Raw genomic sequence first — 93346 nt, forward strand, 5'->3', positions numbered from 1 at the left:
TCGTGGCCATCCTCGTCCTGGGCCGAGATCACCACCCGCCTCGACGGCCCGGCGGTCGACCTGCGCCTGCGCGGCCGGGAAGCCGACTTCGTGGTCACCGACACGTCCCCGCCGGCGCCTGCCGTGGCCGCCCCCGACGAGGGCGGCGACCAGGCCCGGCTCACCCTGCGCATGCCGGAGTCCCTCAAGGCAAGGGCCGAGCAGGCCGCCGCCGCCGAGGGCATCTCCGTCAACGCCTGGCTGGTCCGCGCCGTGGCCACCGCGGCCGCCGGCCGGCCCCCGGCCGCCGGCAAGTCCGGCCGGCGCCTCACCGGTTTCGCCCAAGCCTGACTTCCTGTCCGAGGAGCGCTGCCATGCCCGAGTTCACCCGGTCCGAGCCCGTCACCCTCTCGCTGCACATGCACCGTGGCCACGCCGAGGTGCGTGCCGAGGAAACCAGCACGATGACCGTCACCGTGACCGCCGAGGACGGCAGCGACGCCACGGGCCGCGTCCACATCGAGCTCGACGGCGACGTGCTGATCGTCCACGCCCCCGACCGCGGCGGCCCCGGCTGGCGGCGTGGCCCGCGGGTCGACGTCCTGGTGCGCGTGCCGGCCGGCAGCGCCGTGGCGGCCAAGTCGTCCTCCGCCGACGTGCTCCTGCGCGGCTGCTACGCCGCCGTCCGCGTCGACGCCTCCTCCGCGAACATCGGCCTGGAAGAGGCCACCGGCGACGTGCATCTGACGACGTCGAGCGGGAACCTTGACGTCGGCCGGGTGGGCGGTTCGCTCGGCGCCGGGTCGGGCTCCGGCAAGGTGCACATCGGTGACGTCACCGGTGACGTCATCGCCCGCTCGTCCAGCGGTAATGTGACCGTCGGAAGCGCTGCCACGTCGATCCGCGCCGGGTCGTCGTCCGGCGACATCGAGATCGGTGCCCTGCGCGCGGGCCGCGCCCACCTCAGGACCTCCTCGGGCAACGTCACCGTAGGCGTGGTCGCGGGCACGTCCGTCTGGCTCGACCTCACCACGTCCTCCGGCCGCACCAGCAGCGACCTTCCGATGACCGACGCCCCGGCCGGCGGCGCCGCGACCCTCGAGCTGCGCGCCACCTCCGCCAGCGGCGACATCTCCGTCCACCGCGCCGCAGCCCTGCCGGCCGCCGCGTGACACTTGTCGCCCGTCGCCCGTCGCCCGTCGCGTGCGCCTGCGGCCCGACGCGTCTTGCCCGTGATATGACCAGCCCGACGCGTCTTGCCTGTGATGTGAGCAGGCCGACGCGTCTTGCCCGTGATGTGAGCAGGCCGACGCGCGACCCGCGGGCTCTTGCTGCCCGAGCCGCGTCCTCCCCGATGCTCTGACTCGCGTGGCTGCCCGGTGCTCTGACCCGCGTGCTGCCCGTTGCCTGACCAAGTGGGCCGCAGCCCGGCTCGCTTGCTGGGCGTCGTCAGGCCGTTGTCGGTCGTTGCCTGGTCTGCGTCTTGGGCGTCGTTTGGTCTACGTGCTGGGCGTTGCCTGGGCTGCGTGCTGGGCGTCTTCTGGGGCGTGTGCTGGCCGTCGTCTCGTCGTGCGGGCTCAGGAACCGGGGCGGACCAGACCGGTTTCGTAGGCGAGGACGACCGCCTGCACCCGGTCCCGCAAGCGCAGTTTGGTCAGCACGTGCCCGACATGCGTCTTCACGGTGGTCTCGCTGACGGTGAGGGCGCGGGCGATCTCGGCGTTCGAGTGGCCCTTGGCGACGTGGACCAGCACCTCGCGCTCCCGCTCGGTGAGCGCGTCGAGCGCCGGGGCGGCCGGCCCGTCCTCGGTCGCCGGCAGCAGCTCGGCCACCCGGCTGAGCAGGCGCCCCAGCAGCAGCGGCGCGACCACGGCACCGCCGGCGGCCACCGTGCGCACGGCCGAGACGAGTTCGCCCGGCGGCACGTCCTTGCCCAGGTAGCCGGCCGCCCCCGCAGCCACGGCGCCCAGCACGTGCTCGTCGCCGTCGTGGGTGGTCAGGATGAGGACCCGCACCGGCAGGCCGGAGCGCACGATGCTCCGGGTGGCTGTGAGCCCGTCGAGCCGGGGCAGCCGCACGTCCATCACGACGACGTCGGGCAGCAACCGACGGGCGAGGTCGACGGCCTCCATCCCGTCGCCGGCCTCGCCGACGACGGTCAGGCCCTCCACCCCCGCGAGCGCGCTCCGCAACCCGGACCGCAGCATCGGCTGGTCGTCGGCGAGCAGCACTCGGACGGTCCGGGCCACTCCGCTCCCCGCCGCCACCCGCACCCCGTCACCCGCAGTCACCCGCCGCCTCCCCATGCGCCGCTCCGGGCGCTCACCCTATGCGATCGCGCCGCGGTCCACTGCCGCCCGACCGACGGGTCACGCGCCGGCACGCCCGAACGCCCGCCACGCCCCGTGAGACGTGCCCGCGTGGCGGCGGCCCCGCGGGGGAGGGGCGAGCGCAATGGCGTAGGTCCCAACCGGCGAGGGGAGCCGGCGAGTCAAGACCGGTGGAGCAGGGCCGCCTTCACCGGGGCCGCCACCGCCGCGTTCGCCTTTGTCATCGCCGCCCTGACCGCGATCCGGGCCCGTGACGCCGGCCGGCGAGTCTGCCTGCTCGCACCGGAGGGCCCCCATAGGCCGGGCACGCGCCTTCCGCGGGTGTCACACGCCGGCGGGGCGGCGGCTGGGCGGCAGGTCGTCCTCGTGCGGGGTGCGGGCGATCGGCAGGGCCGGGCCGGCTTGCGGGGAGGCGCCGTCCGGAGCGGGACCGGCCGGAACGATGGCGAGCCGGGCCGTGGTGGCCGGCTCGGGGTAGGGCGGGGGCGTCCCGCCGAACTCGGGGCAGAACGCCTGGTGGCTGCACCAGCCGCAGAGCCGGCTCGGCTTGGGGCGGAAGTCGCGCTGCTCCTTGGCCTGCTCGATCGCGCGGGACAGGGCCAGCAGGGTGCGCTCGAAGCGCTCCAGCTCCTCGGCGTCCGGGCTGTAGTCGAGGGCCTCGGCATCCTTGAGGTAGAGCAGCCGCAGGACGCGGGGCACCACGCCGCGGGTGCGCCAGAGGACGAGGGCGTAGAACTTCAGCTGGAACAGGGCGCGGCCCTCGAAGGCCTCCCGCGGGGCGCCGCCGGTCTTGTAGTCGACCACGCGCAGGTCACCGGCCGGCGAGACGTCGAGGCGGTCGATGTAGCCCCGGATCAGCAGCTCGTCGTCGACCAGCGTGGAGATCAGACTCTCCCGCTCGGCCGGCTCCAGCCTGTTCGGGTCCTCGACCGCGAAGTAACCCGCCAGCAGGTCGCCGGCGTCCTTCAGGAACCGCTCCAGCCGCGCGGCCTCGTCCTCCGCGGGCATCTCCGGCATCCCCGGCAGCACCCCGCCCGGGTCGCCGCCGGCCCGCCCGGCGAGATCGGCAACCCCTGCGTCGGCAAGCCCCGCGCCGGCAAGCCCTGCGCCGGCAACCCCTGCGTCGGCAACCCCCGCGCCGACAGCCGCCGGACCGGAGGCCGCCGAGCGGGAAGCCGTGGAATCGGCACTCGCGTGGCCGGCATCGGGGCCGGGAGTCGTGGGCCCGGGGACCGGGGCGGACGCGAGGGGCCCGTCCTGCAGCGGGACCGGCACCACGGCGGGGTCGTCGAACAGGGCCGACAGCTCCGGCTCCTGGGCGAGCAACCGCTCCCACTCCGGGCGCACGAGGGCCACGGCGGCGTCGGGGGTGCGGGCGCCGGCGGGCAGGTCGAACAGGCGCTCGAGGACGGCGTGGACCAGGGTGCCCCGGACCTGGTCGCGGGTGGGCTGCTCGGGGAGGCGGTCGATCGTGCGGAAGCGGAACAGCAGCGGGCAGGTCTTGAAGTCGGCCGCGCGCGACGGCGACAGCGACGGCCCCTTCGTCGCGGGCAGCGGCGACCCGGTCGAGGACGGCACCACGGGCTCGCCCTCCGGCGCGGGGGAGGCGGTGACCGGCACCGCAGCACCCTCGGCCCGGGCGGAGAGACCGGACGGCGGCGCGGAGACAACGGCCGGCACCGCGGGGTCGTCGGCCGCCGAGACGGACTCCCCGCCCGGAAGAGCCGAGGCGGACTCCCCGTCCGGAAGAGCCGAGGCCGACTCCCCGCCCGGAAGAGCCGAGGCCGACTCCCCGCCCGGAAGAGCGGAATACGCAGCCGTGGCGGCGTCCCCAGCGGGCGGAGTGGGATGCGCAGGCATCGCAGCATCCCCCGACGGCGGGGCGGCATCCTCCCGCGGCGCGGAATCCCCGGGCGGCGCGGACGGGACAGACGAGGAAGCGCCGCCGGCCGAGGCGGACGAGACACCGCCGGACGAAAGGGAGGTAACCGCTTCTGTCGTCATGCGGCTAAGGCTAGGGGAGGGGTACGACATCTCCGCCCGCGAGGCGCCGCCCGTAGCATCGATCCCGTGGACGACGACGCGCAGCGCAGGCCCGGCCGGCGGCAGGTGGGGCGGGTGCTGGGCGTCCCGGTCTACGTCAGCCCGTCCATGATTCTGCTCGCGGCGCTGGTCACGGTGGTCTACGGCGGCTACGCGGAGGCTCAGCTGCTGCTGGCCGCCCCGTGGTCGTACCTGGTGGGGCTGGGGTTTGTGGTCTGCCTGCTGGGGTCGGTGCTGCTGCACGAGCTGGGCCACGCGCTGACCGCCCGGCGCTACGCGATCGGTGTGCGGGGCATCACCCTCGAGCTGCTCGGCGGGTGGACGGAGATGGACCGCGACGCGCCTAACCCGCGGGTCGACGCGCTGGTGTCGCTCGCCGGGCCGGCCGTGTCGCTGGTGCTGGGCGTGGCGGCGACCGTGGCCGCGATCCTGCTGCCGGACCGCACGGTGGCCGATCAGATCGCCTTCCAGCTCGCGGCGAGCAACGTGATCGTGGCGATCTTCAACGTGCTGCCGGGGCTGCCGCTGGACGGCGGGCGGGCGCTGCGGGCGGGCCTGTGGGCGCTGCTCAAGGACCGCAACCGGGCGACCGAGGGGGCCGCGTGGGCCGGGCGCGGCATCGCGGCGGCGACGGCGCTGGCCACGATCACGCTCTACCAGCTGCAGATCCTGACCCTGCTGGGGCTGCTGTTCGTGCTGCTCGTGGCGTTCACCCTCTGGCAGGGTGCGGGGCAGTCGATCCGGCTCGCGCGGATGACCCGGCGCTTCCCGCTGGTGGACCTGGCGGCGCTGGCCCGGCCCCTGGTCTCCGTACCCTCCGGAACGCCGCTGGCGGAGGCACAGCGCCGCGCCGACGCGTCCCCGCTGGAGCGCAAGGCCCTGGCCGTGACCGACTCGTCCGGGCGGGTGGTGGCGCTGGTGGATCCCGCGGAGTCGGCGCGGGTGCCGGCCGCGCGGCGGCCGTGGGTGTCGGTCGACACCGTCGCGGCGGACCTCGCCCGGGTGCCGGCGTTGCGCACGGGACTGACCGGCGAGCAGGTGGTCCGGGCCGTGCAGGCCCACCCGGGTGCACAGTACGCCGTGACGGCAGGCGAGGATGTCGTCGGCGTGCTGTACGTCGCGGATCTGGCCGAGGTGCTCGAACCGCGCCGCGCCGCACGCCGTGTGCCCGCCCGGTGACCGAGAGAGATGATCAGTGACTGTTCAGGACAACACCGTCGCAGACGAGACCGTGCCCGCCCACCGCGGGCCGTTCCGGCCGGGCGACCGGGTGCAGCTCACGGATCCGAAGAACCGCATGCACACGATCGTCCTGGAGCCGGGCAAGGAGTTCCACACCCACCGCGGCGCCCTCGCCCACGACGCCCTGATCGGCCTGCCCGACGGCAGCGTCGTCGTGTCCACCGGCGGCACGCCCTACCTCGCGCTGCGCCCGCTGCTGTCCGACTACGTACTGTCGATGCCGCGCGGCGCCCAGGTCATCTATCCGAAGGACGCGGCGCAGATCGTCGCCATGGGTGACGTCTTCCCCGGCGCGCGGGTGCTCGAGGCCGGCGCCGGCTCCGGCGCGCTGACCTGCTCGCTGCTGCGCGCGGTGGGTTCCTCCGGCGAGGTCCACTCGTACGAGCTGCGCGAGGACTTCGCCGCGGTCGCGCGCAAGAACGTCGAGGCGTTCTTCGGCGGCCCGCACCCCGCCTGGCACCTGCACCACGGCGACGTCGCCCAGGCGCGCGAGACCGGTTTCGACCGGATCATCCTCGACATGCTGACCCCGTGGGAGGCGCTCGACATGGTCGAGAAGGCGCTCGTGCCCGGCGGCGTCTTCATCGGGTACGTGGCCACGACGCCCCAGCTGTCGGAGCTGGTCGAGGCGCTGCGCGAGCGGGGCGGCTGGACCGAGCCGCGGGCGTGGGAGTCGCTGATCCGCGACTGGCACGCCGAGGGCCTCGCCGTACGCCCGGATCACCGCATGATCGCCCACACCGCCTTCCTGGTGTCGGCCCGCAAGCTCGCGCCCGGGGTCACCGCCCCGCCGCGGCGCCGTAAGCCGAGCAAGGGCGCCGAGGCGTACGCCCTGAAGCGTGCCGCCCAGGCCGCCCTCGCCGCCGCGGCGCAGGAACCGCAGGAGGACGCCGGTGACGCCGCCGCCGTCACGACCGCCGAGCGGGCAGCGGCACGGCGGGCCGAGCTGGAAGCCGACGCCGGGGCGTGACGCTCCGCGGGGCATCGGGTAGTTTCCGTCCCGGACTTCGGACGTGCTGGGGAGGGATCAGGTGGGCGCGATGAGTTCTCCGCCGTTCGGGGGCAGCAACGAGATGCCGGCGGTCTTCCCGGACTGGTCGCCCTACGAGGACCTGGACTCGGCCGCCCGCGCCTATCTGCGCGACCCCGAGGTGGCCCTGGACGCCCTCTTCGGCGTGCTGCGCGGCGCCTCCGTGCTCACCTTCACCCTGGAGCGCTTCGTCAACGAGGTCAACGGCGTGTGGCAGGAGGTCGTCATCTGCGACGGCAGCCGCCTGGTGCTGTGGCACGGCGAGGACGTGGCACCCGGGGACGGGCCGGTCGGGTCGATGACCTCCTCGCTGCGCGTGGTGCCGCTGTCGACCGTCACCGAGGTGGGCTGCCGGCGGCGGCTCACCCGCACCTCCAGCGGGCAGGCGAGGGTCGACAGCATCGACGTCTACCTGCTGCTCAGCTCGGTCGACGACGCCGTCCCGCCGCCGGGTGTGGCGGAGGAGGAGGGCCGGGCGGCCGTACGCCACGACGCCCTGCGCTTCGGTAAGACGCTTGACGATGGCGGGCCTGGCCAGATCGCGCGGCTCGAGGAATTCTCCCGCGTGGTCGCGTCACTGGTGGGCCGCCCGACTTTGTGACATGTGCCACTGATCAATTCCGGACGCGGTGCCTCAGCCCGCCGCGTCCGGCCCGGCGATCTCCACGTCGTCGCCGCTGCGCACGACGTGGATGCAGTCGCCCGGGCACTCCTTCGCCGAGTCGATCACCTCGAGCCGCAGCCCGGCCGGCACCACCGCCCGCGCGCCGGGGCTTTGCAGCAGCTCACCGGCGGTGCCCTTGACGTAGGCCAGTCCGTCGATGTCGAACTCGAAGACCTCCGGCGCGTACTGCACGCACAGCCCGTCCCCGGTGCACAGGTCCTGGTCGACCCAGACCTGCAACCGCTCGTCACCGGCTTCTACCGTCACGGACGCCTCCCGCAAATAGCCCGTTCCGACCGTACCCGACCCCCCTGACAACCCCATGGACGCGAGTGCCTCGATCGATCAAGCTTGCGTGACGAGGGTGTTGCATGGGTCGAAATCCGGCTTTCAGCGGTTAGTGTTAGCGGTAGAACGTTCGAGCCCCCGGGGAGGTGGGACGTGGCACGTAGCGACGAGGCGGATTCACGCGCCGCACGTTGGGAGAAAGAGGCCAACGATCTCTCCAGCCAGGTTGCGTTCCTGCAGGAGGAACTCGCTCTGGTTCGGCGGAAGTTGACCGAAAGCCCCCGACACGTCCGTCAGCTCGAGGAACGGCTCGCGGCAACGCAGGCGCAGCTGGCCCGAGTGACCGAGAACAACGACCGGCTCGTGGCGACCCTGAAGGAAGCCCGGGCTCAGATCGTCACTCTCAAGGAAGAGATTGACCGGCTCGCCCAGCCGCCCAGCGGCTACGGCGTCTTCCTGGCCGCCCACGAGGACGGCACCGTCGATGTCTTCACCGGCGGCCGCAAGCTCCGCGTCGCGGTCTCCCCGTCCCTCGAGGTCGAGGAGCTCAAGCGCGGGCAGGAGGTCCTCCTCAACGACGCCCTCAACGTCGTCGACGCGTTCGGCTTCGAGCGCACCGGCGAGGTCGTGCTCCTCAAGGAGGTGCTCGACAACCCGGGCGGCGGCCCCAAGGACCGCGCGCTGGTGGTGTCCCACTCCGACGAGGAGCGGATCGTCCACCTGGCCGAATCGCTGCAGATCGCCAAGCTGCGCGCGGGCGACTCGCTGATGATCGAGCCGCGCTCGGCCTATGCCTACGAGCGCATCCCGAAGAGCGAGGTCGAGGAGCTCGTCCTCGAGGAGGTCCCCGACGTCGACTACACCGACATCGGCGGCCTGCACTCGCAGATCGAGCAGATCCGCGACGCCGTGGAGCTGCCCTTCCTGCACGCCGACCTCTTCCGGGAGCACCAGCTGCGCCCGCCGAAGGGCATCCTGCTCTACGGCCCGCCCGGCTGCGGCAAGACGCTGATCGCCAAGGCGGTCGCCAACTCGCTGGCGAAGAAGATCGCCGAGCGGCGCGGCGAGGAGAAGCACACCAGCTTCTTCCTCAACATCAAGGGCCCCGAGCTGCTCAACAAGTACGTGGGCGAGACCGAGCGGCACATCCGCCTGGTCTTCCAGCGGGCGCGCGAGAAGGCCGGCGAGGGCACGCCGGTGATCGTGTTCTTCGACGAGATGGACTCGATCTTCCGCACCCGTGGCTCCGGCGTCTCCTCCGACGTGGAGAACACGATCGTCCCCCAGCTCCTCAGCGAGATCGACGGCGTCGAGGGCCTGGAGAACGTCATCGTCATCGGCGCCTCCAACCGGGAAGACATGATCGACCCGGCGATCCTGCGCCCCGGCCGCCTCGACGTGAAGATCAAGATCGAGCGCCCGGACGCCGAGGCGGCGAAGGACATCTTCGCGAAGTACATCCTCAGCGGCCTGCCGCTGAGCGAGGAGGACCTGGCCGAGCACGGCGGCGACGCCGACGTGACGGTCGCGGCCATGATCGAGGCCGTGGTCCTGCGGATGTACACGGAGTCCGAGGAGAACCGCTTCCTCGAGGTCACCTACGCCAACGGTGACAAGGAGGTCCTCTACTTCAAGGACTTCAACTCCGGCGCGATGATCCAGAACATCGTCGACCGCGGCAAGAAGATGGCCATCAAGGAGTTCCTCACCTCCGGCAAGAAGGGGCTGCGCCTGCAGCACCTGCTCGACAGCTGCGTCGACGAGTTCCGCGAGAACGAGGACCTGCCCAACACCACCAACCCCGACGACTGGGCCCGCATCTCCGGCAAGAAGGGCGAGCGGATCGTCTACATCCGCACGCTCGTCTCCGGCGGCAAGGGCGCCGAGGCCGGCCGCTCCATCGAGACGGCCAGCAACACCGGTCAGTACCTGTAACGCACGCTGAGGCGCGGGCGTAGGGACCTCCCTACGCCCGCGCTTTCTCATCCGGAGATCTACTCAGCGTGCTGTGCCACGCACGCGCGAGTACGAGTACGAGGCAGGAAGCGTCTAGGCTCGATACATGGGCAACGGCAGCACAGTGGCGGGCGGAGTGGTCGCATGAGCGTTCGGCGGATTATGGGCACCGAGGTCGAGTACGGAATCTCCGTGCCCGGACAGCCCGGCGCCAACCCGATGGTCACCTCGTCCCAGGTCGTCAACGCGTACGGTGCGCGGCCGGAGCTCACCCGCGGCGGACGCGCCCGGTGGGACTACGAGGAGGAGTCGCCGCTGCGCGACGCGCGCGGGTTCACGTACTCCGGTGCGGCCTACGACCCGGCGGACGCGCTCGCCGACGAGGACCTCGGCCTGGCGAACGTGATACTGACCAACGGCGCCCGGCTCTACGTCGACCACGCGCACCCCGAGTACAGCACCCCCGAGTGCACCAACCCCCTCGACGTCGTCCGCTGGGACAAGGCCGGCGAGCGGGTCATGGCCGAGGCCTCGCGCCGCGCCGCGACGATCCCCGGCACGCACCGCATCCAGCTCTACAAGAACAACACCGACAACAAGGGCGCCTCGTACGGCTCCCACGAGAACTACCTGATGCGCCGCCAGACGCCCTTCGCGGACATCGTGGCGCACCTGACCCCGTTCTTCGTCACCCGCCAGATCTTCACCGGGGTGGGCCGCGTCGGCATCGGCCAGGACGGCTCCGGGGCGGGCTTCCAGATCTCGTCGCGCGCCGACTTCTTCGAGGTCGAGGTCGGCCTCGAGACCACCCTCAAGCGGCCCATCATCAACACCCGCGACGAGCCGCACTCCGACGCCGACAAGTACCGGCGCCTGCACGTGATCATCGGCGACGCCAACCTGTCCGAGATCGCGTCCTACCTCAAGATGGGCACCACCTCGCTGATCCTCGCCATGATCGAGGAGAAGGTCTTCACCGGCGAGCTCGGCATCGCCGACCCGGTCTCCGAGCTCAAGGCGGTCAGCCACGACCCCACGCTCAAGCACCTCATGCGCCTGCGCGACGGCCGCCGGCTCACCGCCCTCGACCTGCAGTGGGCCTACTACGAGCGGGCCAGGGAGTTCTGCGACGAGCGCTACGGCGCCGACGTCGACGACCAGACCGCCGACGTGCTCAGCCGCTGGGAGAGCGTCCTCACCCGGCTCGGCGACGACCCCATGAGCTGCTCCGACGAGCTCGACTGGGTCGCCAAGCTGCGCCTGCTCGAGGGCTACCGCGAGCGCGAGAGCCTCGCCTGGTCCTCGCCGAAGCTCCAGCTGGTCGACCTGCAGTACTCCGACGTCCGGCCGGAGAAGGGCCTCTACCACCGCCTGGTGGCCCGCGGCTCGATGAAGACGCTCCTCGACGACGAGGACGTGCGGCGCGCGATGGTGGAGCCGCCCGAGGACACCCGGGCGTACTTCCGCGGCCAGTGTCTCGCCCGGTACGCGTCCGAAGTGGTCGCCGCCAGCTGGGACTCGGTCATCTTCGACGTCGGGCGCGAGTCGCTGGTGCGAGTCCCGATGATGGAGCCCGAGCGGGGCACCCGCAAGCACGTGGGCGCGCTGTTCGACAAGTGCGACACCGCGAAGGACCTGCTCGAGGTCATCACGGCCAAGTGAGCTGCCGCCGGCGGGGCGTGGTCCCGCCGGCGGCGCGGTCGTCCGATGCTCCGCCGAGGTGCGGCCCCGGCGGCGTGTGCTCCGCCGAGGTGCGGCCCCGGCGGCGTGTGCTCCGCCGAGGTGCGGCCCCGGCGGCGTGGAGAGGTGCGGGGCGATGCGGCCCCCTGAGGCGGTGGTGCGCGCCGGGGCGGTGTGGCTCCGGCGGCGGAAACGGCTCAGCTGAGCGAGAAACACGCGCAGCGGCAGCGGTTTTCGTCGTACCGGCGAGGTAGGTTTTTCCCAACCCGAACCAGTGGGTCTTGAAGGGGGACAGGGATGGCAACCCGAGACACCGGCGGTCAGTCGCAGTCCGGCAAGGGCAAGCGCGACGAGGAGATCGAGGACGTCACCACCGAGGCCAACCCGGAGGTCGCCGAGCGCAAGGCGGAGATCGACGAGGACGTCGACGATCTGCTCGACGAAATCGACTCGGTCCTCGAAGAGAACGCCGAAGAGTTTGTCAGAGGCTATGTGCAAAAAGGCGGAGAATAGGCATATGTCCGTTTTGAGGGCCGGACATGAAGCAAAGAGTTCCTGACAGAGACGGCGAGCGCTGCTGCCTCGATTGCGGTCGATGGAAGGCGCTAGACCAGTTCTGTGTGAGCAGCAAGCGTCCGGATGGTCGGGGCAGCTACTGCAAAGAATGCTTCAACGTCCGTTCCAAAGCGAGCTATGCCAAGAAAGTCAAGGAGAGGCACGGCCGTGAGGTCGTGCCGCCGCGCGTCGTTCCGGATGGCCACCGCTATTGCCCGGACTGCGAGTCGGTCAAGCCCTTGACTGACTTTCCGCGCAATCGAAGCGGCCGAGGTGGTCACGGCCGCTACTGCAAGCCTTGTCACAATGTCCGCGGTGTGGAGGGCAAGAAGCGTCTCTACGGCGGCACGCGGGAGTACCACCTGCGGCACCGCTATGGGATCGGGCAGGCGGAGTTCGACGCGCTGCTGGCCGAGCAGGGTGGCGTCTGCGCGATCTGTGGCGCGGCCGACCCCGAACATGTCGATCACGACCATCGCACTGGCTATGTTCGCGGGATATTGTGCTTCAACTGCAACGGCGGGCTGGGGCAGTTCCGGGACAACCCGGCTTACCTGGCCCAGGCGATCACGTACCTGAAAGGAACCACGTGGCAGCGGGTTTTGATCCATCCGGGCGTCTACCGGATCTCTTCACCAACGCGGGGACGTCTTCCTTCACGCAGTTCCTGACGCAGGCGGCTCCGGAGCTTCTGCCCGGGCGCCGGCCGCTGCCGCCGGGGATGTCGGCCGACATCGCGCCGCACGGCACGACGATCGTGGCGATCGCGACCGCCGAGGGCGTGGTCATGGCGGGCGACCGGCGGGCCACCATGGGCAACCTCATCGCCAGCCGGGACATCGAGAAGGTGCACCCCGCCGACGCCTATTCGCTGATCGGCATCGCCGGGACGGCGGGCATCGGGATCGAGCTGATGCGGCTGTTCCAGGTGGAGCTGGAGCACTACGAGAAGATCGAGCTGGCCATGCTGTCGCTGGACGGCAAGGCGAACCGCCTCGCGTCGATGGTGCGGGGCAATCTGGGTGCCGCGATGCAGGGCCTGGCGGTCATCCCGCTCTTCGCCGGGTACGACCTGGCGCCGGCCGATCCGGCGCGGCCGGGCCGGATCTTCAGCTTCGACGTGGCGGGCGGGCTCTACGAGGAGACCGGCTACGAGGCGATCGGGTCGGGGTCGTTGTTCGCCAAGGCGGCGCTGAAGAAGAAGTACCGGGCCGGGGTGAGCACGGCGGACGCGATCCGGCTGGCGGTCGAGGCGCTGTACGACGCGGCCGACGACGACACGGCGACCGGTGGGCCCGACGTGACCCGCAAGATCTACCCGGTGGTGATGACGGCGACGGCCGAGGGGACGCAGCGGCTCAGCGAGGCCGAGGTCACCGCGGTGGCCGAGTCCGTGGTCGCGGGCCGGATGGAGAACCCGGGCGGCTGACCGCCCGGACCGCAGACAACCTCCCGATTCCCGGTCATCGCGTTAGGAGCACCCACCCGTGGCCATGCAGTTCTACGCCTCGCCCGAGCAGGTCCAGCGGGACCGCTCGGAGTACGCCCGCAAGGGCATCGCGCGCGGCCGTTCCGCCGTCGTCCTCACCTACGAGGGCGGCATCCTGCTGGTCGCCGAGAACGTCACGACGCTACGCAAGATCAGCGAGCTGTACGACCGGATCGGCTTCGCGGCAGTCGGCCGCTACAACGAGTTCGAGAGCCTGCGCCGGGCCGGCGTGCGGATGGCCGACCTGAACGGCCTGTCGTACGACCGGCGTGACGTGACGGGCCGCGCGCTCGCGAACGCCTACACCCAGACGCTCGGTGCGATCTTCTCGGAGACGCAGAAGCCGTACGAGGTGGAGATCTGCGTCGCGCAGGTCGGCAGCTCGCCGGAGACCGACGAGCTCTACCGCATCACGTACGACGGGTCCGTCATGGACGAGCCCGGCTTCATGGCCATGGGCGGCTCGGCGGAGGCCATCTCGGCCGTCCTCAAGGAGAGCCACGACACGACGGCCGACCTGACCACGGCGCTGGCGCTGGCGGTCAAGGGCCTGGGCAGCGTGGGCGGCGACAACGGCGCCCAGCGCGAGCTCGGGGCGGCGCAGCTCGAGGCGGCCGTGCTGGACCGCACCCGCAAGGGCCGCGCGTTCCGGCGGATCACCGGCGCCGCGCTCGAGGCGCTGCTCGGCGGGGGCAAGGACAAGCCGGCCGAGGGTGGCACGGACGCGTCCCCGCCGCCGGCCGCGGACGAGAAGCCCACCGTGTCGGCCGCGTCGGTGGACCTCGAGGGCAAGGGCGAGGACACCGGCGACAAGTCCTGACGACCGCGGCTCCGGACCCGCACGCCGTGTCAGGCGTGCGGGCGGAGTCGCGTCGTGGCGATCTTGATCTTCATCGGCGGCCGCAAGATTCTCACCCGCTGTACGTGTCTCCCCACGCTTTCTGAGGCTAATGTTTCGCTATGGAACGGCGAATTTTCGGCCTAGAAACCGAGTACGGCGTCACGTGCACCTACCGGGGCCAGCGGCGGCTCTCCCCGGACGAGGTGGCCCGCTACCTGTTCCGCCGAGTGGTGTCCTGGGGACGCAGCAGCAACGTGTTCCTCCGCAACGGAGCCCGCCTCTACCTGGACGTCGGTTCGCACCCTGAGTATGCGACCCCCGAATGCGACTCCGTCACCGACCTCGTCGCCCACGACCGGGCGGGCGAGCGGATCCTCGAGGGCCTGCTCGTCGACGCCGAGAAGCGGCTGCACGACGAGGGCATCGCCGGGGAGATCTACCTCTTCAAGAACAACACCGACTCGGCCGGCAACTCCTACGGCTGCCACGAGAACTACCTCGTGTCGCGGCACGGCGAGTTCGGCCGGCTCGCCGACGTCCTCATCCCGTTCCTGGTCACGCGGCAGCTGATCGCGGGCGCCGGCAAGGTGCTGCAGACGCCGCGCGGGGCCGTCTTCTGCCTCTCGCAGCGTGCCGAGCACATCTGGGAGGGCGTCTCCAGCGCCACGACCCGGTCGCGCCCGATCATCAACACGCGGGACGAGCCGCACGCGGACGCCGAGCGCTACCGGCGGCTGCACGTCATCGTCGGCGACTCCAACATGAACGAGGTCACGACCCTGCTGAAGGTCGGCAGCGCGGACATCGTGCTGCGGATGATCGAGGCGGGCGTGGTCATGCGCGACCTCACCCTGGAGAACCCGATCCGGGCGATCCGCGAGGTCAGCCACGACACCACCGGGCGCCGCAAGATCCGGCTGGCGAACAACAAGGAGATCAGCGCCCTCGAGATCCAGCAGGAGTACCTGGCTAAGGCCACCGAGTTCGTCGAGCGCCGCGGCGGCGACCAGACCGCCAAGCGGGTCGTCGAGCTGTGGGGCCGGGTGCTCAACGCGATCGAGAGCGGCGACCTCGACCCGGTGGCGCAGGAGATCGACTGGGTGTCGAAGCTCAAGCTGATCGAGCGCTACCAGACCAAGCACGAGATCCCGATGTCGCACCCGCGCATCGCCCAGCTCGACCTGGCGTACCACGACGTGCGCCGGGGCCGCGGCCTCTACGCGCTGATGGAGAAGCGCAAGCAGGTCGACCGGGTCGCCAACGATCTGCAGATCTTCGAGGCCAAGGAGACCCCGCCGCAGACCACGCGGGCGCGGCTGCGCGGCGAGTTCATCCGGCACGCGCAGGAGAAGCGGCGGGACTTCACCGTCGACTGGGTGCACCTCAAGCTCAACGACCAGGCGCAGCGCACCGTGCTGTGCAAGGACCCCTTCCGGGCGTACGACGAAAGGGTGGAACGCCTGATCGCGAGCATGTAGGGCACGTGCCGCGGGTCCGGGCCGGGCGGCTAGGCTGAGCGGGTTATGAGTTCAGCGCCGCACCAGCCCGACCCGCGGGACCAGCCGCCCGAGCGGACGTTCGAGGACGTCCTCAACGCCCGGCTGCACCGGCGCCGGGAGCGGGCCGTGCAGCAGATCCAGCGCAACCGCAAGGGCGGCCACCGGATCCCCACGTGGGTGCTGGCCACGATCCTGGGTCTGCTGCTGCTCGGCTGGCTGTATCTGATCTTCTTCGGCTGAGTGAGGGGCTGCGCGTCGGTGACGCGAGCCACGAGTGGGGAGCGGGATGCTGGACCCGGCACTCGACGCCTATCTGCTGGCGCACTCCACGCCCGCCGACCCGATCCTGAGCCGGCTCGCCGCGGAGACCCGCACCGCGTTCGGCGACCGCGCCGGCATGCAGATCTCCGCCGACGAGGGCGCCCTGCTCACGATGCTGGTCCAGCTGATCGGGGCGACGAACGCGGTCGAGGTCGGGACGTTCACCGGCTACTCGTCGATCTGCATCGCGCGGGGGCTCGCGCCCGGCGGCCGGCTGCTGTGCTGCGACGTGTCGGAGACGTTCACCGGCCTGGCCCGGCAGTTCTGGCGGGAGGCCGGCGTCGAGGACCGCATCGAGCTGCGGCTCGCCCCGGCCCTCGAGACCCTGCGGGCGCTGCCGGACGATCCGGCCATCGACTTCGCGTTCGTGGACGCGGACAAGACCGGCTATCCGGACTACTACGCGGAGCTGGTGCCCCGGCTGCGCCCCGGCGGCCTGCTGGTCCTCGACAACGTCCTGCGCGGCGGCGAGGTCGTCGTCCCGCACCCGGTCAGCGCCTCGGTCGTCGCCATGCGCCACCTCAACGACCTGGTGGTCGCCGACGACCGCGTCGACACGGTGATGCTGCCGGTCCGCGACGGCGTGACCCTGGCCCGCAAGCGCTGATCGAACGCCTGCTCGCGCGAGTCCGACCGGTGGTGCGAGCCCGCTTGGTCGTGCGAGTCCGACCGGTGGCGTGAGCCCGCTTGGTGCGAGTCGGACCGGTGGTGCGAGCCCGCTTGGTCGCGCGAGTCCGACCGGTCGCGCGAGTCCGACCGGTCGCGTGAGTTCCCTTGGTCGTGCGAGTCCGACCGGTTGCACAGGCACGCGAAGGTATCGAACCCGGTCGGGTTGTGGTCAGGCGTCGAGGAGGGCGACCGCGTGGCGGCCGGCGACGGCGGCGGTCATGAAGTAGGCGTGGTCCTGGGCGAGGCCGCGGCCCATCGTCGACAGCTTGACCGGGCTCGCGGCCAGTGCCGCGTCGAGGCCGTGCGTCGGGACCTCCACGATGCGGTGCTGGGTGGCGAGCGGCGCCAGGGCGTCGGTGACCTCCTTGGCCAGGCCGGCGGGGAGGTCGGCGGGGACGGGCAGGTCCGCGGGGACGAGCGCCACCTTCCCGTACGCGGTCAGGCTGTGATGCGACACGCCGCGGTGCCGGGGCCGGGCGTCGCCGTCGGAGATGCGCAGGGAACCGATCGGGCGGCCGCCGAGGGTGACCGTGGCGTTGACGGCCTCGCCGAGGGCCACGCCGGAGAAGCCCCACGGGGTGCCCGTGCCCAGGTTGCCGGGGCCCTGGGTGACGATGGTGACGTCGGCGTGCAGGACGTGGCGGGCGGCGAGCAGGGCCGTGTGCACGGTCGAGGCCTCGAGGTCGCCGCCGAAGGCCTGGCCGGCCGTGATCGTGCCCGCCAGGACGTCCCGCAGGCCGGACAGCGTCATGGAGAACCAGGCGGGGAGGGCGCCGCCGTCGGTCATGACGTAGGCGACGCGGGCGCCGGGGCGGTCGGCGAGGATGCCGGCCAGGATCGCGGGCAGGGCGGAGTGCAGGTCGGCCAGGACGACCGGCATGCCGTCGACGCCGTCGGCCGAGCGAAGCACGTCATGGTGCGGCGACGCCTCCTCGTCGACGCCGAGGAGGATGGGCTGCAGCGGGGTGTAGCGGGCCTTGACGAGGTGCCCGGCGTCGCGGGTCTCGCCGCCGGGCGGGTCCGGGGGCAGGCGGTCGGGGAGGGCGACCACGAGGGCGTAGCCGCCGGTGCCCAGGCCCATGATCAGGGCGCCGACGTTGAGCAGGACGCGGTCGCCGGCGACGGGGGTGCCGGTCAGCGCCGGGTAGGCGAGCGCCTTGAGCGGGCCGTCGGCGGTCGTGACCTCCAGCTCGATCGCGCCGCGCCACTCTCGCCGTACCCGGGAAACCGTTCCTGACCGCCAGCGCACCATGGCGGGGACCCTATATGTCGAGGCCGCCGTTCTCGTGGTTGCGTCCCGCCCGTCCGCGCGTCGGGTCGAGGAAGACGTAGCGGATCTGCGGGTAGCGGCTGCGCAGGCGGCGCTCGGCCTCGTCGGAGGCGTGCTCGATCTCGGCGCCGCTGATGTCGTCGTGGAAGTCGACCTTGGCGGCGACCAGGATGTCGCCGGGGCCGAGCTGCATGGTCAGCAGCGTGGGCACCGCGGTGACCACGGACATGGACGCGAGGTCCTGGGCGATGTTGTTGTGCATGGCGCGCGGCACCGCCCGGCCGACCAGCAGCGAGACGTTGCTGCGGGCCAGGATGAACGCGACGACCAGCAGGAGCAGGCCGATCAGCACCGAGGCGACGCCGTCCCAGACCTCGTCGCCGGTCAGCTGGACGCCGAGGATGCCGAGCGCGGCCAGGATCAGGCCGATCAGGGCGGCGGAGTCCTCGAAGTAGACGGCCTTGACCGTGGTGTCGGAGGTCAGCCGCAGGAAGCGGGAGGGGGAGATGCCCCAGCGCCGGGACTCGCCGGCGACCTGGCGCTTGGCGCGCAGGAACGAGGTGCCCTCGGCGACGAACGACACCGCCAGGACGAGGTACGACCAGAGGAAGTCGCCGCTGTGGTCACCGGCCATGATCGTCGTCACGCCGTGGTAGATCGAGAAGCCCGCACCGCCGATGAACGTGAACAGGGCGGCGATGAAGGCCCAGACGTAGCCCTCCTTGCCGTACCCGAACGGATGACGCTCGTCGGCGGGCTTGGAGCTGCGGCGCAGCGCCACGAAGAGGAACACCTCGGTGACCGTGTCGGCCAGCGAGTGCGCCGCCTCGGACAGCATCGACGCGGATCCGGAGATCAGGCCGGCGACGAGCTTCGCCGCGGCGATGGCGAGGTTGGCCAGGCCGGCGACGACGACCGTGCCGACGCTCTCGTTCTCGCCCTCGGGGGAGGACTCGGCGGGGGCGGGGAGCGGCTCGGCACCGGCCAGGCCGACTGCGGGTTCTTCGACGGAGGAGGACACGTCCAGGGGTCTTCCCGCTGTTGGTTACAGATAACCGCAACGCGGAGTGCGCGTCGCGCCACATTCCCGGGCAGCCTGCTAGCGTTGCACCTCGTGTCGCGCACCCGTACCGAGCGGCTGGTCAACCTGGTCATCTGCCTCCTCTCCACGCGACGGTTCCTGACCGCCGCGCAGATCGCCGCGACCGTGCCCGGTTACGAGCACGATCCCGAGGACCCCAAGGACCACGACGCGTTCCAGCGCAAGTTCGAGCGCGACAAGGCGGAGCTGCGCGAGCTGGGCGTCCCCCTCGAGACCGGCCTGGCCAGCGCCTTCGACACCGAGCACGGCTACCGGATCGCCCACCGGGAGTACGCGCTGCCCGACATCCCGCTCGAGCCGGACGAGGCCGCCGCCGTGGGCATCGCCGCCCGGCTGTGGCAGCACGCGGGCCTGGCCGCCGCGGCGTCGAGCGGGCTGGCCAAGCTGCGGGCCGCCGGCATCGAGGTGGATCCGCAGGCCACGCTGGGCGTCGAGCCGGTGGTGACGGTCGACCCCGCGTTCGGGCCGCTGACCGCCGCGGCGCGGGCCCGGCGCAACGTCACGTTCTCCTACCGGGTGCCGGAGCGCGACGAGCCGGCCGTACGCAAACTGCAGCCCTGGGGTGTCGTCTGCTGGCAGGGCCGCTGGTACGTGGTCGGGCACGACCGGGACCGCGAGGCGACCCGCTGCTTCCGGCTGTCCCGGATCGTCGGCGCGGTGCGGGCCACCGGGCCGGAGGGCGCGTTCACGCCGCCCGAGAGCCCCGACCTGATCAGCCACGTCGCGCGCTACAGCGGGCCGATCGAGCGCAACAGGCGCGCCACGGTGACCGTCGCGCCGGGCCGGGCGGCGGGACTGCGCCGGATGGCGGCGGAGTGCGTGGCCGGTCCGGACGGCGACCGGCTGACCATCGCGTACTCGGACGTGGACTGGCTGGCCGCGCGCCTGGTCGGCTATGGCGCCGACGTGCGCGCCGACGGCCCGCCCGAGCTGCGCGAGGCCGTCATCCAGCAGCTCAAGGAGGTCGTCACCCGCTACGAGGAGCCGGCGGGGGTGTCCTCGTGAGCGCCCCGCAGCAGCGCCAGCGCGGCGGCGGCACGTCGGGCGACCGGCTCGGGCGCCTGCTCAACCTGGTGCCCTATCTGCTCGCCCGGCCGGGCATCGAGGTGGCCGAGGCGGCGGCGGACTTCCGGATCACCGAGCGGCAGCTGCGCGAGGACCTGGAGCTGCTCTGGGTCTGCGGGCTGCCCGGCTACGGCCCCGGCGACCTGATCGACATGGCGCTCGACGGCGACCGGGTGACCATCACGTACGACGCGGGCATCGACCGGCCCCTGCGGCTCAACCCGGACGAGGCGCTCGCCCTGGTCGTGGCGCTGCGGATGCTCGCCGAGACGCCGGGCATCGGGTCGCGCGACGCCATCGAGCGCGCCCTCGCCAAGATCGAGACGGCGGCCGGGGACCTCGCCGACGCGCCCGTGGCGGTGCGGCTGCCGGCCGGCACCGAGCGGCTGGACGCGATCCGGGGCATCGTCGAGCGGCGGCACGCGCTGCGGATGACCTATTACACGGCGGCGCGCGACGAGACCACCGACCGGGTGGTGGACCCGATGCGGGTGCTCATGGTCGGCAACCGGGCGTACCTGGAGGCGTGGTGCCGGCGGGTGGAGGCCGTGCGCCTGTTCCGCCTGGACCGCATCGACGCCTGGACCGAGCTCGACGAGCCCGCCGCGCCGCCCGCCCGGGCCGTGCCGCACGACGTGAGCGACGGGGTCTTCCGCCCGGACGCCAAGCTGCCGCTGGTCACCGCGCGGGTGGGCCGGGGCAGCCGGTGGATCACCGAGTACTACCCGTGCGAGGAGGTGCAGCGCGACGGCGACGAGTGGCTCGTGTCCATGCGGGTGACCGACCTGGGCTGGGCGCAGCGGCTGCTGCTCGGGCTCGGGCCCGACGTCACCGTGCTCGGGCCGCCGGAGCTGATCGACCGGATCCGCGGACAGGCCGCCGCCGCGCTGGATCGCTACGCGGCTCCGTAGAGTGTCGGCATGGTCATGTGGATCGTGATTGCGGTGGTAGTGCTGGGGCTCGTGATCCTCGGCATCGCGGGCATGTCTGTCGTGCGGCGGCTGCCGAACCTCGACCGGGCGATGCGCAAGCTGATGCGCCGCCAGGAGGAGGCGCTGCGGCTGCAGGCCGACGCCGAGCAGCTCCAGGAGACGATCCTGGCCGTCCAGCGGCAGGCCGAGGTCGCCCAGGAGCAGGTCGCGGTCATCAAGGCCGGGCACGGCGAAGGTGGTTCTGACCGACTGCACCGAACGGCACTCAGCGATGCTTCCGGTCGGCATCGCGCGTGAGGGCCGGGAGGGCAGAACGGCTGTTGAACAGCAAGCACTCTTTACAGAGCGCGCCCGCGCCGTGGTAGCGTGCGGCCTTCCGGGACGGTTGTCCGGAAATCCGTTCGTACTACCGCCAAACAAACGGGTGCGGGAGGGGTCACTCCCAGGAACCACACGTACGATGGACCCCGCATCGTCCCGCCCCTGATCCAACCGAGTGGAGTCACCCCATGGGCGCTCTCAAGCCATGGCACATCGCCATCTTCGTCGTCGTGCTCGTGCTGCTGTTCGGCGCGAAGCGGCTGCCCGACGCGGCCCGTTCCCTCGGCCGCTCGCTGCGGATCATCAAGGCCGAGACCAAGGGCCTGGTCGACGACAACAACGACGCGGAGAAGGCCGAGGCCCAGCACGGTTACCAGCCGCTGCAGGGCGAGGTCCAGCAGGGCTATGCCCCGCCGCCGCCCGGCTACCAGCAGCCGCCCGCCGGTTACCAGCAGCCGCCCGCGGGCTATCAGCAGCCGCCCGCCGGCTACCAGGCGCCCCCGGCCGGCTACCAGGCGCCGCAGGGCCAGCCCTACCAGCCGCCGCAGCCCCCGGCCCAGGAGTATGTGAACCCGGTCCAGCAGACCAAGGACCGCTGATCTCCCGTGGCCGTCTCCCTGCGCCGCCGCCAGGGGCCGAGCAAGTTCGAACAGGCCGCCGACGGCTCGATGACGCTCCTGGACCACGTCCGGGAGCTGCGTAACCGGCTGTTCATCGCGGCCCTGGGCATCGTCGGCGGTCTGATCGTCGGCTTCATCGTCTCGGGCTGGGTGTTCAACCTGCTCAAGGCGCCGTACTGCGCGCTCGACAGCTCGTGGGTGGTCAACGCCGACAACCAGCGGGTCTGCAACTTCGTCGTCCTCGGCGTGGTCGACCCGCTGATCGTCAAGCTGAAGATCGCGCTCTGGATCGGCCTGATCATCGGCGCCCCCGTCTGGCTCTACCAGCTGTGGGCCTTCATCGCGCCCGGCCTGCACCGGCACGAGCGCAAGTGGGCCTACGTCTTCGTGAGCATCGCCGCGCCGCTGTTCGCGGGCGGCACCGTGCTGGCCTACTTCGTCATCAAGCACAGCCTGGCGTTCATCCAGACGCAGGGCATCCTGGGCGTGACGACCCAGCTCGAGGTCCAGTCGTACGTCGCCTTCGTCACGAACATGATGCTGATCTTCGGCGTCGCGTTCGAGTTCCCGCTGGTCCTGCTCATGCTCAACTTCACCGGCGTGGTCAGCGGCAAGAAGCTGCTCGGCTGGTGGCGGATCATGGTGTTCATCTCGTTCGCGTTCGCCGCGATCGCCACGCCCGACCCGGGCCCGTTCGGCATGACGCTGCTCGCCGCCTGCATGATCCTGCTCTACCTGATCGCGGTCGGCGTGGCGCTGATCTACGACAAGCGCAAGGGCCGCGGCAAGGAGATCTACGCGGGCATCGACGACGACGACATCTCGCCCCTCGAGGAGGAGCGGGTGCCCGTCGGCGTCTCCGACCGCATCGACGGTCCCACCCCGGTGGAGGCCCCCGAGCCGGTCGCGCAGCCGCTGCCGATCGAGCGTCGCTTCGACGACATGACCTGAGCGGCCCGCCCGTGCACGACGCGATCGCGGTGCTGGCCAACCCCCGGGCGGGGCGCGGCCGGCACCGCGGTCTGCTTCCGGCCGTCGTGGACCGGCTGGGCGGCGCCGGCCCGGTCCGCATCCTGACCGCCGGCAGCGGCGCCGAGGCCGAGGCGGCGTGCAAGCGGGCGGTCCGCGAGGGCGTGACGGCGCTCGTGGCGGTCGGCGGGGACGGGACCGTGCACCGGGCCCTGCAGGCCGTCGCCGGCACGGGCACGCTGTTCGGCGTGGTGCCGGCGGGCACCGGGAACGACTTCGCGGCCGCCGCGGGGGTGCGCGACCTCGGCCAGGTGGCGGCCGCTTTGCGGGACAAAAGGAGCGTCTCGCTCGATCTCGCCCGGATCACCACGGCGACGGGCGAGCAGCGCTGGTTCGGCGCGGTGCTGGCCACCGGCTTCGACGCGATCGTCAACGAGTTCGCCAACCGGATGCGCTTCCCCCGGGGCCCGCGCCGCTACGACGTCGCCGTGGTGCTGGAGCTCGCCCGGCTGCGCCCCCGCCGCTACACGCTGGAGCTGGACGGCGTCGACCACAGCTGCGCCGCCGTGCTCGTCGCGGTCGGCAACGGCCCCCGCTACGGCGCCGGGCTGCGCGTCTGCCCCGCCGCCGACCTCACCGACGGGCTGCTCGACGTGGTCGTCGCCGCGCCGCTCGGGCGGGTCGCGCTCCTGCGCATCAAGCCGCGCCTGCGCCGCGGCACCCACGTGACCGATCCCCGGGTCCGCGTGCACCGCGCCCGCGAGGTGCGGATCCAGGCCGCCGACATCATCGCGTACGCCGACGGCGAGCGGATCGGGCCACTTGAGCTGACCGTCCGCTGCGAGCCGGGTGCGGTTCAGTTGCTGCGCTGAGCCAGGTGTCAGCCGGTCCGGGGGCGGGCCGAAGCGACAGGTGCAGCACTCGTCTCGTCGTGGAGGTCGCAGCATGTCGGTCGCTTCGGTCAGCTCCAGCCGCCTGTCCGCCGCCTACCTGGGCGCCACGGACACCGGTGCCCCGAAGGCGCAGGCCGGTGCCGCCGCGGCCGCCCCGGTCCAGGCCGAGCGGTCGGTCGCCGATCACGTGGCGGCGCAGGACGCGCACGAGCCGATCCGCAGCGCTTCCACCACGCAGGGCACGCTCGTGGACACGTACCTCTGAGGTCAGCCGGAGCAGCCGGCGAGCGCGAGCGAGGCACTCAGGCCGTTGGGTCGGCCGGGCTCCGCCGCCGGGAGGACGAGCGCCGCGCAGCCGGCCTGGACCGCCCCCGCGTCGGCCGGGGTGTCGCCCACCATGAGCGTGCGCTCGGGATCGACCCCCAGCATGCCGCAGGCGCGCAGGAAGATCGCCGGATCGGGCTTGGTGCGCCCCACCTCGTAGGAGAGCGCCCACGCGTCGATCAGGCCGTCGAGACCCCACGCGGCGAAGAGCGGCCGGATGTCGAAGCCGACGTTGCTGACCACCCCCACCTTGATGCCCGCCTCGTGCAGGGTGCGCAGGGTCGGCCCGGTGTCGGGGTAGGGCAGCCAGCCGTCCGGCGCGAGCAGGCGGTCGTAGAGCGCGTCGGCCAGCCCCTCCACGTCGGTGCTCACGGTCGCGGCGAGGCCCGTGTAGGCCGCGCGGTGGCTGTGCTCGTAGAGATCGCGGTCGGCCCAGTGCTCGGCGAGGTGGATCGGGACCCGGCGGGGCAGCGGGCCGCCGGCGCGCCCGGCGGTGACCAGCCGGTCGGCGAGGATGGTCGCCTTGCCCCGGTCGATCGTGCTGCCGCAGGCCGCCGCCGCCGCGGTCACCCAGGTCACGGCGTCCTCGACCTGGGCGAGCGTGCCGTGGAAGTCGAAGAGCACGGCGTCGACCTGGCGACGCGGGGCGGCTGAGGTCGATTCGGCGGCATCCGGCACGCCGTGCACCATACCGACCGCCCGCGACCGCGCTGTCGGCAACCGCCCGGCCAGCCATGATCGTCGCTGTGGTGCGAGGATCTTCGTTCTGTCACACCCACGCATTAGCCTTGGGTTCATGACATCCCCCGCCGAACGCTACGCGGAGTCTCGACGGCGGGCGGCCCGCGTGGCCGAGTTCCCGGCGCTGGACGACTTCATGCTCGACGTCGGCTTCGACCTGGACGACTTTCAGCGGCAGTCGTGCGAGGCCCTGGAGAAGGGCAGCGGCGTGCTCGTCTGTGCCCCGACCGGGGCCGGCAAGACGGTGGTCGGCGAGTTCGCCGTGCACCTGGCGCTGCGCGCGGACGGCTCGGGCACCCGTCGCAAGTGCTTCTACACGACCCCGATCAAGGCCCTGTCCAACCAGAAATACCACGACCTGGTCGAGCGCTACGGCGCCGAGAAGGTCGGCCTGCTCACCGGCGACAACGCGATCAACGGCGACGCGCCCGTGGTGGTCATGACCACCGAGGTGCTGCGCAACATGCTCTACTCGGGCTCGGCGAGCCTGCAGGGCCTGGCGTTCGTGGTCATGGACGAGGTGCACTACCTCGCCGACCGGTTCCGCGGCGCGGTCTGGGAAGAGGTGATCATCCACCTGCCCGCCTCCGTGACCCTCGTCTCCCTCTCGGCCACGGTCAGCAACTACGAGGAGTTCGCCGACTGGCTCGTCACCGTGCGCGGCGAGACCGAGGTCGTCGTCAGCGAGCACCGGCCGGTGCCGCTGTGGCAGCACATGCTCGTCGGCAAGCGGATGTTCGACCTGTTCCACGACGCCGACGCCGCCCGCAAGCACGACGTGCACCCCGAGCTGCTGCGCTACACCCGCGAGATGCTGCGCCGCCTCGAGATGACCGACCGCGCGGCCGGCCCGGGGTGGAACGCCCGGGGCGGCCGCTCCCGCCGCTGGCAGCCGCCGCCGCGCCCCGAGGTGGTCGACCGCCTCGACCGGACGAACCTGCTGCCCGCGATCTTCTTCGTGTTCAGCCGGGCGGGCTGCGACGCCGCCGTGCAGCAGTGCCTGTCCGGCGGGCTGCGGCTCACCGACCACGAGGAGCGCGCGCAGATCCGGGAGATCGCCCAGGCCAAGGTGGCGAGCATCCCGCCGGAGGACCTCTCCGTGCTGGGCTACTGGGAGTGGCTCGACGGGCTCGAGCGCGGCGTCGCCGCCCACCACGCCGGCATGCTGCCCGCCTTCAAGGAGGCGGTCGAGGAGTGCTTCGTGCGCGGGCTGGTCAAGGCCGTCTTCGCCACCGAGACCCTCGCGCTGGGCATCAACATGCCGGCCCGCTGCGTGGTGCTCGAGCGGCTGGTGAAGTTCAACGGCGAGGCCCACGTCGACCTGACCCCGGGGGAGTACACGCAGCTCACCGGGCGTGCGGGCCGCCGCGGCATCGACGTCGAGGGGCACGCGGTGGTGCTGTGGAGCCCCGAGGTCGACCCGCGGCACGTCGCCGGGCTGGCCTCCACGCGCACCTACCCGCTGCGGTCCAGCTTCCGGCCGTCGTACAACATGGCGGTCAACCTCGTCGGCACGGTCGGCGCGGAGAAGTCCCGCGACCTGCTCGAGTCGTCGTTCGCCCAGTTCCAGGCCGACCGCTCGGTGGTGGGCCTGGCCCGTCAGGTGCAGCGCAATGTCGACACCATGGGCACCTACGCCAAGGACGCCGAGTGCCACCACGGCGACTTCGACGAGTACTTCGCGCTGCGCATCGCCATCGCCGACCGCGAGCGCGCCATCGCCCGGCAGGGCTCCCAGCAGCGCCGCGCCGCCGCGGTGTCCTCGCTGGAGCGGCTGCGCGTCGGCGACGTCATCCGGGTCCAGCAGGGCCGCCGCGCCGGGCTCGCCGTGGTCCTCGAGCCCCCGGGCGGCGGCTTCGGCGAGCCGCGCCCGCTGGTGCTGACCCAGGACCGCTGGGCCGGCCGCGTCGGCCCCGGCGACTTCCCGGCCGGCGCCGAGGTGCTCGACCGCATCCGCGTGCCCAAGCACTTCAACCCGCGCTCGCCCGCCGCCCGCCGCGACCTGGCCGCCGCGGTCAGCGCCACGGGCTACGACCGGCACGAGCGCCCCTCCGGCGGCCGCCGCCGGGGCAAGGGCGTGGCGCCCGGCGAGGACCCGGAGATCGCCCTGCTCAAGGTCCAGCTCCGGCAGCACCCGTGCCACCAGTGCCCCGACCGCGAGGAGCACGCCCGCTACGCCGAGCGCCGGCACCGCCTCGAGCGCGACACCCAGGCGCTGCGCGACAAGGTCGCCGGGCGCACCGGGTCGCTGGCGCGCACCTTCGACCAGGTCTGCGCCGTGCTGACCGAGCGGGGCTACCTGTCGGCGGACGGCGAGGTCACCGAGGCGGGCCGCATGCTGGGCCGGATCTGGACCGAGGCCGACCTGCTCGTCGCCGAGTGCCTGCGCCAGGGGGTCTGGGAGGGGCTCGAGCCCGAGGAGCTGGCCGCGGCGGTGTCCATGGTCCTCTACGAGTCGCGCCGCGAGGGCGACGAGCGGGCGTCGGTGCCCAAGGGCGCCACCACGACCGCGGTCGAGGCCACCCAGCGGCTGTGGGCCGGGATCGAGGCCCAGGAGGCCGATCACCAGCTGTCGCTGACCCGCGAGCCCGACGCCGGGTTCGTCTGGCCGATGTACCGGTGGGCCCGGGGCGAGCCGCTCGCCAAGGTGCTGGCCAGCGGGCACAACTACGACGCGGACATGCCGGCGGGCGACTTCGTGCGCTGGGCGCGCCAGGTGCTCGACCTGCTCGCCCAGCTCAAGGACGCCTCGGCGGCCACCCCGGCGGTCCGGGCGGCGGCGCGCAAGGCGATCACGGCGGTGAACAGAGGCGTTCTGGCATACCAGACCGCCCTCTGACAGGGCATCATTTGCTCCGGAGCAACAGTTTCGCCGGGCGGACCGGCGGGGTAGTCACCGCGGGACGTGACGGCCGGGAGGTGGATGTGACCGAGGGCGGGCAGACGTGGGCTGCGGCGCTGCACCGGCTGTGGCGCTCGGTCGCGACCATCGGCGGGCGCGAGGAGCTCGCCGCGCTGGTGCTCCCGCCGCTGCAGGCGCTGCCGGGCGTGGTGGCGGTCTGGGGACTGCGGCACACGGCGGGCGGCGCCGGGTTCGCCGCGCTGCGCTGGCGGGGCCTGCCCGTCGACGAGGCGCAGGCGGCGCAGCTGCTCGCGGCGCAGCCGGTCGGCTCCGCCGGCGCGGCCACCCCGCCGGGGCTGGTCGCCTCCGGGGAGACGATTCCGGCGGAGCTGCGCGGGCGGGGCGTCCACCAGGTGATCGCGGCCGGGTTCGAGGTGCCGGGCGCGCTGTCCGGCACGATCCTGCTGCTGGCCGACGCCGGCGCCGACGCGGTGTCCCTGGCCGAGTGCCTGGGGCACGTCGTCGACGTGACGCGGGAGGCGGTGCGCCGGCTCGTGGCGCGCCGGGCCGACGAGGAGCAGCAGGTGCGCGACGCGCTGCTCGCCGAGGCGTCGCTGCAGATGGACGCCGTGCTCGACTCGGGGCAGACCCTGCAGCGGGTCGCCCGGATGGCGGTGCCGGCCGTCGCCGAGGGCTGCCTGGTCTACGTGTGCTCCGACGACGTGCTCGGCCTGCGCAGCGCCGTGCACGTGGACATGCGCAAGCTCGACGCGATGCTCGCCGATCCGGCGGCCGCCGGGACGCTGGCGGAGCTCGCCGACCGGTCGGTGCGGGGCGGGCCCGAGCGGACGCGGGCGGTGGCGGGCTGGTCGCGTACGGTCGATGCGCAGGTCCTCCGCGCCCGCGGGCGGGTCGTCGGGGTGCTGCTCTTCCTCTTCGACCGCGGCGACGAGCTCATCCCGTCACCGGCCTTCCTGCGCGACCTGACCTACCGGGCGGCGCTCGCGATCGACAACGGCGAACTCTACGAGCAGCGCCGCCGCGAGATGATCGCCCTCCAGCAGCACCTGCTGCCCCGCCGCCTGCCCGCCCCGGCCGGGGTGGCGCTCGCCGCGTCGTACACGGTGGGGGATCAGGTTTTGGAGGTCGGCGGCGACTTCTACGACGTGGTGGTGCGCGCCGACGGCGTCATGGCCGCGCTCATCGGCGACGTGTGCGGGCGCGGGGTCGAGGCCGCCGCCCTCACCGGCATGTCCCGGCACACCCTCGGCACGCTGCTGCAGGAGGGCGTGTCCCCGGCCCGGGCCCTCGGCCGGCTCAACGCGGGCCTGCTGCGCGACGGCTCGTGGCGCTTCGTCACCGCCGGCGTCGCCCTCGTCCGGCCGGTCGACGGCGGCCTCGGGGTGCAGTGGACCTCGGCCGGCCACCCGCCGCCCGTGGTGCTGCGCCGCGGCGGCCCCGCCGAACCGGGCCGCGGCGGAGGTGTCCCGCTCGGCGTGGTGACCAAGCCGACGATCGCCCGCTCGCGGCTGCGGCTCGATCCGGGCGACACGCTGCTGATGTTCACCGACGGGCTGACCGAGAGCCGGGACGCCGGCGGGCGGCTCTTCGAGGACGCCGGGCTGGCGGCCGCCCTCGACAAGCTGAGCGGCGCGCCGCTCGACGAGCTGGTCCACGAGCTGAGCCGGGCCGCCGCCGAGTTCGGCACGACCGGCGCCGACGACATCGCCGTGCTCGCCCTGCAGGCCGAGGACCCGTCGTGAGTGACTGGCGCCGCAGGTTGAGGAGCTTTGGTGAGTGAGTGGCGCTGCACGTTGAGGAGCTTGGGTGAGTGACTATCTCGTTCTCGTCGTCGAGGATTCCGACGAGGACGTCGAGGCCATCGGGCGGGCGATCGGGCGCTCGCATCCCGGCGTGCGGGTGGAGTTCCTGCGCGCCGGCACCGAGGTCCTGCCGCGGCTGACCGCCCCGGGCGCCGAACTGCCCCGGCTGATGCTGCTCGACCTCAACATGCCCGGCGAGGGCGGGCTCGAGGTGATCCGCCGGGTCCGCGCGGAGCCCGCCCTGGCCGGCATCAGGCTCGTGGTCTTCACCTCCTCGGAGGATCAGGCCGAGGCGGACGCCTGCTTCGCGGCCGGGGCGGACAGCTACATCTACAAGCCGATCAACTTCGCGCTGTTCCGCACGGTGCTGCGCCAGACCCTCGACTACTGGGGGAACGTCGCCCCCACCGTGGTGCCGCCGCCCGGGGACTCCGCCACCCGCACCTGACCGCCGTGCCGCTCGACGATGCGGCGCACGATCGCCAGCCCGGCGCCGGAGCCCTCGCCGCCCGAGTGCAGCCGCCGGAAGAGCTGGAACGCCTGCTCGCGCAGGTGCGGCGGGATGCCGATGCCGTTGTCGCGGACGACGAGCTCGTCGCCCTCCAGCGTCACGGCCACCGTGCGCGGACCGTCCGGCCGGGCGTACTTCGCGGCGTTGACCAGCAGGTTCACCAGCACCTCGTCGAGCAGCACCGGGTCGGCGTGCACCCGGTCGCCCGCGGGCGGCAGCTCCACCGCGACCCCGGCCTCCTCCAGCCGCGGACCCGCCACGTCCAGGGCCCGCACCACCGCCGCCCGCAGCCCGAGGCGCTCGCGGCGCAGATCCGCCCGGCCCAGCCGCGAGTAGTGCAGCAGCGAGTTGAGCAGCTCGTCCATCCGGGTCGCCAGCCGCTGGATGGCCGCCAGCCGCCGGGTGGTGTCGGCGTCCATCGTGGCGCCCGCGTCCTCGACGATGAAGGCCGCCTGGTTCGCGATGCCCCGCAACGGCTCCTTGAGGTCGTGCGCGGCGGCGTGCGCGAACGAGTCCAGGTCCACGTTGCTGCGGTTCAGCTCGGTGTTGAGGGCGGTCAGGTCGCGGGCGTGGGTCACCGCGATCTCCACGATCGAGCGCCCCAGCTCGACGGCCATGGCCAGGTCGGTCGGCGACCACGGGCGGCTGCGGCCCCGCACCGCGGCCCGGAAGACCGCGGTGGAGCCGCGCGGGGTCAGGCGCTCGCCGTACGTACCCAGGAGGACGGGGTTGTCGGGGTCGGCCGCCCACCGGCGCTCGACCGCGCGCTCGCCGCGCAGCCAGACGATGCAGTCGCCGGCGCCGCTCACCGGCAGCACGAGGGCGCCGGCGACACCCGGGACCGTCACGTCCAGGTCCTCGGCGAGCCGGTCGCTGTGCCAGACCTGGCCGGCCTCCAGCGGGGGCAGGGCGTCGAGCAGGCCGGTCGCGCTCTCCGGGCCCACCAGCTTGCCCTGCATCCGTACGGCCACCGCGTCGCACTCCACGACCCGCTCCAGCCCCTGGGGCACGGTCGCCCACGATCCGTGCAGGTCGGCCGTCAGCCGCCCGAGCAGCCGGGCGATCTCCGTCCGCGCCCGCTCCCGGGCGGCCGTCTCGTCGCGGTCCCGCAACGCCGCCAGCTGCAGCGACAGCGCGACCCCGAAGAACTCGCACGCCGACCGCACCTGCGGGCCGAGGATCTTCGGCGCCCGGCCGTGGCAGGCGATGAGCCCCCAGAGCCGGCCGCCGGACAGCAGCGACACCGACATGGACGACACGACGCCGATGTTGCGCAGATACTCCAGGTGGAAGGGCGACACCGTGCGCAGCACCGACAGCGACAGATCCAGCTGCCCGGTGCCGGTCAGCCGGGCCGTGTCGTCGTCGACGTCGGTGATCACGCGGATCCAGTTGCGCTCGTAGAGGCGGCGCGCCTGCGGCGGGATGTCCGTCGCCGGGAACCACAACCCGAGCCACGGCTCCCACCCCTCGGCCACCTCCTCGGCGATGACCTCCCCGGGCCCGTCGGCCGACTCGAACCGGTACGCCACCACGCGCTCGTAGCCGGTGATGGCCCGGACCTCGCGCACGGCCGCCTGGCAGGCCTCCACGACGGTGCCCGCCCGCTGCAACCGCACGAGCGCCTGCTGCACCGCGCGGAACTCCGCCGGTTGCTCGGACACCGGCTCGAACTCCAGCACCGTGTGCTCGCCGGACGTGTGCACGGTGACGTCGAACGCCTCCAAGGCCAGCGTGTCGGCCCCGTCGTCGAGCGCCTTCCGGTGCTCGGCGCTCAGCAGCCGCTCGACGGGCGCCCCGAGCAGATCCGCCTCCCCGAGCACGCGCGCCGCGTTGTCGCTCACGACCGTGATCCGGTCGCCGCGGAAGGCGACCAGCGCCCCGTACGACTGGATGCCCCCGAGCAGATGGATCGGCTCCCGCACGCACTCCGCCAGGTCGAAGGTCGTGCCGGTCTCCCGCTCGGCGGCCGCGGCGCGCCCGGTCAGCCACTCGTCAGTCACCCGGTGACCTTAACCGCCCCGGGCGCGCGCTTCCGGACCGTGCCGATTTGTCGCCGTCCGCGGTCCCGGCGGCGGCGGTCCCCGGCGGCGGTCCCGCGGTCCCGGCGGCGGAGCATGGCGGGTGCCGCGCGATGCCCGGCCCGCCGCACACCGACACGGGGCGCTGCCGGCGGTCCGGGCCGCGCGCGGCGAAATGGCAGCGACGCGGCCCGCAGCGACGCCGCCCGCAGCGGCTGGCGTCGTGAGGCGGCCGGCGGCGGGGCGGGGAAGCGGGCGGTCGGTCAGGGCCAGGTGCGGGCCTCGGCGTCGAAGAGGGCGGGGTCGCTGTGGACGGGGATGACGCAGAGGAGGTGGCCGCCCGGGGCGCGGAGGATGTGGCAGTCCAGCCAGCGGTTGATCTCGACGGCGCCGAGGGCGGTCAGGCGGGCGGTCTCGGCGTCGATGTCGTCGGTCTCGATGTCGACGTGGTAGCGCGGCTCGTCGCCCGGGCCGATCTGCTGGACGCCGACGGCGAGGCCGGGGAATGCGCCCGCCAGCATGCGGAACTGCGGCTCGTGCGGGTCCGGGGCGGCCGGTGTGCCGAAGACGCCGGACCAGAAGGCGCCGGCCGCGTCCGCGTCCGGGGTGTCGAGGAACAGGCCATAGAGGCGGCTGCGATGCATCCGCCGAGACTAATCTGGGACCGTGCTGACGGATCTTGATGTGGCGAGGCGGGCGGCGGAGGCGGGGGCGGCGGTCGCGTTGCGGCACTATGCGGCGCTCGCCGATCTGCCGCGGGAGGTCAAGGCGGACGGCAGTGTCGTCACCGTGGCGGACCGTGAGACCGAGGCGGCGATCCGGGCGGTGCTGCGCGCGGAGCGGCCGGGGGATGCGGTTCTGGGCGAGGAGGGCGGTGCGACCGGCGACGGCGACCGGCGGTGGATCGTGGATCCGATCGACGGGACGGCGAGCTTCGTGGCCGGGGACGATCGGTGGCTGATTCTGATCGCGCTGGAGGAGGCCGGGGAGATCACCGCCGGCGTGGCCGCGATCCCGGCGATGGGCCAGGTGTGGTGGGCGACGCGCGGCGGGGGAGCGTTCACTTCCGACGGTACGGGTGAGCGCCCGGTCCACGCCGGCACCGACCGGCCGGACGTCCTCGACGGCAGCACGGTGGGCGTGATCCCGGCGCCGCCCAACTATCTGGAGTCCGACCGCCTGATCGCCGCGCCGCTGGTCGCCCGGGCGCTCGAGACCCAGTGGGAGCTGCACGCGGCGCTGCTGGTGGCGGACGGCAAGATGGATCTGGCGCTGCAGACGCGCGGGCAGGTGTGGGACTTCGCCCCGACGTCGCTGATCGTCACCGAGGCGGGCGGCGTGCACGGCGGCAGCGACGGCATCCGGGGTCCGCGGGCCGGGGCGACGCTCTTCGCCCGTACCCCTGGGCTCTGGAAGGCCGCCGCCGCCGGGCTGTGGGATGCCTAGGGAGCCTGGTGCAGGGTGGCCGCCAGGGCGATGCCGGCGGCGACCGAGAGGGCGACGCCGATGATGCCCAGCGCGCGGCCGATCAGCGCCGGGCCGACGCCGTGGGCGCCGCGGCCGCGGAAGCTGAGCACGACGGCCACCACGCCGAGCACGCCGCCGAGCAGGCAGACCGACGACGGCACCGACAGGATGCCCAGCGCCAGGGCGGCGCGGCCGGCGTTGCGGCTGGGCGGTGTGGGCGGCGCGGCGTTGCGCGGGTCCCACTGCAGGCGCGGCGGGAGGTCCTGGACCTGTTCGAGCAGATCCGACGCGTACGTGGCCGTGCTGACCGCCACGATCCGGCTGTCGTACTCCGGCTCGGGCAGCTGCCCCTCGGCGAGCGCCTGATTCAGCAGGTCGATCACCTGGGTGCGGTGGACCGTCCCGATCCGCTCGTCCTTCATCGCGCGCACAGTAACCCGCCCCGGCCGTGCTGCGCAGGCGATCGGCAAGATCGGGACGGGCGCGGGGCGCGTAGGCTGGGCCGGTACCGTACCGGCGCGCGTTCGGAGGAGGTGGTCCCGGCGCAAGGGCTCCTCCGGACGCAGGTGACCACGGTGGCGACCCGCCTGGCCGGGTGGCTGGCGCGCAGGGCCGGGCTCGACGAGCGGCCCCGGGCGGTCGTGCTCGTCGGCCTGGACATCACCGGGTTCGGGCGGCGCGCCTTCGCGGACCAGCGGCGGCTGCGCCGGCGTCTCTACGCGGCGGTCGGGGCGCTGCGCTCCGGGCTGGGGCGGATCATCCCGCACGACGTCCTCGACCGCGGCGACGGCGTGCTGCTCCTGCTGCCGGGCGGCACCGATCCGCTGCGGGTGGTCCGCACGGCACTGCCCGCGCTGGCCCGGCAGGTGGACGACGGCAACCGCGGCGCCGGTGACGCCACGATGCTGCTGCGGTGCGTCGTGCACACCGGGCACGCCCAGCGCGACCGCTGGGGCTGGGTCGGCGACGACGTCAACCTGGTGTTCCGCCTGCTCGACTCGCGCACCCTCAAGCTGCGCCGCCGCGAGCACCCGGCGGCCCTGACCGTGGCCCTGTCCGAGCCCTTCCACCGGCTGGCCTGCGAGCGGCTGGCCGGACCCGCGCCCGCCGACGCCGGCCAGGACCTGCAGAACCTCGTCAAGGAGCTCTGGCACGATAAGCTCACCCAGGACACGTTCCGGGTGAAGGAGTTCGAGGAAACCGCCTGGACCGCCGCCATCACCGGCGGCGATCACCACCAGTAGTTGTCCTGCGGCTGGTAGGGGGCCTCCAGCTCGGCGATCTCGGCGGCGGTGAGCTTGAGCTCCAGGGCGGCGACGGCGTCCCGCAGGTGGTGCGGCTCGGTGGCGCCCACGATCGGGCAGGAGACGACCGGTTTGGCGAGCACCCAGGCCAGGGCGACCTGGGCCATGGCGACGCCGCGGCCCTCCGCGACCCGCTGGATCGCACCGACCACCTGCTCGTCGGCGGCGCGGTCGAACGCCCGGGCCACGGCGTCCGCCGACGAGCGGGCCGTCCGCTCGCCCCACGGCCGGGCCGCCCGCCCCTTGGCCAGCGGCGAGTACGGAGTCAGCCCGACCCCTTGGTCCAGGCACAGCGGGATCATGTCCCGCTCCTCCTCGCGCTTGAGCACGTTGTACTGGTCCTGCATCGCCGCGAACGTCGTCCACCCGTGCAGCACCGCGGCGTGCTGGAGCTTCGCGAACTGCCACGCCCCCATCGAGGACGCGCCGAGATAGCGCACCTTGCCGGCGCGGACCAGGTCGTCGAGGGCTTGCACGGTCTCCTCGACCGGCGTCTCGGGGTCGAAGCGGTGCAGGTAGTAGACGTCGATGTAGTCGGTGCCCAGCCGGCGCAGCGAGGCGTCGGCCTGCTCCAGGATGGCCTTGCGCGACAGGCCGCTGCCGCCCGGGCCGTCGTGCATCTTGCCGCTGACCTTGGTGGCCAGGACGATGTCCTCGCGCCGGGCGAACCGGGTGATCGCCCGCCCGACGAACTCCTCCGAGGTGCCGCCCTGGTAGACGTTCGCGGTGTCCCAGAAGGTCACGCCCAGCTCGACGGCCTGCCGGAAGAAGGGCGCGGCGGCTTCCTCGCCGAGGGTCCAGCGATGCATGCCGGCCGCGGCCTCGCCGTAGCTCATGCAGCCGAGTCCGATGCGGCTCACCCGCAGTCCGGTCCGGCCCAGCCGGGTGTATTCCATGCGCTACTCCGGGGCGTGCAGGGTGATCGTGGTCCAGGCGCCGACGTGGACGCGGTCGCCGTCGGCGAGGGGCCGGCTGTGGCCCTCGGGCAGCGGCGTCTGCTCGTCGTTGAGGTAGGTGCCGTTCGTCGAGCCCAGGTCCGCGACCAGCCACACGCCGCTCACGCTCTGGGTGAGCAGCGCCTGGTGGTGGGAGACGCCGGGGTCGTCCTCGCTGAGGTCGATGTCGGGCGTGGTGCCCTTGGCCACGCTGCGGCGGCCGATGCGCAGCTGGGGCGGTGTGAGCGTGACCTCGCGGGTCGACGTCTTGTCGGGGAAGTCGACGCCCTCGATGCCGTTCGCCTCGAAGTAGTCGCGGTCCGCCGCCACGGTGGCAGTCCACTCGGCGGCGCGGGCGGGGAAGGCGGCGGTGGCGGGAGCGGCGGTGGCGCCGGGGGAGGGGGAGGCGGCGGGACCGGGAGAGGGGGCATCGGTCTGCGGGGCCTGGGCGGGAGCGGCCGGCGACAGGACGGGCACCTTGCCGGTCTGGTGGTCGTACCCGCAGTCCTCGCAGAAGCGGCCCGCGCTGAGCCGCGGCATGCCGCAGTTCGGGCACGGCTCGCCGCCCGCCGCCGGGGCGGCCGCGGCGGCGTCGGGAGCGGCGGCCGGAACGGGCGCGGGGGCACCGATCTTCGCGCCGCAGACGTCGCAGAAGTCGTCCGTGCCCGACTCGTGGCCCTTGGGGCAGATCGCGGTCACTGCTGCCGTCCCACCCGGACGGTCTTGGTGGACCGGGTGTCGAGGGCCATCTCGTCAGCGGCGTCGATCGTGCGGCGGAGCCGGACCGTGCCGGTGGCGGCGTCCTCGATGTCGACGACCGTCGAGAGCAGCTCCTCGGTGGCCGTGTTCCCGCTCTGGTGCGCCAGCTGCGCCGCGCGACCGAATTTGATCGTCGCGGTGTGGTCGTCGCCGTGCTTGCGGGCCTCGATGCCGGCCTGGATGGCCTCGGCGAGCTCGGCCTGGCCGGTGTAGTGCGCGACCTGCCGGTTGATGCGCGTGGACAGCGCCGCGTCGCCGGTCCACACCGCGCGGACCAGGGCCTGCGTCAGCACCGTGTCGCCCTCCATCACGGACAGCCGGGCCGCGAGCATCTCGTCGCCGGCCACGCCCGCCGGGACCTGCACGCAGATGTGGTAGTCGCGGCTCTCCGCGCCCCACGCCCCGAGCGGGTAGAGCCCCGTGCGCGGGCCCTCCTCGACGCGCTTGCCGGTGAGATCGACGACCTGCGGCTCGACCTGCTTGACGAAGCGGATCACGCTCTTGATCGGCGTCCACACCTTGAGCTGGACGTCGCCGCTGGTCTTGCTCATGGCGGCGGTCATCATCTGCTCGAACGCGGCGGTGAGGTCCTGCGGGCGGGCCACGATGTCCACCGTGCCGAGCAGCGCGTTCGCGATCTTGCGCAGCTCGGAGACCTGCCAGTTGGTGCCGACGCCGCGGCAGTCGCAGGTGAACGAGCCGCCGATCTCGACGAGCACGCTCTCCAGATAGCCGCCGTACTCGCCGTTCTCCCCGTCGGTCAGCAGGATCGCGTGCGCGATGTCGCCCGGGCGCAGCCCGAAGAGCCGGTGCGCCAGCTTGAGCCAGGCGCCCATGGCCGTACCCCCGTTGGCCTGCAGCCGGTCGATCGCGCGGACCGCCTCGGCGCGGGTCTGCGGGGTGGACACGGCCAGCTCGCCGGGGTCGGGGAAGAGCTGCTGCGCGGTGCTGACGCCGGCGATGATCGCGAAGTGCACGCCGTCGTCGATGCACCCGACGGCGGCCTTGGCGGCCTGCCGGGCGGCGGCCATGCGCCCCTCGGCCTGCATCGAGCCCGAGCAGTCCACGATGATGATCTCGGTCGCGCCGCTGGTCCGCCGCCCGCCCTCCGCCCCGGACGACGTGACGGTGACGATGGCGTCGACCTCGGTGGCGCCCAGCGCGAGGTACTCGTTCTGGAACGCTTCGGCGGTGTAGGCCATGCACATCCTCCCTAAAGGGCTAGCAGAGCGACGGTGATGTTGTCGGCGCCGCCGGCCTCGACGGCCAGGGTCACGAGGGCCCGGGCGGCGTCCAGCGGACCCGGGGTCTCCCGGACGGCGGTGCGGACGGCGGCGGCGAAGTCGTCGAGGTCGAGGCGGTAGTTCCAGAGGCCGTCGGAGCAGAGGACCAGCGTGCCGGGGCCGTCCGGCCGCAGGGTGCCGGTGCGGGGGCGGACGGTGCCCGCGTCGGCGCCGAGCCAGGCGGTGATGGCGTGGGCGTTCGGGGCGGCCAGCGCGGCGCGGGGGTCGACGCCGAGCGCGATGGCGTGCGCGGCCCACGAGTCGTCCTCGGTGAGCTGACGCGCCTCGCCCGTCGCCGGCACCCAGTACGCCCGGCTGTCGCCCACCCACCCGTACCCGATCGTCTCCCCGCGCCGGCAGGCTGCCACGATCGTGCACGCCGGATTGGACACGGCCCGCCGCGGATCCCCGGAGTCCGCCAGCGCGGCCACCGCGTCGGCCGCCGCCCGGATCGCCGCGCCCACGTGCTCGGCCGGGTCGTCGGCCGGTCCGGCGAGCACCTTGCCCGCGGTCTCGGCGGCCGTCTCGGAGGCGATGTCGGGGTCGAAGGAGGCGGACACCCCGTCGCAGACCACGACGTCGGCGTCGGTGCCGCGCACGGCCAGCCACATCGCGTCCTCGTTGCGGTGGTGGCGCAGCCCGCGGTCGCTCACCGCGGCGGCCACCTCGTGGGCGTCCGCCTCGACGTGGTCCCGGGGCCGGCCGGCGAGCATGCCGCAATTCTCGCAGTAGCCCTCCGCGCCGACCGTGCCCGTGGCCCCGCAGGCCCCGCAGTCGGTGCCGGGCGCCTGCTCCGCGCCCGTCGCCAGCGCCTGCCCGCAGCTCTCGCAGAACGCCGCGCCCGCCTCCCGCTCGTCGGGGCAGGCGGCGCAGTCGGCCGGCGCGCTCACGTCCGGGTCCAGGGCCGGGCCGCGTTGGCCAGGTCGACCAGGCGGATCCGCTCCGCACCGGCCGCCGCGCGCGCCATCTCCCGGTACGCCGCCTCCAGCGCGAACCGCACGTCCCGCTCGGCCGCGTGCCCGCCCGGGGCGGCACCGTCCCCGAGCACCGCCACCGGGAGCTTCGCCCCGTTCGTCATCGCCGTCAACGCCCGCTCCAACAATTCCGCCCGCAACGCCGCCAGCTGCGCGGACTCCATCTCGAGACGCTCGATCATGCCGGCCGCGGTGGCCAGCGCCGTCACGTCGGCCAGGCTGCCCTGCCGCGACCGGACCAGCGCCCGCACCGCGTCGACCTGCGAGGTCCGGTACGCCGCGGAGGTGCCGGGCACCCGGTTGTACGCCTCGACCGCCCCGTCGCGGTCGCCGGCCTCCAGCCGGCATCGTGCCAGACCGCCCGCCGCGGTGGTGTAGGCCGGGTCGGTGCGGCTCACCACGTCGTAGTACTCCGCCGCCTCCGCGTGCCGCCCGGCCGACTCGAGGCTCAGCCCCAGGGCGAGCTTCGGGGCCGGCTCGCCGGGCAGCGCGGAGTAGACGGCGTCGAAGCGGTCCCGGGCCCGGCCGGTGTCGCCGCCGGCCAGCGCGAGCAGCCCCTCGTACCAGGCGACCCGCCAGTCGTGGCCGAACTCGGTGACGATCGCGTTGAGCAGCCGCGCGGCCTCCGCGTGCGCGTCGCGCCCGAGCTCGATGTACGCCCGCAGCGCCCGCAACTGCACCTCGGCGGTGTGCTCCGGCGCCCGGCCCAGCAGCGCCAGCACCGCCCGCGGGTCGGTGACCGTGACCGAGGCGAGGAACGCGGCGGCCGGGTCGGCGAGGTCCACCAGCGGCACGGGCAGCCAGCGCCAGTCCGGCCCGTCGTCGTGCGCGTGGCCGCCCTGGGGGCGTACGTCGATGCGCAGCTCGCCGGTGAACAGGCGGGAGGGTGCCGGCCGGGGTGTGCCGTCGGTGGCCAGGACCTCGCGCAGCACGCCGAGCATCTGCTCGGTCATCTCGGCGGTGTCGGCGAACCGCTCGGCCGGGTCGGGGCGCGTGGCGCGCTGCACCAGCCGGTAGAACGACTCGTGCCGCTTGTACACGTCGACGTCGTCGCGCGCGGGCAGGCTGTCGCGGTGGACGGTCTGCACGGTCCGGAAGTCGGTGGCGAGGACCGCGAGCGTGCGGCCGATCGTGTAGATGTCGCTCTGCGGCGACGGTCCCGCCTGGGCGATCTCCGGCGCCTGGTAGCCCAGGGTGCCGTACAGGGCGGCGTCCTGGTCGTCGATGTGCACCACGCCGCCGAGGTCGATCATCTTGACCTGGTCGCCGGTCTGGATGACGTTGTCGGGCTTGAAGTCGCAGTAGATCAGCCCGCGGTCGTGCAGGTAGCCGAACGCCGGCATGATCTCCAGGACGTAGGCCAGCGCCTGGTCGACGGGCAGCGGGTCCGGCTGCCCGGCCCGGGCCCAGCGCTGCTTGAGGATGTCCTTGAGCGAGGCGCCGCCGACGTACTCCATGACGATGTAGCCGGCGCCGTCGTGCTCGACGAAGTTGTAGATCTTGACGATGCCGGGGTGCTCGACCTCGGCGAGGAACCGCCGCTCGGCCACCGCGGCGGCCAGGGCGTCGGCGCTGCCCGCGTTGAGCAGGCCCTTGAGCACCACCCAGCGGTCCGACACGTTGCGGTCGGTGGCCAGGTGGATCCAGCCGAGCCCGCCGTGCGCGAGCGCGCCGACCACCACGTACTGGCCGGCGACCAGGTCACCGGGGGACAGCTTCGGCGCGAAGTCGAAGGGCTCGCCGCAGGACGGACAGAAGCCGGCGGTACGCCCGGGACGGTCGCCCCGCGCGCGGCCGACCGGGTTGTTGCAGTTGGGGCAGTAGCGCTTGTCCTCGGGCACCTCGGCGACGGGCATCACGGCGCCGGCCGGGTCGCGCGGCGGCAGGGGCGCGACGTCGACGAGCCCGCCGCCGAAGCGCCGCCGCGACCCCGTGCGGGCGCTGCCGGTGCGGGCGCTGGCGGTCCGCGTCGTCGCCGTGGAGCGCGGCCGGCGCGCCGTCGCCGTGCGCTCGGATCTGGCACCGACGGCCGGAGCCGGCACCGGAGCGGGGGCCGGAGCAGAAGACGCGGGCGGCGCCACCGGGTTCTTCGACGGCGCCATGCCGCACGTGTTGCAGTAGCCGTCCTCGATCGTGCCCCGGCAGTTGCGTGCACACCTCACGGCCGGACCTCCCTCTGCGACGGAGCCGGGCGGGTCAGCGCCGCCACCGCCTCCTGATAGGCCGCCACCGCCGTCCGCGCCTCGTCCAGCGCGCACGGCGCCGTGGTCAGCACCTCCTGCACCCGCTCGGCCAGCGGGGCGAGGGTGGGATCCTCGGCCAGGCCGCGCCCGGCCGCCTTCGCCCGGTACGCCGAGAACCGCCCGCGCAGCTCGTTGCGCTGCGCCAGCAACCCGCTGTTGTGCGCGGTGGCCGCCTGCAGCGCGGCCAGCCGCTCGCGGGCCGCCCGGGTCCAGGCCGCCAGCCGCGGGCTCATCGGCCCCCACTGGCCGGCCGCGGCCAGCGCGTCCAGCGCCACCAGGTCCGGCCGCAGGTCGGGGCCGCCCGGCACGGCCAGGTCGTGCTCGCTGAAGCGGGTGCCCGCCGCGTGCTCGGCAGCCGCGGCGGTCAGCGCGGCCTCGGCCAGCGCGGCGGCCAGCTTGTGCGCGTCGGCCAGCCGCTGCACCAGCGACTCGCGCAGCTCGCCGGCGGAGGTCCGCTCGGCGTCGGCCTTCTCCAGCAGGAACAGCACCGCGTCGAGGGTCGTCTCGTCGCAGCCCAGCGGGTCGGTGGCAAGCGCGGCGGTGAACCCGTCCAGCCGCCGGTCGGCCTCCTCCAGGGTCACCGAGCGGGTCAGCCCCTTGAGGTGCGCGACCCGGGCGGCGGCCGCGGCGGCGGCGGGCATCAGCCGGTGCCAGTGCTCGCCGGCCTCGGTGACCACGGCGACCGCGGTGGCGAAGGCGGCCTCCATCGCGGACAGCAGCTCGCCGGGCGTACAGGTGGTGCTGGTGTGCCGGGCGCCGAGCAGGCCGCGGCGGGCCAGGGGCACGGTGGTCGTCGACAGCGTGATCGAGCTGCCCAGCACGCGGTGGGCGTAGTCGGCGCGCTCGCGGTCGGAGAAGCGGCGCTGCGAGCGGACCGCCCGGGCCTCGTTGATCACGGTGGTCAGCATCGCGTACCCGTCCCACAGCTGGCTCAGCGCGGTGGTCGCGTCGGCCCACTCCCGGGCCGTGCGCCCGGTCAGCGGCCCGCGGTCGAGGTCCTTGCGGGCGCTGTTGTCGTCGAGGTCGACCAGGTTGGCGGCGATCGCGGTGACGGCCCGCTCGAGGCGGGCCAGTTCCGCGTCGGCCCGGTCGACGGGGGAGGGTCGGGTCATCGTCGTGGTCAGTCCTTGTACTCGGCGGCGGGCGGCGCGGGTGCCGGGCCCAGATCGCCGAGCCAGCGGCCGTACGTGCGCTGCCACGTGCCGTCGGCGCGGGCCTTCGCCAGCACGGCGTTCACGAACCGGGTGAACTCCGGGTGCTTCTTGGACAGCGCGATCGCGTAGGGCTCCTCGGACAACCGGGGACCGATGATCTTCGTGTACGGGTCCTGGGCCGCCAGCCCCGCGAGCACCGCGTCGTCGCCCGAGATCGCGGCCACCTCGTTGCGTTGCAGGGCGACCAGGCACTCCCCGAACGTCGGCCGGGCGACCGCCTCCAGGGGCAGCGCCGTCTCGCTGGGCATCTTGTACGTCGCGACGGTCTGCAGCGACGTCGAGCCCTGGGCCGCGCACACCTTGGCGCCGGGCAGGTCGGCGAGGCTCTCGGCCCCGGAGTTCGTCGAGACCAGCACCCGCTTCGCCGCCTGGTAGTAGACCGACGAGAAGTCCACCTGGGTCCAGCGGGCGCACGTGGCCGTCATCGTGCCGGCCACCAGGTCCACGGCGCCCTGCTGCGGGGCGGTGACGCGGTCGGCGTACCCGAGGACCCGGATCTCGATCCTGCCCGGGTCGCCGAAGATCGCCTGCGACACCAGGCGCGCCATGTCGACGTCGAAGCCCTCGACCTTTCCGGTCAGCGGGTTGCGCGAGCTGAACAGCAGGGTGTCCTGGCCGGTCCCGAGCGTGAGCTTGCCCCGGTCCTGGATGGTGCGCATGTACGAGCCCGCGGGCATCTTGCCCGGCTCCGGCAGCTCGCCCGGCGGGCGCAGGCTGGCCTTCGGGTTGCACGACGTGGTGGTCGCGGCGGCCGACGAGGTGGCGGCGGGCGGCGCCTGCGGCAGGGAGATCTCGGGCAGGGACACGGCCGCCGACCCGCACCCGGCGAGCGCGAGCAGGGCCGTCAGGGCCGCGGCGAGCGCGGGGGTGCGCCTCATCGGTACTCCTCCAGCCGGGCGCGGATGCCGAGGGCGGCCAGCACGCACAGGACCAGGGCGAGCAGCGGGGCGAGCACGGTCAGCACCCCGAGCCCCCGCCCGGCGGACGCGATCTGCCCGGCGAACGCCTCCCGGCGGTCGTCGAGGGCGGAGTCGAGGCTGCCGGTGACCGCCGAGAACGTGCTGGTGGTGCCCTTGCCGATCGCCAGGCTCACGGCCTCGTCGTACGAGCCGTCCTTGTCGAGCTTGCGCACCTGGGCGTGCGCGGTGGTGTAGGCGGTGTGCCTGTCCCGGGCGGTCTCCACCATCTGCGCCGCCGAGGTGCCCCGCGTGGCGGCGGCCGCGTCGGCCAGCACCTCGCGCAGCCGGGCGGCCGCGGTGTCGAAGTCGGTCTCGTACTGGCCGGTGCCCCCGGAGCGGGAGACGAGCGTCAGCGCCTCGTCGCCGCGCTCGCGCAGGGCCAGCAGCCGGGCCTCGGCGAGCAGGGCGATCGGCCGCGAGCCGTCGGCGGCGGTGCCGGTCAGGCGGTCGCGCTGCAGGGTGAACACGCCGGCCATCGTGGCGGCGAGCAGCAGGGTCACCCCGGTCGCGGCCACCAGCGGGACGTTGAAGGTACGCCGGCTGATCCGGCTCACGTGGATCTGCCCGGCGACCAGCGCGGCGAGCAGCACGACCAGCAGCACGGTCAGCACCCGGGACCAGCCCGGGGCGGTCGCGTCGCCGTAGCCGTCGGCCACCTCCCGCTGCGCCAGCCGGAGCAGCTGCTCCGCCTGGGGCTGCAGCTGCTCGCGGTTGAGCTGGGAGGCCGACGCGAGGAACGAGGCGCCCACGGGCAGCCCCTGCCGGTTGTTCGCGCGGGCGGTGGCGACCAGGCCGGCGTACCGGGAAAGGCCGGTGTTGAGGGTCTGGATCGCCGCGCCCGCCTCGCCCTCCGCGGGGGTGCGCCGCGCCGCCGAGGTCAGGGCCGTCGCCGCCCGCTCGAGGTCGTCGTCGAAGCGCTGGGTGAGGTCGGCCGGCTCCAGCCCGCCGGTGAGGAACGCCTGCGCGGCGGTGGCGTCCGCGTCCGCCAGCGCCGAGAAGACGGTCTCCGCCTCGAGCAGCAGGGGCTGGGCGGTGTCGCGCAGGCGGCCGGTCGCGGATCCGGCCGAGGCCGCCGTGACCGCGGCGACCGCGCCGGTGAGCAGGCCGAGCGCCAGCAGGCCGGCCAGCAGCAGCCGCAGCCGGCCCGGCGTCGTGCCCCGCTGCGCCCCGAGCCGGCGCAGCCGCGAGCCGGCCCGGCTCCGCCGGAGCTTTCCCTTGGCCGGCTCGGCGATCGCGGCCGCGTGCCGCGGCGCGGGGAGGCTCGTGGCCGGCGGCCCCGGGCGGGCCGGAGCGGGTGCGGGGCGTGGCGGAGCGGTCACACCGCCACTGTGCCCTACCGGTGCAAACGATCAATCCCCCGTTCGGGTCTCAGTCCAGCGCGCGCTTGAGCAGTTTGCCGGTCGCGGTCATCGGCAGACTGTCCACGAAGGTCACGATCCGCGGGTACTTGTAGGTCGCCATCTGCTCCCTGCCCCACGCCACCAGCTCCTCCTCGGTGATCGTGGCGCCCTCCTTGCGGATCACGTACGCCTTGACCTCCTCGCCGTGGCTCGGATGCGGCACCCCGATGACCGCCGCGAGCGACACCGCCTCGTGGGTGAGCAGGACCTCCTCGATCTCGCGCGGGTACACGTTGAACCCGCCCCGGATGATCATGTCCTTGGCCCGGTCGACGATGTAGTACCAGCCGTCCTTGTCCCGCCGGCCCAGGTCGCCGCTGCGGAACCAGCCGTCCCGCACGACCTCGGCGGTCGCCTCCGGCCGGTTGTAGTAGCCCCGCATGATGTTGTGCCCGCGGATCGCGATCTCGCCGATCTCGTCCGGGCCCTCGACCGTGCGCCACTCCGGGTCGATCAGCTTCACCTCGACGCCCCAGATCGGCAACCCGATCGAGCCCGGCCGCGGCTCGGCCCCGAGCGGGCTGAACGTGGCGACGGGCGAGGTCTCCGACAGGCCGTACCCCTCGAGGATCGTGAGGCCGAGCCGCTCCCGGACCTCCTTGATGATCTCCACCGGCAGGGCCGAGCCGCCGCTCACCGCGGTCCGCATGGTGCGGGCGATCCGCTCGACGTCCACGCCCTCGGTGAGCGCGTTGAGCAGGCCCCACCACATGGTCGGCACGCCCGCGAAGAAGGTGACGTTCTCGCTCTCCAGCAGCTTGACCGCCCCGGCCGCCTCGAAGCGCGGCATGAGCACGAGCGTCGCGGCGGTGGAGAAGCCGGCGTTCATGTTGACCGTCGAGCCGAACGAGTGGAACAGCGGCAGCACGAGCAGGTGCGTCTCGTCGGCCTCCTTCGCCCCGAACAACCGGTTGCACGTCAGCGCGTTGAGGATCAGGTTGGAGTGGCTGAGCTCGGCGCCCTTGGCCTGCCCGGTGGTGCCGCTGGTGTAGAGGATGACCGCGGCGTCGCCCTCGTCGGCGAGCACGGTCTCGAAGACCGGCGACCGGTCCGCGAAGGCGTTCCGCGCCGGATCGGCCGTGATCAGGAAGAAGTTCTCGCAGCCCGGGGTCTCGTCGAAGCCCTTCTGTCCCTCGGCGCCCATCGGTAGCTCCGGGGTGCCCTCGAAGCAGAAGTACGCCTTCGCCTCCGAGTCGGCCAGGTGGTAGGCGATCTCCCGCCCCTTGAGCAGCACGTTCAGCGGCACCACAACCGCGCCGGCCTTGAGGATGCCGTAGTAGACCACCGGGAAGTACGGCAGGTTGGGGCAGGAGAGCGCGACCTTGTCGCCGGGCCGGATGCCCCGCTCCACCAGCAGGTTCGCCACCTGGTTCGCCGCCGCGTCGACCTGGGCGTAGGTCAGCCGCTGCGCGCCCAGCACCACCGCGGCGCGGTCCGGGTGGTGGCGAGCGCTGTCCTCCAGGAACACGGACAGGTTGAGCATGGTGACCTCCGGTGCTGTGTGACGACCGTCTCAGCCAATCACGCCGCCCGGCGCTGGTGAATACATCATTTCGCTCGAGTTTCGGTCGTGGATCCTGAGGTCGCCCCTGGTCTGGGCGCGGATGTGGGCGCCGGCGAGCAGCGCGTGCGGGAAGCCGGGATCGATCGCGCTGACCTCGTCGAGGCGGGCCAGCTGCCCGGGCGTGAGCTCGACGTCGAGGGCGCCCAGGTTGTCGTCCAGCTGCGCGAGGGTCCGGGCGCCGAGGACCGGTGCCGCGACTCCCGGCCGCTGCAGGGCCCAGGCCAGGGCGACCTGCGCCGGGGTACGCCCGGAATCCGCGGCGACCTCCTTGACCACAGCGACGATCCCGAGGGCGCGCTCGGTGACGCCGCCCAGCGCGACGTTGAAGCTGTGCCGGGCGCTGTCCGCGGGCTCCTTCCCGGTGAGCACGCCCCCGGCCAGCGGCGACCACAGGGTCACGCCGAGCCCCAGCTCCCGGGCCATGGGGATCAGATCGCGTTCGCCCGTACGCTCGATGAGGTTGTACTCGATCTGCAGGGCGACCAGCGGGGCCCAGCCGCGCAGGTCGGCGATCGTCTGCAGGCGCGCCACCTGCCACGCCGGGGTGTTCGAGATCCCGGCATAGAGCACCTTGCCCTGGCGTACCAGATCGTCCAGGCCGCGCAGGATCTCGTCGACCGGCGTCAGCGTGTCCCAGACGTGCAGCGTGAGCAGGTCGAGATAGTCGGTGTTCAGCTCGCGCAGGCTCGTCTCCACCGACGCGAAGAGGTTCTTGCGGTGGCTGCCGCCGGAGTTCGGGTCGCCGGGGCGGCGCAGCGTCGAGTACTTCGTCGCCAGCACCAGGCTCTCCCGGATGCCCTTGGTGAACTCGCCGAGCAGCCGCTCCGAGGTGCCGTAGGTGACGGCGGTGTCGATGAAGTTGCCGCCGCGCTCGACGTAGCGGTCGAACACGCGGCGGGCCTCGTCCCGCCCGGCTCCCCAGCCCCACTCGTTGCCGAAGGTCGCCGCGCCCAGGGCGAGCGGGGAGACGCGCAGGCCGGAGCGGCCCAGCAGCCGGTAGGTGTCGAGGGTGAGCGCCATGGAATCCTCCTGTGCCGTCGATCGGTGACAGCCGGAAGTCTCGTCCCGGGGCCCACCACCGATAAGGGAGAACGCTTCCTGGGAAGGCCCGTCCCACCCTCGGCGTTGCCGCCTAACATGACGACGCGCACGCTGGAACTGGCCGCCTTCCTGCGCAGCCGGCGGGAACGGCTCGATCCGCGCGAGCTCGGACTGCCCGAGCGCCGGCAGTCGCGGCGGACCCCCGGGCTGCGCCGCGAGGAGGTCGCCGAGCTCGCCGGGATCAGCATCGACTACGTCGTGCGGCTGGAACAGGCCCGCGGGCTGCGGCCGTCGGCAGACGTCGTCGAGGCGCTGGCCCGGGCGCTGCGGCTGGCCCCCGATGAGCGCACCTACCTCTTCGACCTGGCCGGGCAGCGGCCCCCTGCCGCCGGCCGGGCCGCCACCGCCGCGGCGCCACCGCTGGCCGGCCTGGTCGCCGACCTCGCGCCGCTGCCGGCCATGGTGCTCAACCACCGGTACGACATCCTGGCCTGGAACGATCCGATGGCCCGGCTGCTGCTCGGCTTCGACACCCTGCCGCCGCGGCAGCGCAACGCCATGCGGATGTGCCTGCTGCGCCCCGAGATGCGTGACCTCTATGCCGACCGGGAGAGCGTCGTGCGGGAGGCGATCGCCTATGTGCGTGCCGCGTGGGCCGCGCACCCCGGCGACGAGGAGCTGGCTGCCCTCGTCGCCGAGATCCGCGCCGACGCCTCCCTGGCCCGCTGGTGGGCCGAGGGGGACGTCAAGGTGACCGGCCGCGGGCGCAAGGAGATGCGCCATCCGTCGGCGGGTGCGATCACCGTGACGTACGAGACCCTGGCGCCCCTGCAGGACCGTGACCAGATGCTGGTGATCTGCCGCGTGTCCTGAAGGGATCGGGCCTCCGGCGCGCGCGGCCCTCATGCGGTCCGCCCTCGCAGGATCGGGATGCCGGCGGCGGCCACGGCGATCATGGCGCAGATCAGCACCACGGTTGCTGCCTGACCCCACGGAACCTGAAGGGCGACGGACTGCCCCACCTCGGCCTCGACTGCGCGGCGCATGCCCAGCAGCGCGGCGAGGGCGACCCCGCCGCCGAGCACCGTGCCCACCAGGACGGCCAGGAGGGCTTCCGCGCCGGCGACACCCAGGGCGTGGGACGTGCCGCCGCCGGCCAGGCGCAGCGCCCGGAACTCGTCGCGGCGGGCAGCCGTGGCCATCAGCAGCGTGTTGGCGACGGCAAGAGCGGTCCAGCCGGCGGTCAGCGTGATGAGCACGAGCAGGAAGACGCGCACGATGCCGTCCTCCTCCTCGATCAGCTCCCGGACGTAGTCGTGGCTGCTCAGCACCTTCATGCCCGGCCCGGGCACGGCCGGCCCGGTGAGCAGGATGTGGTCGGTGAGGGCGTTCGGGTCGTGCTCGCGCACCTGGGCCCGGGGGAGGGTGACGAGCTCGGCGGGGCCGTCGTGCGTGCCCGTGACGCGCAGCCGCACGGTCTCCCCGTCGGCGAACGTCACGTCCACCGACGCCGGCCGGTGCCCGATCCGGTCCGAGAGCACGGCGCCGGTGACGCCTGTCTCACCCGTCGCCTGGTACGCGGCGGTCCGGCCGTCGAGGGTCAGCACCACCTCGCTGGGCAGCGGCGCGGCGCCGGGCTGCCGGGCCGCCACGGCTTCGCTGATCCCGGGCGTGCCGTCCGGCGCCGCGACGTGGGAGACGGGGAGCTTCGCCGTCTCGTCGAGGCCGGTGCTCTCGCTGATCGTGGCGATGCTGCCGGTCAGGAGCACGGTGAAGCCCACGGTCAGCAGCACCGGGGCGGCTGTCGACGCCACCCGGCGCACCCCGGTCAGGGCGCCCTCGCGCACCAGCATGCCGGTCGCTGTGCGCTGCCACGGGCGGGTGAGCACGCGTACCAGGGGGACGATGACGACCGGCGCCAGCAGGGCCGCGGCGACCAGCAGCAGCATCGCCGCCCCCAGCGCCGCCGTGGTCTGCGTGGTCAGCGGCAGGGCGGGCAGGGCCACGGTGAGTGCCGCCCCCGCCAGGCCGGTCAGCGCCCCGGCCACCCCGCGCGGCCAGGTCATCGCCCGCCGTTCGGCGGCCGCCTCCCGCAACGCCTCCAGCGCGGGCACCCGGCTCGACCGGCGCGCCGCGGCGGCCGCCCCGAGCAGCGCGACCACGATGCCGAGCCCGAACGACCCGGCCAGGACCAGCGGCTGCACCGTCACCGCGAACCCCGCCGGCTCCAGCCCCGCCGCCACCATCGGCCGCGCGAGCAGCGGCGCGAGCAGGGCGCCGGCGGGGACGCCGAGCAGGCCGCCGAGGGCCGCCACGACGGTCGTCTCGGCGTACATCAGGCGTCTGACCTGACCCGGCGTGGCACCCACCGCGCGCAGCAGGCCGAGCTCCCGCTGGCGCTGGGCCGCGCTCAGAGCACAGGTCGACGCGATCACGAACACCGCCACGAACGCCCCGAGCACCACCACCGCGATGATCAGCTGCGCCCCGATCCAGCGGATGCGGGTGATCTCCTCGCTCTCGAGCGTCGCGCGATCCCGGCCCTCGACGACCTCACCCCGCACGTCGTCGCCGGCAGGGGCCAGGAAGGCCCGGACCTGGGCGACGTCGGGCCGCCCGGTGAGACCGATCACGCGTACGCCGCCCGCGCGCACCCGGGCGTCCCTGTCGGCCACGTAGAGCCCGGGGCCGTCGGTGGTGCCCGTGACGATCCACGTCTCCGGGCCGCGTGCCGTGAGAACATCGATCCGGGTGCCGGGAGGTTGGTGCGAGACCACTTCCTTGGTACGGGCCGGAGCGCGCCCCGCCGTCAGCCGGTAGCCGCCGAGCGCCGCCGACGACCACGAGTGTCCCTTGGTGTCCTCCTCGCCCCCTTGCCGCGCGTCCTTTCCGCCCTGCCCGGCGCCCTCCCCGCCCTGCCCGGCGCTCTCTCCGCTTTGCCCGGTGGTCTCTCCGCTCTGCCCGGTGGTCTCTCCACTTTGCCCGGCAGTCCTGTCGCCCTGCCCCGCGTCTTTTTCGCCTTGCTTCGCGTCCTTTCCGGCTTGCTGGGCGTGTTTTCCGGCTCGCTGGACGTAGAACGTCGGATCGGGCACCGCGCTCGTCACGCCCGGGAGCTGTGCCAGTCCGGCGGCCAGCGCGTCGGCCTCGCCGGTCGTCCACGAGCGATAGTCGGTGTAGCCGTCGGAGCCCTTGCCGACGGCCGGGGAACGGACTATGACAGCGGCGGCGTCGTAGCGCTCCGGGGCCTCCGGGCGGGACGACGCCCAGAGGGTGACCGCGCCGGCGATCAGGGCCACGCCCAGCGCCACGGCCACGCAGGTGCCCGCGAACGCGGCGAAGCGGTGCCGCACCATGCTCCATGCGAGGGTCATCGCTGCTCCAGCTCGGCCATGCGGACGGCGATGTCGGCGGCGGCCGTCAAGTGCGAGTGCCCCGCGGGGTGTCCGTCAGCCCCCGACGGCCGCGTGTGCCCGGCGATGCGTCCGTCAGCTCTCGACGGGTCCATGTGGTCCGCGGGGTGTCCGTCAGCTCTCGACGGGCCCATGTGGTCCGCGAGGCGTCCGTCGGGTCCCGTCGGGGTCATCTGCCCCGCGATGCGCCCGTCGGCGAGGAAGACGACCTGGTCGGCGTGGGCCGCCGCCCACGGGTCGTGGGTGACCATGACGATCGTCTGCGCGTGCCGGTCGACGGCAAGCCGCAGCAGGCGCAGCACCTCGCGGGACGCGTTGGTGTCCAGGGCGCCGGTCGGCTCGTCGGCGAACAGCACCGCAGGCCGGCTCACCAGCGCCCGGGCGAGGGCCACCCGCTGCTGCTGGCCGCCGGACAACTCGCTCGGGCGGTGCCCCACCCGGTCCGCCAGGCCGACCTCGGCCAGCATCGCCGCGACCTGGCCGGGCGCCGGGCGCTTGCCGGCCAGGCGTAGCGGCAGGGCGACGTTCTGCGCGGCGCTCAGCGCGGGGATCAGGTTGAACGCCTGGAAGACGAAGCCCACCCGCTCGCGCCGCAGCCGGGTCAGGGCCCGCTCGGACAGCCCGCCGATCGCCACGCCGTCGATGATCACGTCACCGCTCGTCGCCCGGTCGAGGCCGGCGGCGCAGTGCAGCAGAGTGGACTTGCCGGACCCCGACGGGCCCATGACCGCCGTGAAGGTGGCGGGCGGGATCGCGAGGTCGACGGCGTCGAGCGCGGTCACCGTCGTCCCGGTGCCGTGGATCTTGGTGACGGCGCGCAGCTCGACCGCCGTGCGCAACTGGGTGATCGTCATGCGGCCAAGACTGGCTCGACAATCGCCCGCTGTCGGTAGCGCCTGCTGACCGGATTTGGTATCGCCTGCACTACCGACACGGCCGCCTCCGGGCGGTAGCTTGGCGCCCATGCCCGTCCGCAACGCCCTCGAGGCGCTCACGATGCGACCGACCCGGTTCCTGGTGTCGTCGTGGCCGTGGCGCTCGCTGGCCTACCTGGCGGGCGGGGCGCTCGTCGGCTTCGTGACCCTCTTCGCGGTGGGCGCGATGCTGGGAGCGGGGCTGCTCCTCTCCGTCGTGGTCGTCGGCCTGGCGGGCTATGTGGCGACGCTGCTCTGCGGGGTCGCCGTCGGGCGGCTCGAGCGCTGGCGGATGCGGCTCGTCGACCACGACCTGCTCCCCGACCCGCATCGGCGGCCGCCCGCCCCGGGCCTGCGCAGCTGGCTCACGCTCCGGCTGCGCGAGCAGGCAACGTGGCGCGAGCTGGGCTACACGATGGTGTCCGCGGCCGTGCTGTGCTGGATGGACGCCGCCGTGGTCACGCTCGCCCTGTTCGTGCCGGCGGCCTTCTTCCTCGGGCCGTTCTATGTGGAGGACCGCTCGTTGTGGCTCAGCATCCCGCTGATGGCCGTGGCGCCGGTCGCCCTGGTCGTCGCGGCCTACCCGGTCACGGCCTGGGCCGGCGCCCGCGCCGCGATGGCCCGCGCGATCCTCGCCCCGCGCAGCGACGACGCCGACGCCAAGCTCGTCGAGGTCACCCGCTCGCGCGCCCGGCTCGTCGACGCCTTCGAGGTCGAGCGCCGCCGCATCGAGCGCGACCTGCACGACGGCGCCCAGCAGCGGCTCGTCGCCCTCAGCATGCAGCTCGGCCTGGCCCGGCTCGAGGTGCCGCCCGGCTCGCCCGCGGCCGCCTCCCTCGCCACGGCGCAGAGCCTCGCCCGCGAGACCCTGGCCGAGCTGCGCGAGCTGATCCGCGGCGTGCACCCCAAGATCCTCACCGACCGGGGGCTCGCCGCCGCGGTGGGCGAGGCCGCCGGGCACGCCCCCGTCCCGGTCGACCTGGACCTGCGGCTCGCCGCGCGGCTGCCCGAGCCGGTCGAGGTGACGGCCTACTTCGTGGTGGTGGAGGCGCTGGCCAACGTCGCCAAGCACAGCCGGGCGACCCGGGCGGCGGTCACCGCGGGCGTGCGCGAGGGCCGGCTCGTGCTGGACGTCCGCGACGACGGACGCGGGGGAGCGGACCCGCAACGCGGCACGGGCCTCGTCGGCCTGGCCGACCGGGTCGCCGCGGTCGACGGCAGCGTGGCGCTGTCGAGCCCGCCGGGCGGCCCCACCCTCGTGCACGTGGAGATTCCGTGCGGTTCGTGAGCGCTCCGGGTGGGGGGATGTTGTCGTGCGGGTGGTGATCGCGGAGGACGGGCTGATCGTGCGGGAGGGGATCGCCGGGATGCTGCGGCGGTTCGGGCACGAGGTGGTCGCCGCGGTCGGTGACGCGCCTGCGCTGCTGGCCGCCGTGCCGGAGCACCGGCCCGACGTGGTGGTGACCGACGTCCGGATGCCGCCCGGCTTCAGCGACGAGGGCCTGCAGGCCGCGATCGCCCTGCGCGCCGCCGATCCTGACCTGCCCGTGGTCGTTCTCAGCCAGTATGTGGAGCAGACCTACGCCGCCGAGCTCCTCGACTCGGGCCGCTCGGCGGGCGTCGGCTACCTGCTGAAGGATCGCATCGGCGAGGTGACCGAGTTCGTCGAGGCGGTCCAGCAGGTCGCCGCCGGCCGCACGGTGGTCGACCCCGAGGTCGTCCGCCAGCTCCTCGGCCGCCGCCAGGACCCCCTGCGCCGCCTCACCGCGCGCGAACGCGAGGTTCTCGCCCTCATGGCCGAAGGTCGCTCCAACGCCGCCATCGCCCGCACCCTGACCGTCAGCGAGGCCGCGGTCGCCAAGCACATCGGCAGCCTGCTCGCCAAGCTCGACCTCCCGCCCGGCCCCGACGACCACCGCCGGGTCCGCGCCGTCCTGGCCTACCTCCGCGACGGCTGACCCCGCCGCCGCCGCCGACCCCGCCGACCCCGCCGACCCGGCTGACCCCGCCTCGGCCACGGCAGGCTCCGCCCGCCCCTCATGGCGAGTGCCGCCCGCGCCGGGTCGCAGTGAGTGCCGCCCTCGCCGGGTCGCGGTGAGTGTCGCTCATGCCTTGGCGACGGCGAGTTTCGCGCGACTCTCGGAGGCGGCGAGCTTCGCCAGGGCCGGGTTGCGCGTCGCGCCGGCCGGCTTGTCTGCCGCCTGGGCTCTCCCTCCGTGCGCTGCGGCACGGGACATCCGAGGCGCCGGCGGCCGGTGCGGGGTGGGTGGTGCGGGGCGGCTGTGCGGGGACGCCGGGCGTGTCGACGGCCGGCGTCCCTGGTCAGCGAGTCGGGCCTTGGTGAACGCTCGCGCGCTCGTCGTCTTCCCTCGTTGACCGTCGATGCCCCGCCGGTCGGGGTCACCGGGCGCGGCGCTGATCGTGGTGCCTAGGCCCCGGTCCCGCGGAGCTGGGCGAGGACCAGGGGGTCGATGGCGCCCGCGACGATGCGTTCCTCGAGGTTCTCGACGCCGGCCCAGGAGGCGAGGGCCTCGTCCAGCGCCTCGGGACCGGGGCCGGCGGGATGCCCGGCGGCGGCGAGCCGCTCGCGGACCTCGTCGCCCAGCGGACCGGTCAGGTCGAGCAGCGTCGCCGGGTCGGGGCGCTCGAAGTAGAGCGTGTGCATCTCCAGCAGCCGCGCCAGCTCGGTGACCGGGGCGGAGTGGTCGTCCACGCGCAGGTCGACGAGGACGTCGCTGGTACCCCCGTACCCGAGGCCCTTGGCGACCACCAGCAGGGCCGCACTCTGCCGCCCACGCCGGTCCCCGCCCGCGTCGTCGCCGGCCCGCAACGCGGCGAGCAGCCTGTACGCCAGGCGGCCGACCCCGGCGCCGGCGAGCCACGCCGCCTCCATCTTCTCGACGACCTGGGGGCCGGCGAGCATGTTGCCCTGGATGGCGTACCCGTCGCCGGCCGTGCCGCCCGCCCAGTCGTGGCAGGCGGCCCCGGTGAAGGTGGCGCCGGCGCCCGTGGGCCCGACCACGCCCACCTGTCGATGGTCCACCGGGCCGGCGTCCCCGGCCAGCAGCGCCGCCACCGTCTCGGTCGCGGCGACGCCGGTGCCCAGGAGGGCGAGGGCCTGCGGGCGGTAGGCCAGGTTGGCGTACGACTGGGTCGCCACCGCCCCCACGTCGGCGAGCGCCGCCGGAACCGCCGCGCCCACGCCCAGGAACTTGCTGGCCACCGCCACACCCAGCGCGCCGCCGTCGGCCGAGCGCGCCACGATCGAGAACGTCATGGGCGCACGTTAGCGGACTCGTAACACGCCGGGAGAACACTGGCGGCACGAGTGACTTTTCTCCGCCGTGCCCGCCGCCTGCCCTCGGTGCGGCCGGCCGCGAACCGGGCCCCGGCGTCCGCCCCCGCCGGTCGCCGGGCCCGGTTCCCGCCGCTGCGGGCGGGCCGGGTGATTGCCGGCACGCGTCCCGCCCGCAGCTTTCGCCGCTTACAAGGGGTGGTCGCGGGCACGCGTCCCGCCGGTGGTCCGGATCAGCACCGAGCGCGGAAGGCCCTCATACGTCGTGGTTCCGAGCCGCTCACTGCCGAGGGCCCACCCGCACCCTCGGGGTCCACGGCCGGCGGAGCGGAACAGCGGGACGCTCATCGGTGCTTCCCGGCCGTCTTGTAGGTGACCAACGGCACCGTGACGGCTGTCGTCGTGGCGAGGCCGTGGCCGGTGAGGTCGGCGACGACCTGCTCGATCCGCTTGTACGCGCCGGGGGCCTCCTCGAACAGCAGCTGGCGGTCGCCGCAGACGACGTGCGAGCCGAGGGGCGTACGGCGGAGCTCGTCGACGGTGTGCTTGGCCTTGTTGCGCCGGAGCGCGTCGGAGCGCGACATCTTCCGCCCGGCCCCGTGCGCCACGGACCAGTTGGCCTCCGCCGGGGCGTGCGTCCTCATGAGGTACGAGCGGGTGCCCCGGGTGCCGGCCACGAGCACGTCGCGCCCGTCGCCGTTCGCCGCGCCCTTGCGATGCAGGTAGAGGCCGTCCCGCAGCTCGACCGAGTTGTGGCATTCGTCGACGATCGCGGGCTGAGCGGCTGCCCCGAGCGCGGCGGCGACCCGCGCGGCCATGAGGCGGCGGTTCAGCGACCCCCACCGTACGGCCTCATCGTGCCGCGTCAGGTAAGCAGCGACATCCGGAGCCGGCCCGGCGCCGTGCACTTCCGTGTGGGCGCGCAGGATCCGTTCGCCGAGTCCGCGCGAGCCACTGTGGACGATGAGTACGAGGTCGGTCCGCGCGACGGGGTGTGCGCTGTCGTGCACCTCGTCGACCCGGGCGAGCTCGACGAAGTGGTTGCCCCGGCCGACGGTGGCGAGCTGGTCGGCGTACCCGGCGGGAAGCTCCTCGTCGATCAGGTCCGCCGCCTCGCCGGGGTCGAGCGGGCGGTCGAGGTCGGGGAAGCGGGCCGCGAGGCGCTCGGGCACGGGCCGCTTGAGCCGGATCGGGAAGACCGCGATGCCGCACCCGATGTCCGAGCCGACCAGGAAGGGATAGAGAACCCGCGACAGCATGGCCGCCCCGATGGGTGCTCCCTTGCCGGGATGCAGATCCGGCATGCCGGCGACGTGCACCATCCCGTCGAGCGCGGCCACCTGATGGCACTGGTCGCGGGCGGCGGACTCGATCCAGCTCGAAGCGCCGGCGAAGATGGCGACGGAGGCGGGGGATTTCTCGGACAAAACGGACGCTCTTTCCGTGATTGACGAAGTGCTGCAAACGGGGCGCCTCAGGCGGGCAGGTCAGAACGTCATGCGAAGACGGTCGCCTGTCGGCGGCCCCGCCGCAACGCCTTTTCGGTGCGGCCCCGCCGCGGCGGCCCGGTCCGGGAGGAGGTCGCTTCGTGTGATGCGGCGCGCAGGGTGGCGTGCGGACGGGGCGACGGGATCGGGACGAAATACGCTGGGACGGTGAGTGCTGTGGGTGAGACGGTGGCGGGCGTCGTCGGTGGGCGGATCGCGTACGAGGACGGGCTGGACCTGCTCACCGTCGCCCCCGCCGCGGAGGTCGATCCGGTGCTCGCCGCGGCGTTGTTCGATGCCGCCGGGCGGCTGTTCCGGGGCGGGTGGCAGCCCGTCGAGCTGCACCGCGTCGTCGCTCGCCGGGGTGACCCGGCCGCCGCGCCGCTGATCGCGGATGCCACTGCCGCTCATCTCCGGGGCTTCCCGGCCCGGTCGGTCGATGCCCGGTGGCAGGAGCAGGCCGACGAGATCGGGGCGAAGTTCTGGTGGGGTGACGATGTCACCTACCTTGCCCAGGTCACGCGGCACCGCCGGGCCGATCGGGTGACCCTGATCGATGCGGTGCTCGGGACGCTCCGGGTCCTCGCGGCGCTGCCGCCCATCGAGACGCTCCTCCCGCCGCCCGGTCAGGCCGCCCGCGGCGGGCACACCGGCTCGGCCGGCAAGCCGGGCAAGGGCCCGGCGGCTCGGGGAGCGGCCGGCGGGCGGGCGGACAACGCGCTGCTCAATCGGGTTCGGGCGCTGCTGGCGAAGGCGGAGTCGACGACCTTCCCGGCCGAGGCCGAGGCGTTCAGCGCCAAGGCTCAGGAGCTGATCTCGAAGCACAGCCTCGACGAGGCGGCGCTCGCCGGGGACGGCGGCGCGGGCGCGACGGTGACGCCCTTCGCGCGGCGGGTGGGAATCGACCATCCGTACGAGACGGAGAAGGCCTCGCTGCTCGACGCGGTGGCCCGGGCGAACCGGTGCCATGTGGTGTGGTCGCCGGAGTTCGGGTTCGCGACGGTCTTCGGCTTCGAGGCGGACCTGGCCGCCGTCGATCTTCTGCAGGCTTCGCTGCTCGTCCAGGCCCACCGGGCGATGTCGCGCGCCGAGCCGCCCGGCGGCAAGGCGGGGCGGGCGCGGCTTCGGGCCTTCCGGCAGTCTTTCCTGGTCGGCTATGCCGTGCGGATCGGGGAGCGGCTCGCGGAGGCCGACCGGGCGGCGCTGGCCGAGGCGCGGGACGCGGCGTCGTTGCTCCCGGTGCTCGCCTCGCGCGACGTGCAGGTGCGGGAGGCGAGGGACAAGGCCTTCCCGCGTACGGTCCGGGGGCGCGGCTTCCGCGTGGACAGCGAAGAGGGCTGGGAGTCCGGCCGGAGCGCAGCCGACCAGGCGACCCTGCGTTGATCACCAGGAGACCGCACCGCGGTTCGCTTGCCCGGCTCGGGGGCGCCGGCTGTGCGATCGGTGCTGGACCGCTCGGTGGCTTCCGGCCGGGCGGTTACGAGTCGCAGGTCCAGGCCGGCCGGCTGACGAGGGCGATGACTTCGTCGAGGCGTACGCGGGCCTGGGTCATCTCGGCGATCTGGGCGTCCAGGCGTTCGCGCTCGGCGGTCAGCATGGCCCGGGAGCGGGGCGAGCATTTCGCCTCGAGCAGGGGCAGGAGGTCGGCGATCACGCGGCTGGACAGGCTGGCGGCGAAGCCCCAGCGGATGATGCGGACGCGGCCCACCGCGGAGTCGGCGTAGCGGCGCCGGCCGGCCGAGTCGCGGTCGGCCGTCAGCAGCCCCTGCTCCTCGTAGTAGCGCAAGGAGCGGACGCTCGCGCCGGTGCGGGCCGCCAGCTCGCCGATGCGCATCTATGACCACCGCCACATTCCCCGGGACCTCACATCAATGGCAGCTCCTAGCGTAGCCAGCACGACTTCCCACGGACGGAGCTTGGCATGGCGGGAACACTCGGCATCATCGGCAGCGGCACCATCGGGTCCGCCATCGCTCGCAGCGCGGTCGGCGCCGGCCGGCAGGTGGTGATCAGCAACTCGCGCGGGCCGGAGACGCTCGGCGCCCTGGTGGCGGAGCTGGGGCCGCTCGCCCGGGCGGCCACCCCGGCGGAGGCGGCGGAGGCGGGCGATCTCGTCGTCGCCACGATTCCGCTCGCGCACTACGAGCAGCTGCCCCGGGAGGCGCTGGCCGGCAAGACGGTGATCGACACCATGAACTACGCGCCGGCCGTGACGGGGTGGGCGCGCCCGGAGCTGGACGCCGGCGAGCTGACCTCCAGCGAGCTGGTGCAGCGGTTCCTGGCCGGGTCGCAGGTGGTCAAGGCGTTCCACGACGTCAACGGGCGGGTGCTCGCGGAGTTGTCCCGCCCGGCCGGCGCCCCGGACCGCACGGCGCTGCCCGTCGCCGGTGACGACGCGGCGGCCAAGGCCCGGGTGGCGGAGCTGATCGGGGACTTCGGGTTCGACACCGTCGACGTCGGCGGCCTCGCCGAGAGCTGGCGGGCCGGGCCGAACACGCCGCTCTACTTCGAGGTGTTCGTGGGTGCGGTGCCGGCGGGGCTGAGCATGCCCGAGATCTACGCCTGGCTGGCCGCGGCGCCGCTGATCCCGGTGCCGGCCGCCGAGGTGGCGCGACTCGCCGCCACGACGCCCCGGCAGCCCGCGGGCTTCGACCCCGCCCTGATCGGCCGGGCGTTCCTCAGGTGAGGACGCGGAACGGGGTGCCGTCGGGATCGGTGAGCGCGTAGCGGCCGTGGTCGTCCGGGCCGGAGACGAGCCGCGCGCCGAGAGAGACCAGGCGGTCGATGTCGGTGGCGGGTGCGGCGAGGTCGAAGGTGACGCGGTCCTCGCCCACGCGGGAGCCGTAGGGTGGACCGCCCCACGTCAGCTTCGTCCCGCCCGCGGGCGACTGGATCGCCGTCTCCTCGTCCTGGTCCCAGACCAGCGGCCAGCCCAGGGCGGCGCTCCAGAACCGGCCCACCTCCGGCGTGCCGTCGCCGGCGAGCGCCCCGATCAGGCCGGTGTCCTTGAGGAAGTTGTTGCCGGGCTCGATGACGTCGACCTCGTTGTCCTCCGGGTCGGCGAGCACCACGTGGCCCTCGTCGCCGGTCTGGCCGACATCCCAGTGCTTGCCGCCCAGGGCCAGGACGCGGGCGACCTTCTCCCGCTGGTCGTCGAGGGAGGTGCTGGTGAGGTCGAAGTGCGCGAGGTTCTGGACGGTCTTCGGCGTGGTGGTGCGCAGGAAGCGAAGGCGACAACCGCCGTCGGCGGAAGGCGCCAGCGCCGCGTCCGCGTGGGGGTCGTCGATCTCCGGCCGGCCCAGCAGCCCGGACCAGAAGCGGGCGAGCTCGGCGGGACGCAACGCCGCGAAGCAGATCGCGTCGAGTTGTGCGGTCATCGCCGCAGACTAAGACCGCGCCGGGGAGAGCGCAGCCGACTTATCGGCACCCGGGCAGCGCCATGGTTGTCACAAGGATCAATGACAAACCGGCAAATGATCTCGATGAAGTTCGATAGGTTGCAGGCGACTTCACCCATGCGGGCCCCCGGGCCCGCCGGACGGAAGGACGTTCGACCGTGCGACGACTACTGGTGGCCGCGGCCGCCACCGCGCTCGTTCTCGCCGGAACGGGCACGCCCGCGCAGGCCGCCCCCGTGGACGGCAGCGCCGGGCTGGGCGACGTGTACTACCCGGACTACGGCAACGGCGGGTACGACGTCTCCCACTACGACATCCGATTGCGCTACTGGCCCGACCAGGACCGGCTGACCGGCACGACCACGATCCTCGCCACCGCCGAGCAGGACCTGCGCTCGTTCCACCTCGACTTCGTGCTCGACGTGGCGTCGGTGCAGGTGAACAACCGGCCCGCCACCTTCCGCCGCGAGGGCGACCACGAGCTGGTCGTCACGCCGGCCCGCACGCTGACGGCCGGGCAGGCGGTCACGATCGTGGTGCAGTACTCGGGCGTGCCGTCGAGCAAGGTGGCGGCGGGCTACACCGCCTGGATCCGTACGCCGGACGGCGCGGCCGCCGTGGGCGAGCCGGAGGAGGCCTGGTGGTGGTTCCCCAGCAACGACCACCCGTCGGACAAGGCCACCTTCGACGTGTCGGTCGCCGTGCCGGACGGCGTCGAGGTGCTCAGCAACGGCGTGCAGCCGCGCGCCAACACCCGGGAGCTGCTCGGCTGGACCCGCTGGTACTGGCGCTCGCCGGACCCGCAGGCCACCTACCTCGCGTTCATCACCATCGGCCAGTACGACATCACGCGCGACGTGACGGCGGACGGCACCCCGGTCATCAACGCCTACTCGGAGCTGCTGCCGGACGACTTCGACGCCGCGGCCCGGGCCAGCGTCGAGCGTACGGCGGAAATCACCGACTGGGAGACCACGGTCTTCGGCCCGTGGCCCTTCAACGCGCGTGGCGGCGTCGTCACCCCGCCGAACACGCTGGGCTTCGCCCTGGAGAACCAGACCCGCCCGAACTACTCGGCGGCCTTCTTCCGCGGCGGCGCCAACACCTACGTCGTCGTGCACGAGAACGCCCACCAGTACTTCGGCGACTCGGTGTCCCTCGAGCAGTGGCGTGACATCTGGCTGAACGAGGGCTTCGCCAGCTACGCCGAGTGGCTGTGGTCGGAGAAGCAGGGCGAGGGCACGGCCGACGAGGTCTTCGACTTCGTCTACGCCACGGCCCCCGACGACGTGTGGAGCGTCCCGCCGGGCGACCCGGGCGTGCCGGACCTGTTCAGCAACTCCGTCTACGACCGCGGCGCCATGACCCTGCACCAGCTGCGCAAGACGGTGGGTGACGACGACTTCTTCACCATCCTGCGTACGTGGGTGGCCGACCACCGCCACGGCAACGCGACCACCGGCGAGTTCATCGCCCTGGCCGAGAAGATCTCCGGCCAGCAGCTCGACGAGCTGTTCCAGGCGTGGCTCTTCACCCCGGCGAAGCCCGAGGTCCGCACCGCCCTGCGCAAGGCCGCCCCGGCCGAGCCCAGGTCCTGGACCAGGATCCAGCAGGCCCACGAGCTCCTGCACAAGGACTGACGCGTACGGTTCGGAGCCGCCTTCCCGCGGCGGCTCCGGACCCGGCGACGCCCCTCAGGCGGCGCGAACTACGCGTCGCGAGACGCCACGCAATGCCTCGGCCGGCCGGGGGCCGGCGCGGCGGGACGGGGTCGTCAGGAGAGGGCGCTGCCGGTGCTGCGGGCGCTCAGGATCAGGGCGGCGGCGCCGAGGGCGGTGGACATGCCGGCGAGGGCGGCCGGTTCGACGGTGACGGCGCCGGAGGCGATGGGGAGGGCGGTGCGGGTCAGGCTGGCCCGGAGGGGGTCGAGGAGGAGGTCGCCGGCGTCGGTGAGCTCGCCGCCGATGAGGATGCGGTCCGGGTTCCAGACGTTGATCACCGTGCCGAGGGCCTCGCCGAGGTGGCGGCCGGCGGTGGTGACCAGGTCGCGGGCCAGGTCGTCGCCGGCCCGGGCGGCGGCGGCCAGCTCGGTGAGGCCGGTCCAGGGGCGGCCGGCGGCGTGGGCGCGGCCGAGGATGACGGCGCCGCCGGCGTACTGCTCGAGGCAGCCGCGGTTGCCGCAGCGGCAGGGGTCGCCGGCGCGGTCGAGGGTGACGTGGCCGATCTCGCCCGCGGTGCCGGCCGCGCCGCGGTAGAGGACGCCGTTGATGACGAAGCCGGCGCCGATGCCGGTGGCCGCCTTCACGTACATGAGGTTGCGGCTCGTGCGGGCGCGGCCGAACACGTGCTCGCCCAGCGCGCCCAGGCTGGCGTCGTTGCCGGCGGTCACGGCCACGCCGTCGAGGGCGGCGCCGAAGACCTCGCCGGGGACCAGGTCCGCCCAGGCCGGCAGCCAGGTGTCGGAGCCGATGCGGCCGTCGAGGGTCAGCGGGGCGGGGACGGCCAGGCCGGCGCCGAGCACCGCGCCCGGGGTGAGGCCGAGCCCGGTCAGCAGGTCGCGGGCCAGGGCGGCGGCCTCGCGGAGGACCTCGGCCGGGCGGGTGTCGGCGTCGGCGGTGGCGGACACCGCGCGCGAGGCCAGGATCTCGTGACCCGCGCCGACGACGGCGACGCGCAGGTGCCGCCGGGCGACGTCCGCACCGATCGCGACGCCGGAGAGGCGGGTGACGGCCGCCGGCGGCCGGAGGACCGGGGACGGGCGCTTCGCGGCGGGCATGCGGTCGATTGTCCTGGTGGCGCGCGTGGACCGCGCACCGGGGTGCACCCTCAGGCTCCCGGGAGCGCGTCGCCCTGCCGGACGAGGCCGCTCTGGTACGCCAGCACGACCAGCTGCGCCCGGTCGCGGACGCCCAGCTTGGTCATGGCCCGGTTGACGTGCGTCTTCGCGGTGAGCGGGGAGACGAACAGCCGCTCGGCGATGTCGTCGTTCGACAGGCCGTGCGCGACCAGGACCAGGATCTCGCGCTCGCGGTCGGTGAGCAGGTCGAGCCCCGGCGCGGTGCCGGCGGGCGGGCGCAGGCTGGTGAGGAAGCGGCTGACCAGCCCGCGGGTGGCCTTCGGCGACAGCAGCGCCTCGCCCGCGGCCACGACGCGGATGGCGTGCAGCAGGTCCTCGGGGGCGACCCCCTTGCCGAGGAAGCCGCTCGCCCCGGCCTGCAGGGCGAGCACCACGTTGTCGTCGTTCTCGAAGGTGGTCAGCACCAGCACCCGGACGCCCAGCAGGTCGTCGTCGGCGCCGATCCGGCGGGTCGCCTCCAGCCCGTCCATCCGGGGCATGCGGATGTCCATGAGCACGACGTCGGCCCGCTCCCGCCGGGCGAGGTCGATCGCCTCCCGGCCGTCGCCCGCCTCGCCGACGACCGCGAGGCCCGGCTCGGAGTCGATGATCATACGGAAGCCGGCCCGGATGAGGGCCTGGTCGTCCGCGAGCAGCACCCGGATCGTCACGCCGGCTCTCCCTTCAGGCGGCGCAGCCCGAAGGTGAGGGGCTCGCACGACAGCGACTCCCGCGGCGCCGGCTCGGTGGGCAGGACGGCGTGCACCCGGAACCGCCCGTCGCCGACGGGACCGGCCGTGACCTGCCCGCCCGCGGACGTGGCCCGCTCGCGCATGCCGACGAGACCGTAGCCGGTGCCGGACTGGTCGAGGCCCGCGCGGACGTCGTTGGTGACCTCGAGGACGACGCCGCTGGGCGCGTACTCGACGAGCAGGTTCGCCACCCCGGTGCCGTACCGGTGGGCGTTGGTGAGGGCTTCCTGCACGATCCTGTACGCCGCCAGGTCCACGACGGCGGGCAGCTCGCGTGCCGGGCCGCGCTGCTGCGGCCGTACCCGGAAATCGGTCGAACTGAGCCCGGCCAGCAGCTCGGGCAGGCGGGCGAGCCCCGGGGCCGGCTCGGTGCTGTCCGCCTCGCCCTCGTCGCGCAGGACGCCGACCACCGACTGGATCTCGCGCAGCACCGTGTCGGACGCCTCGCGGATCCGGCTCAGCACCGGGCCGACCTGCTCGGGGCTGCGCGGCAGCACGTGGGCCGCCGCGCCCGCCTGCACGCTGATCACCGCGATGTGGTGGGCGACGACGTCGTGCAGCTCGCGGGCGATGCGCATCCGCTCGTCGAGGACCCGGCGCCGGGCCTCCTCCTCGCGGGTCTGCTCGGCGCGGCGGGCGCGCTCCTCGACCTCCCGGACGTACGCGCCGTGCGAGCGCTTCGCGTCCCCGGCGGCGGCCGCCATGAAGATCCACGCGACGGGTCCCAGGGTCGCGAACCGCCACCAGTCGTCGATGGCGACGATCAGGCTGGCCAGGTAGAGCGTGAGCGAGGCGGACACCGCGCAGATCCAGCCCTGGCGGCGGCCCTCGTGCGCGGCGATCGTGAACGTCGTGACGCCCAGCGCGGCGATCAGCCCGTAGTTGCTGACGCCGTGCAGGATCGCGCCGACCGACGCCACCGTGGTGACGCCGAGCGCGAAGAGCGGCTTGACCCGGCGCAGCAGCACGCCGAGGAAGGCGCTCAACGCGACGAGCGTGTCGCCGGCGGCGGGATGGCCGTCGACCGCCGCCTTCTTCAGGACCGCGAAACCCAGCACGAAGGCGAGCAGCAGATCGAGCAGCAGCGGGCGCTCCAGCTCCCGCTTCCACGCCTGGACATGGGTTCGCATCACCCTTGCACGGTACGCGGCGCGGGGTGCCCGGACGTCATCCGGACGCAGTAGCCGGGGCCGGGCGCCCGTACGCCGGATGCGGTAGCGGGGTGTCTGCGCGCGGACGACGCTTTCGGACCCGGATGCCGGGAGGGTTCTGGGGCATGGCTACCTACCTGTACCGGCTCGGGAAGCTCAGCTTCCGCCGCCGCCGACTGGTCCTGGCGCTGTGGCTCGCGGTGATCGCGGCCCTCGGCGCCGGGGCGTTCACGCTGCACGGACCGACCGCGGACACCTTCGAGATCCCGGGCACCGAGGCGCAGGAGGCCCAGGACCTGCTCGCCGCGCGCTTCCCGCAGGCCGGGGCGGGCAACGCGCAGGCCCGCGTGGTCTTCGCCGCCCCGCCCGGCGCCGTGCTGACCGACGACCGCGCGGCGATCGAGCAGACCGTCGCCGCCCTGCGCACCGGCGCGCAGGTCGCGAACGTCACCGACCCGCTGCAGGCGGTCAACCAGGCCGGGACCGTCGCGTACGCCCAGGTCACCTACAAGGTCGAACCGCCCGCCCTGACCGACGCCGACCGGGAGGCGCTCACCGGCGCCGGCGATGCGGCCCGCGCGGCCGGGCTGACCGTCGAGGTGGGCGGCGACGCGCTGCAGACCCCGGTGGAGGTGGGCATCGGCGAGGTCATCGGCTTCGGGATCGCCGCCGTGGTGCTGCTGATCACCTTCGGCTCGCTCGTCGCGGCCGGGCTGCCGCTGCTCACCGCCGTCTTCGGGGTCGCGGGCGCGGTCGCCGGGGTGCAGATCGTCAGCGGCTTCGTCGACCTCGGCAGCAACACGCTGATCCTCGCCCTGATGCTGGGCCTCGCGGTCGCGATCGACTACGCGCTGTTCATCGTGTCGCGCTACCGGCACGAGCTGGCTTCCGGCCGTACGCCCGCCGAGGCCGCCGGGCACGCGACCGGCACCGCCGGATCCGCCGTCACCTTCGCCGGCCTGACCGTCGTCATCGCGCTCGCGGCCCTCGCCGTCGTCAACATCCCGTTCCTGACCCAGATGGGGCTGGCCGCCGCCGGGGCCGTCGTGGTGGCCGTGGTGATCGCGCTGACGCTGCTGCCCGCCCTGCTCGGCTTCGCCGGTACGCGGGTCACCGGCTCGCGGCGGATCTTCAAGGCGGCTCCGGCCGGGCGGCGGTGGGCCCAGCAGGTGACGCGGCGTCCGGTGCTCTGGACCCTCGCCTCGGTCCTGTCCCTGCTGGTGATCGCGATCCCGGCGCTCGACCTGCGCCTGGGCCTGCCCGGCGACAACGTGGCGGGGACCGACACCACCCAGCGCAAGGCGTACGACCTGCTGGCCGAGGGCTTCGGCCCGGGCTTCAACGGCCCGCTGGTCGTGGTCGTCGACGCCGCCGGGGCCGAGCAGGCCGCCGCCACCGTGCGGGGGCTGCCCGACGTCGCCATGGTGACCCCGCCGGCGGTCAACCCGGCCGGCGACACCGCGATCATCCAGGTGATCCCGGCCAGCGGCCCGGACGACGAGAAGACCACGGACCTGGTGCACGCCATCCGCGACCACGACCTGATGGTGACCGGGCTGACGGCCGTCAACATCGACATCTCCAGCCGGGTCGGCGACGCGCTGGGGCCGTACCTGGCGGTGATCGTGGTCCTGGCCTTCCTGCTGCTGATGCTGCTCTTCCGGTCGGTGCTGGTGCCGGTGAAGGCGATCGCGGGCTTCCTGCTCAGCGTGGTCGCGACGTTCGGCGCGGTGGTCGCGGTGTTCCAGTGGGGCTGGCTCGCGGACGTCTTCGGGGTCGCCTCGACCGGCCCGATCGTCAGCATGATCCCGGTCCTGCTCATCGGCATCGTCTTCGGCCTGGCCATGGACTACGAGGTCTTCCTGGTCAGCCGCATGCGCGAGGAACACGTCCACGGCGCCGGCCCGACCGACTCGGTGGTCAACGGCTTCGCCCACGGCGCCCGCGTCGTCACCGCCGCCGCCATCATCATGATCAGCGTCTTCGCCGGCTTCGTCCTCGCGCCGGACCCGACCATCAAGTCGATCGGCTTCGCCCTGGCCGCGGCGATCCTCTTCGACGCCTTCATCGTCCGCATGACGCTGGTGCCCGCCGTGATGACGCTGCTCGGCCGGCGCGCGTGGTCGCTGCCGCGCTGGCTGGACCGCGCCCTGCCGGACGTCGACGTCGAAGGCGAGCGGCTGCGCACCCCGCAGCCCGCCGGCCCGGCGTCGCCCGAGGAGCCGGAGCTGGCCGGGGCCATCCGCTAGCACCGCCCTCCCGTGGCCGGCCGTCCACCCCGGACGGCCGGCCGCGCCCTCACGCGGTCGGTCAGACCTTGGGGACCCGCCTTCTCAGGAGGCAGAACTCGTTGCCTTCCGGGTCGGCGAGCACGTGCCACGACTCGTCGCCGGTCTGGCCGACGTCGGCGGGGCGGGCGCCGGCCGCGAGGAGCCGGTCCAGCTCCTCGGCCTGGTCGCGGTCGGTGGCGTTGATGTCGATGTGCAGCCGCAGTTTGCCGGTCCGGGGGTCGTCGGTGCGGCTCAGCACGATCGTGGGCTGCGGGCCGCCGAAGCCGGTGCCGGGCGGCCCGATCTCGATGTCGTCGCCGTCGCGGTCGAGCTCGACGTAGCCGAGCACCTCGCACCAGAACCGCGCCAGCAGGCCGGGGTCGTGGGCGTCCAGGACGAGTTCGGTGATGCGAGCCGCCATCCGAGCACCATAACGGGTCAGCCGGTCACGGTGAGGGTGGACTTCGCCAGCTCGTACGCGGGGATCATCTGCTCGTGCTCGACGTCGTCGAAGCTGTCGAGGACGACCGCCACGAGGCCCTCGGCGGTCGGCACGGCGAAGGCGCGCTCCTTCTCGAGCTCGTCGTCGAGCCGGCTCCTGCTCTGGTAGACGACTTCCACGGCGGGCTTGCCGCCGATCGTGACGTCGGTGAATGCGGGCGACACGGCGTCCGTACCGAGGAAGGCTTGCAGGGCCGCGCGCGGGTCCTGGCCGGCGCCGGTCCACACGCGGAGGAAGCCGATGTTTCCCGCGGGCTTGGCGTCGATCTCGCAGGCCATGGTGAGCGGGCCGCGGCGGGCGAGCTCGGCGAGCGGGTCGTCCGCGGCGAGCTCGACGGCCTTCGGCTTCCAGGACTCCGCGAGGCCGAGCGTCACCGGCAGCTCGCAGGCGCTGCCGGGCGCGCCGACGGTGGCCGCCGGCGGAGGTGCCGTGCTGGGGGCGGGAGCGGCGCCGGGGGAAGAGTCGGAGCAGGCGGCGAGGGTGAGGAGCGCGGCTGCGGGGAGCAGGAGACGAGGGGTCACGAGCCCGGAAGTCTACGCAGCGGTGACGAGGCGGCGCCGGACGTAACAGGCGCGACATCACCGTCGCCGGTGAGGACTTTTCAACGCGCGGTTGTTCCGGGAGAAACCTCGCCGAAACCCGTGGTCCCTTGACTGGCTCTCACCTTCAACGAGAACGGCGAGGTGAGAGCCATGCCGGAGCGCTTTGTGACGGTGCGCTGGCCCGGCGGGCCGGAGCAGAGGATCTACTCGCCCTCGACGGTCGTCGAGGACTACTTCCAGGCCGGCCAGTCCCTCCCGGTCGCCGACTTCCTGACCCGCAGCCGCGAGGCGCTGACCATCGCGAGCGACCGGGTCCAGGCCGCGTACGGCTTCCCCTGCGCCAACGCCGCCCGCTCGCTCGCGGCGATCGAGGCGCATGCCGCCCGCTTCCCGGAGGGGGACGTCGCGGTGCTGGGGGTCGGCGCATGAACGTCGCGGACACCCACCACGCGGTCGCCGTGGTCGGCGGCGGGCAGGCCGGGCTCGCGATGAGCTGGTACCTGCGCGAGCGCGGCATCGACCACGTCGTCCTCGAGAAGCACACGGTCGGGCACGAGTGGCGCACGCGGCGCTGGGACTCGTTCTGCCTGGTCACGCCCAACTGGCAGTGCGACCTGCCGGGCTGGCGCTACGGCGGTGACGATCCGGACGGGTTCATGCCCGGGTCCGAGGTGGTCGGCTACCTGGAGAAGTACGCCGCCTCGTTCGACCCGCCGCTGGCCGAGGGCGTCGCCGTGACCCGGCTGCGCCGCCTGGCGACGGGCATCTTCGAGCTGGTCACGACGGCCGGCCGGTGCACCGCCGACCAGGTGGTCGTGGCGACCGGGCCGTACCACAACCCGGCCGTGCCCCGGATCGCCGAGCGCCTGCCCGCCGGCCTCACGCAGCTGCACTCGTCGCAGTACCGCAACCCGGCGCAGCTGCCCGACGGTGAGGTGCTCGTGGTGGGGACCGGCCAGTCCGGCTGCCAGATCGCGGAGGATCTGCATCTCGCGGGCCGCCGGGTGCACCTGGCCGTCGGCAGCGCACCCCGCGCGGCCCGCCGCTACCGGGGTCGCGACACGCTCGCCTGGCTCGACGAGATGGGGCACTACCGCAAGGGCATCGACGAGTTCGCCGACGCGGACGAGGTGCGGCTGCGCGCCAACCACTACATGACCGGCCGCGACGGGGGCCGGGACATCGACCTGCGGCTCTTCGCGACGCAGGGCATGCACCTGTACGGCCGGCTGCGGTCGATCAGCGACGGCCGGCTGACCTTCGGCGACGACCTCGGGGCCAATCTGGACCGGGCGGATGCCGTGGCCGAGGGCATCAAGGACGCCATCGACTCCTACATCGCCGCCACCGGGATCGCAGCGCCGGCAGAGGCCCGCTACGTTCCGATGTGGCACCCGCCCCACCAGGAAGACAGCCTCGCCGTCGCGGGACTGAGCGCGGTGGTGTGGGCGACCGGGTTCCACCGTGACCATCGCTGGGTGGAGGTGCCGGTCTTCGACGGCCGTGGCTACCCGACGCACGAGCGCGGTGTGACCAGCTGCCCGGGGCTGTACTTCCTCGGGCTGCCGTGGCAGTACACCTGGGGATCCGGCCGCTTCGCCGGGGTGGCCCGTGACGCGCTCCATCTCGCCGGCCGGATCACCGCGGCCCGCCGGCAACGGGTCACGGACGAGGTCAGCTGGCTCGCGGGCACCCCGACCGAGACGTATCCCGACCTCGAACGGTGGGCCGCATGAACGACTCCCACCGGCACCTGGGCGTCCTGCCCGCCTACCCCTTCTACGGCGGCCCGCCGGTCAACCCGGACGTGACCGCCCGGGCCACCATCGACGACCTGCTGAGGGACCTCGACCGGGAGGGCACCGAGCGGGCCCTGGTCCTGCCCAACTACGGCGTCCCCGACCCGGACGTGGCCTTCGGCTTCAACGACCTGGTCGTCGAGGCCGCCCAGCGCGACGACCGGATCCGGGCCGGGCTCTGGGTCTCCGCCCGCGAGGCGGACGCCGCCCGCACGGCCCGGGCCCTGACCCTCGCCGGCGAGCCCGGTGTCCGGGCCCTGAAGATGAGCTTCCTCCTCGGCGGCACAGTGGACGATCCCGGCGTCGACACGGTCTTCGCCGCGGCCCGGGAGCACGATCTCGTCGTCCATGTGCACACCTCGCCGGGCGCCGCATCCGACATCGACCGGGTGGGATCCCTGGTCGACCGGTACGGCGACCACGTCAAGATCCATCTTGTCCACTTCGGCGGCGGCATGAGCGGGCACATCAAGCTCATCGGCTCCCGCTTCTTCGACTGGATCGCCGCCGGGAAGCAGGTCTACACCGACCTGTCCTGGGCGATCGGATTCGCCCCGCGGTGGCTCGCCGCCGAGATCGACCGGCGGGGCTCCGGCCACGACCGGGTCCTCTTCGCCAGCGACGAGCCGTGGGGCGACCACGCCGGCGAGCTGGCCCGGCTGCGCGCCGCCGTGGGCAGCACCGCCCTGGAGAAGGCCTTCCTGCACGACACCTTCGCGACACTCTACGGATAAGGGGCACCACCATGACCGACCTCAGCGACCTCGAGACCCAGTCCCTCAACGAGATCCCGCACCCGTCGCTGCCCGAGGGCTCGAGCATCTACGGCGGCACCAAGGTCTTCCCCGACTACAAGGCCGAGAACGGCGAGAGCTACTTCACCCTCGTCCACGGCATCGCCCACGAGTCGTCGGTCAGCTTCGTCGCGGTGCTGCAGGCCACCCGGGCGCTGCGCAAGGGCTTCGAGTCGGCGATCTACTTCTACGGCCCCGGTTCGCTCAACGCCCTGGCCACGCGCGGCTTCCCGACCACGGGCAACTCGGCCTTCCCGGGCGAGCACAACATCAACAACGCGCTCAAGACGTTCATCGCCGAGGGCGGCAAGGTCTACGCCTGCCGGTTCGGCCTGTCCCTGCACGGCGCCCGCGAGGAGGACCTCATCGAGGGCGTCATCCCCACGCACCCGCTCGACGTGCAGGACGCGCTGATCCACTACGCCCGCAAGGGCGCCATCATCAACTCGACGTACATGTTCTGATGTCCCTCGACGTCCGTTCCGACCTGGCCGTGCGCGGCGTGCGGGTGCCCACCCCCGTGCGCCGCCCGGCCGGGGCCGGTCCCAGCGACGACGGGCACGTCATCGTCGACGGCCAGCTCGCGGCCCTGCCGATCAACATCGACAGCCCCTATGAGGTACGCGACCAGAAGGTCTGGCTCGGGGAGGTCGACACCGGGCTCTCGCTGCAGGTGGTGCACCGCCCGCGCTTCTACGACCTGAGCACGGCGGACGGGATCCCGTACGAGCAGATCGCCCGCCTGCACGGCAAGGACGTCCTGGCGACCACCGTGGTGCAGACCTGCATCCGGTACGCCGAGGATCAGCGCTGCCGCTTCTGCACGATCGAGGAGTCCCTGCGCGCCGGGGCGACCGTGGCCGCCAAGACGCCCGCGCAGCTCGCCGAGGTCGCCGAGGCCGCGGTCCGCCTCGACGGCATCACCCAGATGGTCATGACCACGGGCACCACCACGGGCCCGGACCGCGGCGCCCGCAACCTGGTCCGCTCGGTGCGCGCCGTCCTGGAAGCCGTGCCCGGCCTGCCGATCCAGGTGCAGATCGAGCCGCCCGGTGATTTGCGGACCATCGACGACCTGTACGCCGCCGGCGCCGCCTCGATCGGGATCCACGTCGAGGCCCTCGACGACCGGATCCGCCGCGAGTGGATGCCGGGCAAGGGCTCGGTCCCGATGGCCGAGTACGAGGCAGCCTGGGACCGCGCCGTCGCAGTGTTCGGCCGCAACCAGGTGTCCACGTACCTCCTGATCGGTCTGGGCGAGGATCCCGACGAGCTCGTCGCGGGCGCGGCGGCCCTGATCGAGCGGGGTGTCTACCCGTTCGTGGTCCCGTTCCGCCCGATGGCCGGCACCCTGGCCCGCCGCGACGGGATCCCGGCCCCCGCGCCCGCGCTGGTCCGCGACATCAGCGCCCGGGTGGCGGCCCTGTTGCAGCAGGCCGGAATGCTCGGCGCCGACCAGAAGGCCGGTTGTGCCGCGTGCGGGGCGTGCGGCGTCCTCCAGGCGGCCGGGGGATGAGCGACTGCACCGAGCGTCTCGCTCCGCAGGCGGACGACGGCCGTGACCGCGAGGGCCAGGAGGGCATTCCGCAATGACGCAGCTGACTGATCTGGCCCCCGTCCTCACGGGAACACGGTCGTTCGTGATCTCGCCGGACGACGATCGCCGCGACTATCACCGGCTGCGGCGGCAGGTCTTCGTCGACGAGCAACGCTTGTTCGCCGGGGACGACCTGGACGACCGCGACGACGACCCGCGCACGGTTGTGCTGATCGCGCGGGCCGCCGACGGCACGGTGCTCGGCGGCGTGCGGGTCGGTCCCGTCGCCGACGGCCCGGACATCGGCTGGTGGGCGGGCGGCCGGCTGGTGGTCGACCCCACGGTCCGGGGCGCGCACGGCATCGGCCCGGCCCTCGTCCGGGCGGCGTGCGCCTACGCCGAGAACGCCGGCGCCCTGCGCTTCGAGGCGACCGTGCAGCAGCGCTGGGCAGCCATGTTCCGGCGCCTGGGCTGGCATCCGGTGCGCGACACGACGGTGGCCGGGCAGCCGCACGCCCTCATGCGCTGGCCGATCCGGCGGCTGCAAGCCCTCGCCGCGGCGACCAAGAACCCCCTCGGCGACCTGGTCAGCGGCCTGGCCCCGGCGGGGTGGGCCGGGGACGACGGTGCTCCCGTCCCGGGCAGCGACCTGATCGCCGCCTGCGACGCCATCCTGCCGTCCATGGTGGAACGTGACCCGGAATGGGCCGGCTGGTGTGCGGTCCTGGTCAACGTGAACGACCTGGCGGCCATGGGCGCCGAGCCGGTCGGGCTGCTCAACGCGGTGGCCGGGCGGGACGCGGCGTTCGTGGCGCGGGTGCTGGACGGGGTGCGGCGCGGTGCGGCGGCGTACGGGATAGCGGTGCTCGGAGGGCACACCCAGCTGGGCGTACCCGCGGCTCTGTCGGCGACGGCGCTGGGGCGGACCGCGCGGCCGGTGCCCGGCGGGGGTGGCCGGCCCGGCGACCGGATCAGCCTCACCGCCGACCTGGGCGGCGGCTGGCGCCCGGGATACCAGGGGCGGCAATGGGATTCCACCAGCCACCGGTCGGCCGCGGAGCTGCGCGAGATGGTCCGCTTCGCCGGCGCGGCGGAGCCCCGGGCGGCCAAGGACGTGTCCATGGCGGGCATCGCGGGCACCCTCGGCATGCTGGCCGAGGCGAGCGGCTGCGGCGCGGTGCTCGACGTGGCCGACGTGCCCCGACCGGCCGGGGCGACCGCCGGAGACTGGCTCACCTGCTTCCCGGGCTTCGCGATGCTGACCGCCGGGGAGCTGCGGGACGCCCCCGCGGGCCCCGCGGTGACCACCGCGTGCGGCGAGCTCGTGGCCGGGCGCGGCGTCGAGCTGCGCTGGCCGGACGGAGAACTCACGACCGCCCTCGACGGCGGCGTCACGGGATTGGGGCGGGCATGACCGGCAGTATTCGCATGGCGGCCGTCGCGGAGGCCTTCGACCGCGACCTGGAGGGGGACTTCGCGCGCGTCGAGAAGCTGATCGGCGCGGCCCGGGCGGACGGCGTCCAGCTGCTCGCCCTGCCGGAGGCCGCGCTGGGCGGCTATCTGGCCGATTTGGACGGTGCCGCCTCGCTTCCGCCCGCGCTTCGCGTCGACGGGCCGGAGATCGCGCGGCTGATCGAGCTGGCCGGGGACATGGTGGTCTGCGCGGGTTTTTGCGAAGCAGAGGCCGACGGGGACCGCCGCTACAACAGCGTCGTTGCCGTCGGGGACGGGCGGGTGCTCGGCCTGCACCGCAAGGTTCACCAGCCACTGCGCGAGAACGCCAGCTACAGCTCGGGGTCGTCGTTCGCGGCGTTCGACACTCCGGTCGGGCGGATCGGGCTGATGATCTGCTACGACAAGGCGTTCCCGGAATCCGCGCGCTCGCTGGCCCTCGACGGCGCCGAGATCATCGTGTGCGTGTCGGCGTGGCCGGGGAGTCGTACGAATGCTCCGGCAGATCTCGCCGACGACCGCTGGACCCGCCGCTTCGACCTCTTCGACCGCGCGCGGGCGCTGGAGAACCAGGTCGTCTGGCTGTCCGCGAACCAGTCCGGCACCTTCGGCTCGCTGCGGTTCGTGTGCAGCGCGAAGGTCGTGGATCCCGGCGGCGACGTACTGGCCACCACCGGCTACGCGCCCGGCATGGCGATCGCCGACGTGCCCGTCACCGAGGCCCTCGCCACCGCCCGCCGGTCGATGGGACACCTCCGCGACCGCCGTCCGGAAGCCTATAGATGACCCGGATCGCTGCCGCCGCCGCTCACTTCGGCCGCGACCTCGAGTACGACCTCGGGCGCATAGGCAAGCTCATCGCCGACGCCCGGGAGGCCGGCGCGGGTCTGCTCGTGCTGCCGGACGCGGCGATCGGCGGCTATCTGGCGGACCTGCGCCACCCCGACCCGCACGCACTGCCGCCCGCCCTGGATCCCGACGACCCGATCCTGGCCCGCGTCGCCGCGCTGGCCCGGGACATGGTCGTCTGCGTCGGCTACTGCGAGGCGGACGGCGAGGACCGCTACAACGCCGCGATCTGCCTGTCCGGCGACGGCGTGCTCGGCCGGCACCGCAAGGTCCACCTGCCCGCCGCCGAGGTCACCGTCTACCGGGCCGGCGACTGCTTCACGCCGTTCGACACGCCGGTGGGGCGGCTGGGCATGCTGATCGACTACGACAAGACGTTCCCCGAGTCGGCGCGCACCCTCGCCCTCGGCGGCGCCCAGATCGTCGCGTGCCTGTCCGCCTGGCCCGCGAGCATCACCAACCAGGCGCCGAAGCTGTCGCAGGACCGCCAGTCCCGGCTCTTCGACCTCTACGACTGCGCGCGCGCCGCCGAGAACCAGATCGTCGTGGTCTCCTCGAACCAGACCGGCGCGGTCGGGGGCATGCGCTTCCTGGGCCAGGCCAAGGTGGTCGGCCCCGCCGGCAACATCCTCGCGCGTACGTGGGCCAAGGCCGGACTGGCCGTCGCCGACCTGGACGTCGCGGCCGAGATCGCCGCCGCCCGCCGCGTGCTGCGTCACCTCGACGAGCTGAAGCCGGCCTCCTACCGGGTGGAGACGCCATGAGGATCGCGCTCCTGACCTACTCGACCCGGCCGCGCGGGGGAGTGGTGCACACGCTGGCGCTGGCGGAGGCCCTCGCGGCCCGCGGGCACGACGTGACGGTGTGGACGCTGGGGCGGGGTGGTGGCTTCTTCCGGCCGGTGTCACCCTTGGTCCGGCTGGCCGTGGTGCCCTTCCCCTCCTTGGAGGGGGAAGACGTCGGCGCTCGGATCCTGCGGTCCATCGCGACGCTGCGCGGGGCTTTTTCCGATGATTACGACATCGTCCATGCGCAGGACTGCATCAGCGCGAATGCGGTCGACCATTGCATCCGTACGATCCACCACCTCGACACCTTCACCACCCCCGAGCTGGCGGCGTGCCACGAGCGGGCGATCGTCCGCCCGTACGCGCACCTGTGCGTCTCCGCCGCCGTGGCCGCGGAGGTCCGCGCGGGCTGGGGCCTCGACCCCACCGTCATCCCCAACGGCGTCGACGCGGCCCGCTTCGCCACGGCCGAACCGTCGCGGGCGCACGGCCGGTATGTGCTCGCCGTCGGCGGCATCGAGCCGCGCAAGGGCTCGATCGACCTCCTCGACGCGTACGCCCTGCTCCGCCGCGACCTGCCCGACCTGCGCCTGGTGATCGCGGGCGGCGAGACGCTGTTCGACTACCGGTCGTACCGGGCCGCCTGGGAGGAACGCGCGGCTTTTCTGAAAGTCGAGCCGGTCGTCCTCGGGCCGGTCGGCCACGACGAGCTACCGGGCATCGTGGCCGGCGCGGCGGCGTTCGCCTTCCCGTCGACCAAGGAGGGCTTCGGGCTCGCCGCGATGGAGGCCCTGGCCGCCGGTGTCCCGGTCGTCGTGCGCGACCTGCCGGTGCTGCGTGAGGTGTTCGGGAACGCGGTGGGTTACGGCACCGATCCTTCGTCCCTGGCCGCCGCGCTGTCCGCCGCGATCAAGCAATCGGATCCCGCCCCGGGTCGCGCGTTGGCCTTCGCCCACACCTGGGACGCCGCGGCCGCCGCCCACGAAAAGTTCTATGCGGAGCTCGCCTGACGGACCCCCGAACGGACGAGGGATGCCGCCCCGGGTCCGGGCCGACCGGCCGACGGTGACGATCCGGAAGGCCCCGGGCCAGGACAGCTTCGCGGGTGTGTACTAGCGAGGAGAAGCACCTGGTCACGAGGGAGGACAGCGCCATGATCTCCGAGGACAAGCCCGTCGTCGTCGACTGGACCTCCGCACCCAGGGGCGACCGGCGTGCCGGCGCCGCGTTCGAGCTCACCCACACCGAGTCGCTGGGCGCGATCGAGGACGCACTCGGCGACGGCACGAGAATCCTCGCCCACGCGCGGATCCGGGTCACCGAGGCCGCGGGCGACGACGCGGGAGCACCGGACGGGGGGACGCCCGCCGCCGGCAGCCACGTGACCGGCTCGGTCGGCTGCGTGAACGGCGTCCTGCACGTGTTCATCGGCGTCGAGGACGACGCCACGATGACCTCCACGCTCCTGCACGACATCTCCACCAGCATCGCCTGCCGCTAGCCGGTGTAGGACTACAGGTATGACGACAATCGAGTATCCGGGGCCGCCGGTCCCGGTCAACCACATCGCCCCGTCGCCCCGGCGGGTCCGCGCGACGATCGGCGACGAGGTGGTCCTCGACACCATCCACGCCGTCTACCTGTGGGAGGTGCCGTACTTCCCGGCCTACTACGTGCCGCTCGCCGACATCACCAAGGACGTGCTGGTCGACGAGAACCACGAGGAGAAGCGCAAGCAGGGCACCGCTCGCCGCTTCGGCCTGCACACCAGTGCCGGGGACCGCCCGGCCGCCGCCAGCGTCTTCACCGGCGACACCCTGCCCGGCCTGCAGGACATGGTCCGCCTGCGTTGGGACGCCCTTGACCACTGGTTCGAGGAGGACGAGGAGATCTTCGGGCATCCGCGCAACCCGTACTCGCGGGTGGACGCTCTGCGCTCGACCCGGCACATCCGCGTCGAGAAGGACGGGATCCTGCTGGCCGAGTCGTCCGCGCCGGTCATCCTGTACGAGACCGGGCTGCCGCCGCGCTACTACCTCGACCGCACCGCGCTGAACATCGGGGCGCTGGAGCGGACGGACACCGTCACGCTGTGCCCCTACAAGGGCCGCACCAGCGACTACTGGGCCGTCCGCACGCCCGCGGGGAGGTATCCCGATCTGGCCTGGTCGTACGCGTATCCCGCCGCGGCGGTCGCGGCGATCGCCGGCCTGGTCGCCTTCTACAACGAACAGGTCGACATCACCGTCGACGGTGAGCGCCTGGACCGCCCGGTCACGCCGTTCTCGCACTGAGCCCGGCGCGCAGGACGGACTGGAACGCGACCAGCGTCGGGTTCGTGCTGTGCCGGTCGAGCCACGTCATGAGCAGCGGGGCGTGCGGCGCCGGACCGCCGAGTTCGACCAGCCCGATCTCGCCGCGCCCGGCCCGCTCCCGGACGGCCACCATCGGCAGCAACGCGCATCCCATCCCGGCGGCGACGCATCCGATGAGCGTGCCGATGCTGCCCACCTCCACGGCGGGCGGCTCCGGGAAGAACTCGTCGTACATCGCCCGGAAGCCGCACCCCCGCTCGGTCGCCAGGAAGGGCTGCTGCGCGTACGAGGTCTGTCCCGGCGGCACGATCACGACCAGCGGCTCGTCGCGCAGCTTCTCCGAGCGCAGCGCCGGGTCGGCGGGCGCCGGGCCGAACGTCAGGCACAGGTCCAGGTCGCCCTGCCGGACGGCCCGGTGGAGCGCCCCGCGCTGGTGCTGCGTCACCCGGACCCGGGTCCCCGGCGCGGCGGCCCGATGGCGGACCAGGATCTCGGGCAGCAGCTGGGTGCTCACCGTCTCCAGCGCGCCGACGGCCAGCTCGGGGACGGGCTGCGCCACCGCGTGCCGGGCCTCGTCGACGAGATGCAGGACCTGGGCCGCGTACCCGGCGAGGATCTTGCCCTGGGCAGTGAGCCGCACCTGGCGCGGGGAGCGGTCGAGCAGCTCGGCGCCGAGCTCGCGCTCGAGGGCCTGGAGCTGCTCGCTCACGGTGGACTGCGCGTAGTGCAGCTCCCGCGCGGCGGCGGTGATGCTCAGCGTGCGGGCCACGGCCTCGAAGGCGCGGAGGTTGCGCAACTCCACCCGGCTGCCCCCTCCCTCGGCTGAGCCGATGATAGCCAGCGGCACCTCCGGCGCTCGACGTCCACCGTGGTCCCCGCCCGGCTGATGTGATCGGTGGCATGCCGTCACGTCTGCTGCTGCCCGGGCTCTCGCTCGGATACTTCCTGGTGCTGCTCGACCTCACGATCGTCTCGGTCGCCCTGCCCGCGATCGGCGCGGACCTGCACGCCGGGCTCAGCGGCCTGCAGTGGGTGACGAACGGGTACACGATCACCTTCGCGGCGCTGCTGCTCACCGCCGGGCGGCTGGCCGACCGGCTCGGGGCGGTCCGGGTGTTCGTCGGCGGGCTGGTCGCCTTCGGCGCGCTGTCGGCGCTCACGGCGGCGGCCGGAACCCTGCCGGTGCTCGTCGCGCTGCGGCTGGCGCTCGGGGTGGCCGGGGCATGTGTCCTGCCCGCGTCGCTCGGGATCCTGACCGCGGCGTGGCGGGATCCCGCCGCGCGTGCCCGGGCCGTCGGTGCATGGGCCGCGCTGACCGGTCTCGCGCTGGTCGCCGGGCCGGTCGCGGGCGGCATCCTCGTCGAGACGGCCGGGTGGCGGTGGATCTTCCTGGTCAACGTGCCCCTGGCCGCGGCCGGCGTGGTGCTGACCGTGCGCTCGGCACCGCGAACGCCACCGGCGGCGGCGCGGGGACTCGACCTGACGGGGCAGGTCGCGGCGGTCATCGCGCTGGGTGCGCTGGTGTACGCGCTGGTGGAGGGGCCGGTCCTGGCGGCGGGTGCGGTGGCGGTGGTCGCCGGTGCGGTGTTCGTGGCCGTGGAGCGCCGGGCCGGGGACGCGGCGCTGCTGCCCCCGGCCCTGCTGCGCGCCCCCGGGGTCCGGCCCGCGGTGCTGGCGGGCCTGCTCGCGACCTTCGGGCTGTCCGGGCTGCTCTTCGTGCTGTCGTTGGCGCTCCAGGCCGAGCGGGGCTGGTCCGCGCTCGGCACCGGGCTGGCCTTCCTGCCGCTGACCGTGCCCACGGTGGTCAACCCGCCCCTGACCGGACGCCTGACCGCCCGGTTCGGGCCGCGCCGGCCGGCCACGCTCGGCTTCCTGCTCATGGCGGGTGGCGCCGCGGTGCTGGCGGCCTCCACCGCCCTGGCGGCGACCCTGGCCGGGCTGCTGGCCTTCGGCACCGGGGTGTCGTTCACCCTGCCCGCGCTGGTGGCGGGGGTGGCGACGGCGGTGCCGGCCCGGTACGCGGGGATCGGGGCGGGCGTGCTCAACTCCGGCCGCCAGGTGGGCGCTGCCCTCGGCGTGGCGGTGCTGGGGCTGGTGCCGTCCCGCGCCCTGCTCGTGCTGGTGGGCGTGCTGCTGGCCGGTGCGGTCGTGACCACGTTCGGGCTGCGCGACGGGACGCTGGGGCACGGGCGTGTCACTCTGGGAAGGGAGAGGGGGTCCTCATGACCGAGTCCTTCCCGTACGCCGGGGCGTCCGTGGAGATCGTCGAGGCCGGCACGATCCTGGCCGCGGCGCGGGTGAATCCGGTGGAGCTGCTGGGCCGGGCCACGTTCCCGGCGCCCGTGCGGCGGGTGCGGCTGACCGTGTCGAGTGCGGACAAAACGGGCGGCGACGCGGCTCACGTGTTCGTCGCCGAGATCAGCACCGTGGACGACGGCACGCCGCAGCGGGACAGGATCCGCGCCGTGGTGCTCGGCAACGACCCCGTCGGGCAGCTGCTCGCCAAGCGGATCAAGGCCGGCGACCCGATCGCCACGAAGATCGTGGACGGGGTCGGGACGGCGGCCGTGGCGGCGTACAAGAAGCTCGGTCTCGACCGCCCGACCGGCCCGGCGCCGGAGCACGACGACCGGCCCGACATCCTGGCCGACGCCGCGGCCGGCCTGCAGGCGCAGGTGACCTATGCCGACGACGGCACGCTGGTGCGGCTGCGCGCCGAGGTGCCCCGCGACGAGGTCACGCCCGAGCACCTGGCCGCGATGGTCCGCCTGACGCTGCAGGTGGTCGTGAGCCTGACGCCGGCGGACACCGACCTGGCGGGGCGGCACTACGTGGTCGCCCGGGAGTCCCTCCCGCGGGTCACGACGACCACGCAGGAGGTCACCCTCGACCAGGTCGGCGGGCTCGCGGACGTGGTCGCGCAGCTGCGCCAGATCGCCGTGTCGTTCCGCCACCCCGAGGCGATGGCCCGCTGGGGGGCGCGCCGGCCGCAGGGCATCCTCATGTACGGCCCGCCGGGCACCGGCAAGACGATGCTCTCCCGCGCGCTGGCCAACGAGATCGGCGCCGACTTCCGCGAGATCCGCACGCCCGAGATCCTCGACAAGTGGCTGGGCGGCTCCGAGCGCAACATCAAGCAGATCTTCCGCGACGCCCGCCGCTACCGGGTGCCGACCGTGATGCTCTTCGACGAGTTCGACTCGATCATCAGCTACGCCGGGGCGGGCGGCGACGCGGCCAGCCAGGCCATCAACGCCGTCGCCGGCATCTTCAAGCAGGAGATGAACGACCTCATCGAGGCCAACCCGAACGTCCTGGTCATCGCCACGACCAACTTCCCGCACCGGGTCGACGACTCGCTCATCCGCTCGGGCCGCTTCGACATCAAGATCTCGGTGCCCAAGCCCGACGACGCCGGCCGCACGGAGATCTTCCGCAAGATGATCGCGCAGCTCGCGGCGACGCACGAGCAGCCGGGCTTCACGATGTTCGCCGACGGGCTGGACCTCGCCGAGCTGGGCCGGCTCAGCCACGGCATGACCGGCGCGGACATCAAGGAGGCCTTGCGCCGGGTCCAGCTGGCCAAGGCCATGCAGGACGCGCGGACCGGCGGCCTCGTCGACCCCATCGGCCAGGCCGACCTGACGGCGAGCATCACCGAGCTGACCGGCCGGTGATCCGCCCGGCGACCCCGGCGGACCTGCCCGAGCTGTGCGCCCTGCGCGAGGCCAACGCGGCGGCGCACCTGGCCCTCGACCCGCGCGCCTACCGGATGCCGGACCGGGCCGCCGTGGAACGCCACTTCCGCGCCTTCCTCGCGGATCCGGCCCGGGGCGTCGTGCTCCTCCACCCGGGCGGCGGCATGGTCGAGATCGTCCGCAACCCGCCGCCCCCGGACCACCAGATCCTGCGCCCTGTCCCGTCCGCCCAGATCCACACGGTCGTCCACCCGGCCGCGCGGGGCCACGGGACCGGGGCGCGGCTGGTGGCCGCGGCGCATCGCTGGGCGGCGGCGCAGGGGATCGCGTACCTGACCGCCGGCATCCACCACGCGAACGCCGGCGCGGTCCGCTTCTACGGCCGCCAGGGGTACGCGCCGTCGGGCACCTCGCTAATCCACCACCTGTGACGACGCGGTCAAGGCTTGCGGGCCACGCCGCAGACCACGTCGAGCCGCTGCGGGTCGCCGGCGCCGGGCCGCCACAACGGAGCCGAGGTCACCCCGGGCGCGACCAGTTCCAGCCCGGCGAAGAAGCGGGCGAACGCGGCGGGGCTGCGCAGGACGTAGGGCGGATGGGCCTGCTCGTTCCAGATCTTCTCGGCCGCGCCGTGCTCGACGCTGTGCGAGCCGTCCAGCGCGATCAGGAAGCTGCCCGGCGCGAGCGCGGCGACATAGTCACGGACCATGGCGAGCGCCTGCTCGTCGTCCGTGACGTGGCCCAGGATGCCCGACATGATCAGCGCGACGGGCCGGTCGAGGTCGAGCGTCTCGCGGGCCGCCGCCAGCACTCGCGCCGAGTCGCGGGCGTCGGCGTCGATATAGCGCGTGGCGCCCTCCGGGCTGCTGGTCAGCAACGCCCGCGCCTGGGTCAGGATCAGCGGATCGTTGTCCACATAGACCACCCGTGACCCGGGCGCGATCCGCTGCGCCACCTCGTGGGTGTTGTCCGCGGTGGGCAGTCCGGTGCCGACGTCCAGGAACTGGCGGATGCCGGCCTCCCCGGCCGCCCAGCTCACCGCGCGGACGAGGAACGCCCGGGACGCGCGCGCGTTGTCGACGATCTGCGGGAAAGCCGCCCGGATCTGATCGCCCACCCGCCGGTCCACCTCGAAGTTGTCGGTGCCGCCGAGCCAGTAGTTCCAGATGCGCGCGGTCTGCGGCTCGTCACTCATGCATCGAAGGTTGTCACGGCTCGGCGCCGCGAAAAAGGGGTCGACGCATCGGGGATCCTGATCCAGGGTCGGGGGATGCGACAGGACGAGATCTGGGATGCCGATGTGGCGGCACGGTACGACACGCCCGGGACGGGGATGTTCGCGCCGGAGGTCCTCGGGCCGGTGGTGGACAAGCTCGCCGCGCTCGCCGGGGATGGGCGGGCCCTGGAGTTCGCCGTCGGGACCGGACGGGTTGCGGTGCCGCTGCGGGAGCGCGGGATCCCGGTCAGCGGCATCGAGTTGTCGGAGCCGATGGTGGCCGTGCTGCGGACCAAAGTGGACGACCAGGCGCTGCCCGTCACGGTCGGGGACATGGCGCAGGCGACGGCGCCGGGGGAGTTCTCGCTGGTCTACCTCGTGTTCAATACGATCAGCAACCTGCTCACGCAGGAGGAGCAGGTCGCCTGCTTCCGTAACGCGGCGCGGCACCTGCGGCCCGGCGGGCGGTTCGTGATCGAGCTGTGGGTGCCCGAGCTGCGCGCGTTGCCGCCGGGGCAGGACGCCGTCGTGTTCGGGGGGCGCCCGGGCTACTTCGGACTGGATCACTTCGACGTGGTGCGGCAGCGGCTGGTGTCGTACCACTTCGAGTTCGATCCTGAGCGGCCCGACCGGCGGGAGGCGCGCGTGGGGCGTACGCCGCACCGCTACATCTGGCCCGCCGAGCTGGACCTGATGGGACAGCTGGCCGGGTTCGCGCTGGAGAGCCGGCACGCGGACTGGACGGGCGGCGAGTTCACCGCGGAGTCACGCTCGCACGTGTCGGTCTATCGGCTGGCGGGGGCGGCCGGGAGCGCCTCGGCGTAGAGGGAGCAGCCCAGGCCGGCGTCGGGGGAGGGCTTGCCGAAGTAGAAGCCCTGGGCCAGCCGGTAGCCGAGGCGGTGCAGCTCGGCGGCCTGCTCGGCGGTCTCCACGCCCTCGGCCACGGCGGTCAGCCCGAGCCCCTCCGCCACCTGGATCAGCGCCGTGGCGATGACCGCGTGCCGCCCCGCGCGGGTGACGTTGTCGACGAACGACTTGTCGACCTTGAGGACGTCGACGGGCACCGTCTCGAGGAGGGTGAGGGAGGAGTGGCCCGTACCGAAGTCGTCGAGGGCGACCCGGACGCCCAGCGCGCGCAGGGCCACCACCGCGTCCACCGCGAGGCCGCCGCCGAACACCGCGGTCTCGGTGATCTCCACGGTCAGGCCGGAGGGATCCAGGCCGGTCTCCGCGAGCACCGTGGCGACCAGGTCGGCGAAGCCGGGCTCGGCGAGCTGCCGCGCGGACGCGTTGACCGACACCCGCTGCGGCGCGGCGTCGCCCAGCTCGCGCTTCCAGAAGACGGCCTGCGCGCAGGCCGTCCGCAGGATCCACGCGCCCAGCTCGACGATGAGCCCGTTGCGCTCGGCCGCGGGGATGAAGTCGGCCGGGCTGATCAGGCCCTGGTCGGGGTGGTGCCAGCGGACCAGCGCCTCGACCGCCACCGTCCCGCCCAGCGGCAGCGCGACGATCGGCTGGTAGACCACCCGGAACTGGCCGGTGTCCAGGGCCACGCGCAGGGCGGCGCCCAGCCGGGCCTGCTCCTCGGCGCGCAGGTCGAGCTCGGGCGTCCAGCGGTGGTGGCCCTCGCCGCCCTCCTTGGCCGCGTACATGGCGACGTCGGCGCGGCGCAGCACCTCCCACGGGTCCGTGGTCCCGGTGCCGTCGGCGACGCCGATGCTGGCCCGGACGAGCAGCTCGTGGTCGCCGGTGACGACGGGCGCGCGCAGCACCTCGGCGAGCATGGCGACCGTGGCGTCCGCCGCCGGGCCGGAGAACCCGGGCATGAGCAGGGCGAACTCGTCGCCGCCCATGCGGGCGACCAGCACCGGCTCCGGGACGGCCAGCCGCAGCCGCCCGCCGACGACGGTGAGCAGGCGGTCCCCGACGGCGTGGCCGAGCTTGTCGTTGACGCCCTTGAAGTCGTTGAGGTCCAGCAGCGCCACGGCGGCCGGGCCGGCGGCCAGGGCGCGCTGCAGGTCCTGCTCGAAGCGGCGGCGGTTGGCCAGGCCGGTGAGGTCGTCGGCCATGGCCAGGTCCTCGAGCTGGTCGGCCTGGGCCTGGACCTGGCCGACGAAGCCGCTCATCCGGGCCAGCACCAGGACGAAGAGCACGACCGCCCCGGCCGCGATCGTGATCCGGTCGACCTCGTCGCCGCCGATGCCGGGCAGGAAGAGCATGCCCGGGGCGAGGACGGAACAGACCGTGAGGACGACCAGGCGGGAGCGGCCGACCCGGGCGCCGTTCGGGGCGGGTGCCACGGCGCCGGCGTCGCGCATGGAGGGGTGCAGGGCGGCGGCGGCCCAGCACACGTACGAGAGCAGCCAGCCGGCGTCGAGCACGCTCTGCTCGGTCTCGGAGTAGAGGCCGACCAGGGAGTAGCCGATGTCGGAGACCAGCAGCAGCCCCGCGGCCACGCCGAGCAGCCGGATGCTCGCCGGGCGCCGGCCGACCGCCGTGTAGAAGCGGGCGAGCATGGCCAGCAGCAGCGCGTCGCAGACCGGGTACGCGACGCCGACCACCCGCTCGACGGTGGACGCCGTGGTGTCGGCCGCGATCGGGTGCATGACGAAGACCCAGAAGACCAGGCCCAGCCCGGTGGCCACGATCGCCGCGTCGACCAGCGCCGCCACGTCGCGCCGGCCGCCCGCACGCCCGCGCGCGAGCATGAGCAGCCCGGCCACCAGCATCGGGTACGCACACAGGTAGAAGATGTCCGCGGCCGACGGGTACGGCTCCTCGTGCCGGATGTACTTGAAGTACTCCCAGGTCAGGTCGCCGAGGACCCACGTGGTCTGCCCGGCCGCGAACCAGTACCACAGCGCGGGGCGCTCGGCGCGGTGCAGCCGGATGCCGACCAGGATCAGCGCGCTGGACGCCAGGCCGAGCGCGTCGTACACCAGGTTGGAGGCGAGGGAGTCCCGGGGCACCAGGTAGTAGACGCCCACCATGGCGGCGCCGAGGGCGAGCCACGCCCGCCAGATCCGGTCGCGGCTCATGCCAGGGCCGCCGCGAAGCCGGGGACGGCGACCGGGCGCCCGAAGTGATAGCCCTGGGCCAGCCGGTAGCCGAGGCGGTGCAGCTCGGCGGCCTGCTCGGCGGTCTCGACACCCTCCGCGACGGCCTGCAGCCCGAGCCCCCCGGCGACCTGGATGAGCGCGGTGGCGATCACCGCGTGCCGCCCCGCCATCGTGATCGTGTCGACGAACGACTTGTCGACCTTGAGGATGTCGACCGGGACCGTCTGCAGCAGGCCGAGCGACGAGTGGCCCGTGCCGAAGTCGTCGAGGGCGATCTGGACGCCCAGCTCGTGCAGGTCCTGGACGGCCTGGACGGCCTGGCCGCCGCCGAACACCGCGGTCTCGGTGACCTCCACGACCAGCTGGTGCGCGGCGAGCCCGGTGGCGGCGAGGGTGTCGGCGACCAGGCCGGCGAAGCCCGGCTCGGCGAGCTGCCGCGCGGAAACGTTGACCGACATCCGCTCCGGCGCGGCGTCGCCCAGCTCGCGCCGCCAGGCCGCGGCCTGGGCGCACGCCGTCCGCAGGATCCACGCGCCCAGCTCGACGATGAGCCCGTTGTGCTCGGCGACCGGGATGAACTCGGCCGGGCCGACCGGCCCGCGCTGCGGGTGCTGCCAGCGGACCAGCGCCTCCACCGCCACGGTCCGGCCGAGCGGCAGGGAGACGATCGGCTGGTAGACCACCTGGAACTGCCCGGCGTCCAGGGCGGTCCGCAGCTCGGCCCCGAGCTTCGCCTCCTCGCCCGCGCGCCGGTCGAGGTCGCGGGTGTAGCGGCGGTGCCGGGCGCCACCGGCCTCCTTGGCGGCGTACATGGCCAGGTCGGCGCGGCGCAGCAGCTCGCCGGGCCGGTCCAGGCCGGTGCCGTCGGCGCTGCCGATGCTGGCCGAGACGAGCAGCTGGTGCCCGTCCGCCTCGATCGGGCGGCGCAGCGTGGTGGCCATCCGCTCGGCGATGGCATCCATGACGGTGAAGTGCGCGTCCGGGAGCAGCACGGCGAACTCGTCCCCGCCGAGCCGCGCGACCAGATCGCCCTCGCGCACCGACCGGGCCAGCCGGGTCGCGACGACGACCAGCAGCCGGTCGCCGACGGAGTGCCCGAGCCGGTCGTTGACGTCCTTGAAGCCGTTGAGGTCGAGCACCGCCACCTGCGGGCTGTGCCCGGCGCCGGCGGCGACCGCGGCGGCCAGGCGCTCCTCGAACACGCGGCGGTTCGCCAGCCCGGTCAGCGGGTCGCGCAATGCCAGGTCCTCCAGCTGCCGCGCCTGCCGCTGCACCTGCAGGACGAACCCGGACATCCGGGCGAACACCAGCGAGAACAGGACGACCGCGCCGATGCCGACCGCGACCCAGCCGGGCGCGCCGCGCTCGTCGGCGGAGAACCGGCCCCCGGCCAGCAGGGCGGGGATCAGCAGCATGCTGGCGGTCAGGAAGACCAGCCGGGTGGGGCCCATCCGCCCGGCCTTCGCCCCGGCCGGGGCGGGCATGCCGCTCGACCGGTCGAGGGCCGCCGCCGCCCAGAACGTGTTCGCCAGCAGCCAGCCGACCGCGATCGCGCCCTCGAGCGCCGGCGCCCAGGCGATGACGACCTGATAGCCGACGTCGGAGTAGAGCAGGCCCGCGATGCCGGCGAAGAGCAGCAGCAGGCTGCGGTGCGGGCGGCCGCCCCGGGCGAGCAGGCGCGCCACCACCGCCACGAGCACGAGGTCGCTGGCCGGGTAGGCGGCCAGGATCAGGCGCTGCCCCGGCGGGAGCTCCGGGTTGGCGGCGGTCGGCCCGATGAAGAACAGCCACCACACCAGCCCCAGCCCGCCCACGATGATCGCGGCGTCGAGCAGCCCCCCGCGGTCGGCCCGGCCACGCCCGCGGGTCAGCAGCACGGTGGCCGTGATCAGCAGCGGACAGGCGGTCAGGTAGAAGACGTCGGCGACCGACGGGAACGGCGGCTGCTGCAGGACCTGGCGATAGATCTCGTACGTGATGTCTCCGCCGATGCGGCACAGCACGGCGGCCGCGAAGATCCACCAGCCGAGGCGCTGGGCGGGCCGGTTGCGCAGGATCCCGGCGACGATCGCCGCCAGGGTCGCCAGGCCGAAGCCGTTGTAGAGCGCGGCGGCCAGGGGAGTGCCGTCGGACAGCATGGGGTACGCGAGGGTGACTGTCAGCCCCGCGAGAATCCACGCCACGACCACCCGGTCGGCAGGTCCCTTCCGCACACTGGGCCATCGGCAGCGCGGTGGCGCACTTTAGGGCCTGTCCCAGCCGGGCAGGGCCCGCTCGATCAGCGCGCCGGTGTCCGTTCCCGCGGGCAGTGTGCCGAAAGTCGCGCCACCGGCACCGCCGAGCCGGCTCGCGCAGAACGCGTCGGCGACGGCCGGCGGCGCGTACCGGACCAGCAGCGACCCCTGCAGCACGAGCGCCATCCGCTCCACCAGCCGCCGCGCCTGATCCTCGCTCCGCCCGATCGTGTCCAGCTCGCGGAAGGCCGCATCCAGCCTGCTGTCCGCGCCCGCCGCGGCCTCCACCTCCGCCCGGTACGCCGCCCAGCTCGCCGGATCCCGGCGCAGCGTCCGCAGCACGTCGAGCGCCTGCACGTTGCCCGACCCCTCCCAGATCGAGTTGAGCGGGGCGTCGCGGTAGAGCCGGGGCAGGCCGGACTCCTCGACGTACCCGTTGCCGCCGAGGCACTCCAGCGCCTCCCCGACGACGGCCGGCTGGCGCTTGCACACCCAGTACTTGCCGATCGCCACGGCGAGGCGGCCGAAGGCGTACTCCCGGCGGTCGACGGCCCCGGCCAGCCGCAGGGCCAGCGCCGTCGCGGCCTCGGTCTCCACCGCCAGGTCCGCCAGCACGGCGCGCATCAGCGGCTTGCCGATCAAGGGGCCGCCGAACGCCGACCGGTGCCGGGCATGGTGCACGGCCTGCACCAGCGCGGCCCGCATCCCGGACGCGGACCCCGTCACACAGTCCAGCCGGGTCATGGACACCATCTCGATGATCGTGCGTACGCCCTGACCCGGCGCCCCCACCAGCCACCCGGTCGTGTCGTCGAACTCCGGCTCCGAGCTGGCGTTGCTCCGATTGCCCAGCTTGTCCTTGAGCCGCTGGATCCGGAACGGGTTGCGGCTCCCGTCGGGCAGCACCCGCGGCACCAGGAAGCACGACAGCCCCTCCGGCGCCTGCGCCAGCACCAGGAACAGGTCGCACATGGGCGCACTCGTGAACCACTTGTGCCCCCGCAGCCGCCACGTGCCGTCGGGCTGCTCGGTGGCGACGGTGGAATTCGCGCGTACGTCGGAGCCGCCCTGCTTCTCGGTCATGCCCATGCCCGCGAGCAGCCCCCGCTTGGTCGCAGGCGTCCGCAGCCCCGGATCGTAGACCCGGCTCGTCAGCGACGGCTCGTAGCGTTTCGCCAGCTCCGGGGCGTGGCGCAGGGCCGGCACGACGGCGTAGGTCATCGAGACCGGGCACGTGTGCCCCGCCTCGACCTGACTCCAGACGTGCAGCTTGGCCGCCCGGGCCACGTGGGCGCCGGCCCTGTCCTCGCCCCACGCGGCGCCGGCCAGCCCGTGGGTGACCGCCACCTCCATGAGCCGGTGCCACGCGGGATGGAACTCGACCTCGTCGACGCGGTGGCCGTACCGGTCATGGGTGACCAGCCGCGGCTCGTACCGGTTGGCGTCCTCGGCCCACCGCTGCGGATCCTCCTGCCCGGCCAGCTTCCCCAGCCGGTGCAGCTCATCGGCCGCCCAGCCGGCGCCCTCCCGCTCCACCGCCTCCAGCAACGCCGGGTCCGCGGCCACGTCGTGCCCGCCCAGCGGCGGCGGCTGATTGACGACCTCGTGCGTGCTCCCCATCGCGTCAATCTAGTCCGAGCCGATTCGCAGCGCGTGGCCCGCTGTGAAGTAGAGTGTGAAGTATGCAGGCGCAGACCGGCACGGTGGCTGATCCGTTCGGGAGTGAGCCGGTCGCGGAAGTGCCGCTGGCCGGTGCGCCGCTCGCGCGGGTGCTGACCCAGGTGCGGTTCCCGCGTCTCACCGCACTCGCCACCGGACCCGAGACTGCGCACGCGTTCGCGGCGGCGATGAGCCGCGACTTTCCGATCCTGCAGGAGCGGCGCGAGGTCGCGGTCACCATCACCCCCGAAGGGGTGTCGCCGGCTGCCGGGGCGGCGCAGGTCTGGCAGCTGCAGAGCGCTGACGAGAGGTGGCAGGTCTCCTTCGGCGACACCTTCCTCGCCCTGCACACATCGGCCTACTCCTCGCGGACGGAGTTCGTCGCCCGGCTGGTCGAGGCGTGGCAGCAGTTCACCGACGTGGTGCGGCCGCCTTTCGTCGAGCGGATCGGTCTCCGCTACATCAACCGGCTCGAACACCCATCGGCCCTCGGGGAGCTGCCGGCCCTCATCCGGGCAGATGCTCTCGGTGAGGTCGGCGCGGTGGTCGGCGGCCGGGCTCGTCTCACTCACAGCATCCACGAGGCGCTGTACCACCTGGACGATGCCAACGGCTTGCAAGCCCGGTGGGGACTGCTGCCCGGCGGTGCACTGCTCGATCCCGCCCTGCCGCCGGTCGACGGCAGCAGCTGGGTCCTCGACCTCGACTCCTTCCGGCAGGGCCGGCACGACGTCGCGCCCGAGGAGGTCGAGCAGCACCTCTACGAGTTGGCCGAGCGCGCCTACCGCTACTTCCGGTGGATGGTCACCCCGTACTTCCTGACCCGGTTCCGAGGTGATGGAGCGTGAGTTCCACCTCGCCGCATCCGCCCGAGCCCAGCAGTGATGCCGACTCCGAACCGCGCTCTGCCGGCCGCGGCGTGCGCCTGGTGGTCGCCGGCAGTCTGGCCTTCGGTTCACTGACAGGCACCGGCACGACCGCGCCGATCGTTGAACCGCAGGTGTGGTACATCGGCGACCGGACTTCCACGGGCCGGGTGATCGTCACCAGCGATGCCGCCGGGATGTCAGCCCCGGCCAAGCCCGACCCGGTCGATGTCGCGCCGGTGTCAAGCGCAGCGACGCCAAGGACCGCTCAGGCGGCGGAGGTCCGCTGGCTGCGCGAGGCCTCCGGGCTGACCTGGGAGCAGCTGGGGCGCCTGTTCGGCGTCTCCCGCAGGGCCGTGCACCTGTGGGCCACCGGTGGCCGGATGAACTCGTCGAATGCCGAGCTGCTCGCGGAGCTGGTCGGGCTCGTCCGTGAGTTGCCGGGCGGCCCCGACGACCGGCGGGCAGCATTGCTGGCCCCGACCGCCGACGGCAGCATCGTCGACCGGATCCGCGGCCGGCACCGATCCGACGCACGCGATTTCTCCGGCACTCCGTTCGCCCCCGAGGAGTTGCTGGGCGGGAGTCATGTCGACGAGGTGGAGAGATGACGACAGGGGCCGCGACACCAGCGGTCGAGGTCGACGAGCACGGAGAGGTGAACGAGCTCATCGCTGCGGCGATGACGGCCTACCAGCAGGCGGACGTTCTCGAATCTCTGACGACGGTGCCTGCCGTCGGACCGGGCGGCGAGCCGGTCCTGGTGCCGGCGCCGCTCGGCGTCGTACTGGTCAGCCAGACGTGCGACATAGTCCTGCCCGGTCGGCAGGCGGTTCAGGTGGCCCGTCGCATCCGGCTGACGGGAAACCAGGCGAGAGAAGCCCGGGACCGTAAGCGGCCCCGGTTCGCCCAGCTGCCCCGGATCAGCGACAACGACTTCGCCGACCTGGACGTGATCGGCACTGTGGCCAAGAGTCGCGTCGCGGGCCGTCCACGCCTCGCCGGTGTGGCAACCGACGAGGAGATCCGTCGTTTCGCCGGTGATGTGGCACGCAAGTTCGGCCGTTTCGCCTTCCCGGACGAGGTGACCCCGTGGCTCAGGCCGCTGGAGGCCGTCGCCGCCTCCAAGGCCCGTAAGCCGGCGAGCCCGGAAGGGCAGGCTTTCGGGGAGGTGGTCGAGTTGCGTGTCGAGGCCCCCGCGGGATGGGCGAAGCGTCCCTTCGACCTCACCCTGTGCGTGGTGGTGCAGCCCAACACGCTGCCCACCTTCGCCGGTGATGCGTTCCCCGACGTTCCTGATCGGCTGAACGACTGGTTGTACGACGCCGGCGGCGAGCTCACCCGCAGCTCGGGCGAGATCGCCGGGCGCCTCCTGGCGGCGGGTAGCAATGCCGAGCGCCACTGGCTCTGGATGGCCCTCGGTGAGGCGTGGGCCGCACGGTGTCGTCCGCCGGTCGATGCGTCGCCGTCGTCAATGCGGTGACCCAGGTCACGGCCGAAGTGATCCCCATCGACGAGTTTCCCTTGTCGCGGGCGCGGCGTAGCGAGATCTTGGATCTGGACCACCTGTCTGCGCCGACCCCGCTCCTCGATGGGCATCCGCGCGAACTTTGACGTTTGTCCATGCGCATCGGATACGCTCGGGCTTGACCGGATGACCGAGGATGGTGGGCATGCTCGCGAGACGGATCGCCGCCGTGCTGCTGGCCGGGGCCGGGGTCTTCGGCGGCGCGCCGGCCGCTTCCGCTGCCTCCGTCGTGGCCCCGGCGTCGGCGCCCCGGCAGGCCGCGCCGGGGGTCCGGGCGGTCGCCGCGGCCGCGCCCGTGGTGCGCAATGCGCCCGCCGGGTTCCGGTTGCCGCCGGGCAGCCGCGTGACCGATCTGGCCGACCGGGCGTCCGGTGCGTCGTTCACGCTGGTCGCGCCCGGTCCCGAGGCGGTGCTGTCGTTCTATCGGCGGGATCTGCCGCGGGCCGCCTTCACGATTGTCGGCGACCGGGCGGCTGACGGCGCGACGAGCCTCACCTTCCGCGATGCCGACGGGTGGGCCGGCGCGATCTTCGCCACGCCGCAGCGCGTCACCGTGGCCGTCAGGCGCTCCTGACCACGGCCGCCGTGGTGGTCATGTGTTCTTGATCCGGCCGCCGTGGTGGTCATGTGTTCTTGATCCGGCCGCCGTGGCGGTCAAGCTCCCTTGATGCGGCCGCCGTCGCGGTGGCGGCGGGCTATGGCGTAGAGGTCGCGGGCCGGGCCGGTCAGCTGGTCGCCCGTCTTCCAAACCGCGCGCAGGCGCCGCTGCAGCGCGACCGAGGTCGGCACGGCGACCAGGGTGCCCGCCGCCAGCTCGGCCGTCACCGCGAGCGAGCTGAGCACCGCCGGCCCGGAGCCCGCGGCCACCGCGTGCTTGATCGCCGTGGTCGACGACAGCTCCAGCAGGGGTGCGGCCTGCCCTAGACCCAGCGCCTCCTCGTACGCCCGGCGCGTCCCCGAGCCGGCCTCCCGCGACACCAGCGGCGTGGCCGCCAGCTCCGCCGCCGCCACCGAACGGCGCCGGGCCCACGGGTGGCCCGGGGCGACCACCACGGCCAGGCGGTCCGTGGCGACGGTCTCCGCGTGCAGACCGCCGGGCAGGTCCGGGCCCTCGACGAAGCCCAGCTCGACCCGGCCCGCGAGCACGGCGGCCGCCACGTCGGCGGAGTTGGCCGCCTGCAGGGTCACGGTCAGGCCCGGGTGGGCGCCGCGCAGCGCCACGAGCCACGGGGGCAGGAGGTATTCGGCGACGGTCTGGCTGGCGGCCACGGCGAGGCGGCTCTCGTGGGTGACGCGCAGGGCGGCGACGCCGGTGGCGAGGGCGTCCGCGGCGTCGACCGCGGTGCGGGCCCAGTCGGCGACCAGCGCGCCGGTCCCGGTCAGGGTCGACCCTCGGGGCGTACGGTGCAGCAGCGTCAGCCCGAGGCGGCGCTCCAGCTCGCGGAGCTTGGCGCTGGCGGCCGGCTGGGAGACGCGGTGCTCGGTGGCGGCGCGGCCCACGCTGCCGAGCCGGGCGACGCTGAGCAGCAGGTCGAAGGCGCTCAGGTCGGCGACCAGCGGCGGCAGGGGCATAACGCCAGCCTATGACCTCACCCGGGATCGCCGCCTACCGGACCGGGCCCGGCGCGCCCAGGCTGGATCCATGATCGCTCCGAACTGGTTCGCCTGCGTCATGGGCACGGGCATCGTGGCCACCGCGGCCGCGTCCCTGCCCGTCACGGTGCCCGGGCTCCGGCCGCTCGCCACGGTGGTGTGGGCGCTGGCCGTGCTCGTGCTGGTCGCGGTCGGCGTGGCATCCGTGCGGCGCGGGCTGGGACACCGCGACGACCCGG

At 73.6% G+C, this 93346-nt stretch carries 89 protein-coding genes; 53 read left to right on the forward strand and 36 right to left on the reverse strand.

Going from position 1 to position 93346, the window contains the following annotated elements; genetic code table 11:
• Both RBH18_RS06845 and RBH18_RS06850 read left to right on the forward strand, forming a co-directional pair.
• The coding region (locus RBH18_RS06845; RefSeq protein ID WP_306205099.1) for a toxin-antitoxin system HicB family antitoxin at positions 1-330 on the forward strand (330 nt) is incomplete at its 5' end.
• Between the two features lie 23 nt (positions 331-353).
• A complete protein-coding gene (locus RBH18_RS06850; protein ID WP_306205100.1) occupies positions 354-1151 on the forward strand; it encodes a DUF4097 family beta strand repeat-containing protein in 798 nt (265 codons plus the stop codon).
• 405 nt (positions 1152-1556) lie between these two features.
• Here the strand turns inward: RBH18_RS06850 and RBH18_RS06855 are convergent, their stop codons facing one another.
• Positions 1557-2270 carry a response regulator gene (locus RBH18_RS06855; protein ID WP_306205101.1) on the reverse strand — a complete coding sequence of 238 codons (714 nt, stop codon included), beginning with the start codon at positions 2268-2270 and terminating at the stop codon, positions 1557-1559.
• Positions 2271-2633: 363 nt separating this feature from the next.
• Entirely contained in the window at positions 2634-3887 is a 1254-nt protein-coding gene (locus tag RBH18_RS06860; protein ID WP_372338880.1) for a RecB family exonuclease, read from the reverse strand.
• Positions 3888-4460: 573 nt separating this feature from the next.
• Between RBH18_RS06860 and RBH18_RS06865 the strand changes: the two genes are divergently transcribed.
• The 3 genes from RBH18_RS06865 to RBH18_RS06875 all read left to right on the forward strand — a co-directional run bounded on the left by RBH18_RS06865 (position 4461) and on the right by RBH18_RS06875 (position 7225).
• Positions 4461-5531 carry a site-2 protease family protein gene (locus RBH18_RS06865; protein ID WP_306205181.1) on the forward strand — a complete coding sequence of 357 codons (1071 nt, stop codon included), beginning with the start codon at positions 4461-4463 and terminating at the stop codon, positions 5529-5531.
• Between the two features lie 16 nt (positions 5532-5547).
• Entirely contained in the window at positions 5548-6564 is a 1017-nt protein-coding gene (locus RBH18_RS06870; protein ID WP_306205102.1) for a tRNA (adenine-N1)-methyltransferase, read from the forward strand.
• A 70-nt stretch (positions 6565-6634) separates the two neighbouring features.
• Entirely contained in the window at positions 6635-7225 is a 591-nt protein-coding gene (locus RBH18_RS06875; RefSeq protein ID WP_305789016.1) for a hypothetical protein, read from the forward strand.
• Positions 7226-7258: 33 nt separating this feature from the next.
• On the opposite strand, the gene RBH18_RS06880 is transcribed toward RBH18_RS06875, so the two are convergent.
• Positions 7259-7555, reverse strand: a complete 297-nt coding sequence (locus tag RBH18_RS06880; RefSeq protein WP_306205103.1) for a ferredoxin — start codon at positions 7553-7555, stop codon at positions 7259-7261.
• A 174-nt stretch (positions 7556-7729) separates the two neighbouring features.
• On the opposite strand from RBH18_RS06880, the gene arc reads away from it, so the two are divergent.
• From arc to RBH18_RS06925, 9 genes are all read left to right on the forward strand, one after another.
• The gene (gene arc / locus RBH18_RS06885; protein WP_306205104.1) at positions 7730-9511 is read left to right on the forward strand and encodes a proteasome ATPase; all 1782 of its coding nucleotides are present in this window, start codon (positions 7730-7732) and stop codon (positions 9509-9511) included.
• 165 nt (positions 9512-9676) lie between these two features.
• The gene (gene dop, locus RBH18_RS06890) at positions 9677-11194 is read left to right on the forward strand and encodes a depupylase/deamidase Dop (RefSeq protein WP_372338877.1); all 1518 of its coding nucleotides are present in this window, start codon (positions 9677-9679) and stop codon (positions 11192-11194) included.
• 315 nt (positions 11195-11509) lie between these two features.
• On the forward strand, positions 11510-11725 hold the full coding sequence (locus RBH18_RS06895; protein ID WP_306205105.1) for a ubiquitin-like protein Pup: 216 nt from the start codon (positions 11510-11512) through the stop codon (positions 11723-11725).
• Between the two features lie 107 nt (positions 11726-11832).
• On the forward strand, positions 11833-12438 hold the full coding sequence (locus RBH18_RS06900; protein WP_306205106.1) for an endonuclease VII domain-containing protein: 606 nt from the start codon (positions 11833-11835) through the stop codon (positions 12436-12438).
• Entirely contained in the window at positions 12357-13196 is an 840-nt protein-coding gene (prcB, locus tag RBH18_RS06905) for a proteasome subunit beta (RefSeq protein ID WP_306205107.1), read from the forward strand. Before RBH18_RS06900 ends, prcB begins: the two co-directional genes overlap by 82 nt.
• Before the next feature lie 58 nt (positions 13197-13254).
• Positions 13255-14076, forward strand: coding sequence for a proteasome subunit alpha (gene prcA / locus RBH18_RS06910; RefSeq protein ID WP_306205108.1), 822 nt, complete (start codon positions 13255-13257; stop codon positions 14074-14076).
• A gap of 140 nt (positions 14077-14216) precedes the next feature.
• Positions 14217-15575 carry a Pup--protein ligase gene (pafA, locus tag RBH18_RS06915; protein ID WP_306205109.1) on the forward strand — a complete coding sequence of 453 codons (1359 nt, stop codon included), beginning with the start codon at positions 14217-14219 and terminating at the stop codon, positions 15573-15575.
• Positions 15576-15620: 45 nt separating this feature from the next.
• The gene (locus tag RBH18_RS06920) at positions 15621-15836 is read left to right on the forward strand and encodes a hypothetical protein (RefSeq protein ID WP_306205110.1); all 216 of its coding nucleotides are present in this window, start codon (positions 15621-15623) and stop codon (positions 15834-15836) included.
• 46 nt (positions 15837-15882) lie between these two features.
• Positions 15883-16524: an O-methyltransferase gene (locus RBH18_RS06925; RefSeq protein WP_306205111.1), complete on the forward strand. Its 642-nt coding sequence runs from the start codon at positions 15883-15885 to the stop codon at positions 16522-16524.
• A gap of 231 nt (positions 16525-16755) precedes the next feature.
• Here the strand turns inward: RBH18_RS06925 and RBH18_RS06930 are convergent, their stop codons facing one another.
• Together RBH18_RS06930 and RBH18_RS06935 are read right to left on the reverse strand one after the other, a co-directional pair.
• Entirely contained in the window at positions 16756-17838 is a 1083-nt protein-coding gene (locus tag RBH18_RS06930) for a DUF3866 family protein (RefSeq protein WP_306205112.1), read from the reverse strand.
• A gap of 10 nt (positions 17839-17848) precedes the next feature.
• Positions 17849-18877, reverse strand: coding sequence for a cation diffusion facilitator family transporter (locus tag RBH18_RS06935; RefSeq protein ID WP_372338878.1), 1029 nt, complete (start codon positions 18875-18877; stop codon positions 17849-17851).
• Between the two features lie 93 nt (positions 18878-18970).
• Here RBH18_RS06935 and RBH18_RS06940 point away from each other — a divergent pair, with 93 nt between their 5' ends.
• From RBH18_RS06940 to RBH18_RS06970, 7 genes are all read left to right on the forward strand, one after another.
• Entirely contained in the window at positions 18971-19963 is a 993-nt protein-coding gene (locus RBH18_RS06940) for a helix-turn-helix transcriptional regulator (RefSeq protein ID WP_306205113.1), read from the forward strand.
• Positions 19960-20934 (forward strand): helix-turn-helix transcriptional regulator, encoded by a 975-nt coding sequence (locus tag RBH18_RS06945; RefSeq protein WP_306205114.1) that lies wholly within the window; start codon positions 19960-19962, stop codon positions 20932-20934. The genes RBH18_RS06940 and RBH18_RS06945 overlap by 4 nt, the downstream gene beginning before the upstream one ends.
• Before the next feature lie 9 nt (positions 20935-20943).
• Positions 20944-21252 carry a hypothetical protein gene (locus RBH18_RS06950; protein ID WP_306205115.1) on the forward strand — a complete coding sequence of 103 codons (309 nt, stop codon included), beginning with the start codon at positions 20944-20946 and terminating at the stop codon, positions 21250-21252.
• A 212-nt stretch (positions 21253-21464) separates the two neighbouring features.
• Positions 21465-21875 carry a Sec-independent protein translocase subunit TatA gene (tatA, locus tag RBH18_RS44075; RefSeq protein ID WP_372338879.1) on the forward strand — a complete coding sequence of 137 codons (411 nt, stop codon included), beginning with the start codon at positions 21465-21467 and terminating at the stop codon, positions 21873-21875.
• Between the two features lie 6 nt (positions 21876-21881).
• Positions 21882-22847 carry a twin-arginine translocase subunit TatC gene (gene tatC, locus RBH18_RS06960; RefSeq protein ID WP_306205116.1) on the forward strand — a complete coding sequence of 322 codons (966 nt, stop codon included), beginning with the start codon at positions 21882-21884 and terminating at the stop codon, positions 22845-22847.
• A gap of 11 nt (positions 22848-22858) precedes the next feature.
• Complete coding sequence (locus tag RBH18_RS06965) at positions 22859-23737, forward strand: diacylglycerol/lipid kinase family protein (RefSeq protein WP_306205117.1); 879 nt, start codon at positions 22859-22861, stop codon at positions 23735-23737.
• 73 nt (positions 23738-23810) lie between these two features.
• Positions 23811-24023, forward strand: a complete 213-nt coding sequence (locus RBH18_RS06970) for a hypothetical protein (RefSeq protein ID WP_306205118.1) — start codon at positions 23811-23813, stop codon at positions 24021-24023.
• Positions 24024-24025: 2 nt separating this feature from the next.
• Here the strand turns inward: RBH18_RS06970 and RBH18_RS06975 are convergent, their stop codons facing one another.
• On the reverse strand, positions 24026-24772 hold the full coding sequence (locus RBH18_RS06975) for an HAD family hydrolase (protein WP_306205119.1): 747 nt from the start codon (positions 24770-24772) through the stop codon (positions 24026-24028).
• 106 nt (positions 24773-24878) lie between these two features.
• Between RBH18_RS06975 and RBH18_RS06980 the strand changes: the two genes are divergently transcribed.
• From RBH18_RS06980 to RBH18_RS06990, 3 genes are all read left to right on the forward strand, one after another.
• Positions 24879-27662, forward strand: coding sequence for a DEAD/DEAH box helicase (locus RBH18_RS06980; protein ID WP_306205121.1), 2784 nt, complete (start codon positions 24879-24881; stop codon positions 27660-27662).
• 80 nt (positions 27663-27742) lie between these two features.
• A complete protein-coding gene (locus RBH18_RS06985; protein ID WP_306205122.1) occupies positions 27743-29428 on the forward strand; it encodes a PP2C family protein-serine/threonine phosphatase in 1686 nt (561 codons plus the stop codon).
• Between the two features lie 64 nt (positions 29429-29492).
• Positions 29493-29936: a response regulator gene (locus RBH18_RS06990; protein ID WP_306205123.1), complete on the forward strand. Its 444-nt coding sequence runs from the start codon at positions 29493-29495 to the stop codon at positions 29934-29936.
• On the opposite strand, the gene RBH18_RS06995 is transcribed toward RBH18_RS06990, so the two are convergent.
• Together RBH18_RS06995 and RBH18_RS07000 are read right to left on the reverse strand one after the other, a co-directional pair.
• Positions 29873-32002: an ATP-binding protein gene (locus tag RBH18_RS06995; RefSeq protein ID WP_306205124.1), complete on the reverse strand. Its 2130-nt coding sequence runs from the start codon at positions 32000-32002 to the stop codon at positions 29873-29875. The two genes, RBH18_RS06990 and RBH18_RS06995, sit on opposite strands and share 64 nt — an antisense overlap.
• A gap of 281 nt (positions 32003-32283) precedes the next feature.
• Positions 32284-32664, reverse strand: coding sequence for a VOC family protein (locus RBH18_RS07000; RefSeq protein ID WP_306205125.1), 381 nt, complete (start codon positions 32662-32664; stop codon positions 32284-32286).
• Between the two features lie 22 nt (positions 32665-32686).
• Between RBH18_RS07000 and RBH18_RS07005 the strand changes: the two genes are divergently transcribed.
• Positions 32687-33466 (forward strand): inositol monophosphatase family protein, encoded by a 780-nt coding sequence (locus tag RBH18_RS07005; RefSeq protein WP_306205126.1) that lies wholly within the window; start codon positions 32687-32689, stop codon positions 33464-33466.
• On the opposite strand, the gene RBH18_RS07010 is transcribed toward RBH18_RS07005, so the two are convergent.
• Positions 33463-33909: a DUF1707 SHOCT-like domain-containing protein gene (locus RBH18_RS07010; RefSeq protein WP_306205127.1), complete on the reverse strand. Its 447-nt coding sequence runs from the start codon at positions 33907-33909 to the stop codon at positions 33463-33465. The two genes, RBH18_RS07005 and RBH18_RS07010, sit on opposite strands and share 4 nt — an antisense overlap.
• A gap of 153 nt (positions 33910-34062) precedes the next feature.
• Between RBH18_RS07010 and RBH18_RS07015 the strand changes: the two genes are divergently transcribed.
• The gene (locus RBH18_RS07015) at positions 34063-34731 is read left to right on the forward strand and encodes a nucleotidyl cyclase domain-containing protein (RefSeq protein ID WP_306205128.1); all 669 of its coding nucleotides are present in this window, start codon (positions 34063-34065) and stop codon (positions 34729-34731) included.
• Here the strand turns inward: RBH18_RS07015 and RBH18_RS07020 are convergent.
• Genes RBH18_RS07020 through RBH18_RS07065 form a run of 10 tightly spaced genes read right to left on the reverse strand, consistent with a single transcriptional unit; the run spans position 34719 to position 47142 of the window.
• Positions 34719-35687: an aldo/keto reductase gene (locus RBH18_RS07020; protein ID WP_306205129.1), complete on the reverse strand. Its 969-nt coding sequence runs from the start codon at positions 35685-35687 to the stop codon at positions 34719-34721. The two genes, RBH18_RS07015 and RBH18_RS07020, sit on opposite strands and share 13 nt — an antisense overlap.
• Positions 35688-35690: 3 nt before the next feature.
• Positions 35691-36425 carry an FHA domain-containing protein gene (locus RBH18_RS07025; RefSeq protein WP_306205130.1) on the reverse strand — a complete coding sequence of 245 codons (735 nt, stop codon included), beginning with the start codon at positions 36423-36425 and terminating at the stop codon, positions 35691-35693.
• Positions 36422-37687, reverse strand: coding sequence for a vWA domain-containing protein (locus RBH18_RS07030; protein WP_306205131.1), 1266 nt, complete (start codon positions 37685-37687; stop codon positions 36422-36424). The genes RBH18_RS07025 and RBH18_RS07030 overlap by 4 nt, the downstream gene beginning before the upstream one ends.
• A gap of 11 nt (positions 37688-37698) precedes the next feature.
• Positions 37699-38658, reverse strand: a complete 960-nt coding sequence (locus RBH18_RS07035) for a protein phosphatase 2C domain-containing protein (protein WP_306205132.1) — start codon at positions 38656-38658, stop codon at positions 37699-37701.
• Positions 38655-40904 (reverse strand): serine/threonine-protein kinase, encoded by a 2250-nt coding sequence (locus RBH18_RS07040; RefSeq protein ID WP_306205133.1) that lies wholly within the window; start codon positions 40902-40904, stop codon positions 38655-38657. Before RBH18_RS07040 ends, RBH18_RS07035 begins: the two co-directional genes overlap by 4 nt.
• The gene (locus RBH18_RS07045) at positions 40901-42097 is read right to left on the reverse strand and encodes a hypothetical protein (protein WP_306205134.1); all 1197 of its coding nucleotides are present in this window, start codon (positions 42095-42097) and stop codon (positions 40901-40903) included. The genes RBH18_RS07040 and RBH18_RS07045 overlap by 4 nt, the downstream gene beginning before the upstream one ends.
• Positions 42098-42105: 8 nt before the next feature.
• Positions 42106-43077 (reverse strand): glutamate ABC transporter substrate-binding protein, encoded by a 972-nt coding sequence (locus RBH18_RS07050; RefSeq protein WP_306205135.1) that lies wholly within the window; start codon positions 43075-43077, stop codon positions 42106-42108.
• The gene (locus RBH18_RS07055; protein ID WP_306205136.1) at positions 43074-44477 is read right to left on the reverse strand and encodes a hypothetical protein; all 1404 of its coding nucleotides are present in this window, start codon (positions 44475-44477) and stop codon (positions 43074-43076) included. Before RBH18_RS07055 ends, RBH18_RS07050 begins: the two co-directional genes overlap by 4 nt.
• A 49-nt stretch (positions 44478-44526) precedes the next feature.
• Entirely contained in the window at positions 44527-46041 is a 1515-nt protein-coding gene (locus tag RBH18_RS07060; protein ID WP_306205137.1) for a long-chain-fatty-acid--CoA ligase, read from the reverse strand.
• A 30-nt stretch (positions 46042-46071) separates the two neighbouring features.
• Positions 46072-47142: an aldo/keto reductase gene (locus RBH18_RS07065; protein ID WP_306205138.1), complete on the reverse strand. Its 1071-nt coding sequence runs from the start codon at positions 47140-47142 to the stop codon at positions 46072-46074.
• A gap of 117 nt (positions 47143-47259) precedes the next feature.
• Here RBH18_RS07065 and RBH18_RS07070 point away from each other — a divergent pair, with 117 nt between their 5' ends.
• Positions 47260-48036 (forward strand): helix-turn-helix transcriptional regulator, encoded by a 777-nt coding sequence (locus tag RBH18_RS07070; protein ID WP_306205139.1) that lies wholly within the window; start codon positions 47260-47262, stop codon positions 48034-48036.
• Positions 48037-48065: 29 nt separating this feature from the next.
• Here RBH18_RS07070 and RBH18_RS07075 read toward each other — a convergent pair whose 3' ends face one another.
• The gene (locus tag RBH18_RS07075; RefSeq protein WP_306205140.1) at positions 48066-50534 is read right to left on the reverse strand and encodes an ABC transporter permease; all 2469 of its coding nucleotides are present in this window, start codon (positions 50532-50534) and stop codon (positions 48066-48068) included.
• Positions 50531-51427, reverse strand: coding sequence for an ABC transporter ATP-binding protein (locus RBH18_RS07080; RefSeq protein WP_306205141.1), 897 nt, complete (start codon positions 51425-51427; stop codon positions 50531-50533). Before RBH18_RS07080 ends, RBH18_RS07075 begins: the two co-directional genes overlap by 4 nt.
• 109 nt (positions 51428-51536) lie before the next feature.
• On the opposite strand from RBH18_RS07080, the gene RBH18_RS07085 reads away from it, so the two are divergent.
• Both RBH18_RS07085 and RBH18_RS07090 read left to right on the forward strand, forming a co-directional pair.
• On the forward strand, positions 51537-52775 hold the full coding sequence (locus RBH18_RS07085; RefSeq protein ID WP_306205142.1) for a sensor histidine kinase: 1239 nt from the start codon (positions 51537-51539) through the stop codon (positions 52773-52775).
• A gap of 25 nt (positions 52776-52800) precedes the next feature.
• A complete protein-coding gene (locus tag RBH18_RS07090; RefSeq protein ID WP_306205143.1) occupies positions 52801-53445 on the forward strand; it encodes a response regulator in 645 nt (214 codons plus the stop codon).
• A 470-nt stretch (positions 53446-53915) separates the two neighbouring features.
• Here RBH18_RS07090 and RBH18_RS07095 read toward each other — a convergent pair whose 3' ends face one another.
• Both RBH18_RS07095 and RBH18_RS07100 read right to left on the reverse strand, forming a co-directional pair.
• Positions 53916-54764: a DUF1028 domain-containing protein gene (locus RBH18_RS07095; RefSeq protein ID WP_306205144.1), complete on the reverse strand. Its 849-nt coding sequence runs from the start codon at positions 54762-54764 to the stop codon at positions 53916-53918.
• A 362-nt stretch (positions 54765-55126) separates the two neighbouring features.
• Positions 55127-56230: an RNA ligase RtcB family protein gene (locus RBH18_RS07100; protein WP_372338881.1), complete on the reverse strand. Its 1104-nt coding sequence runs from the start codon at positions 56228-56230 to the stop codon at positions 55127-55129.
• Between the two features lie 207 nt (positions 56231-56437).
• On the opposite strand from RBH18_RS07100, the gene RBH18_RS07105 reads away from it, so the two are divergent.
• On the forward strand, positions 56438-57652 hold the full coding sequence (locus RBH18_RS07105) for a DUF2786 domain-containing protein (protein ID WP_306205146.1): 1215 nt from the start codon (positions 56438-56440) through the stop codon (positions 57650-57652).
• Between the two features lie 94 nt (positions 57653-57746).
• Here RBH18_RS07105 and RBH18_RS07110 read toward each other — a convergent pair whose 3' ends face one another.
• Positions 57747-58103, reverse strand: coding sequence for a MerR family DNA-binding transcriptional regulator (locus RBH18_RS07110; RefSeq protein ID WP_306205147.1), 357 nt, complete (start codon positions 58101-58103; stop codon positions 57747-57749).
• A gap of 87 nt (positions 58104-58190) precedes the next feature.
• Here RBH18_RS07110 and RBH18_RS07115 point away from each other — a divergent pair, with 87 nt between their 5' ends.
• The gene (locus RBH18_RS07115) at positions 58191-58955 is read left to right on the forward strand and encodes an NADPH-dependent F420 reductase (protein WP_306205148.1); all 765 of its coding nucleotides are present in this window, start codon (positions 58191-58193) and stop codon (positions 58953-58955) included.
• On the opposite strand, the gene RBH18_RS07120 is transcribed toward RBH18_RS07115, so the two are convergent.
• Positions 58948-59646 carry a VOC family protein gene (locus tag RBH18_RS07120; RefSeq protein WP_306205149.1) on the reverse strand — a complete coding sequence of 233 codons (699 nt, stop codon included), beginning with the start codon at positions 59644-59646 and terminating at the stop codon, positions 58948-58950. The genes RBH18_RS07115 and RBH18_RS07120 overlap by 8 nt on opposite strands.
• A 179-nt stretch (positions 59647-59825) precedes the next feature.
• Here RBH18_RS07120 and RBH18_RS07125 point away from each other — a divergent pair, with 179 nt between their 5' ends.
• A complete protein-coding gene (locus RBH18_RS07125; protein WP_306205150.1) occupies positions 59826-61307 on the forward strand; it encodes a M1 family metallopeptidase in 1482 nt (493 codons plus the stop codon).
• Between the two features lie 134 nt (positions 61308-61441).
• Here the strand turns inward: RBH18_RS07125 and RBH18_RS07130 are convergent, their stop codons facing one another.
• Genes RBH18_RS07130 through RBH18_RS07140 form a run of 3 tightly spaced genes read right to left on the reverse strand, consistent with a single transcriptional unit; the run spans position 61442 to position 64385 of the window.
• Positions 61442-62443, reverse strand: a complete 1002-nt coding sequence (locus tag RBH18_RS07130) for an ROK family protein (protein ID WP_306205151.1) — start codon at positions 62441-62443, stop codon at positions 61442-61444.
• Positions 62444-62493: 50 nt separating this feature from the next.
• Positions 62494-63174, reverse strand: coding sequence for a response regulator (locus RBH18_RS07135; RefSeq protein ID WP_306205152.1), 681 nt, complete (start codon positions 63172-63174; stop codon positions 62494-62496).
• Positions 63171-64385, reverse strand: coding sequence for a sensor histidine kinase (locus RBH18_RS07140; RefSeq protein WP_306205184.1), 1215 nt, complete (start codon positions 64383-64385; stop codon positions 63171-63173). Before RBH18_RS07140 ends, RBH18_RS07135 begins: the two co-directional genes overlap by 4 nt.
• A gap of 146 nt (positions 64386-64531) precedes the next feature.
• Here RBH18_RS07140 and RBH18_RS07145 point away from each other — a divergent pair, with 146 nt between their 5' ends.
• Complete coding sequence (locus RBH18_RS07145; protein ID WP_306205153.1) at positions 64532-66655, forward strand: MMPL family transporter; 2124 nt, start codon at positions 64532-64534, stop codon at positions 66653-66655.
• 61 nt (positions 66656-66716) lie between these two features.
• On the opposite strand, the gene RBH18_RS07150 is transcribed toward RBH18_RS07145, so the two are convergent.
• Positions 66717-67097: a VOC family protein gene (locus RBH18_RS07150; RefSeq protein ID WP_306205154.1), complete on the reverse strand. Its 381-nt coding sequence runs from the start codon at positions 67095-67097 to the stop codon at positions 66717-66719.
• Between the two features lie 17 nt (positions 67098-67114).
• Positions 67115-67699, reverse strand: coding sequence for a lipoprotein (locus RBH18_RS07155; RefSeq protein WP_306205155.1), 585 nt, complete (start codon positions 67697-67699; stop codon positions 67115-67117).
• A 171-nt stretch (positions 67700-67870) separates the two neighbouring features.
• On the opposite strand from RBH18_RS07155, the gene RBH18_RS07160 reads away from it, so the two are divergent.
• From RBH18_RS07160 to RBH18_RS07210, 11 genes are all read left to right on the forward strand, one after another.
• On the forward strand, positions 67871-68149 hold the full coding sequence (locus RBH18_RS07160) for an MSMEG_0570 family nitrogen starvation response protein (protein ID WP_306205156.1): 279 nt from the start codon (positions 67871-67873) through the stop codon (positions 68147-68149).
• The gene (locus RBH18_RS07165; RefSeq protein ID WP_306205157.1) at positions 68146-69456 is read left to right on the forward strand and encodes an MSMEG_0569 family flavin-dependent oxidoreductase; all 1311 of its coding nucleotides are present in this window, start codon (positions 68146-68148) and stop codon (positions 69454-69456) included. The genes RBH18_RS07160 and RBH18_RS07165 overlap by 4 nt, the downstream gene beginning before the upstream one ends.
• Positions 69453-70253, forward strand: a complete 801-nt coding sequence (locus RBH18_RS07170) for an amidohydrolase family protein (protein ID WP_306205158.1) — start codon at positions 69453-69455, stop codon at positions 70251-70253. The genes RBH18_RS07165 and RBH18_RS07170 overlap by 4 nt, the downstream gene beginning before the upstream one ends.
• 11 nt (positions 70254-70264) lie before the next feature.
• Complete coding sequence (locus RBH18_RS07175; protein ID WP_306205159.1) at positions 70265-70777, forward strand: MSMEG_0572/Sll0783 family nitrogen starvation response protein; 513 nt, start codon at positions 70265-70267, stop codon at positions 70775-70777.
• On the forward strand, positions 70777-71829 hold the full coding sequence (locus tag RBH18_RS07180; protein WP_306205160.1) for an MSMEG_0568 family radical SAM protein: 1053 nt from the start codon (positions 70777-70779) through the stop codon (positions 71827-71829). The genes RBH18_RS07175 and RBH18_RS07180 overlap by 1 nt, the downstream gene beginning before the upstream one ends.
• Before the next feature lie 73 nt (positions 71830-71902).
• Positions 71903-73264 carry an MSMEG_0567/sll0787 family protein gene (locus tag RBH18_RS07185; protein ID WP_306205161.1) on the forward strand — a complete coding sequence of 454 codons (1362 nt, stop codon included), beginning with the start codon at positions 71903-71905 and terminating at the stop codon, positions 73262-73264.
• Positions 73261-74088, forward strand: coding sequence for a carbon-nitrogen hydrolase family protein (locus RBH18_RS07190; protein WP_306205162.1), 828 nt, complete (start codon positions 73261-73263; stop codon positions 74086-74088). Before RBH18_RS07185 ends, RBH18_RS07190 begins: the two co-directional genes overlap by 4 nt.
• Positions 74085-74915 (forward strand): carbon-nitrogen hydrolase family protein, encoded by an 831-nt coding sequence (locus RBH18_RS07195; protein ID WP_306205163.1) that lies wholly within the window; start codon positions 74085-74087, stop codon positions 74913-74915. The genes RBH18_RS07190 and RBH18_RS07195 overlap by 4 nt, the downstream gene beginning before the upstream one ends.
• Positions 74912-75949, forward strand: a complete 1038-nt coding sequence (locus RBH18_RS07200) for an MSMEG_0565 family glycosyltransferase (RefSeq protein WP_306205164.1) — start codon at positions 74912-74914, stop codon at positions 75947-75949. The genes RBH18_RS07195 and RBH18_RS07200 overlap by 4 nt, the downstream gene beginning before the upstream one ends.
• 143 nt (positions 75950-76092) lie before the next feature.
• Positions 76093-76440: a hypothetical protein gene (locus RBH18_RS07205; RefSeq protein WP_306205165.1), complete on the forward strand. Its 348-nt coding sequence runs from the start codon at positions 76093-76095 to the stop codon at positions 76438-76440.
• Positions 76441-76459: 19 nt separating this feature from the next.
• The gene (locus RBH18_RS07210; protein ID WP_306205166.1) at positions 76460-77233 is read left to right on the forward strand and encodes a DUF427 domain-containing protein; all 774 of its coding nucleotides are present in this window, start codon (positions 76460-76462) and stop codon (positions 77231-77233) included.
• On the opposite strand, the gene RBH18_RS07215 is transcribed toward RBH18_RS07210, so the two are convergent.
• Positions 77214-78056, reverse strand: coding sequence for a LysR family transcriptional regulator (locus RBH18_RS07215; protein ID WP_306205167.1), 843 nt, complete (start codon positions 78054-78056; stop codon positions 77214-77216). The two genes, RBH18_RS07210 and RBH18_RS07215, sit on opposite strands and share 20 nt — an antisense overlap.
• A 98-nt stretch (positions 78057-78154) precedes the next feature.
• Here RBH18_RS07215 and RBH18_RS07220 point away from each other — a divergent pair, with 98 nt between their 5' ends.
• The 3 genes from RBH18_RS07220 to RBH18_RS07230 are packed head-to-tail and all read left to right on the forward strand — an operon-like array spanning position 78155 to position 81383.
• Complete coding sequence (locus RBH18_RS07220; protein ID WP_306205168.1) at positions 78155-79480, forward strand: MFS transporter; 1326 nt, start codon at positions 78155-78157, stop codon at positions 79478-79480.
• Positions 79477-80931 carry an ATP-binding protein gene (locus RBH18_RS07225; RefSeq protein WP_306205169.1) on the forward strand — a complete coding sequence of 485 codons (1455 nt, stop codon included), beginning with the start codon at positions 79477-79479 and terminating at the stop codon, positions 80929-80931. Before RBH18_RS07220 ends, RBH18_RS07225 begins: the two co-directional genes overlap by 4 nt.
• Positions 80928-81383, forward strand: a complete 456-nt coding sequence (locus tag RBH18_RS07230; RefSeq protein ID WP_306205170.1) for a GNAT family N-acetyltransferase — start codon at positions 80928-80930, stop codon at positions 81381-81383. The genes RBH18_RS07225 and RBH18_RS07230 overlap by 4 nt, the downstream gene beginning before the upstream one ends.
• An 8-nt stretch (positions 81384-81391) precedes the next feature.
• On the opposite strand, the gene RBH18_RS07235 is transcribed toward RBH18_RS07230, so the two are convergent.
• Positions 81392-82147: an SAM-dependent methyltransferase gene (locus RBH18_RS07235; RefSeq protein WP_306205171.1), complete on the reverse strand. Its 756-nt coding sequence runs from the start codon at positions 82145-82147 to the stop codon at positions 81392-81394.
• 75 nt (positions 82148-82222) lie between these two features.
• On the opposite strand from RBH18_RS07235, the gene RBH18_RS07240 reads away from it, so the two are divergent.
• Positions 82223-82993: a class I SAM-dependent DNA methyltransferase gene (locus RBH18_RS07240; protein WP_306205172.1), complete on the forward strand. Its 771-nt coding sequence runs from the start codon at positions 82223-82225 to the stop codon at positions 82991-82993.
• On the opposite strand, the gene RBH18_RS07245 is transcribed toward RBH18_RS07240, so the two are convergent.
• The 3 genes from RBH18_RS07245 to RBH18_RS07255 are packed head-to-tail and all read right to left on the reverse strand — an operon-like array spanning position 82954 to position 89081.
• A complete protein-coding gene (locus RBH18_RS07245; protein ID WP_306205173.1) occupies positions 82954-85206 on the reverse strand; it encodes a putative bifunctional diguanylate cyclase/phosphodiesterase in 2253 nt (750 codons plus the stop codon). The two genes, RBH18_RS07240 and RBH18_RS07245, sit on opposite strands and share 40 nt — an antisense overlap.
• Positions 85203-87440, reverse strand: a complete 2238-nt coding sequence (locus RBH18_RS07250; protein ID WP_306205174.1) for a putative bifunctional diguanylate cyclase/phosphodiesterase — start codon at positions 87438-87440, stop codon at positions 85203-85205. Before RBH18_RS07250 ends, RBH18_RS07245 begins: the two co-directional genes overlap by 4 nt.
• Before the next feature lie 30 nt (positions 87441-87470).
• Entirely contained in the window at positions 87471-89081 is a 1611-nt protein-coding gene (locus RBH18_RS07255) for an acyl-CoA dehydrogenase family protein (RefSeq protein WP_306205175.1), read from the reverse strand.
• 62 nt (positions 89082-89143) lie between these two features.
• Between RBH18_RS07255 and RBH18_RS07260 the strand changes: the two genes are divergently transcribed.
• The 4 genes from RBH18_RS07260 (at position 89144) to RBH18_RS07275 (ending at position 92088) form a co-directional block, all read left to right on the forward strand.
• Positions 89144-89968, forward strand: a complete 825-nt coding sequence (locus RBH18_RS07260; RefSeq protein WP_306205176.1) for a TIGR04255 family protein — start codon at positions 89144-89146, stop codon at positions 89966-89968.
• The gene (locus tag RBH18_RS07265; RefSeq protein WP_306205177.1) at positions 89965-90597 is read left to right on the forward strand and encodes a helix-turn-helix domain-containing protein; all 633 of its coding nucleotides are present in this window, start codon (positions 89965-89967) and stop codon (positions 90595-90597) included. Before RBH18_RS07260 ends, RBH18_RS07265 begins: the two co-directional genes overlap by 4 nt.
• Before the next feature lie 47 nt (positions 90598-90644).
• Positions 90645-91469 carry a hypothetical protein gene (locus tag RBH18_RS07270; RefSeq protein ID WP_306205178.1) on the forward strand — a complete coding sequence of 275 codons (825 nt, stop codon included), beginning with the start codon at positions 90645-90647 and terminating at the stop codon, positions 91467-91469.
• Positions 91470-91659: 190 nt separating this feature from the next.
• Positions 91660-92088, forward strand: a complete 429-nt coding sequence (locus tag RBH18_RS07275; RefSeq protein ID WP_306205179.1) for a hypothetical protein — start codon at positions 91660-91662, stop codon at positions 92086-92088.
• Between the two features lie 80 nt (positions 92089-92168).
• Here RBH18_RS07275 and RBH18_RS07280 read toward each other — a convergent pair whose 3' ends face one another.
• Positions 92169-93086 carry a LysR family transcriptional regulator gene (locus tag RBH18_RS07280; protein WP_306205180.1) on the reverse strand — a complete coding sequence of 306 codons (918 nt, stop codon included), beginning with the start codon at positions 93084-93086 and terminating at the stop codon, positions 92169-92171.
• 70 nt (positions 93087-93156) lie between these two features.
• On the opposite strand from RBH18_RS07280, the gene RBH18_RS07285 reads away from it, so the two are divergent.
• A partial coding sequence (locus RBH18_RS07285; RefSeq protein WP_456237625.1) for an SLAC1 family transporter occupies positions 93157-93346 on the forward strand: 190 nt, incomplete at its 3' end.

The organism is Actinoplanes oryzae (assembly GCF_030757795.1).
GTDB lineage: Bacteria > Actinomycetota > Actinomycetes > Mycobacteriales > Micromonosporaceae > Actinoplanes.

Coding starts and splice junctions, on each gene's coding strand:
- RBH18_RS06850 (WP_306205100.1), top strand. CDS start 354: ATGCCCGAGTTCACCCGGTCCGAGCCCGTCACCCTCTCGCTGCACATG.
- RBH18_RS06865 (WP_306205181.1), top strand. CDS start 4,461: ATGATTCTGCTCGCGGCGCTGGTCACGGTGGTCTACGGCGGCTACGCG.
- RBH18_RS06875 (WP_305789016.1), top strand. CDS start 6,635: ATGAGTTCTCCGCCGTTCGGGGGCAGCAACGAGATGCCGGCGGTCTTC.
- dop (WP_372338877.1), top strand. CDS start 9,677: ATGAGCGTTCGGCGGATTATGGGCACCGAGGTCGAGTACGGAATCTCC.
- RBH18_RS06895 (WP_306205105.1), top strand. CDS start 11,510: ATGGCAACCCGAGACACCGGCGGTCAGTCGCAGTCCGGCAAGGGCAAG.
- pafA (WP_306205109.1), top strand. CDS start 14,217: ATGGAACGGCGAATTTTCGGCCTAGAAACCGAGTACGGCGTCACGTGC.
- RBH18_RS06920 (WP_306205110.1), top strand. CDS start 15,621: ATGAGTTCAGCGCCGCACCAGCCCGACCCGCGGGACCAGCCGCCCGAG.
- RBH18_RS06925 (WP_306205111.1), top strand. CDS start 15,883: ATGCTGGACCCGGCACTCGACGCCTATCTGCTGGCGCACTCCACGCCC.
- RBH18_RS06930 (WP_306205112.1), bottom strand. CDS start 17,838: ATGGTGCGCTGGCGGTCAGGAACGGTTTCCCGGGTACGGCGAGAGTGG.
- RBH18_RS06950 (WP_306205115.1), top strand. CDS start 20,944: ATGGTCATGTGGATCGTGATTGCGGTGGTAGTGCTGGGGCTCGTGATC.
- tatA (WP_372338879.1), top strand. CDS start 21,465: ATGGGCGCTCTCAAGCCATGGCACATCGCCATCTTCGTCGTCGTGCTC.
- RBH18_RS06970 (WP_306205118.1), top strand. CDS start 23,811: ATGTCGGTCGCTTCGGTCAGCTCCAGCCGCCTGTCCGCCGCCTACCTG.
- RBH18_RS06975 (WP_306205119.1), bottom strand. CDS start 24,772: ATGGTGCACGGCGTGCCGGATGCCGCCGAATCGACCTCAGCCGCCCCG.
- RBH18_RS06980 (WP_306205121.1), top strand. CDS start 24,879: ATGACATCCCCCGCCGAACGCTACGCGGAGTCTCGACGGCGGGCGGCC.
- RBH18_RS07000 (WP_306205125.1), bottom strand. CDS start 32,664: ATGCATCGCAGCCGCCTCTATGGCCTGTTCCTCGACACCCCGGACGCG.
- RBH18_RS07010 (WP_306205127.1), bottom strand. CDS start 33,909: ATGAAGGACGAGCGGATCGGGACGGTCCACCGCACCCAGGTGATCGAC.
- RBH18_RS07020 (WP_306205129.1), bottom strand. CDS start 35,687: ATGGAATACACCCGGCTGGGCCGGACCGGACTGCGGGTGAGCCGCATC.
- RBH18_RS07030 (WP_306205131.1), bottom strand. CDS start 37,687: ATGGCCTACACCGCCGAAGCGTTCCAGAACGAGTACCTCGCGCTGGGC.
- RBH18_RS07045 (WP_306205134.1), bottom strand. CDS start 42,097: ATGACCCGACCCTCCCCCGTCGACCGGGCCGACGCGGAACTGGCCCGC.
- RBH18_RS07050 (WP_306205135.1), bottom strand. CDS start 43,077: ATGAGGCGCACCCCCGCGCTCGCCGCGGCCCTGACGGCCCTGCTCGCG.
- RBH18_RS07060 (WP_306205137.1), bottom strand. CDS start 46,041: ATGCTCAACCTGTCCGTGTTCCTGGAGGACAGCGCTCGCCACCACCCG.
- RBH18_RS07065 (WP_306205138.1), bottom strand. CDS start 47,142: ATGGCGCTCACCCTCGACACCTACCGGCTGCTGGGCCGCTCCGGCCTG.
- RBH18_RS07070 (WP_306205139.1), top strand. CDS start 47,260: ATGACGACGCGCACGCTGGAACTGGCCGCCTTCCTGCGCAGCCGGCGG.
- RBH18_RS07075 (WP_306205140.1), bottom strand. CDS start 50,534: ATGACCCTCGCATGGAGCATGGTGCGGCACCGCTTCGCCGCGTTCGCG.
- RBH18_RS07080 (WP_306205141.1), bottom strand. CDS start 51,427: ATGACGATCACCCAGTTGCGCACGGCGGTCGAGCTGCGCGCCGTCACC.
- RBH18_RS07085 (WP_306205142.1), top strand. CDS start 51,537: ATGCCCGTCCGCAACGCCCTCGAGGCGCTCACGATGCGACCGACCCGG.
- RBH18_RS07095 (WP_306205144.1), bottom strand. CDS start 54,764: ATGACGTTCTCGATCGTGGCGCGCTCGGCCGACGGCGGCGCGCTGGGT.
- RBH18_RS07110 (WP_306205147.1), bottom strand. CDS start 58,103: ATGCGCATCGGCGAGCTGGCGGCCCGCACCGGCGCGAGCGTCCGCTCC.
- RBH18_RS07115 (WP_306205148.1), top strand. CDS start 58,191: ATGGCGGGAACACTCGGCATCATCGGCAGCGGCACCATCGGGTCCGCC.
- RBH18_RS07120 (WP_306205149.1), bottom strand. CDS start 59,646: ATGACCGCACAACTCGACGCGATCTGCTTCGCGGCGTTGCGTCCCGCC.
- RBH18_RS07130 (WP_306205151.1), bottom strand. CDS start 62,443: ATGCCCGCCGCGAAGCGCCCGTCCCCGGTCCTCCGGCCGCCGGCGGCC.
- RBH18_RS07140 (WP_306205184.1), bottom strand. CDS start 64,385: ATGCGAACCCATGTCCAGGCGTGGAAGCGGGAGCTGGAGCGCCCGCTG.
- RBH18_RS07145 (WP_306205153.1), top strand. CDS start 64,532: ATGGCTACCTACCTGTACCGGCTCGGGAAGCTCAGCTTCCGCCGCCGC.
- RBH18_RS07150 (WP_306205154.1), bottom strand. CDS start 67,097: ATGGCGGCTCGCATCACCGAACTCGTCCTGGACGCCCACGACCCCGGC.
- RBH18_RS07160 (WP_306205156.1), top strand. CDS start 67,871: ATGCCGGAGCGCTTTGTGACGGTGCGCTGGCCCGGCGGGCCGGAGCAG.
- RBH18_RS07165 (WP_306205157.1), top strand. CDS start 68,146: ATGAACGTCGCGGACACCCACCACGCGGTCGCCGTGGTCGGCGGCGGG.
- RBH18_RS07170 (WP_306205158.1), top strand. CDS start 69,453: ATGAACGACTCCCACCGGCACCTGGGCGTCCTGCCCGCCTACCCCTTC.
- RBH18_RS07175 (WP_306205159.1), top strand. CDS start 70,265: ATGACCGACCTCAGCGACCTCGAGACCCAGTCCCTCAACGAGATCCCG.
- RBH18_RS07180 (WP_306205160.1), top strand. CDS start 70,777: ATGTCCCTCGACGTCCGTTCCGACCTGGCCGTGCGCGGCGTGCGGGTG.
- RBH18_RS07185 (WP_306205161.1), top strand. CDS start 71,903: ATGACGCAGCTGACTGATCTGGCCCCCGTCCTCACGGGAACACGGTCG.
- RBH18_RS07190 (WP_306205162.1), top strand. CDS start 73,261: ATGACCGGCAGTATTCGCATGGCGGCCGTCGCGGAGGCCTTCGACCGC.
- RBH18_RS07195 (WP_306205163.1), top strand. CDS start 74,085: ATGACCCGGATCGCTGCCGCCGCCGCTCACTTCGGCCGCGACCTCGAG.
- RBH18_RS07200 (WP_306205164.1), top strand. CDS start 74,912: ATGAGGATCGCGCTCCTGACCTACTCGACCCGGCCGCGCGGGGGAGTG.
- RBH18_RS07205 (WP_306205165.1), top strand. CDS start 76,093: ATGATCTCCGAGGACAAGCCCGTCGTCGTCGACTGGACCTCCGCACCC.
- RBH18_RS07210 (WP_306205166.1), top strand. CDS start 76,460: ATGACGACAATCGAGTATCCGGGGCCGCCGGTCCCGGTCAACCACATC.
- RBH18_RS07220 (WP_306205168.1), top strand. CDS start 78,155: ATGCCGTCACGTCTGCTGCTGCCCGGGCTCTCGCTCGGATACTTCCTG.
- RBH18_RS07225 (WP_306205169.1), top strand. CDS start 79,477: ATGACCGAGTCCTTCCCGTACGCCGGGGCGTCCGTGGAGATCGTCGAG.
- RBH18_RS07235 (WP_306205171.1), bottom strand. CDS start 82,147: ATGAGTGACGAGCCGCAGACCGCGCGCATCTGGAACTACTGGCTCGGC.
- RBH18_RS07240 (WP_306205172.1), top strand. CDS start 82,223: ATGCGACAGGACGAGATCTGGGATGCCGATGTGGCGGCACGGTACGAC.
- RBH18_RS07245 (WP_306205173.1), bottom strand. CDS start 85,206: ATGAGCCGCGACCGGATCTGGCGGGCGTGGCTCGCCCTCGGCGCCGCC.
- RBH18_RS07255 (WP_306205175.1), bottom strand. CDS start 89,081: ATGGGGAGCACGCACGAGGTCGTCAATCAGCCGCCGCCGCTGGGCGGG.
- RBH18_RS07260 (WP_306205176.1), top strand. CDS start 89,144: ATGCAGGCGCAGACCGGCACGGTGGCTGATCCGTTCGGGAGTGAGCCG.
- RBH18_RS07275 (WP_306205179.1), top strand. CDS start 91,660: ATGCTCGCGAGACGGATCGCCGCCGTGCTGCTGGCCGGGGCCGGGGTC.
- RBH18_RS07280 (WP_306205180.1), bottom strand. CDS start 93,086: ATGCCCCTGCCGCCGCTGGTCGCCGACCTGAGCGCCTTCGACCTGCTG.